The 110,714-nt window shown below is 58.9% G+C and carries 117 protein-coding genes and 2 pseudogenes (2 of these 119 cut by a window edge); 67 read left to right on the top strand and 52 right to left on the bottom strand.

Annotated elements, in window-relative coordinates; all coding sequences use genetic code 11:
- On the top strand, positions 1–1,505 hold the 3' portion of the coding sequence (gene radD, locus BM254_RS08605) for a DNA repair helicase RadD (RefSeq protein WP_092001711.1). The gene continues 265 nt to the left of window position 1, outside the view; only the last 1,505 of its 1,770 coding nucleotides appear in the window; the start codon falls outside the window, past its left edge; its stop codon occupies positions 1,503–1,505.
- Positions 1,506–1,517: 12 nt separating this feature from the next.
- On the opposite strand, the gene BM254_RS08600 is transcribed toward radD, so the two are convergent.
- Entirely contained in the window at positions 1,518–2,123 is a 606-nt protein-coding gene (locus tag BM254_RS08600) for a DUF938 domain-containing protein (RefSeq protein ID WP_092001708.1), read from the bottom strand.
- A 123-nt stretch (positions 2,124–2,246) separates the two neighbouring features.
- Here BM254_RS08600 and BM254_RS08595 point away from each other — a divergent pair, with 123 nt between their 5' ends.
- From BM254_RS08595 to BM254_RS08570, 6 genes are all read left to right on the top strand, one after another.
- A complete protein-coding gene (locus BM254_RS08595) occupies positions 2,247–2,729 on the top strand; it encodes an FKBP-type peptidyl-prolyl cis-trans isomerase (RefSeq protein ID WP_092001705.1) in 483 nt (160 codons plus the stop codon).
- 78 nt (positions 2,730–2,807) lie between these two features.
- Positions 2,808–3,200: a hypothetical protein gene (locus tag BM254_RS08590; RefSeq protein WP_092001702.1), complete on the top strand. Its 393-nt coding sequence runs from the start codon at positions 2,808–2,810 to the stop codon at positions 3,198–3,200.
- Positions 3,201–3,387: 187 nt separating this feature from the next.
- Positions 3,388–3,885 (top strand): PaaI family thioesterase, encoded by a 498-nt coding sequence (locus BM254_RS08585; protein WP_092001699.1) that lies wholly within the window; start codon positions 3,388–3,390, stop codon positions 3,883–3,885.
- A gap of 259 nt (positions 3,886–4,144) precedes the next feature.
- Positions 4,145–4,525: a DUF6152 family protein gene (locus BM254_RS08580; RefSeq protein ID WP_092001697.1), complete on the top strand. Its 381-nt coding sequence runs from the start codon at positions 4,145–4,147 to the stop codon at positions 4,523–4,525.
- A gap of 8 nt (positions 4,526–4,533) precedes the next feature.
- Positions 4,534–5,019: a hypothetical protein gene (locus BM254_RS08575; protein ID WP_092001694.1), complete on the top strand. Its 486-nt coding sequence runs from the start codon at positions 4,534–4,536 to the stop codon at positions 5,017–5,019.
- A gap of 210 nt (positions 5,020–5,229) precedes the next feature.
- Positions 5,230–6,219, top strand: a complete 990-nt coding sequence (locus BM254_RS08570) for an aldo/keto reductase (RefSeq protein WP_092001691.1) — start codon at positions 5,230–5,232, stop codon at positions 6,217–6,219.
- 27 nt (positions 6,220–6,246) lie between these two features.
- Here BM254_RS08570 and BM254_RS08565 read toward each other — a convergent pair whose 3' ends face one another.
- Positions 6,247–6,450 (bottom strand): hypothetical protein, encoded by a 204-nt coding sequence (locus tag BM254_RS08565; RefSeq protein WP_092001688.1) that lies wholly within the window; start codon positions 6,448–6,450, stop codon positions 6,247–6,249.
- A gap of 138 nt (positions 6,451–6,588) precedes the next feature.
- On the opposite strand from BM254_RS08565, the gene BM254_RS08560 reads away from it, so the two are divergent.
- Positions 6,589–7,482 carry an alpha/beta hydrolase gene (locus BM254_RS08560; RefSeq protein ID WP_092002226.1) on the top strand — a complete coding sequence of 298 codons (894 nt, stop codon included), beginning with the start codon at positions 6,589–6,591 and terminating at the stop codon, positions 7,480–7,482.
- Between the two features lie 13 nt (positions 7,483–7,495).
- Here BM254_RS08560 and BM254_RS08555 read toward each other — a convergent pair whose 3' ends face one another.
- Positions 7,496–8,116 carry a TetR/AcrR family transcriptional regulator gene (locus BM254_RS08555; RefSeq protein ID WP_092001684.1) on the bottom strand — a complete coding sequence of 207 codons (621 nt, stop codon included), beginning with the start codon at positions 8,114–8,116 and terminating at the stop codon, positions 7,496–7,498.
- A 222-nt stretch (positions 8,117–8,338) separates the two neighbouring features.
- On the opposite strand from BM254_RS08555, the gene BM254_RS08550 reads away from it, so the two are divergent.
- The 3 genes from BM254_RS08550 to BM254_RS17760 all read left to right on the top strand — a co-directional run bounded on the left by BM254_RS08550 (position 8,339) and on the right by BM254_RS17760 (position 10,217).
- Positions 8,339–9,445 (top strand): class I SAM-dependent methyltransferase, encoded by a 1,107-nt coding sequence (locus tag BM254_RS08550; RefSeq protein WP_092001681.1) that lies wholly within the window; start codon positions 8,339–8,341, stop codon positions 9,443–9,445.
- 93 nt (positions 9,446–9,538) lie between these two features.
- Positions 9,539–9,973, top strand: coding sequence for a DUF4399 domain-containing protein (locus BM254_RS08545; RefSeq protein ID WP_092001678.1), 435 nt, complete (start codon positions 9,539–9,541; stop codon positions 9,971–9,973).
- Positions 9,974–10,052: 79 nt separating this feature from the next.
- Entirely contained in the window at positions 10,053–10,217 is a 165-nt protein-coding gene (locus BM254_RS17760; protein WP_175497224.1) for a hypothetical protein, read from the top strand.
- A 118-nt stretch (positions 10,218–10,335) separates the two neighbouring features.
- Here the strand turns inward: BM254_RS17760 and BM254_RS08540 are convergent, their stop codons facing one another.
- Positions 10,336–10,542 carry a cold-shock protein gene (locus tag BM254_RS08540; RefSeq protein ID WP_092001675.1) on the bottom strand — a complete coding sequence of 69 codons (207 nt, stop codon included), beginning with the start codon at positions 10,540–10,542 and terminating at the stop codon, positions 10,336–10,338.
- 260 nt (positions 10,543–10,802) lie between these two features.
- Between BM254_RS08540 and BM254_RS08535 the strand changes: the two genes are divergently transcribed.
- Complete coding sequence (locus tag BM254_RS08535; RefSeq protein ID WP_092001672.1) at positions 10,803–11,192, top strand: nuclear transport factor 2 family protein; 390 nt, start codon at positions 10,803–10,805, stop codon at positions 11,190–11,192.
- Here the strand turns inward: BM254_RS08535 and BM254_RS08530 are convergent.
- On the bottom strand, positions 11,173–12,135 hold the full coding sequence (locus BM254_RS08530) for a DUF6635 family protein (protein WP_092001669.1): 963 nt from the start codon (positions 12,133–12,135) through the stop codon (positions 11,173–11,175). The genes BM254_RS08535 and BM254_RS08530 overlap by 20 nt on opposite strands.
- 65 nt (positions 12,136–12,200) lie before the next feature.
- On the bottom strand, positions 12,201–12,386 hold the full coding sequence (locus tag BM254_RS08525) for a hypothetical protein (protein ID WP_092001666.1): 186 nt from the start codon (positions 12,384–12,386) through the stop codon (positions 12,201–12,203).
- Between the two features lie 339 nt (positions 12,387–12,725).
- Here BM254_RS08525 and BM254_RS08520 point away from each other — a divergent pair, with 339 nt between their 5' ends.
- The 4 genes from BM254_RS08520 to BM254_RS08505 all read left to right on the top strand — a co-directional run bounded on the left by BM254_RS08520 (position 12,726) and on the right by BM254_RS08505 (position 17,081).
- On the top strand, positions 12,726–14,111 hold the full coding sequence (locus tag BM254_RS08520) for an FAD-binding oxidoreductase (RefSeq protein WP_092001663.1): 1,386 nt from the start codon (positions 12,726–12,728) through the stop codon (positions 14,109–14,111).
- 107 nt (positions 14,112–14,218) lie between these two features.
- Positions 14,219–15,232: a DctP family TRAP transporter solute-binding subunit gene (locus BM254_RS08515; RefSeq protein WP_092001659.1), complete on the top strand. Its 1,014-nt coding sequence runs from the start codon at positions 14,219–14,221 to the stop codon at positions 15,230–15,232.
- A gap of 60 nt (positions 15,233–15,292) precedes the next feature.
- On the top strand, positions 15,293–15,787 hold the full coding sequence (locus BM254_RS08510) for a TRAP transporter small permease (RefSeq protein ID WP_092001655.1): 495 nt from the start codon (positions 15,293–15,295) through the stop codon (positions 15,785–15,787).
- The gene (locus BM254_RS08505; protein WP_092001652.1) at positions 15,777–17,081 is read left to right on the top strand and encodes a TRAP transporter large permease; all 1,305 of its coding nucleotides are present in this window, start codon (positions 15,777–15,779) and stop codon (positions 17,079–17,081) included. The genes BM254_RS08510 and BM254_RS08505 overlap by 11 nt, the downstream gene beginning before the upstream one ends.
- Positions 17,082–17,187: 106 nt before the next feature.
- On the opposite strand, the gene BM254_RS08500 is transcribed toward BM254_RS08505, so the two are convergent.
- Complete coding sequence (locus tag BM254_RS08500; RefSeq protein WP_092001648.1) at positions 17,188–18,066, bottom strand: patatin-like phospholipase family protein; 879 nt, start codon at positions 18,064–18,066, stop codon at positions 17,188–17,190.
- Between the two features lie 246 nt (positions 18,067–18,312).
- On the opposite strand from BM254_RS08500, the gene BM254_RS08495 reads away from it, so the two are divergent.
- Positions 18,313–18,603, top strand: coding sequence for a type VI secretion system PAAR protein (locus BM254_RS08495; protein WP_092001645.1), 291 nt, complete (start codon positions 18,313–18,315; stop codon positions 18,601–18,603).
- Positions 18,604–18,617: 14 nt separating this feature from the next.
- On the opposite strand, the gene BM254_RS08490 is transcribed toward BM254_RS08495, so the two are convergent.
- Both BM254_RS08490 and BM254_RS08485 read right to left on the bottom strand, forming a co-directional pair.
- A complete protein-coding gene (locus BM254_RS08490) occupies positions 18,618–19,184 on the bottom strand; it encodes a DUF2845 domain-containing protein (protein WP_092001642.1) in 567 nt (188 codons plus the stop codon).
- 219 nt (positions 19,185–19,403) lie between these two features.
- Complete coding sequence (locus BM254_RS08485) at positions 19,404–20,072, bottom strand: glutathione S-transferase family protein (RefSeq protein ID WP_092001639.1); 669 nt, start codon at positions 20,070–20,072, stop codon at positions 19,404–19,406.
- A 200-nt stretch (positions 20,073–20,272) separates the two neighbouring features.
- Here BM254_RS08485 and BM254_RS08480 point away from each other — a divergent pair, with 200 nt between their 5' ends.
- From BM254_RS08480 to BM254_RS08445, 8 genes and pseudogenes are all read left to right on the top strand, one after another.
- Positions 20,273–20,596 (top strand): hypothetical protein, encoded by a 324-nt coding sequence (locus tag BM254_RS08480; protein WP_092001636.1) that lies wholly within the window; start codon positions 20,273–20,275, stop codon positions 20,594–20,596.
- Positions 20,597–20,709: 113 nt separating this feature from the next.
- Complete coding sequence (locus BM254_RS08475) at positions 20,710–21,165, top strand: GatB/YqeY domain-containing protein (RefSeq protein ID WP_092001633.1); 456 nt, start codon at positions 20,710–20,712, stop codon at positions 21,163–21,165.
- Positions 21,166–21,246: 81 nt separating this feature from the next.
- Positions 21,247–21,942: pseudogene (locus BM254_RS08470) on the top strand (VWA domain-containing protein).
- A 46-nt stretch (positions 21,943–21,988) separates the two neighbouring features.
- Positions 21,989–22,699: a J domain-containing protein gene (locus BM254_RS08465; RefSeq protein WP_092001630.1), complete on the top strand. Its 711-nt coding sequence runs from the start codon at positions 21,989–21,991 to the stop codon at positions 22,697–22,699.
- A gap of 204 nt (positions 22,700–22,903) precedes the next feature.
- Positions 22,904–23,362 carry a DUF4112 domain-containing protein gene (locus BM254_RS08460; protein WP_092001625.1) on the top strand — a complete coding sequence of 153 codons (459 nt, stop codon included), beginning with the start codon at positions 22,904–22,906 and terminating at the stop codon, positions 23,360–23,362.
- 64 nt (positions 23,363–23,426) lie between these two features.
- Entirely contained in the window at positions 23,427–23,816 is a 390-nt protein-coding gene (locus BM254_RS08455; RefSeq protein WP_092001622.1) for a DUF2750 domain-containing protein, read from the top strand.
- Positions 23,817–23,872: 56 nt separating this feature from the next.
- The gene (locus tag BM254_RS08450; RefSeq protein WP_092001618.1) at positions 23,873–24,520 is read left to right on the top strand and encodes a DsbA family oxidoreductase; all 648 of its coding nucleotides are present in this window, start codon (positions 23,873–23,875) and stop codon (positions 24,518–24,520) included.
- 95 nt (positions 24,521–24,615) lie between these two features.
- Positions 24,616–25,920, top strand: a complete 1,305-nt coding sequence (locus BM254_RS08445) for an MFS transporter (RefSeq protein ID WP_245777403.1) — start codon at positions 24,616–24,618, stop codon at positions 25,918–25,920.
- 162 nt (positions 25,921–26,082) lie between these two features.
- Here BM254_RS08445 and BM254_RS08440 read toward each other — a convergent pair whose 3' ends face one another.
- Both BM254_RS08440 and BM254_RS17875 read right to left on the bottom strand, forming a co-directional pair.
- Positions 26,083–26,427: a DUF7352 domain-containing protein gene (locus BM254_RS08440; RefSeq protein WP_092001613.1), complete on the bottom strand. Its 345-nt coding sequence runs from the start codon at positions 26,425–26,427 to the stop codon at positions 26,083–26,085.
- A gap of 139 nt (positions 26,428–26,566) precedes the next feature.
- Positions 26,567–26,725: a hypothetical protein gene (locus BM254_RS17875; protein ID WP_245777402.1), complete on the bottom strand. Its 159-nt coding sequence runs from the start codon at positions 26,723–26,725 to the stop codon at positions 26,567–26,569.
- Between the two features lie 238 nt (positions 26,726–26,963).
- Between BM254_RS17875 and BM254_RS08430 the strand changes: the two genes are divergently transcribed.
- Complete coding sequence (locus BM254_RS08430) at positions 26,964–27,338, top strand: hypothetical protein (protein ID WP_092001611.1); 375 nt, start codon at positions 26,964–26,966, stop codon at positions 27,336–27,338.
- A gap of 35 nt (positions 27,339–27,373) precedes the next feature.
- Positions 27,374–28,252: an AEC family transporter gene (locus BM254_RS08425; RefSeq protein ID WP_092001608.1), complete on the top strand. Its 879-nt coding sequence runs from the start codon at positions 27,374–27,376 to the stop codon at positions 28,250–28,252.
- Between the two features lie 26 nt (positions 28,253–28,278).
- Here BM254_RS08425 and arfB read toward each other — a convergent pair whose 3' ends face one another.
- The 4 genes from arfB to BM254_RS08405 all read right to left on the bottom strand — a co-directional run bounded on the left by arfB (position 28,279) and on the right by BM254_RS08405 (position 31,669).
- Positions 28,279–28,692, bottom strand: a complete 414-nt coding sequence (arfB, locus tag BM254_RS08420) for an alternative ribosome rescue aminoacyl-tRNA hydrolase ArfB (RefSeq protein ID WP_092001606.1) — start codon at positions 28,690–28,692, stop codon at positions 28,279–28,281.
- A gap of 64 nt (positions 28,693–28,756) precedes the next feature.
- A complete protein-coding gene (locus tag BM254_RS08415; protein ID WP_092001602.1) occupies positions 28,757–29,416 on the bottom strand; it encodes a DUF2238 domain-containing protein in 660 nt (219 codons plus the stop codon).
- 97 nt (positions 29,417–29,513) lie between these two features.
- A complete protein-coding gene (locus tag BM254_RS08410) occupies positions 29,514–30,947 on the bottom strand; it encodes a sensor histidine kinase (protein WP_092001600.1) in 1,434 nt (477 codons plus the stop codon).
- Entirely contained in the window at positions 30,944–31,669 is a 726-nt protein-coding gene (locus tag BM254_RS08405) for a response regulator (protein WP_092001597.1), read from the bottom strand. The genes BM254_RS08410 and BM254_RS08405 overlap by 4 nt, the downstream gene beginning before the upstream one ends.
- 218 nt (positions 31,670–31,887) lie before the next feature.
- On the opposite strand from BM254_RS08405, the gene BM254_RS08400 reads away from it, so the two are divergent.
- From BM254_RS08400 to ligD, 5 genes are all read left to right on the top strand, one after another.
- On the top strand, positions 31,888–32,232 hold the full coding sequence (locus tag BM254_RS08400; RefSeq protein ID WP_092001594.1) for a hypothetical protein: 345 nt from the start codon (positions 31,888–31,890) through the stop codon (positions 32,230–32,232).
- A gap of 64 nt (positions 32,233–32,296) precedes the next feature.
- Positions 32,297–32,824 (top strand): cytochrome b, encoded by a 528-nt coding sequence (locus BM254_RS08395; RefSeq protein ID WP_092001591.1) that lies wholly within the window; start codon positions 32,297–32,299, stop codon positions 32,822–32,824.
- 105 nt (positions 32,825–32,929) lie between these two features.
- Positions 32,930–33,241 (top strand): hypothetical protein, encoded by a 312-nt coding sequence (locus BM254_RS08390; RefSeq protein WP_245777401.1) that lies wholly within the window; start codon positions 32,930–32,932, stop codon positions 33,239–33,241.
- Positions 33,242–33,282: 41 nt separating this feature from the next.
- Positions 33,283–33,891, top strand: a complete 609-nt coding sequence (locus BM254_RS08385; protein ID WP_092001587.1) for a DNA polymerase ligase N-terminal domain-containing protein — start codon at positions 33,283–33,285, stop codon at positions 33,889–33,891.
- Positions 33,882–34,733 carry a non-homologous end-joining DNA ligase gene (gene ligD, locus BM254_RS08380; RefSeq protein WP_092001584.1) on the top strand — a complete coding sequence of 284 codons (852 nt, stop codon included), beginning with the start codon at positions 33,882–33,884 and terminating at the stop codon, positions 34,731–34,733. Before BM254_RS08385 ends, ligD begins: the two co-directional genes overlap by 10 nt.
- Positions 34,734–34,765: 32 nt before the next feature.
- Here the strand turns inward: ligD and BM254_RS08375 are convergent, their stop codons facing one another.
- A complete protein-coding gene (locus BM254_RS08375; protein ID WP_092001581.1) occupies positions 34,766–35,956 on the bottom strand; it encodes a multidrug effflux MFS transporter in 1,191 nt (396 codons plus the stop codon).
- A 159-nt stretch (positions 35,957–36,115) separates the two neighbouring features.
- Here BM254_RS08375 and BM254_RS08370 point away from each other — a divergent pair, with 159 nt between their 5' ends.
- The 3 genes from BM254_RS08370 (at position 36,116) to BM254_RS08360 (ending at position 40,301) form a co-directional block, all read left to right on the top strand.
- A complete protein-coding gene (locus tag BM254_RS08370; RefSeq protein ID WP_092001579.1) occupies positions 36,116–38,689 on the top strand; it encodes a DUF2339 domain-containing protein in 2,574 nt (857 codons plus the stop codon).
- Between the two features lie 347 nt (positions 38,690–39,036).
- Positions 39,037–39,471, top strand: coding sequence for a fibronectin type III domain-containing protein (locus tag BM254_RS17870; RefSeq protein WP_245777400.1), 435 nt, complete (start codon positions 39,037–39,039; stop codon positions 39,469–39,471).
- Between the two features lie 131 nt (positions 39,472–39,602).
- Positions 39,603–40,301: a crotonase/enoyl-CoA hydratase family protein gene (locus BM254_RS08360; RefSeq protein ID WP_092001576.1), complete on the top strand. Its 699-nt coding sequence runs from the start codon at positions 39,603–39,605 to the stop codon at positions 40,299–40,301.
- 76 nt (positions 40,302–40,377) lie between these two features.
- Here the strand turns inward: BM254_RS08360 and BM254_RS08355 are convergent, their stop codons facing one another.
- The 7 genes from BM254_RS08355 to BM254_RS08325 are packed head-to-tail and all read right to left on the bottom strand — an operon-like array spanning position 40,378 to position 46,562.
- Entirely contained in the window at positions 40,378–40,908 is a 531-nt protein-coding gene (locus BM254_RS08355) for a cytochrome C (RefSeq protein WP_175497223.1), read from the bottom strand.
- An 11-nt stretch (positions 40,909–40,919) separates the two neighbouring features.
- Positions 40,920–41,441, bottom strand: coding sequence for a methylamine dehydrogenase light chain (locus BM254_RS08350; protein ID WP_092001574.1), 522 nt, complete (start codon positions 41,439–41,441; stop codon positions 40,920–40,922).
- 17 nt (positions 41,442–41,458) lie between these two features.
- On the bottom strand, positions 41,459–42,070 hold the full coding sequence (mauD, locus tag BM254_RS08345) for a methylamine dehydrogenase accessory protein MauD (RefSeq protein WP_092001571.1): 612 nt from the start codon (positions 42,068–42,070) through the stop codon (positions 41,459–41,461).
- Between the two features lies 1 nt (position 42,071).
- Positions 42,072–42,611 (bottom strand): MauE/DoxX family redox-associated membrane protein, encoded by a 540-nt coding sequence (locus BM254_RS08340; RefSeq protein ID WP_092001568.1) that lies wholly within the window; start codon positions 42,609–42,611, stop codon positions 42,072–42,074.
- 11 nt (positions 42,612–42,622) lie between these two features.
- Positions 42,623–43,762, bottom strand: coding sequence for an amine dehydrogenase large subunit (locus tag BM254_RS08335; protein ID WP_092001565.1), 1,140 nt, complete (start codon positions 43,760–43,762; stop codon positions 42,623–42,625).
- Positions 43,763–43,796: 34 nt separating this feature from the next.
- The gene (locus tag BM254_RS08330; RefSeq protein WP_092001562.1) at positions 43,797–45,206 is read right to left on the bottom strand and encodes an aldehyde dehydrogenase family protein; all 1,410 of its coding nucleotides are present in this window, start codon (positions 45,204–45,206) and stop codon (positions 43,797–43,799) included.
- 15 nt (positions 45,207–45,221) lie between these two features.
- Entirely contained in the window at positions 45,222–46,562 is a 1,341-nt protein-coding gene (locus tag BM254_RS08325; protein WP_092001558.1) for an alginate export family protein, read from the bottom strand.
- A 243-nt stretch (positions 46,563–46,805) separates the two neighbouring features.
- Between BM254_RS08325 and feaR the strand changes: the two genes are divergently transcribed.
- Positions 46,806–47,717: a transcriptional regulator FeaR gene (gene feaR, locus BM254_RS08320; RefSeq protein ID WP_092001555.1), complete on the top strand. Its 912-nt coding sequence runs from the start codon at positions 46,806–46,808 to the stop codon at positions 47,715–47,717.
- Between the two features lie 27 nt (positions 47,718–47,744).
- Here the strand turns inward: feaR and BM254_RS08315 are convergent, their stop codons facing one another.
- Positions 47,745–49,937, bottom strand: a complete 2,193-nt coding sequence (locus BM254_RS08315; RefSeq protein WP_092001552.1) for a LemA family protein — start codon at positions 49,935–49,937, stop codon at positions 47,745–47,747.
- 312 nt (positions 49,938–50,249) lie between these two features.
- On the opposite strand from BM254_RS08315, the gene BM254_RS08310 reads away from it, so the two are divergent.
- The 5 genes from BM254_RS08310 to BM254_RS08290 all read left to right on the top strand — a co-directional run bounded on the left by BM254_RS08310 (position 50,250) and on the right by BM254_RS08290 (position 55,334).
- Positions 50,250–52,646 (top strand): M48 family metallopeptidase, encoded by a 2,397-nt coding sequence (locus BM254_RS08310; RefSeq protein WP_139227045.1) that lies wholly within the window; start codon positions 50,250–50,252, stop codon positions 52,644–52,646.
- Between the two features lie 141 nt (positions 52,647–52,787).
- Positions 52,788–53,423 carry a DUF1326 domain-containing protein gene (locus BM254_RS08305; protein WP_092001546.1) on the top strand — a complete coding sequence of 212 codons (636 nt, stop codon included), beginning with the start codon at positions 52,788–52,790 and terminating at the stop codon, positions 53,421–53,423.
- Positions 53,424–53,438: 15 nt separating this feature from the next.
- Positions 53,439–54,203, top strand: coding sequence for a DUF2182 domain-containing protein (locus BM254_RS08300; RefSeq protein WP_092001543.1), 765 nt, complete (start codon positions 53,439–53,441; stop codon positions 54,201–54,203).
- A 76-nt stretch (positions 54,204–54,279) separates the two neighbouring features.
- A complete protein-coding gene (gene efpL, locus BM254_RS08295; RefSeq protein WP_092001540.1) occupies positions 54,280–54,846 on the top strand; it encodes an elongation factor P-like protein EfpL in 567 nt (188 codons plus the stop codon).
- Between the two features lie 122 nt (positions 54,847–54,968).
- A complete protein-coding gene (locus tag BM254_RS08290) occupies positions 54,969–55,334 on the top strand; it encodes a thiol-disulfide oxidoreductase DCC family protein (protein ID WP_092001538.1) in 366 nt (121 codons plus the stop codon).
- A 24-nt stretch (positions 55,335–55,358) separates the two neighbouring features.
- On the opposite strand, the gene BM254_RS08285 is transcribed toward BM254_RS08290, so the two are convergent.
- The gene (locus tag BM254_RS08285) at positions 55,359–56,054 is read right to left on the bottom strand and encodes a pseudouridine synthase (protein WP_092001535.1); all 696 of its coding nucleotides are present in this window, start codon (positions 56,052–56,054) and stop codon (positions 55,359–55,361) included.
- A 161-nt stretch (positions 56,055–56,215) separates the two neighbouring features.
- Here BM254_RS08285 and mtgA point away from each other — a divergent pair, with 161 nt between their 5' ends.
- The gene (gene mtgA / locus BM254_RS08280) at positions 56,216–56,917 is read left to right on the top strand and encodes a monofunctional biosynthetic peptidoglycan transglycosylase (RefSeq protein WP_092001532.1); all 702 of its coding nucleotides are present in this window, start codon (positions 56,216–56,218) and stop codon (positions 56,915–56,917) included.
- Positions 56,918–56,924: 7 nt separating this feature from the next.
- Here the strand turns inward: mtgA and BM254_RS08275 are convergent, their stop codons facing one another.
- The gene (locus tag BM254_RS08275; protein WP_092002213.1) at positions 56,925–57,680 is read right to left on the bottom strand and encodes a spermidine synthase; all 756 of its coding nucleotides are present in this window, start codon (positions 57,678–57,680) and stop codon (positions 56,925–56,927) included.
- A gap of 99 nt (positions 57,681–57,779) precedes the next feature.
- On the opposite strand from BM254_RS08275, the gene BM254_RS08270 reads away from it, so the two are divergent.
- On the top strand, positions 57,780–58,532 hold the full coding sequence (locus BM254_RS08270) for a hypothetical protein (RefSeq protein WP_092001529.1): 753 nt from the start codon (positions 57,780–57,782) through the stop codon (positions 58,530–58,532).
- Positions 58,533–58,549: 17 nt separating this feature from the next.
- Here BM254_RS08270 and BM254_RS08265 read toward each other — a convergent pair whose 3' ends face one another.
- Positions 58,550–59,002, bottom strand: coding sequence for a winged helix-turn-helix transcriptional regulator (locus tag BM254_RS08265; RefSeq protein WP_092001526.1), 453 nt, complete (start codon positions 59,000–59,002; stop codon positions 58,550–58,552).
- Positions 59,003–59,161: 159 nt separating this feature from the next.
- Between BM254_RS08265 and BM254_RS08260 the strand changes: the two genes are divergently transcribed.
- A complete protein-coding gene (locus BM254_RS08260; RefSeq protein ID WP_092001523.1) occupies positions 59,162–62,665 on the top strand; it encodes an NAD-glutamate dehydrogenase in 3,504 nt (1,167 codons plus the stop codon).
- A 174-nt stretch (positions 62,666–62,839) separates the two neighbouring features.
- Positions 62,840–66,466, top strand: coding sequence for a bifunctional proline dehydrogenase/L-glutamate gamma-semialdehyde dehydrogenase PutA (putA, locus tag BM254_RS08255; RefSeq protein ID WP_092001520.1), 3,627 nt, complete (start codon positions 62,840–62,842; stop codon positions 66,464–66,466).
- 68 nt (positions 66,467–66,534) lie between these two features.
- Here putA and BM254_RS08250 read toward each other — a convergent pair whose 3' ends face one another.
- Together BM254_RS08250 and BM254_RS08245 are read right to left on the bottom strand one after the other, a co-directional pair.
- On the bottom strand, positions 66,535–67,236 hold the full coding sequence (locus BM254_RS08250; protein WP_092001517.1) for a lytic transglycosylase domain-containing protein: 702 nt from the start codon (positions 67,234–67,236) through the stop codon (positions 66,535–66,537).
- Positions 67,237–67,357: 121 nt separating this feature from the next.
- The gene (locus BM254_RS08245) at positions 67,358–68,713 is read right to left on the bottom strand and encodes a dicarboxylate/amino acid:cation symporter (protein ID WP_092001514.1); all 1,356 of its coding nucleotides are present in this window, start codon (positions 68,711–68,713) and stop codon (positions 67,358–67,360) included.
- A gap of 80 nt (positions 68,714–68,793) precedes the next feature.
- On the opposite strand from BM254_RS08245, the gene BM254_RS08240 reads away from it, so the two are divergent.
- The 6 genes from BM254_RS08240 to BM254_RS08215 all read left to right on the top strand — a co-directional run bounded on the left by BM254_RS08240 (position 68,794) and on the right by BM254_RS08215 (position 74,906).
- Positions 68,794–69,033: a TIGR02647 family protein gene (locus BM254_RS08240; protein ID WP_092001511.1), complete on the top strand. Its 240-nt coding sequence runs from the start codon at positions 68,794–68,796 to the stop codon at positions 69,031–69,033.
- 138 nt (positions 69,034–69,171) lie between these two features.
- Positions 69,172–69,930 carry a TVP38/TMEM64 family protein gene (locus BM254_RS08235; protein ID WP_245777399.1) on the top strand — a complete coding sequence of 253 codons (759 nt, stop codon included), beginning with the start codon at positions 69,172–69,174 and terminating at the stop codon, positions 69,928–69,930.
- Positions 69,927–72,113, top strand: coding sequence for a hypothetical protein (locus tag BM254_RS08230; RefSeq protein ID WP_092001508.1), 2,187 nt, complete (start codon positions 69,927–69,929; stop codon positions 72,111–72,113). The genes BM254_RS08235 and BM254_RS08230 overlap by 4 nt, the downstream gene beginning before the upstream one ends.
- A 110-nt stretch (positions 72,114–72,223) precedes the next feature.
- Entirely contained in the window at positions 72,224–73,114 is an 891-nt protein-coding gene (locus tag BM254_RS08225; protein ID WP_092001505.1) for a DMT family transporter, read from the top strand.
- A 13-nt stretch (positions 73,115–73,127) separates the two neighbouring features.
- Complete coding sequence (locus BM254_RS08220; protein WP_092001502.1) at positions 73,128–73,982, top strand: diacylglycerol/lipid kinase family protein; 855 nt, start codon at positions 73,128–73,130, stop codon at positions 73,980–73,982.
- A gap of 150 nt (positions 73,983–74,132) precedes the next feature.
- Positions 74,133–74,906 (top strand): substrate-binding periplasmic protein, encoded by a 774-nt coding sequence (locus tag BM254_RS08215; RefSeq protein WP_342714239.1) that lies wholly within the window; start codon positions 74,133–74,135, stop codon positions 74,904–74,906.
- Between the two features lie 37 nt (positions 74,907–74,943).
- On the opposite strand, the gene BM254_RS08210 is transcribed toward BM254_RS08215, so the two are convergent.
- Positions 74,944–75,957: a GlxA family transcriptional regulator gene (locus BM254_RS08210; protein ID WP_092001496.1), complete on the bottom strand. Its 1,014-nt coding sequence runs from the start codon at positions 75,955–75,957 to the stop codon at positions 74,944–74,946.
- Between the two features lie 120 nt (positions 75,958–76,077).
- Here BM254_RS08210 and BM254_RS08205 point away from each other — a divergent pair, with 120 nt between their 5' ends.
- Positions 76,078–76,980 (top strand): alpha/beta hydrolase, encoded by a 903-nt coding sequence (locus tag BM254_RS08205; protein WP_092001493.1) that lies wholly within the window; start codon positions 76,078–76,080, stop codon positions 76,978–76,980.
- A 3-nt stretch (positions 76,981–76,983) separates the two neighbouring features.
- Here the strand turns inward: BM254_RS08205 and BM254_RS08200 are convergent, their stop codons facing one another.
- The 3 genes and pseudogenes from BM254_RS08200 to BM254_RS17950 all read right to left on the bottom strand — a co-directional run.
- Entirely contained in the window at positions 76,984–77,496 is a 513-nt protein-coding gene (locus BM254_RS08200; RefSeq protein ID WP_092001490.1) for a DUF2244 domain-containing protein, read from the bottom strand.
- 90 nt (positions 77,497–77,586) lie between these two features.
- The gene (locus tag BM254_RS08195) at positions 77,587–78,378 is read right to left on the bottom strand and encodes a M48 family metallopeptidase (RefSeq protein ID WP_092001488.1); all 792 of its coding nucleotides are present in this window, start codon (positions 78,376–78,378) and stop codon (positions 77,587–77,589) included.
- A 32-nt stretch (positions 78,379–78,410) separates the two neighbouring features.
- Positions 78,411–78,536: pseudogene (locus BM254_RS17950) on the bottom strand (response regulator); the annotation flags it as partial.
- 113 nt (positions 78,537–78,649) lie between these two features.
- Between BM254_RS17950 and BM254_RS08190 the strand changes: the two are divergent.
- Complete coding sequence (locus BM254_RS08190) at positions 78,650–79,321, top strand: NAD(P)H-binding protein (RefSeq protein WP_092001485.1); 672 nt, start codon at positions 78,650–78,652, stop codon at positions 79,319–79,321.
- A 5-nt stretch (positions 79,322–79,326) separates the two neighbouring features.
- Here the strand turns inward: BM254_RS08190 and BM254_RS08185 are convergent, their stop codons facing one another.
- The 3 genes from BM254_RS08185 to BM254_RS08175 all read right to left on the bottom strand — a co-directional run bounded on the left by BM254_RS08185 (position 79,327) and on the right by BM254_RS08175 (position 82,579).
- Complete coding sequence (locus tag BM254_RS08185) at positions 79,327–79,947, bottom strand: LysE family translocator (protein WP_092001482.1); 621 nt, start codon at positions 79,945–79,947, stop codon at positions 79,327–79,329.
- A gap of 90 nt (positions 79,948–80,037) precedes the next feature.
- Positions 80,038–81,705 (bottom strand): GMC family oxidoreductase, encoded by a 1,668-nt coding sequence (locus BM254_RS08180; RefSeq protein WP_092001479.1) that lies wholly within the window; start codon positions 81,703–81,705, stop codon positions 80,038–80,040.
- An 88-nt stretch (positions 81,706–81,793) separates the two neighbouring features.
- Entirely contained in the window at positions 81,794–82,579 is a 786-nt protein-coding gene (locus BM254_RS08175) for a ZIP family metal transporter (protein WP_092001476.1), read from the bottom strand.
- Positions 82,580–82,698: 119 nt separating this feature from the next.
- Here BM254_RS08175 and BM254_RS08170 point away from each other — a divergent pair, with 119 nt between their 5' ends.
- Complete coding sequence (locus BM254_RS08170; RefSeq protein ID WP_092001473.1) at positions 82,699–83,598, top strand: alpha/beta fold hydrolase; 900 nt, start codon at positions 82,699–82,701, stop codon at positions 83,596–83,598.
- A gap of 30 nt (positions 83,599–83,628) precedes the next feature.
- Here the strand turns inward: BM254_RS08170 and BM254_RS08165 are convergent, their stop codons facing one another.
- From BM254_RS08165 to BM254_RS08145, 5 genes are read right to left on the bottom strand one after another with little or no spacing between them, the layout of a single operon-like run.
- The gene (locus BM254_RS08165) at positions 83,629–84,084 is read right to left on the bottom strand and encodes a lipoprotein (RefSeq protein WP_092002207.1); all 456 of its coding nucleotides are present in this window, start codon (positions 84,082–84,084) and stop codon (positions 83,629–83,631) included.
- A 46-nt stretch (positions 84,085–84,130) separates the two neighbouring features.
- A complete protein-coding gene (locus tag BM254_RS08160; RefSeq protein WP_092001470.1) occupies positions 84,131–85,111 on the bottom strand; it encodes a c-type cytochrome in 981 nt (326 codons plus the stop codon).
- Positions 85,112–85,125: 14 nt separating this feature from the next.
- Entirely contained in the window at positions 85,126–85,782 is a 657-nt protein-coding gene (locus BM254_RS08155; RefSeq protein WP_092001468.1) for a c-type cytochrome, read from the bottom strand.
- A 54-nt stretch (positions 85,783–85,836) separates the two neighbouring features.
- Entirely contained in the window at positions 85,837–87,561 is a 1,725-nt protein-coding gene (locus BM254_RS08150; RefSeq protein ID WP_092001465.1) for a L,D-transpeptidase family protein, read from the bottom strand.
- A gap of 9 nt (positions 87,562–87,570) precedes the next feature.
- A complete protein-coding gene (locus BM254_RS08145) occupies positions 87,571–88,632 on the bottom strand; it encodes a PA0069 family radical SAM protein (RefSeq protein WP_092001463.1) in 1,062 nt (353 codons plus the stop codon).
- Positions 88,633–88,751: 119 nt separating this feature from the next.
- Here BM254_RS08145 and BM254_RS08140 point away from each other — a divergent pair, with 119 nt between their 5' ends.
- Positions 88,752–89,528 carry a sulfite exporter TauE/SafE family protein gene (locus tag BM254_RS08140; RefSeq protein WP_092001461.1) on the top strand — a complete coding sequence of 259 codons (777 nt, stop codon included), beginning with the start codon at positions 88,752–88,754 and terminating at the stop codon, positions 89,526–89,528.
- A 10-nt stretch (positions 89,529–89,538) separates the two neighbouring features.
- Here BM254_RS08140 and BM254_RS08135 read toward each other — a convergent pair whose 3' ends face one another.
- Entirely contained in the window at positions 89,539–90,204 is a 666-nt protein-coding gene (locus BM254_RS08135) for an AbiTii domain-containing protein (RefSeq protein WP_092002203.1), read from the bottom strand.
- A 189-nt stretch (positions 90,205–90,393) separates the two neighbouring features.
- On the opposite strand from BM254_RS08135, the gene BM254_RS08130 reads away from it, so the two are divergent.
- Positions 90,394–91,050 (top strand): protein-L-isoaspartate(D-aspartate) O-methyltransferase, encoded by a 657-nt coding sequence (locus BM254_RS08130; RefSeq protein WP_092001459.1) that lies wholly within the window; start codon positions 90,394–90,396, stop codon positions 91,048–91,050.
- Between the two features lie 11 nt (positions 91,051–91,061).
- Here the strand turns inward: BM254_RS08130 and BM254_RS08125 are convergent, their stop codons facing one another.
- Both BM254_RS08125 and BM254_RS08120 read right to left on the bottom strand, forming a co-directional pair.
- On the bottom strand, positions 91,062–91,868 hold the full coding sequence (locus tag BM254_RS08125) for a DUF1338 domain-containing protein (RefSeq protein WP_092001456.1): 807 nt from the start codon (positions 91,866–91,868) through the stop codon (positions 91,062–91,064).
- Complete coding sequence (locus tag BM254_RS08120; RefSeq protein WP_092001454.1) at positions 91,858–92,982, bottom strand: arginine N-succinyltransferase; 1,125 nt, start codon at positions 92,980–92,982, stop codon at positions 91,858–91,860. Before BM254_RS08120 ends, BM254_RS08125 begins: the two co-directional genes overlap by 11 nt.
- A 116-nt stretch (positions 92,983–93,098) precedes the next feature.
- On the opposite strand from BM254_RS08120, the gene BM254_RS08115 reads away from it, so the two are divergent.
- Together BM254_RS08115 and BM254_RS08110 are read left to right on the top strand one after the other, a co-directional pair.
- Positions 93,099–93,527 (top strand): Lrp/AsnC family transcriptional regulator, encoded by a 429-nt coding sequence (locus BM254_RS08115; protein WP_092002200.1) that lies wholly within the window; start codon positions 93,099–93,101, stop codon positions 93,525–93,527.
- 365 nt (positions 93,528–93,892) lie between these two features.
- Positions 93,893–95,575 carry an AMP-binding protein gene (locus BM254_RS08110; protein ID WP_092001451.1) on the top strand — a complete coding sequence of 561 codons (1,683 nt, stop codon included), beginning with the start codon at positions 93,893–93,895 and terminating at the stop codon, positions 95,573–95,575.
- Between the two features lie 91 nt (positions 95,576–95,666).
- Here the strand turns inward: BM254_RS08110 and BM254_RS08105 are convergent, their stop codons facing one another.
- Complete coding sequence (locus BM254_RS08105) at positions 95,667–95,861, bottom strand: hypothetical protein (protein ID WP_092001448.1); 195 nt, start codon at positions 95,859–95,861, stop codon at positions 95,667–95,669.
- Positions 95,862–95,991: 130 nt separating this feature from the next.
- Here BM254_RS08105 and BM254_RS08100 point away from each other — a divergent pair, with 130 nt between their 5' ends.
- Positions 95,992–96,891 carry a LysR family transcriptional regulator gene (locus BM254_RS08100; RefSeq protein ID WP_092001445.1) on the top strand — a complete coding sequence of 300 codons (900 nt, stop codon included), beginning with the start codon at positions 95,992–95,994 and terminating at the stop codon, positions 96,889–96,891.
- On the opposite strand, the gene BM254_RS08095 is transcribed toward BM254_RS08100, so the two are convergent.
- Entirely contained in the window at positions 96,892–97,620 is a 729-nt protein-coding gene (locus BM254_RS08095; RefSeq protein ID WP_483869254.1) for a transglycosylase SLT domain-containing protein, read from the bottom strand. It abuts the gene before it with no gap.
- Positions 97,621–97,710: 90 nt separating this feature from the next.
- Between BM254_RS08095 and BM254_RS08090 the strand changes: the two genes are divergently transcribed.
- Positions 97,711–98,541 (top strand): DUF2059 domain-containing protein, encoded by an 831-nt coding sequence (locus BM254_RS08090; RefSeq protein WP_092001439.1) that lies wholly within the window; start codon positions 97,711–97,713, stop codon positions 98,539–98,541.
- Here BM254_RS08090 and BM254_RS08085 read toward each other — a convergent pair.
- Positions 98,513–99,592 (bottom strand): MBL fold metallo-hydrolase, encoded by a 1,080-nt coding sequence (locus tag BM254_RS08085; protein ID WP_092001436.1) that lies wholly within the window; start codon positions 99,590–99,592, stop codon positions 98,513–98,515. The two genes, BM254_RS08090 and BM254_RS08085, sit on opposite strands and share 29 nt — an antisense overlap.
- A gap of 97 nt (positions 99,593–99,689) precedes the next feature.
- Between BM254_RS08085 and BM254_RS08080 the strand changes: the two genes are divergently transcribed.
- Positions 99,690–100,871: a M24 family metallopeptidase gene (locus tag BM254_RS08080; protein ID WP_092001433.1), complete on the top strand. Its 1,182-nt coding sequence runs from the start codon at positions 99,690–99,692 to the stop codon at positions 100,869–100,871.
- 12 nt (positions 100,872–100,883) lie between these two features.
- Here the strand turns inward: BM254_RS08080 and BM254_RS08075 are convergent, their stop codons facing one another.
- Complete coding sequence (locus BM254_RS08075) at positions 100,884–101,756, bottom strand: VanZ family protein (RefSeq protein ID WP_245777398.1); 873 nt, start codon at positions 101,754–101,756, stop codon at positions 100,884–100,886.
- Between the two features lie 77 nt (positions 101,757–101,833).
- Entirely contained in the window at positions 101,834–102,112 is a 279-nt protein-coding gene (locus BM254_RS08070) for a peptidylprolyl isomerase (RefSeq protein WP_008939100.1), read from the bottom strand.
- A gap of 183 nt (positions 102,113–102,295) precedes the next feature.
- Here BM254_RS08070 and BM254_RS08065 point away from each other — a divergent pair, with 183 nt between their 5' ends.
- The 4 genes from BM254_RS08065 (at position 102,296) to BM254_RS08050 (ending at position 106,487) form a co-directional block, all read left to right on the top strand.
- Positions 102,296–103,882, top strand: coding sequence for an ABC-F family ATPase (locus BM254_RS08065; protein WP_092002197.1), 1,587 nt, complete (start codon positions 102,296–102,298; stop codon positions 103,880–103,882).
- Between the two features lie 180 nt (positions 103,883–104,062).
- Positions 104,063–104,632 (top strand): DUF1415 domain-containing protein, encoded by a 570-nt coding sequence (locus BM254_RS08060; protein ID WP_092001428.1) that lies wholly within the window; start codon positions 104,063–104,065, stop codon positions 104,630–104,632.
- A 204-nt stretch (positions 104,633–104,836) separates the two neighbouring features.
- Complete coding sequence (locus tag BM254_RS08055; protein ID WP_092001425.1) at positions 104,837–105,568, top strand: polyamine aminopropyltransferase; 732 nt, start codon at positions 104,837–104,839, stop codon at positions 105,566–105,568.
- A gap of 16 nt (positions 105,569–105,584) precedes the next feature.
- A complete protein-coding gene (locus BM254_RS08050; RefSeq protein ID WP_092001422.1) occupies positions 105,585–106,487 on the top strand; it encodes an NAD-dependent protein deacetylase in 903 nt (300 codons plus the stop codon).
- Positions 106,488–106,620: 133 nt separating this feature from the next.
- Here the strand turns inward: BM254_RS08050 and BM254_RS08045 are convergent, their stop codons facing one another.
- Positions 106,621–108,033, bottom strand: coding sequence for a sodium-dependent transporter (locus BM254_RS08045; protein ID WP_092001419.1), 1,413 nt, complete (start codon positions 108,031–108,033; stop codon positions 106,621–106,623).
- Positions 108,034–108,125: 92 nt separating this feature from the next.
- Positions 108,126–109,226, bottom strand: a complete 1,101-nt coding sequence (locus BM254_RS08040; protein ID WP_092001416.1) for a Glu/Leu/Phe/Val family dehydrogenase — start codon at positions 109,224–109,226, stop codon at positions 108,126–108,128.
- Positions 109,227–109,542: 316 nt separating this feature from the next.
- Between BM254_RS08040 and BM254_RS08035 the strand changes: the two genes are divergently transcribed.
- A complete protein-coding gene (locus BM254_RS08035) occupies positions 109,543–110,283 on the top strand; it encodes an AzlC family ABC transporter permease (RefSeq protein ID WP_092001413.1) in 741 nt (246 codons plus the stop codon).
- Positions 110,280–110,591, top strand: a complete 312-nt coding sequence (locus BM254_RS08030; protein ID WP_092001409.1) for an AzlD family protein — start codon at positions 110,280–110,282, stop codon at positions 110,589–110,591. Before BM254_RS08035 ends, BM254_RS08030 begins: the two co-directional genes overlap by 4 nt.
- Here the strand turns inward: BM254_RS08030 and BM254_RS08025 are convergent.
- Positions 110,520–110,714 carry the 3' end of a DUF3750 domain-containing protein gene (locus BM254_RS08025; protein ID WP_092001406.1) on the bottom strand. 642 nt of this gene lie beyond the right edge of the window, so only the last 195 of its 837 coding nucleotides appear in the window; the start codon falls outside the window, past its right edge — the gene reads right to left on this strand; the stop codon is at positions 110,520–110,522. The two genes, BM254_RS08030 and BM254_RS08025, sit on opposite strands and share 72 nt — an antisense overlap.

The following is a 110,714-nucleotide window of genomic DNA, read 5'->3' as shown; positions in this document are numbered from 1 at the left end:
AGAATCAGCACCAGGTCACCTTTGCCAGTGTGCAGTCCGTCGCGGCGAATCTGGATCAGTTCCGGGATGAATACTCGCTGGTCATCATCGATGAGTGCCATCGGGTTAGCGGTGAGGAAACCAGTCAGTATCAACGGATCATCGAGTTGCTACGGCAGCAGAATGACGCCCTCAAGGTGCTCGGGCTGACCGCTACGCCTTATCGTCTGGCCATGGGCTGGATCTATCGCTATCACTACCGGGGCTTTGTCCGAAGCGATCAGGAAAAGCCCTTTCAGCACTGCATTTACGAACTGCCATTGAGCTACATGATCAACCGGGGGTATCTCACCCGTCCCGAGCTGGTGAATGCGGCGGTGGCCCAGTACGATTTCTCCTCGCTGGCTCAGGACCGCTTTGGCGAATACGCGGAGAAGGACGTCAACCAGCTGCTGAGCAAACACAAGCGTGTGACCCGGGCGATCATCGAGCAGGTGGTGGAGCTGGCCGCCGACCGCAAAGGCGTGATGATCTTTGCGGCAACGGTGGAGCATGCCCGGGAGATCACCGGCTATCTGCCTGAACACGAAACCGCCCTGGTGACCGGCGTGACCGATTCGAAGGAACGGGACGTGCTGATCCAGCGCTTCAAGCAGCGGCAGTTGAAGTACCTGGTGAACGTGTCCGTGCTGACCACGGGCTTTGATGCGCCCCATGTGGACTTTATTGCCATTCTTCGGCCTACCCAATCGGTCAGCCTGTATCAGCAGATCGTGGGCCGCGGTCTTCGTCTGGATGAAGGCAAACAGGACTGTCTGGTGATTGATTACGCGGGCAACAGTGTGAACCTTCATCACCCGGAGGTGGGGGAGCCGAAACCGAACCCGGACAGCGAGCCGGTGCAGGTGTTCTGCCCGGGCTGCGGGTTTGCCAATATCTTTTGGGGCAAAACGGACAGTGACGGCCGTGTGATCGAGCACTATGGACGGCGTTGTCAGGGGCTGCTGGAGCCTGCGGACGAGGGTGAGCCTGCCGTGCAGAACGGCCGCCCGCAACAGTGCGATTACCGTTTTCGATTCAAGGAGTGCCCACACTGCGGTGGCGAGAATGATATCGCGGCCCGTAACTGCCAGCAGTGCCATAAGGCGATCATCGACCCGGATGATCAGCTAAGAGATGCGCTGAGGCTCAAGGATGCCATGGTGATTCGTTGCGCCGGGATCACGTTAGGTGTTGATGGCAGCAAACTGAGGCTCACCTATCACGGTGAGGACGGGGAGGAGCTCAGCGAATCGTTTGATTTCAGCAAGCCGGGCCAGCGCACCGTCTTCAACAAACTGTTCGGACGTCGTTTCGCGAACAGCCAGGCCCCGAAAAAGTTCAGCACGGCGGATGAGGTGCTTGAGATTCAAGCCTTGTTGCCGGCACCGGATTTTGTGATTGCCCGGAAGCAAAAGCACTATTGGCAGGTGCAGGAACGGATCTTTGATTATCAGGGCAACTATCGAAAGGCGTATGAAACGTAACGCCCGGAAGCGTTAAGAAGAGCTGCGTCGGAACACCAGTAGCCGGTTGTTGGCTGGCATGGGGTGGTTTTCGGCAAGCGTCATCCCGGCCGATTCTGCCAGGGCGCTAAGGTCCACCAGGTCCCGGATGCCCATATGAGCGGCCTGGGATCTCAGGCTCTGGTCAAAACGACGGTTGCTGTCACTCGAGTATTCGCCCTGGTTGTTGAAGGGACCGTACAGGCAAAAGGCGCCATCTTTCGGCAAGCGCTCACCAATACCACGGAACATTTGTTCGACTTCGCTCCAGGACATGATGTGGGCGGTATTGGCGGAGAATGCCCATTGGAAGGTGTCGACCGGCCAGTTAGGAGCGCTTACGTCCAACTCCACGACGGGCAGGATGTTGGGCAGTCCGGCCTGCTCAAGCCTGAGACGACACAGGTGAGCCGCCTCGGGGTGATCACTGGGTTGCCACTGCAGGTGGGGCATGGCCTGTGCGAAATGCACGGCGTGCTGGCCGGTGAGTGTTCCGATTTCCAGCACCTTGCCCGGCGTGATAAAGATTGCCTTCAGCTTCTCCAGGATCGGGGCCTTGTTGTTCTCGCAGGCCTGGGAATAGGGCAGGTCTTCGGTCATCGGGTAACATCTCCTCTGTCGGGTAGCGACGGTAGCTGCCGCTGCCCGATGCTTTGGTGATTAGCTGAGAATAAAGCTGCTGCTGGTTATAATGGCATATCTTGAACCGTCCCGGAGAACCCTATGCCAATCGAAAAGAATCAGGTGGTCTTGTTTCACTACAACGTCAGTGATGAGCAGGGCAATCTTGTTGAAAGCTCCCGTGGCGGCGAGCCGAACGCCTACCTGCATGGTCACGGCGGCATTATCCGGGGCCTGGAGGAGGCCCTGGAAGGTCGCGAAGCCGGCGAAACCTTCAGTGTTACCGTCACTCCGGAAAAAGCCTATGGTCCGCGCAAGGCCGATGCCATCCAGCGTGTGCCGATCAAGCATCTGATCGGTGCCAAACGCTGGAAGCCGGGCATGATTGCCCAGGTACAAACCGAGCACGGCCCGCGCCATGTGGTCGTCGCCAAGGTTGGCCACAAGTTTGCCGATGTCGACACCAACCATCCGATGGCCGGCAGAACCCTGACCTTCGATATCGAAATCCTTGAAGTCCGCGCCGCCGATCCGGAAGAGATTGCGCACGGCCACGTCCATGGGCCGGGTGGGCATCACCACTGAGGGGTGAAGTGCCCTCAACCGCGGATTTACCGGGCAGACGCGACGCGTCTGCCATCTCAAGGCATTCAGGCTGTATTCATGATGAAATCAATCGCTCTGGCGGCACTGTTAGTTGTGCTTCTGGGGTTTCTCGGTGTTCAGTATTACATTACTTCCGTCCCTGCTCTTGAGGCTCCCATCACCGTTGGTGAAGTTCGGGAAGTGGAGTCTGAACAATCGCTGGTGGTTACACTGGTGGACAGAGAAGGGCAGCGATTTACCGTCGGTCTTCGGGGCGATACCGCCAAACCAGAGGAAGCGGCGCTCTTCTATATCCGGAATCCGGATGTCATTCCCTATGTGTTCTGGCCGAGCCTTCGAAGTAATGATGAAAAGCGGGTTCTGGAATTGCTGGAGGACCTGATCGAATCGGACGCGTCAGACGTTGCCGCCGTTCGCAGCATCTACTCGGTTTTGAAGGAGCGCAACTGACGATCAGGACGAATATCGTCGCAACTCCCTTACAAATAACCGGGGCACCCATTAGCCCTCCAGGCCGCGCTGTTTAGTCGCAGCTGTTCCGACGCCGTCGCCGAGTTTTTTTGGGTATTATGCTGCACCTGCTGTGGCGGCTTTTCCTGTCGTCGTGACAAATTATTTTGTGAAGGAGTCTTGGATCATGAGCGATGTTTCCCCCGCTCTGCAGGACCTGGCCGCCCCGGATGGGGTTTGCTATGGCTGCGGAAGTGCCCACCCTGAGGGTCTGCAACTGAAGAGTCATTGGGACGAGGACGGCGTTTACGTGGTGGCCACTTACACTCCGGACCCCAAGTTCACCGGTTGGCCAGAGCTGGTCTACGGCGGTTTCCTGGCCATGCTGGCAGATTGCCATTCCAACTGGACGGCCATGGCTTATCACTATCGTGCCGAAGGCCGTGAGCCGGGCAGCCTGCCGCGCATCGATTGCGTTACGGGCAAACTCAATCTCACTTACATCAAGCCCACTCCCATGGGCGTGGAATTGACCCTTAAAGCCAGAGTAGAAGGCGATGTGGGCCGTAAGAGCCGGGTGATCTGCGAGATCTGGGCCGGCGACGTCCTCACGGTGACTGCCGATTCGATTTTCGTTCGGGTAGACACCGAACAACTGCAATCGCAGGCCCACGGTCGCGTATAGAGGGCTGGGGCCCGGTTTAACCGAAAACCGGAACAGATATGTTCTCCAGAGGGAACCATCAACACCCAACCATGCGGCTGTTCAGGCTATTCGGTGTTGTAGGAACGCAAGTGGCCATCAGGACGAGTATCGTCGCAGTGAGCATGCATCCGTGTGTTACCTGATCTAGTCTGATGAGACGGGGATCTCGTAAATTTGACTGAGCATGGATGAGTGCTTGGGAGATTGCCCTGACGAAACTGCGAAAAGAGGATTGGATATGCCTCAGCTTCGTTTTACCTACCTGCTTTGTTTTGCAGTTCTTGCTGCATTTCTCGCTGCCTCGGCGGCCCAGGCCCATCACGGTTGGGCCTGGGCAACCGACGAGGAATTTGAAATCACCGGTGTCATCCAGTCCGTGCGCCTGGGTAATCCCCATGGCGAGGTCACGATAGACGTGGATGGCGAGGAGTGGGTTGTGGAAGTTGGTCAGCCCTGGCGTAACGACCGGGTTGGGCTCAGCAAGGAGATGTTGAGCGAGGGCCGGGAAATTACCGTGCATGGTCATCGCTCCGCCAGAGAAGGCGAGCGACTGGTGAAGGCCGAGCGGGTTGTGATCGACGGGAAAGACTACAACCTGTATCCGGGTCGTGATTCCTGAACCCGGGAATGATTGAACAAGCACTGGTTGCCGTCGAGGATTTGGCCTTTGTCTCGGCCCTGCGCAACTCCACATTCATGTACCCGCTGGTAAATGCAGGGCATATTCTCGGGGTTTCGATGCTGGTCGGTGGCATTGTGCCGCTGGATTTACGTCTGCTGGGGCTCTGGCGCACGTACCCCGTGATGGTGTTTGTCGATGTGCTTCGAATTACATCGGCGATTGGTTTGGGGTTGGCGGTCGTATGCGGTGCGCTTTTATTCGCTACAGCGGCCTTGGGTTATGCCCGGTCGCCGTTGTTCCAGGCGAAGATTGCGCTTGTCTTGTTGGGTGTGTCGAACGCGTTGATTCTCGGGCGGGTGTTGAAGCGCCAGGATATACCGAGCCTTCCGATGAAGGCTCGCATGCCTTTGTCCTTGAGGGTGGGAGCCGGGTTGTCTCTGGTGGTCTGGATCAGTGTGCTGATCCTTGGCCGGCTGCTGGGGTACTTCTGAGCTCGTGTTGCCGGTCAGTAGTCATGAATCGAATAATAAGTCTGTCCCGGTTTTAACCGAAACTTGGGGTCAGATGAACGAGTTCATCAGACCCCTGTGCATGAGACTCTTGGGGTTGAATTCACGCGCTCTCCCTCGCATGTCTGTGATACCAACCATTTTTAGTGCCGCATTTGCTCCAAGTGGTTTTTCGAGGCAACAGGAGGAAGCATGGATACGCGAACATTCGGGAACACAGACATTCAGGTCACACCCGTCGGGCTCGGTACCTGGGCCATTGGTGGCTGGATGTGGGGCGGAACAGACGAAGCCCAGTCCATTGATACCATCCACAGGGCCATCGACAAGGGTATTGGTCTGATCGACACGGCGCCGGTTTACGGCTTCGGGCGCTCAGAGGAAATTGTGGGCAAGGCCCTCGCCAACGGCCGGCGGGATCAGGTTGCCCTGGCCACCAAAGTGGCTCTGAACTGGAACGATGATCAGGACAAAGTCTGGCGGGACGCGACTGCCGCGCGCATAGAGCGGGAGGTCGAGGATTCCCTGAAACGCCTTCAAACGGACAGGATCGACATTTACCAGGTCCACTGGCCAGATCCGAAGACGCCCATGGAAGAGACCGCCCGGGCGCTGGAGAACCTTTACCAGGCAGGGAAAATCCGCGCCATTGGTGTCAGCAACTTCACGCCCTCGCAGATGGACGAGTTGCAGAAGAGTGTGCCCCTGCACAGTCTGCAGCCCCCGTACAACCTGTTTGAACGGGAGATCGAAAACGAGATTCTTCCGTATTGCCGGGAAAATGGCATTGCTACCATCACCTACGGCGGGCTTTGCCGCGGTCTGCTGTCCGGCAAGATGCGGGAGAACACCCAGTTCACCGGTGACGACCTGCGCAAGAACGATCCCAAGTTCCAGGGCGACCGCTATCGCCAATACCTGAATGCCGTGGCTGAGCTGGATGCCTTTGCCCGCGAACGGTACCAGAAAAATGTGCTGGCACTGGCGCTTCGCTGGCTGGTGGATCAGCCCGGTGTCACAACCGCGCTTTGGGGTGCGAGAAGACCGGAACAGCTGGACCCGGTCGATGACATTGAGGGCTGGTCGCTGGATAAGGACGCGATGGTCGAAATCGATGACATTCTGGCCAGATGTATTAAGGACCCCGTCGGGCCGGAGTTTATGGCGCCGCCGACTCGGTGATTTGCGGTAAGGGACGAATCCCCCGGTTCAAAGGTCAACGAACCGGGGGACCAACATAATCGCAATGCCTACGGCCACCATGGTGAGGGCATCGGTCATAAGGTACGGGTAAAGAATCAGCGCGAGGCCACACCAGCGGACGGCCATATTGGACTGCCTTCGCCCGTAAATGAAATAACCGATGCCGATGGAGCTGAAGATCAAGCCCCAAACCAGGATCGCGGTGTCCATAGCGTGAATGTCTCCGGCGGAAAAGGTTTACCTTATCCTCTACAGACTAACTTGGGGACCCCAAAAATCTCTTACGGATCCCATCTTGAACCAATGAGCTATCCTGTGACTCTCAACCTTCAGTATGAGAGCCGAGCAATGATCGAAACGCCACTGGAATTCCCGAGCCAGGGTACAACCTGCCGCGGTGTACTTTATACGCCGGACGCCGAGGGCCGTGACTTGCCGTGTATCGTGATGGCGCATGGTTTCGGGCTGACTCATGCCAGTGGTCTTGCGCCGTTCAAGGAAGCTTTTTGCGATGCGGGCTATGCGGTCTTTGCCTTTGACTACCGCCATTTCGGGGACAGTGATGGCCAGCCACGCCAGACCCTGAGCCCCGGCAAGGAAGTGGCAGACTGGCTGGCGGCGCTGAAGTTTGCACGGCAGCTGGATGGTGTCGATGGAAGCCGCATTTGCCTGTGGGGGACGTCTTTTTCTGGTGGGCTGGTGATCGCGGCCGCGGCGAGGGATGGCGACGTGCAGTGCACCATCTCTCAATGCCCGATGGTGGATGGTTTGGCCTCGTTGCTGGGCGTCGTCGATTATGCCGGGATCATGCAGGCGATGCGCCTGACCTGGCACGGATCGGTAGACTGGATTCGCCGCGGGCTGGGGATGTCTCCCCGGTACATTGCATCAGCGGCTCGCCCCGGGGAGCTGGGCATGATGACGGCCGAGGATTGCCAGGATGGTTATGTGCCCCTGTTGGCCGATAATGCGTTGAACTACGTCGCCGCGGGCGTGAGTTTTACGATTCCGCTTTTCCGGCCCACCCGTTTGGCCAGCAAAGTCACCTGTCCGGCCCTGGTGCTGATTTGCGACCGCGATACGGTCGCTCCGGCAAATGCCGCGGCCAAAGCGGCGGAAAAAATGCCGAACTCCGAAGTGAAGCACTATCCGGTCGGGCATTTTGATGTGTATCGGGGTGACGCTCTGGCTCAGTCCATAAGGGATCAGCTTGAGTTCTTGGGGCGGCGGCTGCCGGTCTGAATGGCACACCTTGCTACCGCGACGCACCTGGCTCGAATAACAGCTTGATATAACTTCGAAGCAGCATCAGTTGGTGGGGCAGAAGGGCCCGCTCTCCGGTCGCCCGACCCAGGACCAGGCCTCCCTCGATGACCGTTGACACCATGTCGGCCAACGCATCCGGGTCGATGGCGTCCCGGGGTTCGTAACGTTCGTAGATCAGGTCCAACAGCGTGCGAAACCGCGCACGCCAACTCAGGACAATTCGCCTGTTCAGTTCCCGAACATCGCGATCAAACAGGCTTTCCTGATAACAGTAGGTTGCCACCAGGCAACCCGGATATTCATGGGGCAGGTCCTCCATTATCTCCGCCAGCAACTTCAGCCCGACCAGGAAGCCCTGCAAAGGGTCGTCAGTCAATTGCTGGCCACGGGCAAACACGTCATCCAGCAGGGCGTCCTCACGCGCCATATAGCGCAACAGCAATGCGTGGGCCAGCGCGTTCTTGTTGGAAAAATGGTACAGGAAGCCACTCTTGGTAATGCCGGCCTCGGCAATCACCTCTTCAATGGAGGTGGCGCCAAAGCCTTTCCTGAGGACGGATTTTTCGGTGATGTCCAACAACCGATCTCGGGTAGCCTGACCTTTTTCCATCTGCCACCTCCGGGAAACCATACCCTGAGTATGGTTTCCCTGCGAGAACCCCTACCGCCAGTGCCCAATGGCACGCTTAAGGCTCTGTATGCCATTGTTTTAAAACGATGTGGAGCTTTCTGGTAAAACCATACCATGTGCTCTCTGGTTGCTTTTCGCTTCCAGGTACATCCTGTTCTTAACGGGAAACAACCCGTTAACCCTAATAAGGAGGATAGCACCATGACAAGCAACGCAGAGGCTCTCACTTACGACATCGCCGAGACAGATCAAGCGGTGGTGGAGGCATTCGGCGACCGCATGGTTGAGACACTGAATTCGGGTGCGCTGGCCCTGATGCTTTCGGTCGGCCACCGAACCGGACTGTTTGACACCATGGCCGAGATGCCGGCCGCAACCAGTGTTCAGATTGCCGAAAAGGCTGGACTGGACGAGCGCTACGTCAGGGAATGGCTTGGAGCGATGACCGTTGGCAACATTGTCGAGAATGATCCCGCAGGAAAAACCTACTACCTGCCCAGGGAACACGCTGCCAGCCTGTGCCGGAAGTCACCGACAGACAACATCGCGGTGTTTGCCCAGTACATTCCGCTGCTTGGCTCGGTGGAGGATGACATCGTTCACTGCTTTCGCAATGGAGGGGGCGTCCCCTATGAGCGTTTCGAGCGGTTCCACGAGGTTATGGCCGAGGACAGCGGTCAGTCCGTTGTTCCCGCCCTGGAAACGGATATCCTCCCGCTGGTGCCAGGCCTTATCGAACGTCTGGAACGAGGTATTCGGGTTCTCGACGTCGGTTGTGGCAGGGGGCGGGCACTGAACAAGCTGGCCAGGCTCTTCCCGAACAGTCAGTTTACGGGGTACGACATATCCGGGGATGCCGTCCGGTATGCCAGCCAGGAGGCCAGGGCACTCGGGAATGACAACGCCAGCTTCGAGATATTTGACGTCAGTGACCTTGAACACAGCGATCGGCCCGGCACTTACCAGCTGATCACCACCTTCGATGCCGTTCACGATCAGAGGGACCCTCTTGCCGTGTTGCGGGGTATCCGCAAAGCGCTCGCTGACGACGGTGTTTATCTGGCCCAGGACATCAAGGGGTCGAGCCATCATCACAGCGACCGGGACCACCCGATCGGCCCGTTGCTTTACACCGTTTCCTGCATGCACTGCATGACGGTTTCCCTGGCACAGGGTGGCGAGGGCCTGGGAGCCATGTGGGGGAGGGAGAAAGCGCTGGAATATTTTCGTGAAGCGGGCTTTCGGAATATCGACGTGCATGAGCTCGCACATGATTTCCAGAACTACTGGTATGTATGCCGCCCCTGAGCTTTTTATCAGCCAGGTTGATGTAAAGCGCCAGCAAGATTCTGAAGTGTGTCCTACAATTGAAAGACAGTCCGCTGATTCAAGGAGTGAGTCATGAGCATGATCAACAGCACACAACGATTGGTCCTATCTTCAGTTCTTGCTGCCGCGCTGGTTGCCGGGGCCCACGCCGCGACGCCTGCGCCCGAAGGGGCGGCGGTGTACTTTGTAACGCCAACTGATGGGCAGACCGTAAGTTCGCCGGTGACAGTGAGGTTCGGCCTGGAAAATCTGGGCGTGGCACCCGCAGGCGTGGAACGCGAGGCCACCGGGCACCATCACCTGCTTGTGGATGTCGATGAGATGCCGCCGATGGATCAACCGGTTCCTGCCGATGAGCGGCATATCCATTTTGGCGGAGGACAAACCCAAACCACCCTGGAGCTTTCACCGGGCGAGCATACCCTGCAACTGCTGGTGGGTGACCACATGCACGTGCCCCACGAGCCGCCGGTCATGTCCGAGAAAATTACCATCACGGTGGAGTAATCAACAATTTTTCCCGGTTTCGGGTATTATGGACGATTAATGTTGGCGAATATGCCGGTATTTAACGTGGGGAAATATGATGAGCAAGAAACCTCAAAAATCTACATTAACCTCTGCCCAGATTGAGGAGCAGACTGCTGCTTTTATAAAGTCTGGCGGGTCTGTTGAGTATGTGGATAAAGGTAAAAGTGGGCAGTTTTCCACGACAGGTTCAAAGCAGATTAACCTGAAAAGTGGTCAATGATTTATCGGAAGCCGGGGCAGGTTGAGGGAAGTAAATCTGTCCCGTTTTTACTCGGCTTTCTGTATTCAATAAAAAAGGCAGCCTGAGCTGCCTTTTTTCATCACGTATTGGCTGTTATTTACAGGCCAATTACGTTCTCTGCCTGTGGGCCTTTCTGACCCTGGGTCACGCTGAACTCAACTTCCTGGCCTTCGGCCAGAGTTTTGAAGCCGCTACCCTGAATAGAGCTGTAGTGAACAAAGACGTCTGAGCCGCCTTCACGAGAAATAAAACCAAAACCTTTTGCTTCGTTGAAGAACTTAACGTTGCCGGTAATTGTAGACATAATTAGATATCCTGAATTTAATCATTAATGTGCCGCCAAAAGATCGTTATGATCTTTGATCAGCGATATGCGGGAAACAAAAAACGTGCAGGATCAAAAACAGGACAAGAGGTGTGACAACACAAAAGGTCTTAGTCGTGAAATGCTTTGCTAAATCTTTCCAACGAGATAGACAGTACGCTAATTAAGAGGCCCTGCATAGTAAAGTTTTAATTGTTTTCTGCTATACAAGGGAGAGGGATCTTGTGGGGAGCTTGTTCATGCAGCCAAAAGACATTGTGGCTCAGTTCATTGCGGATATCCGTGCCCAGCGGCTGGAGGAGGCAAAGGCCTTGCTGGCGGCCGAGGGGTTTGAATATGTGGGCCCGAACATGCGTTTCCTGAGCCGGGACGACATGCTGGCTTACCAGTTCGGTATGTTTGCCATCCAGAAAGATCTGGTCCTCCGGCAGCTCAGTGCCGACGGTGAGCATGTGTTTGCGATCCTGGACTACCGTACCTACTTCGAGCCAATCGGGGACGTGCGCCTTGCCGTCTGGTTTCGTGTGCGGGAAGACAAAATCCAGTGCGTTGAAACTTTCTATAATGCGGCAGTGATTGAAAATATGCTGGGTGGGAGTATGCCGTCAGCTAAAGCAGACCCGATCTGATCATGTCGAACGTATCCAGAATTCGCGCTATAAACTGGTCTTTCGGGCGAAAGCTGCTTTGGGTGTTGAGTGACACATCCCTCTGCAGGTGATCCAGCAATTTGCGCAGGCGCCGACGGTGCAGGCCGACCGCCGCCTGAACAGGATCGAAAATAACACCGGACAAAGCCGCAAACGCTGCCAATGCAGCCATGACAGCAAACATCACGCTGGCCGTCGTCGCCACTGAAGGTTCCGGTGGAAATACGCTGTAGTACCACTCGCCAATGGTTTCACCGAGGATAAAGTCCCTCGCGGCCAGGGTCTTGGCGAGCACGGAGGCGAGCACTACCCCGAGCCCGATGCCACCCGGTGTGAATTTCTGGAAGGTAAACGCGCCCAAGACCGTGCAGGTGAGACTGTTAGTGATATCGGCAGACGCCGTCCGGGTCACCCGGTACTGGCTGAGCGCCTCATCGACCAGTGGCTCAATCAGCTTGCTGAACCGCCGGTGATCGATCGGCTCAGAGGTATGGCGCGCATAGACCGCTTCCAGGGCCTCAACCAGATAGCTCTCCAGCAGTGATTTCTCCTGGCCATTGTTCAGCAGGTCCACCAGGATCAGGTGAGAGATGTGCTGCTGTACCCGGGTGGTAAAACCGGCAGGTACGCGATCCGCCAAGTCGTGCAGCCACCCCAGGCCTGTTCGTTTTCGAGTCAGGACTCTTACCAGGCTCGCCAGGGCGTATACCGGCGCCCAAAGCAGATTCAGCGGCGCCCTCAACATGTCCCATCCCAGTGCCTTCCTGTTGGTCGCGATGGCGCCAGGGTAATGGAAATGACGATCAATAAACGCCGGTATCCGCGCCCGGCAGTCATCAAAGTAACGCTCGATGCCTGCGCCGATGGCCTGCTCTATCTCGACTTCCGAGACCTTGTGATCGGGCGATGGGCCAGTGGACATAGTGGCAGGCCTATCTGCAGGCAAGTGAGTGTCTGGGGCATGAAAGCGCAATTGAGAAAACCGTTTCAGTGTCGCGGATTACTTTTATCAGAGTACGACTCTTTATCGGATGAGTTTTCATCGGATGTCAGGTAGTAATCCTTCTCTTCGAAGGTCTTCACCTCAGGATCTTCAATGCTGTTTTTGCGACGGCCCCGATAAAGCCAGAATGCCACAACAGCGCCGATAATGATCAGTACGATCCATTTCATCTCCGTTTTCTCCGTTCTTGGTTCTTAATTACTTCCCGCCCAAGGTCCGGCAACAATGTCAGACCTGCAGCCATCAGCAGGCGCGGCAACTGTCGACCTCAGGAAAGAGAATAGCAGTTTGGTGCCCGTGGATTATGAATGAGTGTGAAAAGCAAGACTGTCGCGGTTCCGAAGCCCGCATTGCTTTTCAAGGGAAGGGCGTCACTCGTTTCCGGGGCGACCTCACCAAAACCGGCTAACAGTTCCGCCATAGTCCTCAAACAGTCTAATAACCCGCTGGCGTTCCCGCTGGAAGGGCGCAGGATGGAGAGAGGAGTCCTACGGGGCAAGGAGATGGCTATGACTACGTTACAGCGAGGAACGATTGACACCTTCAGAGGGCAGTTCGGTGGCCCTGTGTTTGAGCCTGCAGATGCTGGGTACCACGAGGCTCGTCAGATCTGGAACGCCATGATTGACCGGAAGCCGGCTCTGATTGCCCAGTGCCATTCGGCGGAGGATGTAGTGGCTGCGGTCAACTTCGGGCGTGATCAGTCCATGTTGGTTTCGGTCAAGGGCGGCGGGCACAACATCGCGGGCAACGCGGTGTGCGATGACGGACTGATGATCGATCTGTCGCAGATGAAGGACGTTGAGGTCGATGTTGAGAAACAACGGGCCTTTGTAGGGCCCGGCTGCACTCTGGCAGATTTTGACGCGGCTGCCCAGATGCATGGGTTGGCGACGCCGCTGGGGATCAATTCCACAACGGGCGTCGCAGGCCTGACCCTCGGGGGCGGGTTTGGCTGGCTCAGCCGGAAGTTTGGCATGACCGTGGATAACCTGATTTCAGCGGACATGGTGACCGCCGATGGGCGCCAGGTTCGCGCCAGTGCCACTGAGAATCCGGACCTGTTCTGGGGCACACGGGGTGGTGGCGGTAATTTTGGCATTGTTACCCGGTTCGAGTTTCAGCTGCACCCAGTGGGGCCGGAGTTGTTGAGTGGGCTGATGGTATTCCCGTTCAAGCAGGCGCGGTCGGTGCTGACGCAGTTTGCGCGTTTCACGGAAATCATGCCCGATGAACTGAATGTGTGGTTAGTGATTCGCCATGCGCCGCCATTGCCCTTCCTGCCTGAGTCCGTTCATGGCGAGCCGATTGTCGCTCTGGCGATTTGCTATGCCGGGGACCCGGAAGTTGGCGAACAACTGATTGCGCCTCTGCGTTCATTCGGCGATGCGCATGGCGAGCATGTTGGTGTTCAACCCTACGCCAACTGGCAACAGGCGTTTGACCCACTGCTGGCGGACGGTGCGAGGAATTACTGGAAGTCCCACAATTTCGTAAAGCTGACCGACGATGTGATCCGGGTTGCGCTGGAGTATGGAGACAAGCTGCCATCGCCCCACTGTGAGATCTTTATTGCCTCGATTGGCGGCCAGACCGGCCGGGTGGCGCACGACGCCATGGCCTACTCCAGCCGTGACGCAAACTATGTGATGAATGTGCATGGACGCTGGGAAACGCCCGGGGAAGACGAGCATTGCCGCCAGTGGGCGCGCGCATTCTTTGAAGCCGCCAAGCCTTATGCCAGCGGTGGTGCTTACATCAATTTTCTTTCCCATGATGAGGCTGACCGGGTCGAGTTTGCCTACGGGGCGGCCTACAAGCGGCTGGTGGAGGTCAAGCAGAAGTATGATCCGGAGAATCTGTTCCGGGTGAATCAGAATATTCGGCCTCGTTAGCGGGCATTCGTTGCCTCTTGATAGCACCCTTTCTATACTCCTTCAGGCGGTCCGCTGCCTGATTGCCGCTTGGCGATCGGAACAACTCCAATAAGAAGGAAATCGCTATGTCGAAACGTCGCACACTTCTGGCTGCCGCTGTGGCGGCTACGTTCCTGTTCAGTGGCGCTTCCCACGCCGAGTACAAGGATGAATACACCGTCTCAACAGTCCTCCCGTCTGCCTTTCCCTGGGGCCAGGCTGCTGACAAGTGGGTGGAGTTGGTGAAAGAGCGCTCTGACGGGCGAATCAATATGAAGATTTACAGCAACTCCCAGCTGGTCTCCGGCGACCAGACCAAGGAGTTTTCTGCCATGCGTTCCGGGCTGATCGATATGGCGGTCGGTTCTACCATCAACTGGTCGCCCCAGGTACCGGAACTGAACCTGTTTTCCCTGCCGTTCCTGATGCCCGACTACGCTGCCATTGATGCCATTACCCAGGGTGAGGCGGGCGAGGCAGTCTTTGCCGCCATCAAGAAGCGCGGAGTGACCCCTCTGGCCTGGGGTGAGAACGGCTTCCGTGAGTTGTCCAATTCCAAGCTGACCATTGATGAGCCGGCTGACCTGGACGGGCTGAAAATCCGCGTTGTCGGTTCTCCGCTGTTCCAGGATACCTTTACTGCCCTTGGCGCCAACCCCACCCAGATGAGCTGGGCCGACGCCAAGCCGGCGCTGACCACCGGTGCTGTGGATGGTCAGGAAAACCCGCTGTCGGTCTTTGACGTGGCACGTATCGACCAGGTTGGTCAGAAATACCTGACCCGCTGGCACTACATGGCGGATCCATTGGTGTTTGCCGTCAGCAACCAGGTCTGGGACCAGTTCTCGGCCGAAGATCAGGCCCTGCTGAAGCAGGCGGCGATTGACGCCGGCCAGTGGGAAATCGAGAAATCCCGTGGCGAAGTGGACGCGACTCTGGCCGCTATCAAGGAGCGTGGCGTGGAAGTCACCGAGTTGACGCCGGAGCAGCGTGAGGCCTTCAAGGAGGCTACGAAGTCCGTCTATGAGAAATGGACGTCCCGTATTGGTGAAGATCTCATCAAGCAGGCACAGGACGCAGTTGCCAACCGCAACCAGTAAGTCAGACCTGCCCCCGCGCCCGCCAACATCGGCGGGCGCTTGTTCCATAACGGAGTTTCCATGCCGTCCCGTTCTCCCAAGTTTCGCCCTGAGGCCTGGCTGGCCACCATTGCCCTGATTGCGATCTGCGGGATTAGCCTGGGCAACGTGATTGTCCGCTACGCCACGGATGCGTCGTTCGCTTTTACCGAGGAGTTCTCGGTGTTCTTTCTGGTGGTGCTCACTTTTGCAGGGGCGGCGGTGGCCGCACGCCATAACCAGCACATCCGCATCGAACTGATCGAACATTTCCTTCCGTTGTGGGCATGCAAGGTGGTTTTTGTACTGCAGTGGCTGGCCGGTGTGACCGTTGTGGGCATCATGACCTGGTACGGCAGCACCTTCGCCTGGCAGGAATACCAGTGGGAATCTCTGTCACCGGGGCTGGGGCTGCCCAACTGGATCTATGTGATCTGGCTGCCGCTGTTGTCTGTGGCCATCATCATCCGCATGACCCAGAACCTGATCGACCGCCTGCGGGGCAAGACAGATCCGGAGGCGATTCATGAGTCCTGATCTTTTGATGGTTGCCAGCTTCCTGCTGGCCTTGATCATGGGAGTGCCGGTGGCCATTGCCCTGGGCGTGGGCGGTGTTGTCGGCATTGTGGCCGGACTGCCTCCCGCCATGCTGGGCACCTTCGGCACCAACACCTACAACAGTGTGGCCAAGTACCCGCTGATTGCGATTCCCCTGTTTATTCTGACGGGTCTGATTTTTGAGCGGGCGGGTGTGGCCGCAAGCCTGGTTCGTTTCGCCCAGGCGATTATCGGCCCCCGGCACGGGGGGCTTACGGTGGTCGCGGTGCTGGTGTGTCTCATCATGGGCGGCATGAGCGGCTCGGGTCCTGCCGATGCGGCGGCGGTGGCAATGGTGATGTTGCCGAGCATGAAGAAGGCGGGGTACCCGCAGCCGTTCTCCGCTTCGCTGATTGCAGCCTCGTCGTCCACCGCGATTCTGATCCCGCCCTCCATCGCGTTGATTCTCTATTCCATCGTGGTGCCCGGGGTGGATCTTCGGGCGCTGTTCGCCGCCGGCCTGTTCCCGGGTATCCTGGCGGGGGTATCCCTGCTGGCACCGGCACTGTATTTCTCCAGGAAGTATCGGTGGGAAGATCCGGAAACGGTTGAGCGCCCACCGTTCTGGCCCAGCTTCAAGGCAGCCCTTCCGGCGCTGTTTGCCCCGGTGATCATTCTGGGCGGGCTTCGTTCGGGGCTGTTCACTCCCACGGAAGCCGCTGTCGTTGCGGTGACATACGGGGTGCTGGTCGGTTGCCTGCTGTACCGGAATCTGGGCCTCCGGGACCTGTGGAATCTGATGACCGAGGCGGCCGTTACCTCCGGGGTGGTCATGTTCATCATCGCGCTGGCGGGCATCTTCGCCTGGGCAGGCACCACCCTGGGTACCTTCCAGCACTTGGCAGATGCGCTGCTGTCACTCTCTGAAAACGGCTGGGTGCTGCTGGGCCTGGTGATGATTCTGGTGCTGATCGCCGGCATGTTGCTGGATGCGATTTCCATTTACCTGATCCTGATCCCGATCGTGCTGCCGCTGATGAATCATTTCGGCTGGAACCCGATCTGGTTTGGCATTCTGCTGGCGATGAACATCGCCATCGGGCAGTTTACGCCACCGGTTGCCGTTAACCTGATGGTCACCACCCGTATCGCGAATATCCGCCTGGAACACACTATAGGCTGGTCGCTGGTCTTTATCGTGGCCATGGCCTCCAGCTTGCTGCTGGTGATGCTGATGCCGGGCATTGCGCTGTGGCTGCCGGAGAAGCTGGGTTATGTGGTGGGTGCCTGGTAGGTGCAAACAGTTCAATGCCACGGGTTGCTTACATCAGAGGATAACTCGTCATCCTTCACCATGTTTTGAAGAGATGCAGCACCCCTGAATCCGAACTCATGGGTTTTCAGGCCGGCCCGTGGCGTTTAAGGTCTTTGATAATCTCCGGCACCTTGAAGGGCAGCAACTTCCGGACCGCGTGCAAAAGGTAAATCATCAGATTCATCCTCTTGTACCAGAGGACCCGGCGAATCTTTTCCTTCATTGGGTGGTAGCCCTCCATGTAGAGCTCGTCCACGCATTTGGCGTTGTTGGTGAGGCTGTATTGGCTCAGATCGAGCGGCACCACGATATCTGCGTTTTTCAGCTGCTTGCGCGTATTGAAATCGATGCCGATGTTGATGGCATTGGTGATCACATCAAACGTGTCGTGCGGTTTCGGGTAGCGGCTGACATGGCTCAGATCAATGGCCACGGTAATACCCGCGCCCATACTCTCCAGTGGCGAAATCGGGACGTTCTCAACCAGCCCGCCGTCTACCAGAACCCGGCCATCCACTTCCACCGGCACAAACAGGCCAGGCACCGCCATGGACGCGCAGACGGCGTCTGCCAGGTTCCCTTTTCTGAAGACCAGCTGTTCACCGGTTTCGATGTCCGTTGCGCAAATGGCCAGGGGAATCCTGGCATCCTCGATCCGGCAATCCCCCAGATCCCGATGGATCATCGCCCGGATGTTATCGGTACTGAACAGGCCGCCGCGTTCGAACGTGAAGTTGATGATCTTCGACAGGTTCAACGTTGAACAGATCGACAGTATGGACTCTGCCGGGCGGCCGAAGGCGTAGTAACTGGCGATCAGCGCTCCGGCACTGGTGCCCGAAATGCAATGAATCGGGATCTGCTCTTCCTCGAACGCCTTCAGGACGCCAATGTGGGCAATACCCTTGGCCGCACCGCCTCCGAGAGCCAGGCCAATGCGAGTGTTGAAGGGGTTGAGTTTCATGCGCGAGTGCCTGTGAATATGGTGGAGAGAATGTCGATCATGATCTTGTTCGGACTTTGCTATGGTTCGGGAGTTTGTTCAATACTAAGCCGGTGATCAAGGAGCGGTCTCCACACCCTTTGCATTGATCGGATGTTGGTTACTCGCGCTCTTAAGGGTAAGATCTCAGGCTGCATCGCCAGGGCGCGGACCGCCCGGTTGACGGTGATGCGTATCAAGGATGACAGCTAACGCAAAGGATGCGATATGAACAGAGCGATTGTTCTGCTCGGAGACATGGGCTCCGACCACGAGGGTTTTCCTCCCACTCCGGTGATTGCCGGCTCCCCCGATGTTCTGATTAATGGCAAACCCGCTGCCCGTGTGGGGGATCCGTTGGCACCACACTCCAAACCGAAGCATCCCCCGCATCCGCGCACGATTGCCGGTGGCTCCAGTACGGTGATGATTAATGGCAAGCCGGCCGCGATAACCGGCGGTGCGATTTCTTGTGGCGGGGTGACTATTGGTAGCGGCAGCGTTGTTGTTGGTGATTAGTATGCGCCGACGACTCACCGGCCAGGGCGGGACTCAATGTCCACAACCTGACCGTTTCTCAGGGTGACAACCTGCCGAAACTGATTGTCCGAGAAATCGTATAACCACTCCTGAATCAGCACCGGTTGCAGGGTTTGCCACGTTTCCGAGTGTTTGCGGAGCGGGGGTGCCTGCCATTCCAGGCGTTTGGATATCGGCTCGCCGCATCGGGCGATCAGCTCGTATTCGGTTTTGATATGCCTGAGCGTGTTGGGAGTGCACCTGGGTGAATCGGAGGTATGGAATCCGTACCCGAGGGTGTCGACCCGAGCGAGCTTGCCATTGCGAAAGACCAACCGCTGCATGAAGCGCTGGGGGCCGTGGTTGTAGTACCAGTGCGCCTCGGTCTGCACCACGCCGAGGCCGGGTACGGTCGCGCTGGGGTATTCCGCGACATAGTCCGGCGGCCCACAGCTTTCCTCAACCTCGATAGGCCAGGCTCCGTCATTGACCAGAGCGCTGCCGCAGCGAAGCGCGCCTTGGCTGGTCTGGGCCAGGAAGGCGAAGGTGAGCAGGGCGAGTAGTCGTTGAGGCTTGGTCATAGTCGGACTTTGCGCCGGTTCGGTGTTTCGATGCAATACTACGCTTTTGATTTAACCGCGGACTCATAGCGCGCCGAATGTGACCGTCGCCGGTTAAAAATTTCGCGGTTTAGTTATTCCAGGTGTGTTGGGGCAAGCGTGAGCAGCTTCTGCACCATGCTATAACTCAGCACCCATATGCAGTAGCCCTCGTCTCGGCAACAGGGGCTGAGTATCTACTCAGGCAAAGTCGTATTCGCCCCCTTTTTCGAGAGCCCGTTGGTACGCCGGTCTGGCATGTACTCGTTCCACCCAGGCAGTGATGTTAGGCCGGTTCTGGCCAACGATACCCCGTGCCACGGAGGCTTCCAACGGAAAGCTCATCTGGATATCTGCCCCGCTGATATTCTCCCCGAGAAACCAGGTGTTTTTCGCCAGGTGGGCTTCGACAAAATCCAGGTGTGTCTTGATCATCGGACCGATGAAAACCTGATTGGTTTTGTCCGAGATACCTTTTGCCACTGGCTTGATGAAAAATGGCATGGGGCTGGTTTTTACCTTTTCAAACACCAGGCGCATGACCAGAGGAGGCATCAGGGAGCCTTCGGCGTAGTGCAGCCAGTAGGTGTAATCCAGCCGGGCCTGGCCACCGGCTTCCGGCAGCATGGTGTCTTTGCCATAGGTGTGGGCAAGGTATTCGATAATGGCGCCGGACTCGGCCACGACCAGATCTCCATCGGTAATCACCGGTGATTTGCCCAGCGGGTGTACCTTCTTGAGGCTTTCCGGCGCCAGCATGGTTTCGGGGTCGCGCTGGTAACGCTGGATCTCGTAGGGCACGCCCAACTCCTCCAGCATCCAGAGAACACGTTGTGAGCGGGAATTGTTCAGGTGATGAACCGTAATCATGTGCAAACTCCTTTCGCATCAAAAGAATGGATAGCCCTGAAGAGTAGTCTGCAAATGGCTTTTTGGTTCACCCCGTCGTTCGTTTTTGGCCTGAGCAGCTTCTGAAGGCCCGTCCGGCAGGGGGTGTTTTTCATTTGCGCTGTGGATTGGGCTACCATGTTTGGCGTTTAAAATGTCCCGATCCCAGAGAAGCTATCCCCATGCCGGAAGATCCCCTTAAAACCCTGTCCGACTTGGCCAGCGATGCCCACACCCGCATCCAGGCAACCCACCAGCACATCAATCCGGTTGTGGAGGTTCGCAGAGGTATGCGTGATGCCGGCATCCCTGCGGATGTCATGACGATTGACTGTTTGCAAACCCGCCGGCGCATTAACATTATCCTTCATGATGAGCAGCCTGGCGTTATCCTGTACCAGTTCGTGACCATCGAGGATGAAGTGGGCAACGATTTCCAGCAGATGGCTTTGGGCGATATGTCCGAGAGCAAACTGTTCGACTGGATGCAGGAGTATTTTGCCTGATTGGTGCACGACTCTGACTGACACAGGAGTAAACTCGGGGTAACCAACCCGTTACATCTACCTCTTGGCATTATGCGCGGAGGTAGCCTAATCCACAGAACAGGAGGCCGGTTATGGCAGAACAATCACTCAAGGAGCAACTGAGCAACGCGGTGAAAGACGCAATGCGGAGCAAGGATAAAATCCGGCTTACCACCCTGCGCATGGCCCAGTCCGCGGTCAAACAGATCGAGATTGATGAGCGTCGCGAGCTGAGTGACGAGGACGTTCTCAAAGTGCTGGACAAGATGCTCAAGCAGCGCCGGGATGCTGCCAGTCAGTATGATGACGCCGGTCGCGAGGAGCTGGGCGACAAGGAGCGGGCGGAAATGGTGATCCTTGAGGAATTCATGCCCGCCGCCCTGAGCGAGGATGACCTGGACGCCCTGATCCGAATGGCCATCAGTTCAACCGATGCCCAGGGCATGCAGGATATGGGGCGAGTGATGAACGAGCTGCGCCCGCAGGTACTTGGCCGGGTTGACATGGGCCATCTGAGCAAGAAGGTGCGGGCGGCGCTGGCGGGCTGATCGGTCGAGCCTGTGAAATGCGTGATCTTTGCCCTAAGCTTTTAGCGAGATAGTGGCCAGCCTGGGCGGTTCGAGAAGCTTATGTCCGACAAAGAGTTACGCACAAAATCCGATAAGCAGTCCATCGACCAGTTCATCAATGAGGTCCGCAAGCTGCCCAAACAAGGTGGCGGGTAGGGCAGGCTGATTTTTGCCCTGGATGCCACCGCGAGCCGGGAGGCGACCTGGGACCAGGCCTGCCATTTGCAGAGCGAACTGTTCCAGGCGACCCGGGACTTGGGTGGGTTGGCCATTCAGCTTTGCTACTACCGCGGCTTTGGCGAGTTCAAGGCCACGAAGTTTGTCACCGAGACCGGTCAGCTGCTGAACCTGATGAACGGCGTTTCCTGCCGGGGTGGCCTCACCCAGATCAGCCGGATGTTGGCCCACGCCGTGAAAGAAACCCGCGCAAGGCCTGTCAAGGCGGTGGTGTTTATCGGGGATTGTTGCGAGGAGTCGGTGGATGAGCTCTGCCACACCGCTGGGGAACTGGGCCTGTTGCGAACTCCGGTGTTCATGTTTCACGAGGGCGCAGATCCTCATGCCAGGGCGGTGTTCCAGCAGGTAAGCAAGCTTTCCGGAGGCGCCTACGCCCCATTTGATCGTAACAGCCCTCAGGTTCTGAAGGATCTTATGGCCGCAGTTGCGGTCTATGCTTCCGGGGGAGCCAAGGCCCTGCAGGACTTCTCCAGCCGCAGCTCCCCGGAGGTCAAGCGCCTGACCCGGCAGATCAGATAGCGCTTGCAATCATCCACCGATGGGCCAATGGGCCCGGGGTATCTGAGTGCCGTTAACACTTCTGGTTATTGTTCTGTCGGTTGTTGCCTGGCTCTGGCTGCGCAACCAGCCGGCCAGCCAACGTAAACCGGCCATTCTCAAGCTGGCGTTGATCGCGGGTATCGGGATCGTGGTTCTGCTGGCCGTTACCGGCCGACTGCACTTTGTGTTTGCCGCGTTGGCGTTTCTTTATCCGCTGTTGCGTCGCGTACTGCCGTCGCTGCTGTCCGGGGCCGCTAATGGGGGCGCAGAGGGCAAGTCGGGCAACCAGTCCCGCGTGTCCAGCGACATTCTGGAAATGAGCCTCGATCACGACTCCGGAACCATGAGCGGAAAGATCCTCAAAGGCCCCATGGCCGGCCGGGAACTGGCGGATCTGAGCGAGAGCGAATTCCTTGAACTGCTACGCTACTGCCGGGCGCAAGATGAGGATTCTGCCCGGTTGCTGGAAACCTACCTGGACCGCCGGTTCGGCGACTCCTGGCGGGCGGACGATGACGCTAGCAATGACGATGGGGAGTCGCGCGAGCATGGTAATGCCGGCGGCCCTCTGACCGAGCGCGAAGCCCTGGACATCCTGGGACTGGAGCCCGGTGCCAGTCGGGAAGAGGTCATCCGGGCTCACCGCCGGATGATGCAGAAAGTGCACCCGGACCATGGTGGCAGTAACTATCTGGCGGCCCGGATCAATGAGGCGAAGGAGTGTTTGTTGGGTTAATAAGCATGTTTCCGAATGCTCTCATGTCCCCGGGGAAGCGCGGAATGGATGATAATCCTTTCCAACCGACTGCGTTCTTGTGAATATTGGTCAAATTACCTCCGCTTTGCGCCAGCGCCCGTGGTTGAAGGGTTTGCACCGGGTATCCTGTCGTTGCCAACAAAGTTATCCACAGATGCTGTGGGTAACATTCCAGGAGATTCCATGACTCAACAGCTCACCGAAGCCAGACAGCGCGCGACACTTCGCCGCCTGGAGAAATTCAGTCGATTTACCGACAGCAGCATTGGGCTTCCCTTCACCCGATTCCGGATCGGAGTGGAAGCCATCATCGGGCTGCTGCCAGGTGTGGGCGACATGGTGGGCCTGGTGTTGTCAGCCTATGTGCTTGTCGAGGCACAGCGGGTGGGCGCGAGCCGGGCGGTGAAGCTGCGAATGCTGCGCAACATGGGCATCGATTTTCTCGGTGGCCTGCTGCCGGTAGTGGGGGATGCGTTCGACGCCATCTACAAGGCCAATACCCGCAATACCCTGTTGCTGAAACGCTATCTGGAGGAGCAGCTGGCGGTTGAGCCGCCCCCGCCTCCGTTCCCCTGGAAAATGCTGATCGGGTTGTCCATCCTTTTCGCGGTGATTACCGGCGGCCTCACGCTGATCTTGTGAAAGCTCACTTGGCGGGTTTACGGTAGACTTCATCATCAACATCCAACTTCCCGGTGGAACCTTCATGAGTGATAACCCGTTAACCCAAGCCCTCGAGATGGACGGTGAGGAACGCTACGACTACTTTCTGGACGCGGTAGTCGAGGAGCGCGAGATCTGGATTCTGGTCAACGCCGACAACCACTTTCTGAAGATCGTCTCGGAAGAAGACGGTGTGGCGTATTTGCCAGTTTGGCCAAGCGCAGAATTTGCCACCGATTACGCCAAAGGATCAGGCGATCTTTCTCCCAAAGCGATTTCCCTGCCGGACTTCTTCAAGAAATGGGTGCCGGGATTAACCAGGGATGGGCTCGAAATCGGGGTGTTTCCCGGTGGGCAGGGGGAACTCTGGATAACTGCGCCGGAGGAACTGAAAGGCGACCTGCAGGAAGTATTGGCGGGTCCGAGCTTTTAGGCACAACCGGTACGGTTTTATCGGGTGATTATTCAGGTCTGGTAACAGGAGCCGCCATGAACAACATTCAGATCGACATTGTTTCAGATATAGCCTGTCCCTGGTGTGCCATCGGTTACGCTCGCCTTGAGCGGGCCATGGAACAGTTGGCGCCCGAGTATGATTTCACCGTTCAATGGCATGCGTTTGAGTTGAACCCGGATCACGGTGGCGAGGGTGAGCCAATCCTGCCGGCCCTGGCTCGCAAGTACGGGCGCAGCGAGGAGGAAATGCGGTCCACCCAGAATCAGATGATGACCATCGCGAAGGATCTGGGTCTCAACTTCGAGAAGATGCAGGAGAGATTTACCTGCAATACCTTCGATGCCCACAGGCTGGTGAAATGGGCGGGTGAGCAGGGCCAGCAGACGGCCATGAAACAGGCACTGTTCGACGCCTATTTCGGGCGCGCCGAAAACGTCTCGGACCGGGACGTTCTACTGGGTTGCGTTGAAAAGGCCGGACTGGATTCAGCGAAGGCTGCAAACGTGCTTGATTCCGATCAGTTCGCGGAAGTGGTACGCAAGGACGAAGCGACCTATCAGCAGGCGGGCGTTTCGGCGGTGCCTGCGTTCATTATCAACAACAAGTACCTCATCTCCGGTGCCCAGGAGCCGGATGCCCTGGTGCAGGCGTTCCAGGAGATTGCGGCAGAATCCGAGTGAAGCCGTTGTAATACCCAGGGACTGTGCATTTGGCTTGAGACCGGCCACAATCACGCCACGGAACTCCCTTGTATGGATCACTAGCCGAGCCGAACATGCCACCACACATGCCCCATGCCCAGCCTGCAGGCGCTCAGGAAGACAAACGCGCACTCTGGTCCTGGGCGCTGTATGACTGGGCCAACAGTGCCTTCTTCACGATCATTCTCACGTTTGTCTTTGCCCAGTACTTCAGCGTGTCTGTGGTGCAGGACAAGGTCGCGGGCACCAATGCCTGGGGCAACATCGTGGGCATCTCCGGTGTGTTTATTGCGATCCTCGCGCCCATGCTGGGGGCCATTGCGGACCAGTCAGGGCGCCGTAAACCCTGGTTGATCAGTTTTACCCTGCTGTGCGTGGTGTCATGCGCCATGCTCTGGACCGTTACACCGGATCAGGACCAGTTCTGGAACGCTGCGTTATGGGTGGGGCTGGGCACGCTGGGTGCCGAGTTCGCGTTCATTTTCTACAACGCCATGTTGCCGGATATGGCCAGCCAGGAGCGCACCGGCCGTTGGTCTGGCTGGGCCTGGGGCTTGGGGTACGTGGGTGGCGTCACAAGTCTGGTGGTCGCGTTGTATGGATTCATCGAGACCGACGCCAATCTTTTCAACCTGGACCGGGATCAGGCCGAGCACGTGCGCGCGACCTTCGTGCTCGTGGCTGTCTGGTATCTGGTGTTCGCGCTGCCGGCGTTTTTCTTTACCCCGGATCGGCCGCCTACTGGCCTGAGCCTGGCGGCAGCCAGCCGTGCAGGGTTTGTGCAACTCAAGGAGTCCATCGCCCATGTCCGCCAGTACAAGGACATTGTGCGATTCCTGATCGCCCGTATGCTCTACACCGATGGCCTGGCGACCATCTTTACCTTCGGGGGCGTTTACGCCGCCGGCACGTTCAACATGGCGCCCACGGAAGTCCTGCAATTTGCCATTGCCCTGAACGTGACGGCAGGCCTGGGCGCGCTGGGGTTTGCCTGGATCGATGATGCCCTTGGCGGGCGTAACACCATTTTGCTGGCGTTGGTGGGGCTGGGTAGCAGTGCTTTGGCCATCCTGCTGGTAGACAGCGCGACGGCCTTTTGGGTTTGGGGCATGATCCTGGGTATTTTTGTCGGGCCGCTGCAATCGGCCAGCCGGTCACATCTGGCCCGGGTGGCTCCGCCACACCTGCAGACCCAGATGTTCGGCCTGTTCGCCTTTTCCGGTAAGGCTACGGCTTTCGCCGGCCCCTTGCTGGTGGGTGCTGTGACCGCACTGACCGATAGTCAGCGTTGGGGCATGAGCACTATCCTTGTATTCCTGCTGGTAGGCTTCGTGCTGATGCTGAAAGTTCCGGCGACCGAGGCCCGGAAACCCGGCTGAGGGGAATGTCATGGCAAGGCCAACCGGAAATCCCGGTAATCGATGGATCAGGTTCTTGCCGGATTTTTCCTGGTGCTGGGCACTGCGCTGTTTCGGCCGCACGCGCTGAAGTCCTAGCCCAGCTCCCTGATACATACCCTATCTGAATCGTTGGAAAAGTATTCAGGATCTGGTGACCTGGGATGCCTGGCCATAAGCCGACTGTATGGCCCAGTTACGTCCTGCCATTTTCACTGGTAGCTGGAAGACATGATGAGCGGTCGAGCCGAACGGATCGACCGCAGAGTCCACGTACTCGTAATGATCAGGCACCGACTTGCCCGGCCGGGCAACAATGAAGCGTCTGGTTGTGGCTTTTCCAGAAACTACCGGAGACTGCTCTACCCAGAGATACACGCCTTTGGCGCCCACCAGATACTCGCAGAACACCACCTGGAAATCCGGCATAAGTTTGAGCGCTGTTGGTTCCTGTCCAAAGCAAAGCAGGTACTTGTCGATAGTCTTCATGAGCCTCGCCTCCTTTTGGTCTGGTTACCATCATTACGGTTTGGCGAGGCGAAGAACATCAGGCTTTTTGGGCTTTATTCTCTGGTTTTTTCGATCAAAGAACCGGGAGTTTCAAAGCCGGTAACTGGCAGGTATAGGGTCAGGGCACTTCCTCAAACAACCGCCCCAGCCCGGCCAGCGCTTCCGCGCCTTTCGACAGGCGCCCGATACTGTCCATTTCACTGAGAGCCTCTACGGTATGGGCGTCTTCGAGAAACTCTGTGTGAACCAGATGGACCTCCGCTGGTGGGTCGACCATGTTGCCCATCAAGGGGTAGTCGGCCTCGGCTGCATGGCCGGGTTAAAAAAAAGAGTCTTGCGGGAGGTAGTGTCGGGTCCATTGCTGGCATCGCAGGCGTGTTGGCGCAGATGTGAATTTTAATGTCAGTTTGCGCGACTGCCTGTCTTGGGGGCAATCCTGTCTTTTCAGGCCTTTGTCCTGCCGGTGCGGAGTCTTTATCATCGCGGATCACCCTTGAAAACTTGGAAGTCCGCCGATGAAGTTCCCAACGGTCACCGTCACACTGGTTTCCCTAGCGCTGATTTTTGTTCTCTGGGACCAGACCCGGGAGAAGCCCGAGCCTGCGGATGCCAGTCGCTTTGCCAATCTGGCAACAGATCCGGTTCAGCTTGGTGTGGCCGTGGACTGGCTGGTCACCCAGGTTCCCGCTTTCTGTGAGCAGGCCACCGGCCAGTCTGTGGGCACGGATGCCCATTCGACTTGCGTGAAAGAGAGCGAGGCCCGGAGCTCGGTTTGCCGGCGCGAGATGCACGACCGGTTTCCGAGCATCGTGGCCTCTGATGCGGTGTTCCGGGATCTGTCCATCACGATGATGAACTGCCTGGTGCCGCAATCCGGGTTGATTGACTAACGCGAACCTTGATTGCTGATCCAGACCTTTTGTCCATGATTCAAACCCTTTCTGACGCCCTGATTCCCCTGTTGTCCCTGATCGCGATTGGAGCGGTTCTGGGTCGTAAAACCGATTTCTTTGATGGCCGGGCGCTGTCCGGGCTGGTTACCACCGTGGGCATCCCGGCTTTGTTGCTTCACTCGGTGCTGAGCATGGACCTGGGCATATTCGAGATGGGTGAGCTCGTTGGCGTGACTGTGCTCTGGCTGGTGGCGATGAGCGCAGTCACGGCAGTGGTCTTGGTGCTGATGGGCTTGCCGGTGAGGTCCTATCTGCCGGCGCTGGTGCATCCCAACACCGGCAATATGGGGGTGCCGGTCTGCTTTGCGTTGTTCGGCGCCCAGTCTCTCGGCTTTGCGATGGTCATTTCCTCTGTGATCCAGGTCAGCCACTTCACGCTGGGGATCGGTTGCCTCTCCGGCCGGCTATCCCTCCGGGCGATGCTGAAGAACGGACCGGTGCTGGCCTTGATCGCCGGTGCGATCCTGCTGGCACTGAAAGTCCAACCGCCAGGGCCGGTGATGACGACACTCGATATGCTTGGCTCCATTACCGTGCCGGTAATGCTGATGCAGCTTGGCAGCTCTATCGCCAACCTCAGGTTTTCCGGGGCACGGGAGATGCTCAGGCCACTGGTGTTCAGTTTCTACCGGCCTTTGGCAGGACTGGCTGTGGCCGCCGGATTGTTGCTCTTGTGGCCTCTTGAAGGGCTGCAAGCGCAGGTTTTCCTGGTCCAGTGCGCCATGTCTGTTGCAGTGATGAGTTATGTGCTGGCGGTGCGGTACCAGGGCCCGGCACAGGAAATTGCGCTCACCATCCCGATATCACTGGTGGTATCTCTGGGTGTGGCGGTGTGGTTTAGTCTCTGGTGACGTGTGGCCTGCTCTGGAAGGGCGCGTCACACCTTCACTTTGCCGCGTAGCGACTTGATCTTTCCCTTCTGGGTTTTGCGGTCCACCCTGCGCCGTTGAGAACCCTTGGTCGGGCGGGTTGGCCGGCGGGCCTTCTGTTGTTTGACCGCGCTCTGTATCAGTTCCTTGAGGCGTTCGAGTGCGTCTTCCTTGTTCTGCTCCAGGGTGCGAAAGGATTGTGCCTTGATTACCACGATGCCGTCTTTGCTGATGCGCTGGTCGGACAACGCCATGAGTCGCTCCTTGTAAAAGGGCGGCAGGGTGGAGTGGAGGATATCGAAGCGCAGGTGAACCGCCGTGGCCACCTTGTTCACATTCTGGCCACCGGCACCCTGAGCGCGGATCTGGGTGATCTGGATTTCCCAGTCGGCGAGTTCGACGGCGTTGGAAATTTTCAGCATTGTGCGGTGATTAAGCCTGTTAATGGTTTGAGTGTTTTAGCTTTCTGCGCAACGGCGAGCCCAGCTAGCGCCGGAACAGCCTCGGGTTACGCTCGATAAAACGGTCAATCCAGCGTTCAAGAAAGGATTTCGCATCCGGCCTTTTCAGGTAACGCCAGCCCAGAAAAGAGATCACGAGCGCGCCTATCCCATCCACGATCAGGTCCCACATGGTATCGGTAAGCCCGGAGGGATCACCCAGCATTGGTTTCTGCATGTTCATACCGAAGAGCGAGTCCATGGCAAACTCGAAGATCTCCCACAGGGCACCGACACCCAAGGCAAACAGGAAGGCGAAAAATGCCACAAAGCCGGGCTTCATGTGGACATGAATCTTTTCGGTTTCGTTCATGATGTGCACCAGCAAAAAGCCAATGATGCCCAACAGAAACCCGGACATGGTGTGAAGCGCCATATCCCACCACCAGAACCGGGTGTAGTAATCCCGGATCTCGCCCAAAAACAGCGAGGCAAATACAAAGGCGATGGCCGCCAACTGCAACTCCGGCGGAATGTGAATCCGGAAGCGCCGCTCGAACAGCACGGGGAAAAAGGTGATCAGGATAATCATCCCGGTCAGAAACGCGGTGAACCAGCGTTGGCCCCAGACCGCGAAAATCGCTTCAGCCAGCAGAACCAGTTGCAGGGCAACAGTGATTCTCTGATGGGTAATTCGGATTCGCATCTGCAGAAGGCTCCCGTGCTCGGTGGAGTTACCCTAACACAACAGCTTGCGGAAATGGCGCGTGAGCCGTTGCCCGGAGGGTGTTCCGCCGCGCCGGTCAGTCAGTCTTCCGGGGTGCCGAGATGGGTAACATCACAGACACTCGCAATCCCTGGCCCTCCGGACCGGTGCCGAGCTGGATCTCTCCACCCATGCCCCGAATCAGGGTCCGGGCGATGGCCAGTCCCAGGCCGGCTCCACCGGTGTCACGGCTGCGGGACTGCTCCAGGCGGTAGAAGGGCTGGAATACGCGGTCCCGCTCCGTTTCCGGGATACCCGGACCCTGATCTGTGATAGTGATGATGGCCTCTTTTTCAGAGGCTTCCAGTTTCACGTCGGCCCTTTGCCCGTACTTGACGGCGTTCTCGATCAGGTTGCGCAGGGCGCGCTTGACCGCCTCCGGCTGGCCCTGGAGAACGCAACGCGGGCTGTCTTCACAGTTTACCGCCAGGCCCATTTCCCGGAGATCATCGCAGAGGCTGTCCAGCAGGGTGGCGAGGTCATATCGGCGGTGTTTCTCGGTGGTGCTGCCGCGAATGAAGTCGAGGGTAGCTTCCGCTAGTTGCTGCATTTCTTGCAGGGAATCGAGCAGCCGGTCCCGGTCCTCACCTTCAGGTAGCATTTCCACCCGCAGCCGCATGGAGGTAATAGGGGTTCGCAGATCGTGGGCCAGGGCAGCCAACAGGCGTTCCCGGTCTTCCTGGGCTCGGCCGACCTGGAGCTGCATCTGGTTGAAGGCGCGCGTCACTTCGCGAATATCCTCGGGGCCGCGCTCCGGAATCCGGATTTTTTCACCACGTCCGAAGGTATGGGCGGCCCGGCTCAGCTCGTTCACCGGTTGCAGAATGCGGCGAATCGCCAGCAGAACCGTGAGGATCAGAAGCACGGCAGTGATGCCCACACTGGTAAGGGTCGCCTTCAGCCAGAGCCAGGAAGGTGCTGGTGGCTGGGCTCGCGCGTTGAACCACTCGCCCGATGACAATGCCAGGGAAACGCCCAGGATGGATGGGCAGTCGTGATGGTCCTCCCGGTGCTCACGTCGATCCTCATCTTCGTGATGCTCGTCCTCATCCTCGTGCTTCTCTCGGTCTTCGTGGTCATCACCATTCGGTTCCCGGCCCGGCAAGCACTCTGCTTGATCCGCTGCCATCGCTGCTCGTACCTGTTCACCGGTCAGGCCCAGTTCCGTGGCCAGTTGCCGGGTCATGACTGAAGCTTCGTCGGCGGGCAGGTGAGGTGCGGGATCAATGGAAAGGTGCAGGGATGGGCTGGAAAGCGCCCGTAATACGCGCTCCTGGCGCTCCGGGTCTGTGGTGTCGAGCAGGGTGTAGGCATCGGCTATCCGCTCCAGAACGTGCTCAAGGCTGGCACTGCGCAGGGCACCCTGGCGCTCTCCCGCCAGAATTGCGATGGTGATGATCTGTGCCGCCACCAGCACCAGAATCAGCAACAGGGCGAGTTGTCCGCCGGCACGGCGGGGCCAAAACCTCATTCTTCGGTCCCTTCCACGCTGGCGATCCACTGGTAGCCACCGCCCCAGATGGTCTTGATCAGCCTGGGGTTGCGGGCATCCGGATCGATTTTCCGGCGTAGCCGGCTGACATGGTTATCGATACTTCGATCGAAGGCGTCGGCTTCTCTTCCAAGGGTCAGGTCCATCAGCTGATCCCGTGACAGCACACGACCGGCATGCTCAAGGAACGCCAGCAGCAATTTGTACTCGGCGGTGCTGAGGGACACTTCCACTCCTTCCGGATCGACCAGCTGATGGCGGTCGACATCCAGGGTCCAGCCCTCGAATGACAGGCGTTGCCCGGCCATGGGGCTGCGTTGGGGTGGTAGCGCTGTGGTACGGCGCAGAACGGCCTTGATGCGGGCCAGAAGCTCCCGTGGATTGAAGGGCTTGGTCAGGTAATCATCGGCGCCCATTTCCAGGCCGACGATGCGGTCCGTCTCCTCGCTCATGGCGGTCAGAAGAATGACGGGCAACTCGGTGTGTTCCCTAAGGTAGCGGCAAAGGGTGAGGCCATCGTCACCCGGCATCATGATGTCCAGCACGACCAGATCCACAGAGTGGGCTCTCAGCTGCCGCTTCATGGCATCCCCACCATCGGCAAGCAGCACGCGAAGGCCGTGCTCCTGCAGATAGCGGCCGACCAGGTCGCGAATGTCCCGATGGTCGTCGACTACCAGAATGGTTGGAGAAGCGCTCACTCGTTACTCCGTCTGCTTGACTGTTGCACCGATTATAGGGGACTTGCCGGGGCACTTGGGCACGATGTTGTCAAAAATCATCGCGATTCCGGCACTTGCGACAATTTGCGACAAAGTCGGCGTATGACCGAGACAATTCTGCGACGTTTCCTTGGTGCAATGATTCCCGACCAGCAATGACATTTCGTCATGGGTTTCATCAAGCAAGGAGTTCTACCATGAAAAAAACCACCACGATTGCCGCTTTATCGGTCGCCGCATTGCTCAGTGCCACACCGCTTCTGGTATCCGCGGACGATGATTACTGGGACGACGACCGCTATGAGCATCGCCGCGACGGCAAGCCCATGAACGCGGATCTCAAACAGTACAGCACTGAGGAGATGCGCATCATGGCCTATGGCCAGGCGCTGCGCCGGTTTGGTCCGGGAGTGGACGTCTCCGTGGAGGAGACCAAAGACGGTACCTATCTGGTGCAGTTGCGGGATGCCGAACAGAACCTGATCCGGGAGCAGGAGTTTAACCGCTATGGCGCTCCGGCTCGTGATTCACGCCGGGATTGAGAGTCGATAGTCAGCGCGAGGGCCCCGGGGAGGGCTCTCGCCACCCTGCTGAAGGAGATTGATGATGACAGTGATGGATGCTGAAAACCGTTATGGAGCCGTTTCCCGTGCCGTGCACTGGATTATGGCGGTGTTGCTGTTGCTTATGCTTGCCAGCGAGGTCTGGTTCGAGGCTTTGGAAGACAGTATCTCGGAAGCCTCATTGATGGCGTGGCACCAGAGCCTGGGGCTGGCATTGTTCGGGCTCGTGCTGTTTCGAGGCCTGTGGCGATGGCTGAACCGTTCGCGCCTCACTCCGCCTGCCCACTGGGCGACCATGGCCAGGTTAGGGCATGTCGCGCTGTATGCACTGATGATTCTGATGCCGTTGTCGGGACTGGCGACGTCGCTGGGAGAAGGGGACCCCGTCACCTTCTTTGGCTGGACGCTGTCTGGCTCGGGCCCGGAGGTGGCGTGGCTGGAAGAAAGCGGGGAGGACATCCATGAGGTTCTCGCCAACGTGCTCTGGCTGATGATTGGCGTTCACGTGGCGGCGGCCCTGGCGCACCAGTACCTGCTGGGTGACCGGATCATGAAACGAATGGCACTGTGATCTGCCTCAGCTCTTTAGGAGTGGCAACTTATTCTGGCGGTGGTTTCTGTTAGTATCCCGGGCAATGTTTCAATCCCTTGGATTACTGTCAGGAGACCACCGCTCGTGAAATATTCTTTCCTCGTTGCCATCCTTGCTACCGCCCTTTTGTCTGGCTGCCAGACCTCCACTTACATGTCTTCGGCCGCAACCGATGGTGACGGTGTCACCTGCAACGAAATCTACCAGGCCTTCGACGCTTACAGTCGGGACCGGCAATCCGCCAGTGCCTGGGCGCAACTGAGCAGCCTGATCAGCCCGACGGCCAGCAATTACGCCGAGATGGGTGTGAATACTGCGTCGAAGTACTACGATCAGATAAGGGCCAGCGCGAACCTGGCGCTCTCAATGCGCGGTTGTCAGCCAATCAGTCAGTGAGAACCGTGAGCGCGTAAGGATCGCCTGGCAAGGAGGGCTGCATGAGCCAGAAGCTTGCCAGTTACAAGAGGAAAAGGGATTTCCGAAAAACCGGCGAGCCATCCGGTAACGGTGGCTCGGCCCGGACTACGCCGATATTTGTTATCCAGAAGCACGACGCCAGTACCCTGCATTATGACTTTCGCCTGAACATTGGCGGTGTTCTCAAATCCTGGGCGGTGCCCAAGGGGCTGTCCACCGCCGCTGGCGAGAAGCGTCTGGCCATTCGGACGGAGGATCATCCTTTGGAGTATGCGGACTTTGAGGGTGTCATCCCCGAGGGTCAACACGGTGCCGGTACGGTGATGGTCTGGGATCGGGGCGATTTCTCTTCTCTTGAGGAGGACGGTGACGACTCGGGCGCCCTGGAAAAGCACCTTGAGGCAGGCAAGCTCAAGATAAACCTTGCTGGAGAAAAGCTTCAGGGTGGCTACTCACTGGTAAGAATGGAGACAGGGGAATCCGGAGAGCACTGGCTGATCATCAAGATGGATGATGACCAGGCAGACGCCAGGCGCAATCCCGTCTCTACTGAGCCGGATTCGGTAATCAGTGGTCGATCGCTCAAGGAAATTGCCAGGGATGGAAGAGGAGACGGGCCATGCAGATAAGTCACCCTGACAAGCTACTCTTCCCGGATGAAGGCATTAGTAAACGTGATCTGGTGGATTACTACCGGAAAATAGCGCCAATCATGTTGCCCCACCTCAAGGGCCGACCGCTGACCCTCAGGTCCTTTCCTGAGGGTATCGATGAAGAAGGTTTTTTCCAGAAACACGCTCCAGAGCATTTCCCTTCCCACGTGGAGCGCCTTGAAGTTCCGATGCGCAGCAAGGATCAGAAAACCATGCTAATGGTTACCGCGGATGAGGCGAATGACCTGACCTACTTCGCCAACCAGAACGTGGTGGAACTTCATGTTGCCTTGTCCCTGGGGGAGGCGCTCGATCGACCTGACCAGATGATTTTTGACCTGGACCCTTCCGATAATGATTTCGAGAAGGTGCGCGAGCTGGCGCTTGGGCTCAAGTCGCTTCTGGATCAACGGGATTTGCCGTCCTTCGTGAAGACCACCGGGTCCCGTGGTGTGCATGTCCACGTGCCCCTGCGTCCGGAAGCAACCTTTGAACGGGTAAAACCGGTAGTGCAGCAGCTGGCTGAGGAACTCTTGGCCCGCTGCCCGGGCATTGCAACCATGGAGCACCGCAAGGAAAAGCGGGGGAACAGGGTGTTTATCGATTACCTGCGCAATGATTTCGGTATGACGGCAATCGCCCCATACTCCTTGCGGGCTATCGCGGGAGCGCCGGTCGCTACGCCGATCTCATGGACAGAACTCAAGGATAAGAAGACCGGGCCGCAAAGCTGGGGGCTCGCCAATATATTTCGTCGGCTCGGGGCAAAAAAGGACCCGTGGCAGGACTTCAAACGGCATCGGGTGGGCCTTCCCTGAGCCCCCGTATGGTGTTGCGCCAAAGAGCTTGATCAGGCTGTGGCCATCTCTCGATCAACGGCACCGGGCGCTCCGGCTGCCAGAAGAACGGCGCCGGCAGAGCATGCCAGCATACTGGCTACGATTGGCAGCAGGGCGTCGCCACCGAACATCGATGACAGGGCACTGATGCCGCCGGCAATGGTGAACTGTGAGGCACCCATCAGGGCGGCTGCGGTGCCACCGAGATGCGGGAAGTATTCAAGGGCATTGGCCATGTTGTTGGGGATGATGCCGCCCTGGCAGCCGATGGCAGCGATGATGCAGGCCGCGACCAGCCAGAATGGGCCCTCCAGCAGGACGACCGCCACCAGTGCCACCAGCGCAGCAAACTGCATTGCTACCTGTACCCGCAACAGAACCACCGATGAGAAGCGTCTCAGCAGTGGCCGGTTGATCAGGTTGAGAATGGCCATCAGGGCGATATTGGATGCGAACAGGATGGCAAACATGCCATTGGAGAGGCCGAACCACTCCTGGTAGATAAACGAGGAGTGGGTAATGAATAGCAGCATGGTGCTGAAGCACAGCACCTGGATCCCCACGAAGCGCATGGTGGTCCGGTGGCGGAGTACCAGCAGGTAGTTGGTAACCAGTGTTCGTACCGGTGTGGTCGCCGGTGGCCTCGGTTGCAGTTTGGGGAACAGCGCCACATTCAGCGCGAACACCAGAAACACGGCGTACCCGGCCAGCACCAGGAATATGCTGTGCCAGTCACCCAGGGCCAGCATCAGGGCGCCCATGGAGGGTGCCGCTGCAGGCGCGATAAACATGATCAGACCAATGAGGCCGAACAGCCGCGCCGCTTCCTGCCCGCCAACCTGGTCCCGGACAATGGCGGGAACAGAAACCGCACAGAAAGCTCCGCCAACGCCCTGAATCACCCGCCAGAGCACCATGTTCGAGAGTGAATCGGCCAGCGAGACCATCACGGCTGCGCCCGCAAAAATGGCCAGCCCACCCACCAGAATCGGGCGCCGGCCATAGCGATCAGACAGCGGGCCGCCGACCAGTTGAGCCAGCCCCAGGGTTGCCACATAGGCGCTGAGGGTCAGGCCCACCTCGCTGTGGGCAATGCCGAGACTGTCGGCGATGCTGGGGAATGCCGGCAAATAGGCGTCCAGCGCCAGAGGCCCGAGGGCCACGGTCATTCCGAGTAGTAACGCTAGCTGAAAATGGGACAAAACCTACCTCCTTGGGAAGGTAGAAAGCTAATAATAATTGTCATCTGATGCAATGAGCAGTTTCCGAAAGCGTGATCGGGGGATCTGCAAGTTATTGGTTGTGTGCGCATAATAATACCCGAATGGCCGCAGCAGTTGCGCGCAACCAGGGAGACAGGTGTGGAAGTATTATTCATCGTTTTTACCGTGGGATTGGCGTTGTTCATTCCTGTTGGCTCGGTACTCGGGTTCCTGGCGTTCCGTCAGCGTGGCGCCCAGTCGAGGCGAATCGAGGGGCTCGAGCGGGAAATCGCAGCTTTACGGGGAGAAATCGCCAGCCTCAGATATCGGACGGGGAGGGAAGAGGCTGCTCCTGATACATCGGAATCGCCCCAGCCGGAACCCCGGCCTGAACCGCTGGAGATAAATCCCCATCCGTCGGTGGAGATGGAATCCCCGCCACAGGCCAGGGTTCAAGAGGATGCTCAGTGGCTCTCGGGAGAGCCGGAAGAACCGGTCAGGGCTGGCCGTATCCTCACGGCCCTCAGGGAAAACTGGATGGTCTGGCTGGGAGGCCTGAGTGTTGGTCTGGCAGGCATATTCATGGTCAGCCATTCCATCAGTGCGGGTCTCATCGGCCCGACTCAGCAGTTCCTGCTGGCTCTCATCAGTGGCCTGGTGTTGCACGGCGCCGCCGAATTCCTCCGCCGCCGCCAGAAAGGTGCGGATGAGGTTTTTGCGGCGCTGGCAGGGGGCGGGAGTATCACTCTGTATGCGGCGCTGCTTGCTGGAGTGCACCACTACGGCCTGATCAGCTCGATGACCGGTCTGATCGGGTTGGGGATCGTGTCACTGGGTACCATGGTCATGGCGCTGGTTCACGGACCATTGCTGGCAATCATGGGGTTGAGTGGCGCCTACCTGGTACCCATGCTTATTGGCGGCGAGGACGGCAGCGTCACCTTCGTGCTGTCGTACAGTTTCCTCGTCACCCTGAGTTCTCTGATGCTGATGCGCTATGTTTTCCGGGAGTGGCTCTGGTACGCCACCCTGGCGGGTGCTTTGCTGTGGTGGCTGCTGACCAGCTCTGCCGTGCCGGTCGAGGTGTCGACAGCCTGTTACCTGGCCGGGTTGTTCCTGGCTTTTGCGATTCTGCCGGGCAAGGTGCAGCAGGATGCCTGGCGATTGCGCCAGGCCTTTCTGCCCTTGCTCGCACTGTGGGCTGTTTCTGTTGCCGGCCAGCCGGTAGATGCTCCGTTTTTCTGGGCCTGGCTCTTGATTTTGCCAGTGGCGGCTCTGATCCCCCAAAGCCATGGCGCGCTCTGGTTCCTCCCCTGGGGCGCCGTGCTGGCCAGTGCCGTTGGCTGGCTGGTTTATATGAGCCGCACCAGTGCCGATGTTGTTTTCCTGGTGCAGTTTCCGGCCGGGCAGCGCGCGGCGTTCGTTACCTACCTGATTTCAGCGGCGATCCTCACGGTTGCGCCGGCGCTTTGGCAATGGGTGCGCCATTCCGGCCAGCGGCGCTGGAGTTCCTTGATGCTGCTCTCGCCACTGGTCTGGCTGACCCTCGGCTGGCTGCTTCTGTATGGTTATGAGAGGACAACCCTATGGGCCACGGGCACGCTGATTCTGGCCGGTGTGTACGGTGTTCTGGCCTGGCAGATGGAAAGGTCTGAACGTTATCGGGAGGGTGTGGTCTGGGCCATACTGGCAGCCCATATCGGTTATTCCCTGGCTGCCGTGATGATGTTCCGCGAGGCATCGCTGACCCTGGCGCTGTCGGTCCAGTTCATCACTCTGACGTGGCTGGCGCGACGTTTTCAGATGCCTGAGCTGTATATTCTGCTCAAACTGGCCCTGGCATTGGTGGTCGCAAGGCTGACTTTCAATCCGTGGCTACGGGGCTACGATGCCAGCGTTCACTGGTCGCTCTGGACATACGGCGGCGCGACGGTGGCCGCGGCAATCGCCACCCGGATTGCGGACAAACACCATGGCATCCGGCCCTGGCTTGAGGCAGCCACCCTGCACCTGTTGGTGCTGTTCCTCGGTACCGAACTGCGCTACTGGCTGTATGACGGCGATATCTTCACCCGGGAATACAGTTTGACAGAGGCGACCATCAATATGTTGCTCTGGGGTGCCCTGAGCCTGACCTACCTCTACCGGGCCAGGGTCAGTGAGTCGCTGGCCTGGCTCTACCGATTGTTCTCGCGAATTCTGCTCGGCTTGTCCTGCCTGAGTTACCTGACTCTCGTTACGGTGCATAACCCGTGGCTGGGAGGAAGCGTCATCAGTGCAACGCCTGTGTTCAACATGCTGCTTCCCGCCTATGGCGGGCCCGTGTTGCTGGCGCTTGTCGTCAGCCGGCTGACACATTTCGGTCCCCAGTCGGTTGCCCGGTGGTTTGCAGCGGGGAGCTTCCTGCTGTTCACTGCCCTTGAAATCCGGCAGCTCTGGCGTGGCAGCGACATGGCACTGGTCTCTGGTGTCTCCGAAGGCGAGCTGTACACCTACTCGGTAGTCGGCATGCTGTATGCCATCGCGGCAATTCTCTATTCCGGTGTCAATCACAGTGCCAGGCTGTACAAGGCGGGGATGACATTGCTTGGTCTTGTGATAGCCAAGATCTTCCTCATCGATATGGCCGGCCTGCAGGGATTCTGGCGGGTTGCGGCCTTCATGGGGCTGGGGCTGGCATTACTGGGCCTGGCCTGGCTTTATCGCAGGACGCCTCGTACACCAGAGCTCTAGATTGGCAGGGCCGAGGCTCCAATACACTAACGGCTGGCTGAAAACTGGCCCGATCAATTATCCGTCATAATTCTCCGGTACTGGCGCCATGCCTGCTGGCGCCATGTTTCCTTGCTCTACTAACACAGTTATCCACAGATATTGTGGGTAATTCCGCAGTTTTTCTTCCTCAGATATTGAACCCAATCGGGGTCCCCCGCCCTTTGGCTATTCGCGCCAGTCGGAAAATTGACGATTTTGTAACTAGAAAACTGACAAACTTTACAACGATAATTCGTCCCGTTTTATACAATTTTACAAATTCGACGATTTATTGGTGTCTATTGACTATGAAAAGCGTCATTAATATGTCAAAGGCATGGATTGCTGCAGTATTTATGGGGGTCGTGCTTACAGGGTGTGGTGGCGATTCCAATGTGTCTTCAGGGTCGGCTGAAGGCAGTAGTGACACGACCAGCTCCTACGATTCCGGCACCAAGTCCAGCGGTGAGAGCGTCAGCTCTTCGAATGATGCAGCAACCGGTACTGCCAAACTCAGCTGGGTTGCCCCGGCCACTCGCGTGAACGGTGAAGGCCTTGCCATGGGGGAACTGGACAGTTACATCATCAGCTATGGCCAAGACGCATCCGAACTGAGTAAAACCATCGAGATCGACGACGCCAGCACGATGGAATACACCATCGACAACCTGGGCACTGGCGAGTGGTTTTTCTCCATTCAGGTGGTGGACACCGATGGCCTGATCAGTGCCCCTTCCGACGTCGTCAGCAAAACAATCTGAATAACCGTCTCGTTTTGGCGCCCGTCTTTCACTTCAGGGATTGAATCTCCCGGGCGCCTCACCGACAATCTTGGCTTCTGTTAAGTTAACAAACACTCACTTTATTCTGGGTGGTCAGAGGAGAGAGGCCGGTGACCGAGCTTGTTAGTTACGAACTGAACGATGGAATTGCAACGATTGTCCTGAACAATGGTAAGGCGAATGCCCTGAGCCATGAGGTGTTCGAGGCGCTGAACAAGGCGCTCGATCAGGCCGAGCAGGACAAGGCGGTGGTTATCCTGACCGGGCAGCCCGGTGTGTTTTCCGCCGGCTATGACCTGAAAGAAATGCAGAAGGGGCCGCAGGAGGCCGCCGCGCTGGTGAAGGTCGGTTCCACCCTGACTCGCCGTCTGGCGGCATTTCCCCTGCCGGTGATTGGCGCTTGCAGCGGTCATGCCATTGCCAAGGGCGCGTTTATCCTTCTGTCCGTGGATCATCGCATCGGCATTGAGGGGCCGTTCAAGCTGGGCCTGAACGAAGTGGCCATCGGGATGACTATGCATCATGCCGGCATCGAGATTGCCCGCCACCGCCTCAACCCCCCGCACTTCTATCGTTCGGTGGTGAATGCGGAAATTTACAGCCCTGAAGGTGCGGTTGAGGCCGGTTATCTGGACGAGGTGGTCGCCCAGGACAAACTCCTGGAGCGGGCAAATGCACTGGCCAGCCAGTTCAAGCAACTGAATATGCGTGCGCACCGTGAAACCAAGGTGAAGGCCAAGGCCGAGTATCTGGCGTTACTCGACCGTTGCATTCAGCAGGACGCCGAAAACCTGGGCTTGAGAGGTTAATTGAGGTTTTGTTTGCAGGCTGTCACAGTCTGAATTAGTTGGGCCCCTGATGGAAGCGGGGCCCGATTTGGAAACATCAAGGGGAGGGCATGGCTGCCTTTGGGATGTGGATGCCCATGGTTTCCATTCGATTAATCAGGTTTCTCCTAAGTCCCGGCAAGTCCTTGATTTTAATGTTCCTGTACGCTTCGACTTCCTCTCCAGTGTAGGGCCTGAAGTTCTCAGGAGAGCTTCCACCAGCAATTCCTTCTTCACGGAGCATCCAGTTCAGTAAATCCGCCAGTTGCTGGTTGCTCAGCGCTGACTGCGAAGAGCCTGGAACCTGAACCAGAAAAGCCCGGCCCCCTTCCACCTTCAGAAAGTTGCCGACAAAGCCTGTCATCTGGGGGATTCCGTTGCGCGGAGATCCTTCCCCGTTGGTCAGATGACAACCCAGGCATTGCAGTCGGTAGTTAACCGAAGAAGAGTAACCGGCCTGGCTCAAAGGTGTCTGCTCGGCCTCGTTACCGGGAGCTGGCCTCTGAGTAGTGTCAGGAATCACCCTTGCCTCTCCAAACGGAGAGGCAAGGAGCAGGGTTAACGACATGGCCAGGATGGATGGTTTCATCACACTGCCTCTCAGGTTGCGATACCCCGAATGACTGCGACGGTGCAGTTATACACATTGCTTTCTGCACCCAGGCACCAGTTGATGTCATTGTTGTTGAACGGACGGTACATCGGTTCTTCACTGTCATTTCTCGTACAGGCGCATTGGCCGCAGCTGTGTTTACCACAGCAGTCATTGTAGGAAATGATGTAATCAATACCATCGGCCGGATTGCGGCAGGTGCCCACCCAGGTGACCTGAGAGGTTTCAGTACCCGGAGGGCAGCTGGTTACCGATCCGCCGCAGCAGCTGCAGAGGAAGCCATCGACAGAGCAATAACGCCAGTAATCGCAGCTTGTCGGGTCTCCGGGGTCGCCGGCCTTGGGAGACTCGGCTGCCAGAGCCTTACTGGTTCTGTCGATGGGCAGTAACACCGGGGCCGCCGTACCGATTGCCAGGAGTGAGCCAAATTTTGCGATGAAGTGGCGTCTGCCGGTGGTGTTGGCAACATGGCGTGATGAACGTTCAAAAAAGCGATCTAGAAATTTCATTTTATTATTCTCCCTGATCAGGACGGCGTATGAATGCGCGGAGATTCGGATTGGGTCTTCAGATACTGCTGAAGTGTTGATGACCCCATCAGTTCGGTTTCAAAGAGGCTGTCGAGGTGTTCCCGGGAGTTGACCAGACCCTTGGCTTTCAAGGTGCCACTGGCATCGATCAGTGCGGCATAAGGCAGCTTGCCGATCTGGAAAGTCATGCCAACCTCCGGGCTGACGATGTAGCGGCTGTTTTCCAGTCCTGCATCTGCAATCAGCTTCTCCTGAGCGGCAGGGTCTCCGTCGCTGACATAAATAACATCAAGATTATCGCTTGAACGGTCAATCGCTTTGATGGCGGGAATCAGCGACTTACAGATAGGGCAGGTGGGTGAAAGGAAGAACAGCAGCGTCGAGCGCTCGCCGGCATAACCGATATTCACCGGCTTTCCAGAGCGATCTGCGGCTGTCACCTGAGGAGCCGGTTGGCCCACCTCCACACCCTTGTCCATCATCAGTGCGCCTGCTGGTGCAATGCGTGAATGCAGGACTCCGATCTGACGGATAAGTCCCAGAATAACCACCGCAGTGGCGATTAGAAGAAGCCAGAGTAATACGTTTGAAACAATCAGTGCTTGCATCTTATTTGTCTCCTGACAATTTGAGCAAAAGGGGTCTGTTGGCCAGCCAAAGATCTGCTGCGGCATAGAGCAGAACCGCGACGGTGCCGGCGGCAATCATGACGAAGTTGTCGTGCAGGGATACGGTCCTCTCGACCATCGGGAAGAGCGCGCCAAGCGCAAGAACCGCGAGAAAGAAATTGCGAAGCAACAGCATGGGGTGGAGCGGTTGGCGCATGGCCGGGCCGGAACATCCACAGTCCATATCATGGCGGCCGCGCATCAGGTTAATGCCGATGGCCAAGGCATACGCGGCGATCAATGCCAGGGCGACCGAGGCTGCGTATGGTCTGCTGGTCGTCCAGAGCAGGCCAACCGCGGTCAGCAGCTCTGTCACTGGCAGCGCGAGCGCGATTACAGGCGTCAGGAAGGAGGGAGCCAGTCGATACTCTTCCACCTGGCGCCGGAACCATTGCGGTTTTCTGAGCTTGTGACTGGCAGCGCTGGCGAATATCACGCTCAGGGCCAGTGCTGCTGCCGTGCTGATAATGGGATCGATCATCGGGTTACCCCTCAGTGGTTAATAACCAGTGTCGGTGTTTTGGTGACCCCCGCCATGGTTCCTGTGTGTTGGCCCGAGCCCAGATCAAAAATCTCCAGTCCACCTTCAATGCTGGTGCCAAGCAGGAGAGGATCGTCGTCGGAGGTTGCGCTGAGGCTCCAGATCAGGTTGGGGGACTCCAGGGTTCTCATTTTTTCGCCAGTTTTAAGGTCAAACTCCCAGATAATGGTACTGGGGTCTTCCCACTTGTGGGGTTTGTGATCCGAGTGCATCAGGACATACATGCGGTTCAGGGCCGGCGCTGTAGCAATAAGCTGCCAGCCGCCGGGGGCCCAGCCCTTGGCTCTCTGTTCTTCTGTGGTCAGGGACCAGCGCGGCAGTATTTCGGGTTTCTTCCCGGAGAGATCTGCCGAGAGCACGTCACCGTCTGTGGTGACAAAGTAATAGGTTGAGCCCACGTTTGTTGCCCGCTCAACCAGTCGTTCCAAGTCGGGGTCGAAAAACTTCGTGGATGTCCGATTAACTTCCTTGCCGGCATCGTTCAGAGTAATAACCTGAAGCGAGCCGTCACCGCACAGTGACGCAAACCTTCGATCTCCCACGGGATAGTTGAGAATACATCCCTGGATGGCGAGTTCATTCACAACTTCCTGTTTTTCCGTGTCGACAACGGTCACCGAGGTGGATGGTGTGAAATTGTAGATGTAGACGAACTTGTCATCCGCGCTTGTGTTGAGGGCGAAGCGCTCCGTGAGAGTAAAGGCACGCTTGGTCGGGATTTTGACTTCCCATTTCGGGGACAGAGTGGTGCTGTCCCAGGCTGTCAGGACATCGGTCCGGTCGCCCCGGGTGTAGCGACTGAAAAAGATATCCGCCGTGTACACGGTTTTACGATCCTTCGACAAAGCCGCAGGAGCCGCGTGCCCGGTTGGGATCATTCCGAGGTATGTTTTCGAGTCGGGGTCGACTACCACCACCCGGGTTGAAACCATGTTGTTGAACTCGAAATCAACCATATAGCTGCGATGGTCACCTGGGGCCGATAGCACGGTGTTGCCTACCGATTCCTCAGGTAACACTGCGAAAGCTGAGGCGCTGATCAGCCCGGAGGCCAGCATCAGGCCACAGGCCAGTTTCTTGGATGAATGCATAGTTTGGGTCCTCGTTTGTTGTTTTGTGTCGATTCTATTTTTTCAGGCTGATCACCCGGGCCTGGGTAACGGCCTTGAGCCCTTCGAGTCCGAACTCACAGCCATAACCAGAGGCCTTGTTGCCGCCAAAAGGAACCATGGGGTGGATGGCGCCGTGCTGGTTGATCCAGATAGTCCCGGCTTCCAGGCGACTGGCCGTTTCCGCTGCGGTGGCCGGGTCATCAGCCCAGACTGAAGCTCCCAATGCCGCCGGGAGCCGGTTGGCAGAAGCGACGGCCGCATTGAGATCGCGATAGCGCACGATCGGCAGAGCGGGGCCAAACTGTTCTTCGTCAACGAGTCGCTGGCCGTCGTTGATGTCGCCGACCAGAGTCACTGGTAAAAAGTATCCTTTGTCCGGTGTATCGCCGAACTCTCTCACGTCGCACTGGTTTGCCCGGGCATCGGCAACCAGTTCGCGGACTTTCTCGTACTGCATTTTGTTTTGCAGGGGGCCAATCAGAACGTTTTCGTCGGTTCCGTCGCCGATGGTCATCTGGCTGGCAATGTTGCCGAGTGAGGACATGACCGCTTCGTAGTCATCCTCGTGAACATAGAGCCGCTTGATGCAGGCACAGGTCTGGCCCATGTTGAGGAAAGCACCCCAGAACAGGCCCTCGGCGATGGCACCGGCGTTTGTCCCGGGCAAGACAATGGCAGCATCATTACCGCCCAGTTCCAGAGTGATCGGCGCCAGGTTGTGAGTCGAGGCTTCAATAATCCGCCGGCCCGTGGCCTCGCTGCCGGTAAACATGATTTTGTCGATGTCAGGGTGGCTGGTCAGTTTGCTGCCAATGCGCCCGTCTCCGGTTATGGTGTTGAGAACGCCGGGTGGCAGCACCTGATTGATCAGCCTGACCATCTCAAGTGTTGCTATGGGGGTGTACTCCGAGGGCTTGAGAACCACGGTATTGCCCATTCGAATCGCAGGTATGATCTGCCAGATGGCAATCATCAGCGGCCAGTTCCAGGGCGCTATCGCGGCCACGACACCCAGAGGAACGCGGTGCAGCGTGTCCTTTCGTTCGTCGTCTTCGTAGACGACCTCCGGAGTCAACTCCAGGCTGGCGGGTCCCTGTGTCCATCCGACGCAGGCCTGCATCTCGAATCTTGAGCCTGGCCCGGACAGGGGTTTGCCCTGTTCCCGGGTGATCAGGTTCGCAAGGTATTCCGAGTTTTCTTCCAGGACCTTTGCTATACGGGCGGTTATCTCTGCGCGTTCCTTGTCGCTGCGCCGTGCCCAGGCAAGCTGAGCGTCTCTGGCTGCGCTGACTGCCTGTTCCACTTCATTTTCGGTGCTGATCGGAGCCAGCCCCAGCAAGTCGCCGTTGGCGGGGTTGAAAATCTTGTGACTTTCAACCGGTTCTGCGAGTTCACCATTCACAACGTTTTGATATTTTTGCATGCGTCTGCTCTCCAATCAGAAACCGATGACGGCAATAATCTGGGCATAGGTGTTCAGGTCATCGTCCTGATACTGGCTTCCGCCATTAGCTGCACTGTTTTCAGGTTTGTAGAAACCAATCACCGGGCTGATGAACAGGTTTTCGCGCACTGCCCACTCTGCATAAAGGTCAATTTCCTGACTGTCCAGCGTGCCGGTGCCCTGATTGGTATCGCTGAAATCAAAGAACAACGCACCTACGGCCAGTTTAGATGTCGGATAAGCTTTCACGCCCAAGTGGAGTACATCGGTGTCAGTGTTGAAGGGGCCGGCATAGTTGGCTGCGACTTCGCCCTGGAACCAGGTGCCGTAACCGCGGTTAAATCCAAAGAAAAGCGGGTCGAAGCCCTCGTCAAACTGAGAGAAGCGGGCGCTGACTTCCGGAGCCCATGTCACTTCCGAAAAGCTCCATCCGGCTTCCAGGTACCATGCCTCGGCATCCGGCCGGCTGGCATCGCCCTGATCCTGGGTCACAATTTCGCCAGAAAGAAAAAGCTCTTCTGTGCCGGCGTTACCCTGGTAGCGAAGGCTTGTGGTTTTCTGGCCATCCCTGTTGCTGAGACCTAGCGCCTGGGCATAGTTATCGTCCACATCCAGCCCCTTGATATGCATAAGGCCGAAGGTGCCATAGGGGGCAACATACTCAAGATTGATCCCGGCCAGTTCTGTGTCTGCCTGGGCGTTGTTATCCGAGTGAAGCCAGAACAGATCCGAACGAATTCCCGAGTCGCCACCGATGCGGGCAATGGCGGTTCTGTCGAAGGCCTTTCGCGCGGCCAGCCAGTACGCGCCACCGCGGTCAAAGTCCAGGCCGCCGCCGTTGAGGTTGTCGCCAAGGTTAAGAGCATCGCCATTAATCAGAAAGCCGTCACCAATAACGAAATTCTGTCGCCCGAAGGACACGTCCAGTCCGTTGGTGCCGAGAGCAGGAAGAAGGTTGCCGGAACGGAAGCCGATGTAGGCGTCTTCAAGGTCGGTCCGACGTTCGTTACCTGAAGTGAAACCGCCGGCATCGCCGTCGCCCCAGGTGCCCGAGGAGAGGACATTCACAGCGCCATAGGTGGTTGCCTTTTGGTTCAGAGTATAATGACCCGATACCCCGAACTTGATATAACCTTCCTGCCAGAAGGCGCCGCCCCGGTCTGTGTCATATAGGTAGTTCTTGTCGCTGCTGAAGATGCCTGCCGCTATTTCGAGGTCGCCGTTCACCTCGTAGTCCGGGCCACTGGACAGGGAAGCCGCCAGTGCGGACGGGATGATCAACTGGGACGTTAAAACCCACAAAGCGGGGTTGTTCAGTCGCTGGTTCTTAAACATTCTGACACCTTGTTCTTGTTGGTCTGAAAGCCGGTATTACCTTCATACCGGTTTGCCATGAAGATCTTGCCGAATTGGTAAAAGCTCCAAAGGCTATGTTCGTAAACTTCGGCACTGAGTACTTTCTCTCCCGTGCCAGAACGTTCACTGATTGCGCCAGCGATGAACTGCGTTTCCTTGACATTTGTTCAGTGTTTGCTCATTTTGAGCCACATTGTGATACAAATATAAGAGGTCACAACAATGCTTCCGTGTTCCAATTCCGGCGCTCAATTTGAAAGCTGGATCAATAATATCAACGCCATATGCGGCCCTTTCGCTGCAGATCCTATGGGCGGTGAATTCTCTGGTATCATTGAAAAGGTTGGTGGCTCCGGCCTGAATATGTCGAAAGTGGAGATTCAGGGGGCAGATCTCTATCGGACGCCAAAAGAGATACGGAAAAGTGGAGTTCCCGATTTTTTCTGTGTCTTTCAAACGGGAGGGGAGTCTTTCGTCGAACAGGCGGGTAACCGATCCTCCATGGAGACGGGGGACATCGTGCTGATGGATTCAGCTCTACCCTTCCGTTTTTCCTATCCTCGGGAAGCTCAGCAGATTTCGCTCATTCTTCCGCGCGATATAATCGAGCGGGTACTGAGCCTGAGTAAAATCGAGCTTGGTGTGAAAATCCCCGCCGATTCCCACATCGCCAGCTTTGCAAGTCGGCTGGTCAAGGAAGCGTCTCTTCATCAGAATCTGGAATTTGATGAAGGCGCAGCGATACTCGATTCTCTTGCGACCCTGATTAAACCATCAGTGCTTAAGAGCATCAGTGGTTCTGACCCAAGGGACCGGGTGTTCCGGGATGCCTCTGAATTTATCAAAGCAAACATCGGACAGCCGGGACTGAATGCAGACATGGTCGCGAATTCTATTGGAGTGTCCGTTCGCAGTCTTTACCGGGTTTTTTCGGCCCGTTCAACTACTCTTTCGGAATTCGTGAAAGCACAGCGTCTGGAAATGTGTGCGGAATACATCCGAGCCCATCGGGGAAAGCTGAATTTGACGGAGGCGGCCTATCGATTCGGTTTCTGCAGTTCAAGTTACTTTTCTACGGCCTTCAAACAGCGGTTTGGACATACTCCCTCACAATTTAAGAAACACTGCAGTTGATGCTTCCTTAAGCAAGCGTCTACGCCATTAGGTCAGTCGCGGTGCAGCCCGGAACCGGAACAGCTTCGCCAGGATCAGGTCCGGGAACGACTGGATCCGTGTGTTGTAGATCATCGCGCTTTCGGTGTAGCTGTTTCGCAGCAGCGACAGATAGTTCTCGGTCTCGGCCATGATGGCCATGAATTTCCCGATCACCTCGTTGTTCTTGAGTTCCGGGTAGTTCTCGATCCGGGCCTGCATGGCCCGGGTTACTTTCTGCTCGAAGCCGATCAGTTTCTCGACATTTTTCCCCGTTTCCATGGTTGCCGGATTGGCTGCCCTTAGCTGTGCGATGGCTTTGAGCAGCTGCTTCTCATGGGCCATGGAGGCCTTCACCACCTTTTCCAGATTTGGCCAGAGATCATGCCGCTGTTGCAGGATGGTGTCGATATTGGCCCGCGCCCGGTTTACCCGGTTCTTCAGGAAGACGATGTCGTTGTAGTGCAGGATGCCGATGTATATGCACAGCAACAGGGGCACCGCGAGTGCCGCCATCATCAGGTTGTCCGGGCTGAAAGTGCCGTCGGCCGCGAACACCGTGGTGGCGGAAAACAGGGACAGGCCAAGACTCAGGGCGATACCGACAAAGCCCCGGGCGCCCCGATCCAGCACGATATCCTGTTCTTCCTTCGCGCTGATCAGGAACGGAGAGCTGTCGTCCTGCCGGATGCTCAGCCGGTCTGACTGTTCCTTGTCCAGCCCGGCGAAGCCGAGGCAATAGACGTTCACGAAGGTATCCAGCAGTCTGACAGTGTAGCGCCGGTCACCCCGGGTTTCCTGATGGAATTTAGGGTATTCGATGGTTGCCCCTTCCGGATGGACCAGCACCTTGCCGTGAGGGTCTTCCAGCCAGAAAGGCACCCGGTCGGAGCGTTCCTCGACTGTCCGCCACTTGTCATCTTTTCCGCCACCCTCGCGTTCTTCCACCTTGTAGGCATAGGCCACGCACTTTTCGTTCTTCAGCGGGTCGCGAATGGGCGGATGCGCGTCATCCACGTCGACCATGCCCTTGAGTTCGGACAGCCCGAAGCTCAAACCCCGGGTACTGCTGGTGGGGACCGCTTCGATCAGGCGCTTGAGCTTGACCGTGCGGATGGCAAGGAAGATCAGCAGCACCGAGAGCACCGCACTTCCGGCGGCAAAGATCCAGCTCTTGATGGAATGCTGGTACCGGCCTTGTGGCTGGTTTTCCACAATCTCTTGGACGCGGGCAGTGGTCTGGTCATCCAGGTCCGGGAGCGGCAGGCGCTTTTCCACAAGGCTGCGGAACATCCACCGGTCGAGCCAGCCGCTGGTGCTCTGGCGGATAAGCTGTTGCAGGGCCGCCACGTCAGCGAGCAGCAGGGGGTTGTTCTTGTGACCGTTGAGCTGCTCGTACCTTGCCTCATAAAGTGTGGCGATGGCGGACCATTCCTGCTTGAGCTTGGCGACGCCGAGGGCCGAGAGCGTTCCGGTCACAGCCAGGGTCATCGCCAGCACATACACCCAGAACCGGTGCACCTTCAGGGCCGTCAGCCCCAGCGCCAGTCCAAGGGCGAGCAGGCCGGTGGCGACGGATATCCGGATGGCTGCGCCGAACAGGCGATCACCGCTGTCTGCCTCCAGAGGGCGATCGGAAATCAGCGCTGGCAGGCTGAATGCCTCAAGGTCGGAGAACATGATGGCCTGGGCTTCGGAATCGTAATGACCGATTATCCGGGCGGTTTCACCGGGCTCCAGGGCCCACTCCGAGTAGATTCTGTCCCCGGATCGGGTGCGATAGGAACGGCCAATAGTCCACTCGACCGATGACAGGTTGTGGCCGGGATCCACCAATACGTCCCCGCTTTCGTCCTGGACACGAAAGCTGCCCCCGCGGGCACCGGAGTCCAGGGTGCGAACGCGTCGATCCCCATCGGAATCCCGGTATTCTTCTTCCAGTTTGTAGCGGTAATACACAGCCTCGGTGTTGGAATAGGGCGTAGTAACTGTGCCCGTTGCCACTCCCACCTCACCGGCAATGATATAAGGCCCTTGGGCCAGGGCACCGATGGGCGTTTCCGGCAACCGCTGCATCTGGCGGGCCTCGGCGAGTTTCCCGAGGCCGGTCTGCATCAGGTGGTAAGTGCCGGCAAGGGCGGCGATTGCGAGCAGGGCCATGACAATCCGGCCGGGAACACTGGCGATATTGAAGCGCCGCATGGCGTTGACAGTCCTTTTCTTCGGTGGTGCGAGAGAGGCGGCAGTATACCCTGATCAAATTACCTTCACATTCCGTCAGGTCACACACTGAAGGGCTTACAGGCACCTGTCCTGACGTTGCCAACAAAGTTATCCACAGAAACTGTGGGAAAAGTTTTTCGTGATGCTGGTCAAAAAAACGGCTTTAGACCTTCCGCGATAGGTGCCCTGGTTCACGGCGCACAGAACCAATCTGCGGCAAACTCACGTCAGGGTGATGAATTGTTTATCCGCTCGCCCGTTTATCCGGCCACGAATGTGAGGAGAAGTGTCGTGCAAGGATCGTCATCCAGTGATTTCCGCGTGGAGTCTGCAGGTCGCATCCTGGAGGGGTTTTCAACCGAGAAGGTGTCAGAGGCGCTGGCTACCCGGTTTCGCCTGAAGCCTTCGCAAATCGGCCTGATGTTATCCAGGCGGGTCGTGATCAAGCGGGGATTGACCGAGGACCGGGCGAAGAAGCTGGAGGCTGCACTCAGGGCATCGGGGCTGGATGTGTCTGTACCGGAGCTGAAGTCGACGCCGGAATCCGGTGACGAGCAGGCTGAAATCGAGCCCGCATTGCCTGATGCGATTCCCCGCATGCCGGTGAGCCTTGCCTATCGTGTCGGACTGATTGCTGTGATGGCCCTGAGCCTGATGGCACCGCTTTTCTACCTCGGGCTGATAGTGGCTGTCACGGGTGGTCTGATCTGGTCCCTCACTTTGATCCCCGCGCAGCTGGCCGAGACCGGCTCGATTGCCGGGGCGCTTCTCACCGGATCTTTCTCCCTTATGTGCGGCGTGTTTCTGCTGTTCCTGGCGCGCCCCCTGTTTATCCGGTATCCGTCGCCTCCAACGATGCAGCTGGATCGGCAGAAGCACCGGCGATTCTTCAACCTGGTTGATGGTCTGTGCCAGCGTATGGACCTGCCACCCGTGCAGGACATTCGTGTTGATAATCGAGTTGCTGCCTCTCTGGGGCCGAGTGAGGGTCTGCGCAGCCTGCGCCGGGGGGAGCTGACCCTGACCGTCGGCCTGCCCCTGTTTGCCGCTCTGGATTCGCGGCAGATGATAGGGGTGGTCGGCCATGAGCTGGGCCACTTTGCCCACCCGACAGCCATGTCTGCCAATTACCTGGTCAACAGTGTCAATCGCTGGCTTGTCAGTCGGGCAAAGGTCGGGGATTCGTGGGATGTCCGCCTGGAGCGTTGGCATGGCAGCGCTCCCGTGCTTGTTGGTCAAGCGGTTCTGCGTCCGGCCCAGGCTTTGATGACACTGACCCGCACTCTGTTCAGGGGCATGCTCCTTTTCAACCTCCGGGTCAGTCATCAGTTATCACGGAAAATGGAGTACGAAGCCGACCGTTATGAGTGCTGGCTGATGGGCAGCAAGGCGTTTGAAATAACCGCCGAAAAGCTTCACATGCTGGCGTTTGCCGAGCAGTGCGTGCAAGCGGCCAACACCCGGGCCCGGGAAAATGGAAAGCTGATACGGGATTTGCCGCGTGCGATCGCCGAAAGTGTCGATCACCTGACAGTGGAGCAGCGCCAGGCGGTTCAGGATGCCATGGGCGAGCAGCAGACTTCCCTGTGGGATGCTCACCCCGCGGATGTTGATCGAATCCGCCACGCCCTGGAGCTGGAATTCCCCGGGGCGGTGCGAACCGACGAGCCGGCGGCCCGACTGCTGCCGGACTTTGATCATCTTTGTGAGAGCATCACGTGGCAAACCTATGCGGACTCTGGAATTGCGGACGTGGAGCAGTATCTCGTTGATAACGAGAAGATTCTGCAGGTCAGGAAGGTCAGTGACCAGGACGGCGAAGCGCTGGATCTGTACTTCAATGGCCACCTGACCCGGCGTTTCCTCAACCTGGAGGGTGGCCGGGAGGGGCAGCAGACGTTACAGCAGGTCATCGATACCCTGCGAAGCCGGCTGCCGGAATTGTCCGCACTTCAGGACTCCTATGTCCGGGCTGCCCGGCTTCATAGCGATCGGACCCATGGCAGGGTCCTGCTCGCTGAAAAGGTTTCCATCCAGCCCAGGGATTTCGGCCTGACCACCCGGGAGCTCCGGGACGCAGACCGCGCGGTAGAGGAGGCCTCGAACGAATGGCGGGATCTGGGCAAGCGGCTGCGGGATATCGACCGTCTGTTTGCCCGGCGGATGCATCTGGCCATCGACGAGATGCCGGCGGACGACGCAAAACTTGCCTCAACGGTGCTGGAGAGTCTGTCCTCCTTTCCGATGCTGGTTCTGCCGATGCGCCACATGAGCAGCTACGCCGCCACGCTGGAAGGTGTGTTGGGAGAAAATGACAGGGGCCGGCTGAAGCGAGCCGAGCCGGTGATTGAGCATGCCGCCAATCGCTGCCGGGAATCCATCATCCAGTTCTATAACGCGGCGGCCCGGGTTGCTCTGTCCCTGCCCGGTGAACAGGGCACCCTGAGGGAACAGGCCATAGCATCTGGCCTGCCGGGCAGCAGGAACGGCAGGGATCTGACGGCCAGGGAGCTTGATCCCCCTGAAATCCTCCGGGTTGCGCGACAGTGCGAGGAGTTGGCTAACGACACCTACTATCGGTCCATGGCCATGATGGCGAGGCTCTGCACCGAGCAGGAGACACGGATGCGTGTTCGCCCCCTGAAACTGCTTCGATTCGGCGGTGGGGCCATGGATGCTGTTGCCTGACCCCGCAAAGATGGTCTTTAAATCCAATTTGCATATTCCTTTATTTTTGGGTCTGGAACAGTCTAGCTGAAAGGGTGTTTCCAGTGTCCTGATGAACTAGTCTGGACGGGTGAGGCTGCGTTACAGAAAGGAGTAACGGAGATGAACAATACAGACTGGAGAATCAAGGGACTGGAGTTTGTGAACTGCAACTGTGATCCGGGATGTCCTTGTCAGTTCATGGCCCGTCCCACCCACGGGGACTGCCATGCTTTTGCGGCAGTCAAAATTCAGGACGGATATTTTGGAGAGACCCGCCTGGATGGCCTGTCCTTCGCCATGACACTGAAGTGGCCCGGTGCCATTCATGAAGGCAACGGCCAGGCCCAGGCCTTTGTGGACGAGAGGGCAACGACTGAACAGCGGGATGCCCTGATGGCGATCCTCTCCGGGGACACGTCTGAGCCCGGAGCCACCTTCTTCAACGTGTTTGCCAGCACGCTGACCAAGATGTATGACCCGGTTTTCTGCCCGATCGAGATTTCCTGCGATGTCGAGAATCGCAAGGCGCAGGTACGGGTGGCGGACCTGATTGAAGGCAACGCCGAGCCGGTGATCAATCCCATTTCCGGTGAACCGCACCGGGCCCGCATAGACCTGCCTGAAGGTTTCGAGTACGCGGTTGCGGAAGTAGCCAGTGGGCGCACCAATGCCCGGGCTGACGTACCCATGGGGTTTGATGGCACACACTGCCACCTGTCGCATCTGGATATTGGCCCCAGCGGCGTCTACCGATAGTTTCGGGTGAGACACATGGTCGGGATAAACGCCCGGGGCATGCCCCGGGCGTCACTGGTTACGCTGGCGGCACTGCTGGCGATTGCGGGTGTTTGCTGGTGGTACCTGTTTGATATGGCGGCTGACATGTCTGCCATGTCAGCGGGCGGTTCCATGATGCTCAGAGAGTGGACACCTGCCTACTTTGTCATGATGTTCGTGATGTGGAGCGTCATGATGGTGGCCATGATGGTTCCCAGTGCGGCTCCCATGGTCCTGCTTTACCGCCAGGTGGCCAGGACCAACAAACTGGCTCGGGAAGCCTTGGGTACCGGACTGTTCTGTGCCGGTTATTTCTTTCTCTGGACACTGTTCAGCCTGGTTGCCACGACCCTGCAATGGCGGCTTGAAGAGTGGGCATTGCTCAGCCCCATGATGCGCAGCCAGAGTGTCGTTCTAAGCGGAATCATCCTGATTGGCGCAGGCCTTTACCAGTTTTCCTCTCTCAAGCAGGCATGCCTGAAGCATTGCCGGGGCCCGCTGTTTTTCATTACCCGTCATTGGCGCCCGGGCCTGAGCGGGGCATTCAAGATGGGCATTATCCACGGGGCTTACTGTGTGGGGTGCTGTGGCGCGTTGATGGCCCTCCTGTTTGTTGGCGGTGTCATGGATCTGTTGGTAATTGCAGCCCTTGCGGTCATCGTTCTGCTCGAGAAAACGGTGCCCGGTGGCGAGTGGTTGGCGAAGGGGGTGGGGGTGACGGCGATAGTCATGGGCATTGTGGTTATCGCCTCTGCCTGATTGTCGCTATCGCTTATCGTCCGAAGTCGTGGTATATCAGGCTCCCTAGTTTTCATTTTTTTCGGGACCACAAGCAATGCCAAAAGCCAGTGAAATCAAAAAGAATCAGGCCGTTGAGTACGAGGGACGGGTTTACTTCGTCAAGGATATCGAGCGCTCCGTGCCCCAGGGGCGGGCCGGAGGTAGCCTTTACCGCATGCGTATGTACGATGTGGTGACCGGCCAGAAGCTGGACGAAACCTTCAAGGACTCCGACATGCTGAACCAGGCCGACCTGGTTCGCCGGCCGGCCACCTTCTCGTACGCCGACGGTGACGAGTACGTCTTCATGGATACTGAGGATTTCACCCAGTACATGCTCAACAAGGAAGCAATCGCCGACGAGCTTCTGTTCATCAGCGAGGACACTGAAGGGCTGATGGTTATTCTCGTCAGCGATTCCCCGGTGGCCCTCGACCTGCCGCCGACGGTCGAACTTGAGATCGAAGAAACCGACCCCTCTGTCAAAGGTGGTTCCGCCACCGCCCGGACCAAGCCGGCCAGGCTGACCACGGGCCTCGTGGTTCAGGTGCCCGAGCACATCTCCACCGGTGACCGCATCAAGATCAACGTGGAAGAGCGGAAGTTCCTGAGCCGGGCCTGATCTGCACCATCAGGGCGAGGGTACGTTGCCGGGCCTGGTTTCAGTCGCTGGCAATCCGGCACCCGCGCCCTGATTTCGTGTTAGGGTAATAGTGTCATTCCCAACCTTTGGGGGAGGACGCTATGAAGCATTCCTCTGGCAAACTCGTGGTGTACTACGACGGTTCATGCCCTGCCTGTATCAAGGATCGCCGGTGGTATGAAAAGCTGGCCGGGAAGACCGGCGAGTCCGTTGAGTGGCTGGATATTACCGGCCGTGATGAGGTGTTGCGCCAGGAAGGTATCGATCCGGACAGCGCTCTACGTGAGCTGCATGTGAAAGACAGTGAAGGCACCATTCACCGGGAGATGGACGCCTACATCCTGTTGATGTCCCGCGTCCCGGTACTGAAGCCGCTGGCCTGGTTGATTGGCCTGCCGGTGATTCGTCCTCTATTGGCACGGCTTTATCACTCCTGGGTGGATCGGAGACTCTCCGGGCAGGGTTGAGCCTCGTTTCTGTGCTTTCGATGGTCAAAACACCGAGCTGATCTCATCGCTGGTCAAAGGCCGATAGTTGCCGACGGCAAGTTCCCGATCCAGCACCAGCCTGCCCATGCTTTCCCGGTGCAATGAGGTAATCCGGTTGCCTACCGCATGGAACATGCGCTTGACCTGGTGGTAGCGTCCCTCGTAGATGGTAAGCCTCGCCTCTGTCGGCCCCATCTGTTCCAGTCGGGCCGGAGACGTTCTGAGCTGTTCGTAGCCAAACCAGATGCCTTCGGCGAAGCGGTCGGCGGTCTCAGGAGAAATCGTGTAGGCGGTGGTGACCCGGTAGACCTTGGGGATCTTTACCCTGGGCTCGGTCAATCGCCGAGACCACAGGCCGTCACTGCTCAGGATCAACAGTCCGGTGCTGGCACGGTCCAGGCGGCCGCCGATGTGCAGGTGATCGCGCAGGGTGGGCTCGATCAGTTCCATCACGGTGGGATGCACCGGATCTTCGGTAGCACTCAGATAACCAGCCGGTTTGTTCAACATCAGGTAATAGGCCGGGGCCGCGCGCTGTATGAGCTCCTGATCAATGCAGACCTCCCGGAATCGACTTATTTCGAGGCCACCGTCCCGGCAGATTTCGCCATCAACGCGAACACGGCCGGCAGCAAGCAGAAGATTGGCCTGGCGGCGGCTGATGCCGTTCTGATTGCTGAGGATGCGTGAGAGTTTCATAGCTTAATCATACTAACGATCAGGTAATCTGTAGCCGGTGTTTTGGTGCAAGGTTGCCCGGTATAGTAATGCCTCGTCAGATTTCCGGAAGAGTATGGCATCCATGCCAGAGAGACCTGCCAAGCCCATTTTAACCGATGCCTTCGAAAAGCAATTCTACAATGGCGCGCCGGAGGCCTGAATCCTTGGTTCGAAAAGCCTTCCGCTGGTTGGCCTGGAGCTTTTTGGGGGCGCTCGCCGCCTCGGTGCTCCTGCTGCTTCTGTTCCGGTTCGTGAACCCGCCGACCTCAGCCTTCATAATCGGGTACTGGCTCGATCATCCCGATCAGGATATCCGCCAGGAGTGGGTCCCCTACGAACAGATCTCACCCTGGATGCCCCTGGCCGTTGTTGCCAGTGAGGACCAGCGTTTCCCGGAGCAATGGGGCGTGGATTTCAGCGCTATTCACAGCGCCTTGGAGGAATACATCCAGGGTGAGGGGCTGCGTGGTGCCAGCACCATTACCCAGCAGACCGCGAAGAATCTTTTCCTGTGGAATGGCCGGAGTTTTGTCCGGAAAGCCCTGGAGGCGGGGCTTGCGGTTACCCTGGAGGTGTTGTGGCCGAAAGAGCGTATCCTTGAGGTCTACCTAAACATTGCGGAGTTCGGGCCGGGTATCTATGGAGTCGAGGCGGCGAGCCGGGTCTTTTTCGGGATTCCGGCAAACCAGTTGTCCCGAACCGAGGCCGCCATGCTCGCTGCGGTGTTGCCCAACCCCAAGGTTTTCCGCGCAGACCAGCCATCGGCGTATGTCTGGGAGCGGGTTAACTGGATCAGTCGCCAGATGGGGCAGTTGGGGCTGGGTTATCTGAAGAACCTGTGATTCCGGCTCAGTCCTCCACCATCGAAAGCTTCTTCATCAGCTTGCGCCAGCCGATGGGCAAACGTTCCTCCAATTCCTTCAGGTGCGGTACATCCAGGGGCCAGGGGTAGAAAGGTTCCTTGCAGCCGTAAATGACGGTGTTGTTGGTCTTGCTGTGGAAGTACAGCAGGCAGGGGAACTGGCGCACCAGTTCCCGGAACAGACTGCCGCTTTCATCCGGGACCTTGTGGTAGTTCAGGATCAGCCAGCCATTGTCGGTGAGCGCGGTGCAGCAATCCTTGATGAATCGGCGCTGGGCCTGGGCGGGGCTCATGCGATCGGCGTTGTACAAGTCGGTGAAGATCATATTGGTACTGGCCGGAGGGAGTTCCGCGACCGCCTTGCGGGCATCGGCGATGGTGACCTCCATCCGATCGGAATCCGGCAGTGCAAACCACTCCCGCGCTATTTCGAGGACTTTCGGGCGCAGCTCAATGACGTGAACCCGGCACTCCGGAAACAGTCGATACAGGCCGTGGGCCAGGGCACCTCCCCCAAGGCCGAGCACGGTCACATGGGCCGGCTCGGTGAACGCCGCGGGTATGAGCATGGCGCGGCTGTATTCATGCACTGGCAGGTACGGCGTGGCCCGGGCGATCTTGCTCTGCTCGAAGATGGAGTCAAAGCTCAGTACCCGGTGCTTGCGGTCGTCAATGACCAGGATGTTGCCCAGGGCATCCCGGGTCACGTGGACAATTTCACCCCGGATTTCAGGTATCGGCATCATGAAAATGTGTGGTTATCGGCTATGGTGTGAGTAAGGGGCTTATTGCCCGGCCCATGGAGATTATCCGATTGCGAGAGTTCGTGCAGGTCCGTTGTTATGACAATCCTGTCTGAAGGTGCCCGGCACTACGTGCTGATCCTGCTTCCACGCCTGCTCAAAGACGTGGAGCGTATCGGTCTGCCCGAGATTATCCGGACATCCGGGTTCAGCGAACAGGAAGTCACCACGCTGTATTTCCGCTTTGTTTCCATTGCCCGGGTGTTGCCTGCCGATCCGGAGCGGATCACGACGGAGATCTGGGAACACCTGGTGTATTGCGTGCAGGTCATGACCGGCATGGTGAACGCCGCGTCCCTCGATGACCTGATCGCGGCCCGGGAACGGGCTGTTCGCAAGTATCTGCCCCATGCCCGCAAGAGCCTCGAAGAAGAATTCGAGGAGCTGCGCCATGAGGGCACGGTGGATTTCCGGTTGGCCGGCCTGTTGCGCCAGGAGGAGTCTCCGGAGCATTCCCGGGATCTATGCATGGAGGCGATCCGGCGGGAGCGGGAGGAGCGCTTCGAGTCGGTCCGCACTCTGGACACCCGTGCCCTCGACGCCCATCAGGCGTTCATTGTTGAGTCCGCGAAAGCGTTTGTGATTCGCGAGATGGCGGCAGCGCCGGACGACTTCGACATCCTGGACCTGGTCATCCGACTTCTGGACTTGCTCAGGATGGTGCTGATCCTGGAAGCCCGGTCAAAACCCGGTGAGAGTCCCGTGTCTGCCGATGTCTCCGTGGAACGGATCGTGCTGGGGCTGGGCAATGTGTTGTACAAGCATGAGCTCGGGCTTGAGGCTGTCAGCTGATCGTTCTCTTCCTTTGTTCAGATGCCTGTGTCCTTCACATTTTCCATGACCACAAAGGTACTGGTCTGCAGCACGTGGGGCAGGCTGGAGATCTGCTCCCCGAGTACCTGCCGGTACTCGGCCATGTTACGTGTCCGGATCTTCAGCAGGTAATCAAAGTTCGCTGCCATCATGTGGCACTGCTCCACCAGGGAAACTTCCTTGACGGCCTCGTTAAAGGCGGCGAGTGCACTGCTGCTGGTGTCGGAAAGGGTGACGTGGGCAAAGGCAACGTGACTCAGTCCCAGCTTGGTATGGTTTACCAGGGCGGTGTAGCCGGTGATGTAGCCCTGATCTTCCAGTCGCCGCATGCGAACCTGGCAGGGTGTCTTGGAGAGACCCACCCGCGTGGCGAGTTCGGTGATGGTGATCCGGGAATTCTTCTGTAATTCCCTGATAATCGAATGATCAATTCTATCCAGTTCGACCATAATTTGGTCTCCTGCCAAGCTTAATGTCTATGTAAAGATTCCAATATAAGCGAATTTCCTGCGTTTTGAAACTATATGGTCAAAGTGACTTTCGGGTCTTGAGTATACTGGATTGGCATGAATCCGTATCGCCCTGTGGATACCGCCCGGAGAAGATTGATGACCGATTCCCGCTCAGTACAACAACAAAGCCTGCTGGAACAGCTTGCCAATGCCCTTGATGAGCAGAATGTCGAAGCCGATGACTCACTCGATCTTCGCCAGGTAGTGGCGAAAATGATGGAGGAATCCCGATCATGGGACGATGACCTCCACAGCCAGCTTGTCACGATTTTTGGCGACACCCTCGGCGGGCGTTATGCCCAGCTTTTCAGTGGCAGTTTCCCTTCGGCGTATCGGGCCCGCTTTCCGGTGGCCGAAGCCCTGGAAGACATTCGCCAGATCCAGTCCATCGCCATCAGTTCCGATGTGCCCATGGGCTTCTATAATTCCGGCGATAACGCCGCAGGCCAGCTGAGCTTCAAGTTATACAGCCAGGGCAGTCCGGTGATCCTGTCGGATGTGATTCCTATCCTGGAGAATCTCGGGATGCGGGTTCTGGGTGAGCATCCCTACGCAATCCGGCGTCGGGATGGTGAGGCCTTTGGTGTCAGTGACTTTACGGTGGCGTTTCATTCCCGGTGCCGGAATGCCGATTTCAGGACGGCGAAGCCCCTCGTTCAGGAAGCTTTCCGGGAAATCTGGAACGGTTTTGCCGAGAACGACGAGTTCAACCAGTTGGTCATGGCGGCAGGCCTGGGATGGCGGGAGGTCGCGTTGCTGAGGGCATACGCGCGTTACATCAAGCAGCTGCGTTTTGGCTTCAGCCAGCCCTTTATCGCCGACACGCTGGCCCGCCATCTCGATATCACCGCCAGTCTGGTCTCCCTGTTCAGGGCCAGATTTGAACCGGAAGATGTGGAGGCCGAAGAGCGAGCCCAGCGTATCGAGGCAATCGAGAAGGAGATCCTTGCTGCGCTGGAACAGGTGGAAAGCCTGGATGATGACCGTATCCTTCGTCGCTTCCATGCCCTGATCCAGGCCACGGTCAGAACCAACTACTACCAGCCGGAGGAAACCGGCCAGCCAAAGGGCTACGTGTCCTTCAAGATTGACCCATCCTCGCTGCCCGACATTCCCAAACCCCGGCCCCGTTTCGAGATCTTTGTCTATTCGCCCCGGGTGGAAGGCGTCCACCTGCGAGCCGGCCGGGTTGCCCGCGGTGGCTTGCGCTGGTCCGATCGTATCGAGGATTACCGGACCGAGATTCTGGGGCTGGTGAAGGCACAACAGGTCAAGAACTCGGTGATCGTGCCGGTGGGTGCCAAGGGCGGCTTTGTCGTCAAGCAGCCGCCTGATGAGGGTGATCGGGAGGCGCTTCGGGCTGAGGGTATTGCCTGTTATCAGACCTTCATTCGCGGCTTGCTTGATCTTACCGATAATCTTGAGGACGGCGCTGTTGTACCGCCTGCCAGCGTGGTCCGCCATGACGACGACGACCCCTACCTGGTGGTGGCCGCAGACAAGGGGACGGCGACGTTTTCCGATATCGCCAACCACCTGGCCGGGGAGTACGGGTTCTGGCTTGGCGATGCCTTTGCCTCCGGCGGCAGTGAAGGCTATGACCACAAGAAGATGGGCATTACCGCCCGGGGTGCCTGGGAATCGGTGAAGCGCCATTTCCTTGAGAAGGGACTGGACACCCAGGCCGAGGATTTCACCGTGGTGGGCATCGGCGACATGGCCGGTGACGTATTCGGCAACGGCATGTTGCTGTCGGAACATATCCGGTTGGTGGGTGCGTTCAATCACCAGCACATTTTTGTCGACCCATCCCCGGATGCAGAGGCGTCATTTGCCGAGCGCAATCGTCTGTTCGCATTGCCGGGCTCCAGCTGGGCCGATTATGACCGAAGCCTCATCAGCAAAGGCGGGGGTGTGTTTGCCCGCTCCGCCAAGTCGATTCCGTTATCACCCGAAATGCGCTCGCTTCTGGGCATCAATGCCCAGCGTCTGGCACCCAACGAACTGATCCGGGCGCTGCTCCGTGCGCCGGTGGACATGATCTGGAACGGCGGCATTGGCACCTATATCAAGGCGTCCTCGGAGTCCCACGACGACGTCGGGGACCGGGCCAACGACGGACTCAGGGTCGACAGTCCCGAGTTGCGCTGCCGTGTGCTGGGTGAGGGGGGCAATCTCGGTGTCACCCAGCGGGGTCGGGTAACCTTTGCCCTGGCTGGAGGTTCTGCAAATTCTGACTTTATCGATAACGCCGGCGGAGTGGACTGCTCCGACCATGAAGTGAACATCAAGATCCTCCTGAACGAGCGTGTTGCCCGGGATGAAATGACGCTGGGCGAGCGTAACCAGCTGCTCCGGGCGATGACGCCGGAAGTGGCGGAATTGGTACTACGCAACAATTATCGCCAGGCCATGGCGCTCAGTCTGGCCTGCACCGGCAAGGTCGGATCACGAGACGGTTATGAGCGTCTGCTGCGTCGGCTTGAATCGGATGGGCGGCTGGACCGTGCACTGGAATTCCTGCCGGACGATGATGAGCTGCGTGAACGCTCCGGAGGGCTGACCCGACCCGAGCTTTCGGTATTGCTGTCCTACACCAAGATAGAGCTCAAACAGGTACTCATGGCCGCTCCGATTGTCCGGGATCCACGGTTTTCCCGGGCGCTTTTCTCCGCCTTTCCGGTATCCATGCGCGAAGCATTCCCGGAGGCCATCGAGGCGCACCCGCTGCGAGCCGAAATCGTGGCAACCCAGATTGCCAACGACATCGTCAATCGCATGGGTATCACCTGGGTGGAGCGGATCCGCAATACCACCGGAGCCGATGCAGGCCGCATCGCCGCCGCCTACCTGATCTCAGTCGAGATCCACGACGTAGACCGGCAATGGGAAGCCATTGAAAAACTGGATGGCCGGGTTGATGCGTCGGTGCAGGCTGACCTTTTCAGCGATGTCATTCACCTGGTCACCCGAAGCACCGCCTGGTTGCTGCACAACCGGCGCAACCACCTGGACCCGGCTGACTGTCAGGCCCGGTACCGGGGGGCTTTGTCGGATGTATTGGCCTCCATCGAGCGGTTGTCTTCGGTCATACCTGAAAGTCGGTGGTATGGCCACTATGCTGAATACAGGGAAAAAGAGGTGCCGGAAGCGTTAGCCGCTTACTGCGCTTCGGCTGAGAGCCGTTACTGGTTGATGGACATGATCGAGATCTCAAGCCAGCTCGGGCAGGATCTGGAGTTCGTGGCCTGGGTTTACTTCCGGTTGGGGGAGAGTCTGAACCTGACCTGGCTGGACCGGCAAATGCGGGGCTATCGGGCCCATGGGCACTGGCAGGTGCTGGCAACGGTCCATTATCGGGATGAACTGGACCAGCAGTTGCGGGGCCTGACAACCTCCGTGCTGGCTCAGGGCGATTCGGCCGAGGGCGACGTTCCTACTCCGGAGGCAAAGCTGGAATCCTGGCGAAGTGCAAGGCAGCCGCTGTTGGGCCGTTGGGAGCGGGTGCTCGGGGATATGCAGGCCGCCAACGACGTGGATTGTGCGGTGTTTTCAGTGGCACACAGCGTGCTCAGGGAGCTTTCCAGGGAGGCGCTATGATCCATGACAAAGGGCAGCATGGCTATAACGTGACACTTTCATAGTTCTTTGGTGGATTTTGATTTATTAAAAAAGTCGTAATGTGTTGCCCTATGTATTTTTATGGGCAAATCGTCTTTTTCATTCTCGGTAAAATGCGAGCGATACAAGACAAACAGCGAAGAGGGTACAACTATGACACAGCAGTCAGTGAATCCTGACCTCAACGAGCATCGCCAGGCGATCCGGCAGAACTATCTGGCGGACGAGCACGCGGTGATTCACAAACTGATTGCTGACGCCCAGTTGTCCCAGTCCGAGCGCGAGGCGATCTCCGCCCGTGCCGCAGAACTGGTGCGTAGCGTCCGCAAGAATGCCCGCCCGACCATCATGGAGAAGTTCCTGGCGGAATACGGACTCACCACCAAGGAAGGCGTTGCCCTGATGTGTCTGGCCGAGGCCCTGCTTCGGGTACCGGATAACCTCACCATCCACGATCTGATCGAAGACAAGATCACCTCCGGCAACTGGGGCGCCCACGTAGGCAAGGCCCAGTCCGGGATGATCAACTCCGCGACCGTGGCATTGCTGATGACCAGCAACCTGCTGAAGGACTCCGAGCGCCAGAGCGTGGGCGAGACCCTGCGCAAGCTGGTCAAGCGTATGGGCGAGCCGGTGGTTCGCACCGTGGCCGGGCAGGCCATGAAGGAGATGGGGCGCCAGTTCGTTCTGGGTCGCGACATCGAAGAAGCCCAGGACCGTGGCAAGTACTACGTTGAGCGTGGTTACACCTACTCTTATGACATGCTCGGTGAAGCCGCCCGTACCGATGCCGACGCGCAGCGCTACTACCAGGCCTATTCCGACGCCATCGACAGCATCAGCAAAAACTGCGAAGGCGATGTCCGCACCAACCCGGGCATTTCCGTGAAGCTATCCGCGCTGCTGGCCCGCTACGAGTATGGTCAGAAGGAGCGGGTGATGAATGAGCTCATGCCCCGCGCCCTGAAACTGGCCAAAAAGGCGGCGGCCGCGAATATGGGCTTCAACATCGATGCCGAGGAGCAGGATCGTCTCGACCTGTCTCTGGATGTCATCGAAGCCATCCTCTCCGATCCTGAGCTGGAAAACTGGGACGGTTTTGGTGTGGTGGTTCAGGCGTTTGGCAAGCGCTCCGCCCAGACCCTGAATTGGCTGTATGCGCTTTCCGAGAAGCTGGATCGCCGCATCATGGTGCGGCTGGTAAAAGGCGCCTACTGGGATGCCGAAATCAAGCGTGCCCAGGTGATGGGTCTGACCGATTTTCCGGTGTTCACCCGCAAGGCCTGCAGTGATGTTTCCTACCTGTCCTGTGCCAAGCAGCTGCTGGGCATGACTGACCGCATCTATCCGCAGTTCGCCACTCATAATGCACACTCTGTGTCGGCGGTTCTGGAGTTGGCGAAGGATCTTGACCGTTCTCAGTTCGAATTCCAGCGCCTGCACGGTATGGGTGAGTCCCTGCACGATCAGGTACTGCAGGACAGCGGCGTACCCTGCCGGATCTACGCACCGGTCGGTGCCCACAAGGACCTGCTGGCCTACCTGGTACGGCGCCTGCTGGAAAACGGCGCCAACAGTTCTTTCGTGAACCAGATCGTTGACACCAGCATCACCCCGGAAGAAATTGCCAAGGATCCTATCGACGCGGTCCTGGCACTGGGCGAGAACATCTCCAGCAAGGCCATCGTGCCGCCGGCGAAGATTTTCGGTGACCAGCGTCGCAACTCCAAGGGCTGGGATATTACGGATCCGGTGACTATCGCCGAGATCGAGGAAGGCCGCGGCAAGTTCCGGGAGCACCAGTGGAAGGGTGGCCCCGTGCTGGCGGTGGAATCCTCCAGCGATGAGGTGCACGAGGTCCGTAACCCGGCCAACCCGGATGACCTGGTGGGGCATATCACCTTTACTTCCGAAGCTGATATCAGCGCCGCCCTGGACGCGGCCCAGGAGGGCTTCAAGGGCTGGTCAGCCAGGTCTGCCGAGGAACGTGCGGCCTGTGTTCGCAAGGTGGGTGATCTTTACGAGGAGCATGCCCACGAGCTGTTCGCCCTGACCACCCGTGAAGCCGGCAAGTCCCTGCTGGATGCGGTGGCGGAAATCCGTGAAGCCGTCGACTTCGCCATGTATTACGCCAATGAAGGCATTCGTTACGAGAAGGATGGCGAGGCCCGTGGCGTCATGTGCTGTATTTCGCCGTGGAACTTCCCGCTGGCGATCTTTACCGGCCAGATCCTGGCCAACCTGGCGGCCGGAAATGCGGTCGTGGCCAAGCCCGCCGAGCACACATCTCTGCTGGCCGTGCGTGCGGTTGAGCTGATGCACGAGGCCGGTATTCCCCGGGATGCAATTCAGCTTTTGCCTGGCACCGGTGCCACCGTGGGTTCCGCGTTGACCTCCGATGCCCGCGTGACCGGTGTGTGCTTCACCGGCTCCACGGCCACCGCCCAGCGTATCAACACCGCCATGACCGAGCATATGGCGCCGGACGCGCCGCTGGTGGCGGAGACCGGTGGCCTGAACGCCATGATCGTGGACTCCACCGCGCTTCCGGAGCAGGTGGTGCGGGATGTGCTGGCTTCCTCATTCCAGAGTGCCGGGCAGCGTTGCTCCGCACTGCGGATGCTTTACGTCCAGAAGGATATTGCCGATAACCTGCTGGAGATGCTCTATGGCGCCATGGAAGAACTGGGTATCGGTGATCCGTGGCAGCTGTCCACTGACGTCGGCCCGGTGATCGATGATCCCTCGCAGAAGAAGATTGTCGACCACTGCAACAAGTTCGAGCAGGCAGGCAAGCTGCTGAAGAAAGTGGAAGTGCCGAGCAAGGGACGTTTCGTTTCCCCGGCGGTGCTCAAGGTCAGCGGCATCGAGGAGCTCGAGGAAGAAATCTTCGGCCCGGTACTGCACGTGGCTACTTTTGCAGCGAAGGACATCGACAAGGTGGTGGACGCCGTCAATGCCAAGGGCTACGGCCTGACCTTCGGTATCCACAGCCGGGTCGACCGCCGGATAGAGCACATCGCCAGCCGGATCCACGTGGGTAACACCTATGTGAACCGGAACCAGATCGGCGCCATTGTCGGTTCCCAGCCGTTTGGTGGTGAAGGCCTCTCCGGCACCGGACCGAAGGCGGGTGGCCCGCTGTACGTTCGTCGTTTCATCAAAGGGGAGACTGTCGAGAAGCAGTCCAGCTCCAGCGACAAGGTTATCGGTGCGGACAAGGCACAGAAGCTGATCAACCAGGTTGCATCGGTCAAGGCACCCAAGCCGGAGGAACGTCAGGAAACCCTGAAGCCGTTCTTCGGTGAGGTTCCGGCGCCCATGGACAAGGGCTACCTGGAAATGCCCGGGCCCACCGGCGAGCAGAACCACCTGTCCTTCCATGCCCGGGGCGTGATCCTGTGCCTGGGGCCGGATGCGGACTCAGCCATGGAACAGGCCGCAACCGCGCTTTCCCAGGGCAACCAGGTTGTGGTCATTGCGCCGGATGCCGAGAAGAAGGTGGCGGATGCCGCCAAGTCCGGCCTGCCCATTGTGGCGGTCAACGGCGTGCTTGATCCGGACGCCCTGACTGAGCTGTCCGGCTTCGAGGCGGTGGTCAGCGTGGCCGAGAAGCCGCTGCTGAAGCAGTACCGCCAGGCTCTGGCCAAGCGCGACGGCGCCCTTCTGCCGATCATCACCGAGCACAAGCTGGATCAGCGCTACGTGATCGAGCGGCACCTGTGTGTGGACACCACTGCAGCCGGTGGTAACGCCAGCCTGATTGCCTCGGCTGAGTAACGCCATCCTGAATGAAAAACGCCGCCCGGGCCTAAACCCGCGCGGCGTTTTTTGTTTTGCGGAAGCGGTCAGTTGGCAGCGTACCGCTCGTGAAGAATGCCCACCCGCTCCACATAGGCCTTGGTTTCAGCATACGGAGGAACGCCTTTGTAACGGGTAACGGCGCCAGGACCTGCGTTGTAGGCAGCGGTTGCCAGGCGAATGTCCCCGTTGAAACGCTCCAGCATCCGGGCCAGATAATTTACCCCTCCACGTATGTTTTCGGCCGCCACCATGGCATTGACCACGCCTAGTTCCTGAGCGGTACCCGGCATCAGTTGCATCAGGCCCTGGGCGCCCTTGGGAGATAGCGCCTTGGGGTTGAACGCGGATTCGGCGTGAATGACTGCCCGGACCAGGGCCGGGTCGACGTCGAACTCACTGGCCGCAGTCCGGATTTCCTGCTGGTAAGGCTGGAGGAACAGCGGCGTCTTGCGCCAGTCGACTTTCGAATTCGGATCACAGGCGTAACAGTGAAAGCGGATAACATCGAACGTGGCATTGTTTGGCTGGATACTGCTGTAGGAAACAACACCGTTTTCATCGGTAAAGCGATAGACGGTCTCGTTGCCGGTGGAGGCAATCGGGGCGTCCGGGCTCTTGGTGTTGGTGTACTCGACAGAGCCATCCGGATGCACGATGCGTTTGATGCCATCGGCCAGCGCCGGCATGGCAACCGAGACCATCAACAGGGTAAGCGCGAGAGAGGGAATTCGTGATCGTTTTGCCATGGTCCAGAGTAAACCGGTAACTGCCAGTGATAATCGAGTAGCCTATTATTTCAGTCCCTGGCCCTGTGGCAAAGGGCCAGGGTCTCATTAACTGTAACCCGACTGATGCGATTTGTTGCGGTTATGAATCGGCTGGCGCCGGTTCCGGTGGTAACCGGGTGCCGGACCAGTTTTCCATCAGCCGGCAGGTGACCAGGTCACCGGTGACGTTGATGGCGGTGCGGCACATGTCCAGAATGCGGTCCACCCCCATGATCAGCGCGATACCGCTTGGCGGTATGCCTACGGTCTGGAGCACCATGGCAAGGATGACGATGCCAACGCCGGGTGTGGCCGGTGAACCGATGGACGCGCCGACCGCCATGGCAACCACCAGCGCCATGCTGCCCCAGCCAAGGTCAATGCCATAGACCTGGGCCAGGAACACGGTTGCCACCGCCTGGTAGAGTGCGGTGCCGTTCATGTTAATGGTCGCGCCCAGGGGAATCACGAACTCGGAGATGGAGGGCCGAACCCCCAGTTTGTCTTCAGCAGTCCGGATGGATAGTGGCATCACTGCGGCTGAGCTGGAGGTGGAGAACGCCAGCAGCAGTACATCACGGCTGTCCTTCAGGAACTGCAATGGCCGCTGGCCCACCAGAAGCTTGAGGATCAGCAGATAAAATCCCAGCAATATCAGCAGTCCCAGCAGGACGGTCAGCACGTAGGAGCCCATGCCCAGCATGGCCCGGAAGCCGATGGTGGTGGTGAGCTGGGCCATCAGACCGAAGACGGCAAAGGGCGCGAGGCGCATGGCCCATTTAACCACGGTCATGCAGACCTGTTGCAGGGAATCAAGCAGGTCCAGCATTGGTCGGGACTTTTCCGGTGCCATGCTGACGAGTGCAATTCCGACGATGATCGAGAAGATCACTACCTGCAGCATCTGACCCTCCACCATGGCATCCAGGGGATTGCCGGGGAGCAGCCCCAACAGGGTCTGGGGAAGATCCTCGACACTGGGCATTGTGGCATTCACCACCTCGTCAGAGGGTTCCGCCGCTGGCGTGGCCAGCCCGGTCAGCATGCGCCCAGGGTTAATCAGGCCACCAACCCAGAGCCCGATGGAAGCGGCGATGGCAGTGGTGATGACGAAGAAAATGGACACCCGCATGCCGAGCTTGCGCAGTTGTGAAAGATCTTCGCTGGAGGCGAGGCCGCGGACCACAGAGGCGATCACGAGCGGAATGACAATCATCTGTATGGTGGCGAGGAAGAGGTGACCGGGAAATGCCAGCCAGTTACCGATCAACCGGCCCCGTTCCGGCTCGATCAGCCCGACCGAGGGGCCGAGAAGGGTTCCGACCACCAGCCCGGCCCCCATCCCGATCAACACTTTGAGCCATAGGCGTCCCTTCACGAGTCCGGAAAGGTACACGTTCAGGTGTCGAAGTGGCCGCAGGTAATAATTCGGGAAGTCTTCGCTGTTATTTGTCATGCTGGCTTCGTCCCTGTGCTTGCCAAGTGCTGACCTGAGCCTAGACTGAAAACAGATCAATCATAAAAAGAGGAAGTGCCATGCCATTCTCGCCGAACCACCTTGCAGAGCTCAATCTGTTACTGCAGTTTCCCTCCACCTCCATGCAGGAGGGTATCAAGGTGCATGCCCATTCCGCTGCACCGGAAACGGTCCGGGCCGCCGAGAGCCTGTTCGCCAAGGGACTGATCAGCCAGAAGGACGGCGGCTACCTGACACCGATGGGCACCGAGGCGGTAGAGCTGACCCACAAGCTGCAGTCCATACTGACCAGCAAGTAAGTCAGCCTGAAACGATGGTACGTACCATCCGAGGGGCTTAAGCTTTGAGAGCAGTCGCGCAGCCGGGTTAGGGTAAAGGCTGGTCCGGGTGGCAATTTGCGCCCGAAAATTCAGTTCTGGCAAGGAGTTGAGTGTTTGGTGTCCGCCTCCGAACCGAAACCACGAGCCAACTGGACCCGATCGCCGCTTTTGTGGATGGCTGGCAGTATTGCCGGTGTCGGTCTTATCGTCGGAATGCTGTATGCCCTGGGTGTACACCAGCAGATCGTCGACCTGTTGCGGTGGTTTGATGAGCAGGGTGCCTGGGCGGCTTTGTTCTTTATCGTGCTCATGGTTGCGGCCATGGTGCTGTTGCTGCCAGGTGTGTTGCTGACCACCGGCGCCGGCTTCGTTTTCGGAGTGATCGAAGGCACCCTTTACGTGGTGATTGGCACCACCATCGGGGCCGGGTTGGCCTTTCTGATTGCCCGGCATTTCTTTGGCGAGACCGCCCACATTTATATCCGCAACCGGGCAAAGCTGTCGGTGGTGACCGATGAGATGGCACCCCATGGCTGGAAGATCGTATTGCTGACGCGGCTGATCCCGTTTTTTCCGGGCAAGGTATCCAACTACCTGTTCGGCCTGACCAGCTTTTCATTTCCCGGTTTTGTCGCGGGCACCTTTCTCGGGGTGATTCCTTTCTCATTGCACAACGTTTACCTGGGCTCGCTGGCGGCCGACCTGTCCACCCTGGGAGTCCGGGAAAGCGCCCGTACACCGCTGGAGTGGACCATCTACGGGGCTGGTTTTCTCGGCACTATACTGGCTGTGGTGTTGCTGAATCGTCTGGCCAGGCGAGCATTGGCCCGTTACCGGATGGAAACCGAACCCATGGCACAGGAGGATACCGAATGAGCTGGATGAACTGGTTGCCCTGGCGCTACATCATCAAGCGGGTGGCCCGTAAACATGGTTTCCTTGATCCGATCACGCTGTTGGGCAAGTTGCACGGCTTTGCCCAGCCATCCGAGGTGGGCGAGCCTATCGAGCTGTTACGCGCCGGTGTGGTGTTTCATGCCAGGGGGCTGATCAACAGCCGGGTCATCCAGCACAACCTGGACTGGGTCTGGCCGTACTGGGTGGAACGTCAGTTTGATCCGACCGATACGGCCTTTGTGCCCAGAGCCTTCTCCATCACCCATATCAACCTCACCAACCGGAACTGGACGGCCATCGGACAGCCGGACGTGGATGAGTTGCCGATCGTCGATCCCCGGGGATTGGTGACCCCGTTGTACGATGGCTGGTCTCTTGACGGGTGGTTGCTGGCGGAGGACGGGCGCTGCCTGCTGCCCTCCCGGTCAAAACAGGCGCACCAGTGGCAGGAGCTGGGTGATACTCCGGTGGTGGTTACCGAAACGGTTCAGGATGGTCTGCAGCTGACCAGCCGCAGCCGGGTGGCCATCGAGAACGGTCGGCCGGTATGCAAACTCACTCTGCGGGCCGAATCGGACGTGGCGGCCTCTCTGGTGTTATCCCTGCGGCCGGCCAATCCGGAGGGCATCAGCTTTATCCAGCAGGTTCAGCTGGAGGAGGACGGCACCGGCTGGCTGGTGGACGGCACGCAGACGGTGAAGTTCGATCGGGCGCCTGCGTCCCACCATGTCTCTGATTACAAGCAAGGTGATGTGCACATCCACCTCATGGATCGGCAGCAGGAGACTGAGGGCAAGTGTGATGTGGGGATGGTCACCGCCGCCGCCCTGTTCCCGGTAACGGCCGGGGAGCCTTCGGAACTGACGGTCAGCATTCCCCTTGAGGTGTCGGGCCTGGCGCCGGCCGGTCCGGATGCCTGGCATCGGGTCCGGGAGGACACCGCGCGCCTGGAGTGCCCGGATGAGAAGTATCAGTTCCTGTATGACGCCGCGGTGACCTCGCTGATCCTGCATTCTCCAAAGGATGTCTATCCGGGGCCCTATACCTACAAGCGGTTCTGGTTCCGGGACGCGGCCTTCATCATTCATGCCCTGTTGAATGTCGGGTTGACCGAGAGGGCCGAGCGGGCATTGAACCAGTTTCCGGATCGGCAGATGCGGGATGGCTATTTCCGCTCCCAGGAAGGTGAATGGGATGCCAACGGCGAAGTGCTATGGATCCTTGACCGGTTCTGCCAGCTGACCGGTAGGGATCTGCCGGAACGCTGGGAAGCGCCGGTGATGAAAGGGGCGCGCTGGATCCAGAAGAAACGACTCAGTGGCAACCTGAATGCGCCACATGCCGGACTGTTGCCCGCCGGATTCAGTGCCGAACACCTGGGGCCGAATGATTATTACTACTGGGATGACTTCTGGGGTATTGCCGGCCTGAACGCTGCGGCGAATCTGCTGCGGGATCAGGACCGGGAGGCCAGCGAGAGCTTTGCCGCCGGAGCCCGGGAATTCAATCAGGCGGTGGAGCGCAGCCTGGCCAGTTGCGAGCAGCGCCTGCACCGGCCGGGTATGCCGGCATCACCCTATCGCCGGCTGGACGCTGGTGCCATTGGGTCCCTGGCGGCAGGCTATCCGACCCAACTGATGAAGCCGGATGACGAGCGCCTGCTGGACTGTGCCGATTTCCTGATCGACAGGTGCTTTGTCCATGGCGCGTTCTACCAGGACATGATTCATTCCGGGCTGAACGCCTACCTGACCCTTCATGTGGCTCAGGTCCTGCTGCGGGCTAGTGATCGGCGCCATGTGGAGTTGATGGATGCCGTGGCTGATATGGCGTCTCCGACCGGTCAGTGGCCGGAGGCCATCCACCCGGCCACCGGAGGCGGCTGCATGGGGGATGGCCATCATGTCTGGGCGGCGGCCGAGTGGGTACTGATGATCCGCAACTGCTTTATCCGGGAGGAGGGTAATCGTCTGATTCTAGCCTCCGGCATCCCGGAGCGTTGGCTGGCCCAGGAGAAACCAATCCGCTTCGGCCCCGCGCCAACCCGCTTTGGTACCGTGACCGTGACCATTGAGCCACGGCCCGGTGGCGAGCCCAAAGTGAGCTGGGATGCCGACTGGCATGGTGAGGCTCCGGAGGTTGAGATTCGACTTCCCGGGTGACCAGGCCGGCCATCTGTACCGGTTTCTCTGTCCAGTGCCTGTATCTGTTTTGTTTGTCTGCTAACTTCTAGAGTACTGCTAAAGCAGATACTGGAGACCGGAACCTGACCATGCCCCCCATTTTTTACACCTTCTTCGTTCCCGCGCTGTTTGTCTGGTTATGGAGTACAGGGTTTATCGGTGGCAAGTTCGGACTGCCTTACGCCGAACCGTTCACCATGCTGCTGATCCGGATGCTGCTGACCCTGATCCCGCTCGGAATCCTGGCCCTGGTACTGAAAGCCCGCTGGCCCGGCCTTCGTGGGGCAGGGCACCTGGCGGTTACCGGGATTCTCGTGCACGGCTTTTACCTGGGTGGCGTTTTCTACGCCATCGACCAGGGCATGTCGGCCGGGGTGGTTTCCCTGCTTGTCGGACTGCAGCCGCTGGTAACGGCACTGGCGGCGGTGATCTTCCTGAAGGAATCGGTCAGCGTGCGCCAGTGGATTGGTCTTGCCCTCGGTCTGGTTGGTGTGGCACTGGTGCTGACAGAAAAGCTTGGGGCGTCCTCAGCAGAGGTGGGTATTCCACCCCATACACTGATCTGGGCCCTGCTGGCGCTGCTGGGCATTTCCCTGGGAACGGTCTATCAGAAACGTTATGGAACCAGTGTGGATCTGGTCTCCGGAACCATGATCCAGTACGCAGCAGCAGGCACTCTGTTTGCGATCGGGGCGTTCACCCTGGAAACCCGCGAGGTGCAGTGGACATTGGAATTCAAGCTGGCCCTGGGCTGGCTGGTGTTCGGCTTGTCGGTCAGCGCGATCCTGATCCTGATGTGGCTGATCCGCCGGGGCGCTGCATCCCAGGTGGCCAGCCTGTTTTACCTGGTGCCGCCGGTAACCGCGCTGGAAGCCTATCTTCTGTTTGGTGAACGTCTCGGGCCGCTGGCGATTGCCGGAGGGCTTGTGGCGATTACCGGGGTGGCCCTGGTGACCGTGAAGGCTCCGGGGAAAGCCTGAGGAGTCTTGCCTCATGACCTATTGGCTGCTGGCAAATTCAGGAGCAGGTGACGGTGAGAGGGGCCGGAGCTTCTGGTTAGAGCATCTTGCCATGGCTGGGCTGGATTCTCCTGAGTGCAGGGACATCGCGGATGACCATTGGCCATCGGAAGTTGAGCCGGGGGACGTGGTGATGATGGCCGGCGGTGATGGTTCAGCGAACTTTGGCGCCAGGGTCTGTCTTGAGAAAGACGCCGTGCTCGCGGTTCTACCCTCGGGAACCGCCAACGATTTTGCCCGGAATATCGGGCTTCCGGAGGATCCTGGCGAGCTGTGCCGGCTTATTGCCCGCGGGGCCCGCCGGCACGTGGACATTGCCCGTTTTGGTGACCGGATTTTTCTGAATGTCGCCCATGTCGGGCTGGGAACACTCCCGGCCCGGGAATCCGGAGGGCCAAAGAAAAAAATATTGGGGCGTTTCACCTACGTGGTTGAGCTGCTTCAACGACTGAATGCCAGGCGAGGCTTCCGGGCCGAGATTCGCTGCGGCAAAGGCTATGTGCGTGGGCGGTGGTTGTCGATCGCCCTGGCCAATGGCACCAGTTTCGGCGGCGGCCACGAGATTCCCGAGGCCGCCCCGGATGACGGCTATCTTGAGGTGATTGCAGTAAAGCCGCGGCCAGTGGCCCAGTTGTTGCTGACGTTCGTGATGGTTCGGCTCAACCGTGAGGCGCCGACCCGAACCAGTACCCTGGTGCATCTAAGGGGAAAACATTGCTCTGTCCGCACGCCCAAACCCAAGACAATAACCGCGGATGGCGACATCGCCGGCAAGACGCCGCTGGATGTATCCTGCCAATACCAATCCCTTCAGGTGATTGCTCCGTAGATACGTTTTGTCACTGACTTTCAGGGCCGAAAGCGCGATGATAAGGGCCCAAGTGGCATAAACTACCAGACCGACTGGCTAAAACCTCCAGTCGCACCCCTATCGCACTATCCAACGAGAATCGCCGAGAAGGATAAAAGAATGCGCGTCATGACTGCATCCACCATGGGCTCCCTGTTCCGGGCTGCAAGGTCTGCACTGTTGACCCTGGTGTTGGCCGGCACTGCATCATCAGCATTGGCGGCCGAGCGCCTGTATATCTTTACCGAGAACTATCCTCCCTACAACGCCTCCAAATCCGGTGAGGGCTTTGCCCACAGCGAGGACGAGATTACCGGCATCTGTACTGACATGGTAAAAGCCATGATGGCGCGGGTGGATTATGACTACGTCATGAAGATGCGGGTCTGGAGCTACGCCTACGACTGGGTTCAGGGCCGCGAGAACCATGGTCTGTTCTGCACGGCCCGCACCGATGAGCGGGAAGACCAGTTCCAGTGGGTTGGTCCATTGGCGTCCATCAAGTGGACCCTGTTTGCGGCACCGGATTCTGATATCACCCTGTCCACTCTGGAAGACGCCAAAGACCTGCGCATCGCCGGCTACAAGGGTGACGTGATGTCGGATTATCTGGTGAGCAAGGGCTTCAATGTGGTCATGGGCCAGTCCGGGGATGTGAATGCCCGGCGCCTGGTGCTTGGCCAGGCCGATCTGTGGGTAACCGATGGTCTGGTTGGCCCGCTGGTGGCGAAGGAAGAGCACGACATCGAGGGTCTGAAGTCGGTACTGGTTTTCCGGGAAACGCCCATGTACCTGGCGGTGAGCAAGGAGACCTCGCCGGAGGTAGTCCAAGACCTCCAGAACGCACTTGATGCTGCTCGCAGTGCGGGCGAGATTGATTCGATCGTTGCCAGTTACCAATGAGTTAAAACGCCGGGCCCGGTCCTGGAGGACCGGGTCCCTATGGATGGGCGGCCAGCCGCGGTGTCACATAGCTGAATCGCCGACGATACTGCTCCATCGTGCATCCCACGGTACGCTTGAATAATCTCCGGAAGGAGCTTGCGTCCTCATACCCCACGTCCCAGATAATCCGGGCAGTCTGCCTCTGTGTCGACTCCAGCTGATGTTTTGCGGCTTCCACCCGTAGCTGCTGGACATAGTGCAGTGGCGTTTCACCGGTGGCTTCCTTGAACCGACGTTTGAACGTCCGGGCACCCAACCCTGCCTTGTCCGCCAATTCGTCTATGGTCAGGGGCTCTGCATAATGCACTTCCAGCCAGTGCTGGAGCTGCTCAATCACCTCGTCCTGGTGTGCCTTGCTGCTGTAAAAGCTCATGTAGGGGGTCTGCTCTGCACGACGGGCATCAATGATCAGCAGCTTGCTGCAAGCCAGGGCCAGTGAGGGCGAGCCCAGCTTTTCCACAAGGTAGAGGCAAAGATCGATGAAGGAGGTGGCACCACCGGCGCAGATGATCTGGCCGTTGTCGATCAGCAGCTGATCCGCTTCCAGCCGGATCTCCGGATACCGGCGGCGGAATGCGGGTGCGGCGCGCCAGTGCGTTGTCGCTACCTGTTCCTTTAAAAGGCCTGCTTCAGCCAGAACAAAGCTGCCGGTGCATACGCTGGCAACGGTCGCACCGCGCCGAAATGCCTCCTGGAGCCACCCATGCAGGGGAGCTGATCGGGCCAGCGACTGATCGATGCGACGATCGCCGAGGACCGCCTCCATTGCTGATCCGACGATCACCAGGTCAGGCTGATAACTGTCACAGGTGGTTGTCGGGGCAATACTGACTCCGCTGTAGGTGGTCACCGGGGAACCGTCGACCGTCACTATCTGGCAATCGAATCGCGGGCCTGATGCGTTGCCCGGAGACTGATCACAGAAATTCGCGGCCGCGAAAAAATCCATAATCCCGAGAATGCCACTTCCGTGACAGTAGGGAAGAGCAACGACGGCAACTTTGATCATGAGGTGGCCCTTTTCGCACTTAACGTGTCAAATATGACACTCCGATCCTGCAGTGGCAAGCCTTACTCTGGACTTGTGATGAAGGAGGGCACCCAGTCCTCCGGGTAAGGAGGACTTGCCATGACCATTCACTCTCGTATCAGTACCCGAAATGCGACCCGCGTTACCAGACGTGTGATGTCACCTGCCAACAGCAAAATTGCCCTGCTGGGCAAGGGTATGAACTGGTTGCACCGGGTTTCACCAGCGCTCGCCGGGAACGCAGTCGAACACCTTTTCTTTACCCCCAACCGTCTGCCGGCACCGAATCGTTATGAGTCTTTATATGAGGAGGCCGAGGGCTATACCCAGCTTCGGGTCGGACATCAGACCATTCCGGTGTACAGCTGGGGATTCGGGCCGATGGTCCTGATGATCCACGGCTGGTCCGGAGCGGGAATCCAGTTCGGCGGGTTCGTGGGACCTCTGGTCAAAGCTGGCTATCGCGTTGTCACCTTCGATGCACCCGGCCACGGGCGGGCGCAGGGGCTACGTACCGACCTGTTTGAAATGTCGGAGGCGGTCCATCGTGTTGCCCAGAGCTTCGGCCCTCTCAAGGCCGTCGTCGCCCACTCCATTGGAAGTCTCGCCCTGGCGCGGGCCATGGCGGATGGCGTTCAGGCCGAGCACATTTTTCTACTGGCGCCGCCGAGGGGCCTTGATTCGGTGGTTGAAGGATTCGGTCGGACGCTGGGCCTCTCGCCGGAACTGATCGCATTACAACGTGGGCGTATGGAACAACGGTTTGGTGAATCTGTCTGGGAGCAATTCTCGTTCGATGCGCTGGCACCGGAGCTGCCCGGCCGTGCGCTCATTTTTGTGGATCGGGACGATCAGCAGATACCGGTCGGTCAGAGCGAAATCGTCTTTGGCAAGTGGCCGAATGCGCAGATATTCCGCACCCGGGGACTCGGCCATTATCGGCTACTCTGGCATCCACAGGTGATCGAGCGGGTATATGACCGGTTGTCCGGGGTTGAATGATGTTCAGAACCACAGCCCGATTTCCGGATCGGGCTGTTTTCGTTCCGGAACAAAGCCGAGGGACTCAAGGGTTTCGACCAGCCTTTCCGTATCCTCCACGTTCAGAAAACCACCCAGGGATACCCGATCGTTTCGGTGGCTCAGGAAGAGCTTGGCCGGTGCAAAGGGGTGGACGGGCTCATTAAGCTGCAGACGCGTATAGGGTCGCGGAAGGCTCCACTGGGCGTTTTTCTGTTTCCGGCCTTTTTCCAGCAGGATCTCGTCTCCCTCCATGGTCAGGACTTCCTTGCGCTGGCAATCGCGGGATGTGAGATAGATGCCGGCAGCCACGGCAATGAGTTCCAGTCCAGCAAACGGCAGGATGATCCAGGCGCCTGCGAACGCCCAGCCGATTCCGATGATCGCCGAGAGCATAACCAGTCCGATCCAGATCCGGACGTTGCCCTTCCAGCTCAACGAGCGATTGGGGGTCAGTAACAACCGGGTGCCGCCGGGATGATCCAGTTTTTCCACCATGCCTGATGCCTCGCCATTTCACTTTGGAAATTACGCTGGCTGTTCACTAATTGATCATAGTCAAGAATGGTCAGGTAGGAGAAATCGTTTTCACAGGTTGCAGTCTGCTGGCACTGCCGCCCGGAAAAGCTGATTTGCCGATTCCATGTGGGCGCTCAGATCGCCAATGCGGGTGTCATGGTTGGGATGGGTTGAGAGAAATTCCAGCGGTTGTTCGCCGGAGGCCCGGGCCATGTTGCGCCAGAGTTCCACGCTTTGTTCCGGATTGAAACCTGCCCGGGCCATGATGGCCAGCCCCATCAGATCTGCCTCCGATTCGTGGGCTCGACTGAAGGGCAGGGTGATACCCAGCTGGGCGCCAATGCCCAGGGCATTCTGGAGCTGGTCCTCCGCAATTTCGCTTTCGGTGAACAGTCCCACGAGAAACAGGGAAGCCTTCAGGCCCAGTTCCTGGGTCAATCGTTCATTACCGTGGTCGGCGAGCACGTGGGCCACTTCGTGGCCGATGACCGTGGCCAGTTGCGCCGGGGTCTCTGCTACCCGGACCAGGCCGGTATGAACACCGATCTTGCCGCCGGGCAGGGCGAAGGCATTCGGTGTGTCATTACGGAATACCACCACTTCCCAGCTTTCCGGCATGGGTGCTGCCGGGTACTGGATGGCGGCTGCCCGCACCAGTTTGCCGGCGATGCACTGCACCAGGCGGTTGACCCTCGGGTCTTCCTGCACCGGATTCTGCTCTTTCATCTGGGCAAAGCTCTGTTGGCCGATGTCGGCCATGACCGCATCAGGCACGAGGGCAAGCTGGTTGCGGCCGGTCGGGGATTCCTGACAGCCGGTGAGCAGGAAAAGGGCGAGAAGGCCGAGGATCAGTGGTCTCAAGGTGTGTGTCCTGATAACGGCAAAAAGGGCAGCTAGGTTTTCAGACAGTATCGCCGCTCTGGTCGTCCTACATTACCATAGCTCACCTCGGCGCTCAGCTCTCCGGTGCCGACCAGGTATTCCAGGTAGCGCCGGGCGGTCGTGCGTGATGCGCACATCAATGCCCTTGGGCAGACGTTCCTGCCGGGCTTTGCCCGGTGCTTTTTTATATGCGTCCGACTGATAGACTCAAAGCGTGCATTCCAAAAACAAGATCAGGGAGAAATGCGGTATGAACGTGATGGTGCTGGGGGCGACCGGGTTGACCGGCCATCTGGTGGTACAGCAGTTGCTGGCCCGGGAAGCGATCAGCAAAGTGGTGGTGCCGGTGCGCAAACCGATGTCACTGGAACATCCGAAGCTGGACCAGCATGTGGTGGACTTTGATGATCTCACCGCCCATGCCGATATCTTTGCCGTGGATGCCCTGATCTGCTGCCTCGGAACCACCATCAAGAAAGCCGGTTCCCAGGACAATTTACGGAAAGTGGATTACGGTTATGCCTTGGCCGCAGCGAAACTGGCGCGAGAGTGCGGGGTGAACTCGCTGATCCTGATGTCCGCCATCGGCGCTTCCTCCTCATCCACCATTTTCTATAACCGCGTAAAAGGGGAGCTGGAAGATGCGGTCCGCGCGCTGGACTTTCCCTACCTCTCCATCTACCACCCCAGCCTGCTGCTGGGTGACCGCCAGGAACACCGGGGTGGCGAAGAACTGGGCCAGATGGCCATGCCACTGGTGAACCGGGTGCTGATCGGTCCCCTCGACAAGTACCGGGCGATCAAGGCCGAGACCGTGGCGGAGGCAATGGTGAACGAAGTGTGCGGGATATCGTCGGCGGAACCGGCTGAGCGTGTGGTTCAGATCCGGGAATACCCGGACATTGTCGCACTCGCCGGTTGACCGGCTTATTTCCCGTTGAGGATTCCCACCACCAGGCGACCGGCCAGTCCGATCAGGACTGCACCGAAAACCCGCTCGAACCAGACCGCCCGCTGCCGGAGTGCATCCAGCCAGCGAGGGTTGGAGAACAGCCAGGCCACGATCAGGTACCAGCTGGTGTCAATGATCAGTGCTGTGGCGGCATAGCCGAATTTCGCAAGCAGACTGGTGTCGGTGCCGACCACCTGGCTGAACAGGGCCAGGAAGAAGACAGCGATTTTTGGATTGAAGAAGGCAATCAGGAAGCCGTCCCGGGCCGCGCTTTTGGTGGTCGGTGCATCGGGCAACTCCTCGTTTTCCTGCCGTTTTGCCATCAGGCCTTTGACGCCGAGCCAGGCCAGGTAACCTGCGCCGCCCCATTGCAGAATCGAGAAGGCGGTGGGGGAGGCGGTAATGATGGCCGCCAGCCCGAGAATACTCAGGAAGGCGTAGATTCCCACCCCGACACCGTGGGACAGGGCGGTAATGACACCGTTACGCCGGCCACCGGTCAGGGTCTGTTTGAGCACCAGTGCCAGCGACGGGCCGGGGGACATGGCGCCAAGAATGCAGATGGTGACAACGGTGAGCCAGGTGGCAAGGGTCATTGCGGATCAGTCCTTTGCAAGTAAAACGGACTGCCAATTCTAGCAGCCCGTTCCCATCAAAAAACCTGGAAACTGCAATCAATTCAGCTGCTAATCGCCGTTCAGAATCCAGCGCGCAGCCTTCTCGGCAATCATCAGGGTTGGCGAGTTGGTGTTGCCGCTGGTGATGGTGGGCATCACCCCGGCATCGACCACCCGCAGGCCTGCCACGCCTCGCACCTGCAGGTGAGGGTCCACCACCGCCAGCTCGTCATCAGCCCGGCCCATGCGGGTGGTGCCCACCGGATGGAAAATGGTGGTGCCGATATCCCCGGCCAGTTTGGCCAGTTCGTCGTCACTCTGGTACTGCAGCCCGGGCTTGAACTCCTCGGGCTGGTATTGCGCGAAGGCCGGTTGTTCGGCAATACGACGGGTCACCCGCAGGGAGTCCGCGGCGACCCGGCGGTCCTCGGGTGTGCTGAGATAGTTCGGGGCGATGGCCGGGGCCTGTTTCGGGTCGTTGCTGCGAATGCGCACGGTACCCCGACTGGTCGGATTCAGGTTGCAGACACTGGCGGTGATGGCCGGGAAGTTGTGCAGCGGCTGGCCGAAGGCATCCAGGCTCAGGGGCTGGACGTGATACTCGATATTGGCGTGCTCGTACTCGTCAGAGCTTCGGGTGAACAGGCAAAGTTGGGACGGCGCCATGCTCATGGGGCCGGAGCGAGTGAGCAGGTACTCAAGGCCAATGCGGGCCTTGCCGATCAGGGAGTTGGCCATGGTGTTCAGGGTCGTGGCGCCCTTGACCTTGTACACGGACCTTATCTGCAGGTGGTCCTGCAGGTTCTCGCCCACGCCGGGCAGGTCGGCGACCACATCAATACCGTGTTGTTTCAGAAGATCCGCAGGGCCGATGCCCGACAGCTGCAGCAGTTGCGGTGAGCCGATTGCCCCGGCGGAGAGGATGACTTCCCGCTCTGCCCTGGCAACCACTTCACCGGTCCCGGGCCGCTCGACACGAACTCCCGTGCAGCGGGGCCCGGAGCCACCGGATTCCGTTTCCAGACCCAACACGTGGGTGGAATGCCAGAGGGTGAGGTTGGGGCGCTTCTCGGCTTCCCGGAGGAAGGCCTTGGCGGTATTCCAGCGCCAGCCAGAGCGCTGGTTGACCTCGAAGTAGTCCACCCCCTCATTGTCACCCCGGTTGAAGTCCCGGGTGCGGGGAATGCCCGCCTCGACGCAGGCGGTGGCAAAGTCTTCCAGTACCTGCCATTTCAAGCGCTGGTGCTCGACCCGCCATTCACCACCGTGGCCGTGGAACCTGTGGTGTTCCGGATCAGCATCGCCGCCCTCGTCCAGGCGATAGTGGTCCTCGTGGCGCATAAAGTCGGGCAGGCAGTTGTCCCAGCGCCAGGCGTCCTCGCCGGTGATCTCGGCCCACTGGTTGTAATCCCTGGCCTGGCCACGGATGTAGAGCATGCCGTTGATGCTGGAACACCCGCCCAGGGTCTTGCCCCGGGGATAAATCAGCGAGCGGCCGTTCAGGCCGGGATCCGGTTCGGTACGGAAACGCCAGTCGGTGCGGGGGTTATCGATGCAGTAGAGGTAGCCGACCGGGATGTGGATCCAGTGGTAATTGTCCCGGCCGCCAGCTTCGATCAGCAACACCCGATTATTCGGGTCGGCACTCAGGCGGTTGGCAAGCAGACAGCCGGCGGTGCCGGCGCCCACGATGATGTAGTCGAATGGCCCGGAAGACGAGCGGGTTCTGTCGTTCATGATGTCTGACCGGTTTGTTTTTATTGTGTTGAGATAGCTCTTTGTAACGCAAATTCCCGCCCGATACACCCTGAATTGGACGAATGGATTAGCCGAGGGTGGCATCCAGGAACATCATGACAACGAACCCTGCCAGCAGGCAGAAGGTGGACATGATTTTCCACTGCCGGTGATGGGTTTCCGGAATGATTTCGTTGCTGATGATGAACAGCATGGCGCCCGCGGCAAAACCCAGTGTCCAGGGCATGAGTGGCTCGGCCAGCCACACCAGGGTGGCCCCAAACACACCGCCGATTGGCTCGGCCAGCCCGGTCAGGAGGGCAATGGTGAAGGCCTTCAGGCGGGAATAGTCTATAGCCAACAGGGAAAAGGCGACAGCCAGACCCTCCGGTATGTTCTGAAGTCCGATGCCCATCGCCAGGACATACCCGTTCCGGACATCGCCGCCGGCAAACCCGACGCCAACCGCCATGCCCTCCGGAAAGTTGTGCAGGGTAATGGCGATGGTGAACAGCCAGATTCCCCGGATGTAGGAGGCGTCCGAGCCCTCGCGCCCGAGCTCGAAGTGCTGGTGCGGGAGTTTCTGGTGCACATAGAGCAGGGCGGCTGCTCCGGAGAGAACGCCGAAGATCACGATCAGCGCGGCCAGCCAGGTATGGCCGGTGATGGTCTCGCCGTATTCGAGCCCCGGGAGCAGAAGTGAGAAGAAGGAGGCTGCCAGCATAACCCCCGCAGCCGCAGCGAGCATGCCATCCTGGAGCTTGTGGGTGATCGTGCGCACCAGGAAGATCGCCAGAGCGCCAACACCCGTGGCCAGGCCTGCTAACAGGCTGGAAATGCTTCCCAACCAGATAATACTGGGATCAGCGGACATGCGCGCTCCTGTTGGTTTGTGGTTTCAGCATAGCACCGGGGACGCTTGGCGAATGGTCGTATGGTGCAATACTGTGGATTCGGGCGATAAATCCGGAACAATGACAAAAGGGGAGTGTCATGAAACTGCCAGAGCCGTTCCAGTACCAACAGATCGACGTTGGCGATGTAACCATGAACGTCGCCCATGGTGGCTCAGGCCGCCCCCTCCTCCTGTTGCACGGTTACCCCCAGACCCATCTGATGTGGCACAAGGTGGCGCCGGCGCTCGCCCGGGACTTTCATGTTATCTGCCCTGACCTCAGGGGGTACGGCGACAGCAGCAAACCGGATTCCGGCCCGGACCACTACGCCTACAGCAAACGGCAGATGGCGGCGGACATGGTGGCACTGATGCAGTCACTGGGCTATCGGGAGTTCTCGGTGGCAGGCCACGACCGGGGAGCCCGGGTCACCCACCGCCTCTGTCTGGACCACCCGGCGGCCGTGGAGCGCGCCTGCGTGATGGATATAGCCCCGACCCTGCACATGTTCGAGCACACCGATCAGGCGTTCGCTACCGGCTATTACCACTGGTTCTTCCTGATCCAGCCTGACGGGCTGCCCGAGCATATGATTGGCCAGGATCCCGGCTATTACCTGCGTGAGAAGCTCAGGCGCTGGTCGGCACCGGGGGCGCAGTTCGAGCCGGAAGCGGTGGCCGACTATGTCCGCTGTTTCTCCGCACCCGAGGCCATCCATGCCAGTTGCGAGGATTACCGGGCCGCGGCCACGATTGATCTGGACCACGACCGGGCGGACCGGGACCGGGACCGGGACCGGGGGCACGGGGTGGAATGTCCCCTGTTGGTGCTGTGGGGCAGCAAGGGCTTTGTGAACCGCACCTACGATGTGCAGACAGTCTGGCAGGACTACGCCCGGGAGGTGGAGGGCGAGGCGCTGGCCTGCGGTCATTTTCTGCCCGAGGAAGCGCCGGAAGCCGTGATCACGCGGCTACGGCGCTTCTTCAAAGCCCATTGATTGGTCGGCGAGCTGCCGAAGGGCCGGAGTTCAGTTCGTCTTGACCGTGGGGTAGACGGAGGGTGCCAGCGTTGGCTCGCAGCCAATGGCACCCCGCGCCTGTTTATGGGCATGCAGATACCAGCGTCTGCCGCCGGAGGTGAAGGTCTTCGGTGTTACTTCGAAGGTGGCGGTAGTGACAGTTGCAGGAATTGGCGTGCCGTCAGCATGCCGGTAGACACAGCTGGTTCCCAGGCTGAGAGGCGTGGCCACGGGCAAGGCAATGAATCCGTCTTCCGTGACAGTTGGTGTCTCGCCATCGACGGAGACTATTTTCAGACAGGGGCCAAAGTGGACCTTGTCGAGGTCATCAATGTATTCGCTCAGACAGTGCTGAGCGCTCAGGAGGATTCGGTCGGACGGAATACTGCCCTCTGTGCCGGAGGGCAGTGACTGGCATCCGCTCAACAGGAGCAGTGCCGAGAGAAAAGACAGTATGCGTGGCATGATTATCTCCTTGCCTGTGCCTTTCCTCCCGGCCATCCCGGTAACCTTACTCGAAGGTCCGGGATTGCAGCACGTCGGGCTTCAGGAAAGGCTTGTCGCCGGTATTATCGTGATCGCCCAGTAGCTTGCCGTTAACTACTGTTCCATAGTTCGTGTGCTTGTGGAAGTTCAGGAACTTTTCCCGGGTCTCTTTCACGTCACCTGTGTAACGCGGATCCTGCGGGCGTTCCTGGGAGTTGATGTAGTTGGCAACCTGCCAGGCTTCATCATCGGTCAGGGATCCGGGCTGCCCCAGCGGCATGTTGTTCTTGATGAACGAGGCCGCGGTGAAAATTCGGGTCATGCCGGCGCCCCAGTTGTAGGAGTGGTCACCCCACAGCGGCGGGAACACAACCTGTCCGTCCTTTTTCTGCCCCTGACCGTTGTCACCGTGGCACACGGCGCAATTTTCTGCATACACCTGCTTGCCGCGCTCATAGTCCAGTTCAGGCTTCTCGTTACCCAGATGACTGAACCCGCGACCGCCGATGTTCTTCTCGTACACGGGCGCGCCCTTGGCAAGCCATTGATGGTAGGCCTGCATGGCCAGCATGTCATCACTGCCGTAGGCCGGCGGCTTGCCATTCATGGAGAAGGAAAAACACCCGGCAATCCGTTCTCCCAGCGAGTTCACATGCTGGTTCTTGCCCCGGAAATCCGGCAGCGTGGTGGCGGCTGGCCACACCGGGCCGGACCAGTTCTTGCGGCCCTCTCCCATGTGGCAGGATTTGCAGTTCATGTCGTTGAACACGTATTCGCCGCGGAACTGCTGGGTATTCATGAACATGTCCCGGCCCTTGAGAATGACCTTCTTCAGTTCCGGGTGAATACTGTCATCGTTCATCAGGTCCTCCACGGTCGGGGCACTGTGAACGTATTGACCTTCCTTGAATTCCGGCAGGTTGACCGGCACTTCAGGCTGCGCCAGGGCCGCAGGGCTGGCAACCAGCAGGCCGGCGAGCAGGGAAATCGTATGCTTCATTTTCATGGCTCTGCCTCCTGTTAGTTTGCGGTTGCACTCTGGCTGCCCAGGTAGGCGGCCACCGCATCGATCTGTTCCTCGGTCAGGCGTTCCGCAACCGCTGTCATCAGCTGGTTGGGATCGTTATTGCGCTGGTTGCTTTTCCAGGCATTGAGCTGTGACCGGATATAATTCGGGTGCTGTCCGGCGATGGCCGGGAAGATTTCGCCGACACCACGGTTACCAGGGCCGTGACAGGAGGAGCAGGGCGGAATGTAGTTATCCCAGTCGCCCTGGTTGGCAAGCTTCTCACCGAGGGCGAGAACTTCGTCACTGACGTTGGCCGGCGTGGTGGTTTCAGGAATCGGCATGGCGGCATAGTACGCGGCCAGATCCCGGATTTGCTGCTCATCAAAGTTGTCGATGTTCGGTTGCATTACCGGGCTGACGCGATCACCGCTGTTGTAGTCCAGCATCTGCTGGGCCATGTACGCGGCATCGAGTCCGGCCAGGCGGGGAAAACCGCCGGCATTGTTGCCGGAACCGTCGGCGCCGTGGCAGGCCAGGCATGGCGCGCCGCTGCCGTCACCCTGCGCGGCCAGCTGAGCGCCTCGCTCGGGATCGCCTTCGGCGGCGTAGGCGCCGGTGGCCAGGGCGGTCATGGCGCCCGTCAGAATCAGGTGGGAGAGGGTTTTCATTGTCTGCCTCCGTTCAAAATAAAGCGCATTAGCATATGTCCCTATGTTCTAAAGTCAATCCGACTTGGGTTGGTCACTCCCTCCGGATGCCGAGAAACCTCTTGCCACAACCGGTGTGGGCAGTTGGTTACCTCCGGTCGCTGACTGCCTGAGTTGCGCCAGCAGCCGGAAATCGCGATTGTAGATGTCATCACGGAACTGGATTCGCTGGTCTTCGTCTACCCAGGCTGTCCAGTATTGAATATAGATCGGAATCGGGTCAGGGAGGACCGCGGTGACCGGAATTTTTTCCTCCAGCAGCCGGTCGATCCTCTCGCGGCTCCACTCGGGGGCGCCGGCAAGAAGCTGTTCAGCCAGATCCATGGGTTTCTCCACCCGGATGCAGCCGGAGCTGAAAGTCCGTTCCTGGCGGCCGAACAGGTATTGGCCCGGTGTATCGTGCAGGTACACCGCGTAGGGGTTGGGAAACATGAACTTGACCTGTCCCAGGGCGTTCAGAGGGCCTGGGTCCTGGACAAGCTGATAGGGAAAGTTGTCCCTGGAGAGTGAGGGCCAGTCGATGACCGCCGGATTGATTTCCTGCCGATCCGAGCCCCAGCCCTGGTAGACGCGGATACCCTGGCGCTCCAGATACCCGGGATCACGCATGATCTGCGGTAGCAGGTCCTCGATCATCAGCTTGCGCGGCACGGTCCAGGTCGGATTGAACACCAGGTAACGGATTCGGTCGGAAAAAACCGGGGTCTGGCGATAGGGCCGCCCGACAATAACCCTCGATTGCAATGCCTCGCGGCCATCCATCACCAGCTGCAGTCCGAAGCCGGCAATATTGACGATGACATAATCCTCACCCAGGAATTGCGGCAGCCAGCGCCAGCGCTCCAGGCTGGCGTCGATCTGCCGGATGCGCTCCACCGGCATGAGATTCACTGCGGCGAGCGTTTTCTTGCCGATGATGCCGTCTGGCTCCAGACCATGCCGGGCCTGGAAGCTGGGAATCACCAGGTCCAGATCCTGGCTATAGAGGGTCGGGTCAGCGACTGCGGTTTCCGGGTCACCGGGGGCGGTGATATCTCCCAGGGCGGCCAGCCTGCGCCGGATCTCTGGCAGCCGGGAATCCTGGTCCCCGGGATGAATCGAAGGGCCGTCGGCAATCGGCAACCAGGGGTGTCCAAGCAGAGGGGTGAGCCGGTTGCGGGCCTCCATCAGCTTGGCATAGGCCCGATGCGTGGGGCGGAGACTGTCCAGGGTGGCGGCAATGGTGTTGTCCCGAAGTGCCTCGGCGAGGGTGACGGCGAGATCCAGAGATTGGCGGCTGGCGCTCCACTCGGCGTGAATGGTCTGCGGGTTCACCTTGCCCTCGAGCAGGTGCGATGCGGCGAGCAGAAAGGCATCGGAAAACAGCAGGTCGATGTCTGCCTGCATTTCCCCGGACAGGTCATCGCGCGCCCGCAGAGCCAGTTCCGACAACAGTGGACCGTGGTAGTCCTCGGGGTTGAGACCGTCGTTGGCAATCTGGCGAATGGCCTCCACCAGTTCCCGGCGATTACCGGGGAAGGACCAGGCCTCCTGAAAGCCGTGGTTCTCATAGAACCTGCGCAATACTTCCCGTGCCAGCAGTGGCTCGCCGAGTACCTGCACCGGCTGCCCGGCCTCGAGCGATTCAATGCGTTGGACAAGGGGTTCGCTGGGGCCTTGGGCCGTGGCGGAATGCGCCGGCAGCATCAAGACGGTCATGGTTGCCAGAATGGCCAACGCGGTGTGCCTGCATTTACTCATAACTACCCGTTACCACAGTGCCATCTGGTCTCCGGCCGGGCGACGGAACAGGTCGGTCCTCAGGGAGCCCTGTTTCCGGGTGTTGAGCCCGAGCTTGCGCACTTTGTTCCGGAAGCGTTGGCGAATCAGGTCGGAGTACGGACCCTGACCGGTCATTCGGCTGCCGAAGGTGCTGTCGTAACTCTTGCCACCCCTGAGATCGCGGATCCGGTTCATGACATGCCCGGCCCTGTCCGGGAAATGTCGCTGGAGCCAGTCCTGGAACAGTTCGTCCAGCTCATAGGGTAAACGTAGCATAATCCAGCCGGCCTGTTCCGCACCGGCGTGGGCGGCGGCTTCCAGAATCGCCTCGATTTCGTGGTCGTTGATAAAAGGGATGACCGGGCCGATGATGATCCCGACCGGAATGCCGGCTTCACGGAGCCGTTCAATCATCTTCAGGCGCGTCGCGGGAGCGGCCGTCCGGGGCTCCATCCGGCGTTTCAGGTCATTGCTCAGGGTGGTCAGGCTGATGGTGACCGAACACAGTTGGTCCCGGGCCAGGTCCGCCAGCAGGTCCAGGTCCCGCAGGATCAATGCACCCTTGGTAATCAGGGAGACCGGGTGGCGGTATTCGCACATCACCTTCAGCAGGTCGCGGGTGATTTCCCGCTCCCGTTCGATGGGTTGGTAGGCATCGGTGTTCATGCCCAGGGCGATGGGGGACACCCGGTAGCCTGGCTTGTCCAGGGTCTCCCGGAGCCGTGCCGCGGCATTGTGTTTCGCGACCAGCCGGGTTTCGAAATCCAGCCCGGGGGACATGTCCCAGTAGGCGTGCGAGGGCCGGGCAAAACAATAGATGCACGCGTGTTCACAGCCCCGATAGGGGTTGATGGACTGCTCAAACGGGATATCCGGGGAGCTGTTGCGGCTGATAATGGACCTGACCGTCTCATCCATGACTTCCGTGGCGATGGAATCCGGGCAGATTTCATCCTCCGGATCCTGATACCAGCCGTCGTCATGATCGCGGTCGGTAGCGATGGGCTGGAAGCGGTTGTGCGGATTCAGGCTGGTGCCCCGGGTTTTCATAGTCTCACCAATACTGTTTATGTATACAGTACTGTTGATGCTACTACCCCTGTATCCTTCCCGGCAAGCAGAATCCGGCTCCCTGAACGCCGACCTGATGTCTGAACACCGAGGAATCCATGTCTGATCTTACGCTGGTCCAGTACGCCCTGATTGGCCTGATATTCGTGTGGAGCGGATTTGTCCGTTCGGGCCTGGGGTTTGGCGGAGCGGTCCTGTCCCTGCCGTTTCTCCTGCTGGTCTACGACGAGCCACTGGTGTTTCTGCCGATCATTGCGGTGCACCTGCTGGTGTTTTCATCCCTGACCATCTGGATGAATAACCGGAAGAACCGCAGCCGGGAGAACCCGGTGGAAGGAGGCACGGTGGACTGGCCCTACCTGTGGCGGATTCTTGGCATCATGATCGTGCCCAAGCTGATCGGGGTGTTCGGCCTGATCACCATGCCGGGTAACGTTCTGAGTGCGATCATCTTTGTGATTGTGGCGCTGTATTCGGTGTCCTACATCATCAACAAGCCGTTCCGCAGTGGCAGCAAGACCGTGGATGCGATTTTCCTGATGGTGGGGGGCTATATCAGCGGTACGTCCCTGATCGGGGCACCGCTGATCATCGCGGTTGCCGCGCAGCATGTGGTGAAGGAGAAGCTCAGGGATACCCTGTTCGCACTCTGGTTCATCCTGGTGCTGATCAAGATGGCCGCGTTCGTCTGGGCTGGTGTGGACCTGCAACTTATCCACCACCTGTGGTTACTGCCCTGTGCCGCAGTCGGCCATGTGATCGGGCTGTACGTGCATGACCGCATGCTCAGAGCCGAGACCCCGGTTTTTTACCGGGTGCTCGGGGTAGTCCTGCTGGTGGTCAGCAGTGTGGGTATGGTCAGTGTGCTGGGCTGAGGAAATCCCCTCAGCCCGCGCGACCGAAAACCTTCTCCAGGAAACCCACGGACCGGACATCCGGAATCGGCAGGTTATCCACCTCGTCCATGGCCTTGCGCCAGAAAGTTTCGGGATTGTCCAGATGGGCGACCTTGGCCCGCTCTTCCTTGCTGTAGTGGTTATGCTCCCCTTCAATGCCCTCGGCCATCAGCGCCTGGGCATACAGGTAGATGGCAGCGCGAACGGTGCGCAGTACCCGACAGTAGACATCCCGGCTGAGATTGATGGCCAGTTCTGCTGACAGGTTGATCTGCTTCTGCAGGGCTACCATTGCCTCTTTCTCCAGCGGAACCCGGTTGCCGTCACCTTTCTTGCAGTTGAGGCAGACCTTCTCCAGCGCCTTGATGCCATCGGTCAGGTCCATGTGGCCAAATTCGGCCTTCTGATCTTCCTCCAGTGGTGCGGGAATCCAGCCATACTGGGGCGAGCGGGCAACTATATGTCCGGGCAGGTCCCGGCGATAGGGCGGAGTGGACGCGAGGTCCTGGTAACCATCGAATTCCGTGCGCAGCCAGGCTGCCACCTCGCGATGCCGGAGCATCATGGCAAGGGTGATGGCTGATTGCACGATATCCTCGACCAGTTCACTGGAATCCTGGGTCCGTTCCTCCAGGTGATTGACGGATGCAGACATGTTTTCCTCCCCGGCAATGGTCATTCGGGGTGGTCTGTTCCATTGCCGTGTTTTTGTTGTTGTTGATGTGACTTACGGTTGCTGTAACCGCAAGTTCTGAACTAAAACGTATACACGGGATCCGGCTTTCGCCGTTGTAAAAAGGTTATTGCTTGTAACCGACGGTAAGCGGGTCGGGGAGGTCTGGAAATGACAGCTGAAGACAGGTTCACATCACGCCGGGAATCCATGGTGGATTACCAGATCATCAGCCGGGGCATTGATGATCCCCTGGTGGTGGAAGCCATGCGCCGGGTTCACCGGGAAGCCTTTGTGCCCGACAGCCTGCAGGACGCCGCCTACGAGGATGGTCCCCTGCCGATCGGCGCTGGCCAGACCATCTCCCAGCCCTATATTGTCGCCCTGATGACCGATGCCCTGGAGCTTCGGGGTGGTGAGCGGGTGCTGGATATCGGTACCGGCTCGGGCTATGCGGCGGCTGTGCTGGCCTGCATTGCCGCCGAAGTGTTCGGTATTGAGCGCATTCCGGAGCTCGCGGAACGGGCCCGGAAGAATCTGGCAGCCGAAGGGTTCGACAATGTCCAGGTGCGCTGCGGAGACGGCACACTGGGCTGGCCGGAGGAGGCCCCGTTTGACGGCATCACCGTCGCCGCCGGAGCTCCCGCCGTACCGGACGCCCTCAAGCATCAGCTGGCGATTGGCGGGTACCTGGTGATTCCGGTGGGCTCAGAGCACGTCTCCCAGACACTGATGCGGGTAACCCGGGTGTCGGAGGACGAATTCCGGACCGAGAATCTCGGCGGCGTCCGATTCGTTCCCCTGCTCGGGGAGCAGGGGTGGTCCTGAAGGCGCCCGGGTCAGCTGCCGGCGTGGGTGCTCTCGAAGATCTTGTCCGCCGAGGCCGCGACAAAGCCGCTGTACAGTTCGCCATCGGGTTTAGGATAACGCAGGGCAAACTCGTAGAAACAGCTGGGAATGGTCGCCTCCCGGTCCGAGAACCGCACCGCAACCCGATCCGCCATGGTCGATGACTGCTCCAGCAAATCCTCCGGTGAGCCCTTCACCTCGCCGCCACTGCTGTTGACGGTAAAGCCGTTGTCCTTGAGCAGCTGGTTCATTTCGGCGACGCTGTGAATGCTGTCCAGGTCATTGATGCTGACCGTGAAATGATTGGCCCGGTAGCCCCAGGCCGCCATCCAGGCTGCGTATTCACTCTCTTCCAGCAATTCCTGGTAGGTGTTGTGGCTCACCTGCCAGTGCCGGCCGGAATACAGGAAGTTGTCGGCGGTGGTCCTGTCAGGATCGACCTGATCGACCAGCTCACCCACGATCTGCTGGAGTTTCGGCGAGCACTGGTCCACCAGCAGCTCCGAGATGAACACCTTGGGCGCGTGTTTGTCCGGGTGTTCGAAATGCCGGGCATAGAGCTTCTTGGCCTCGAAGTGGTACTCCCCGCAAGCCTCGTAACCGAGATTCAGGAAATGCCCTGCCAGAGTATCCAGCCCAACCGGGTCAAGGTTGAAGGTGCGCAGCGCGATATGGTCATTGACCACCGGCCTTGCTTCCCGCTCGGCCAGAAGCCGGTGAATCCGCTCTGCCGAGGGGGTGACGGCCCGGTAATTCTCCCAGAGTTCACGGAACAGGGTCTGGTAATCAGTGTGCATAGTGTCTTTCTCCTTGTTCGTCCGCAGGGATGGCCGCCGGGTGTGCCGGTTGTTTCCCGGAATCCGCCCGAGCGTGATTGAGGGGCAGTAGCCATACGGCTGCCTGTTCACTGATGCCCAGCTGGTCACCAAGTTGGCGCGACAGGGTAACCGCGGAGCCGTCTGGATCGATCCATGCCTGATCGGTCACCGTGGCCCGGAAATCCTTTGTACCGGTGGTGGCAACAATCACCGGTTCTGTGGTCTGGCTCAGCTTTCCCGGCCTGGCAGCGCCAGCGAACCGGGCGGCGCATTGGGTTGAACGCCGTGCGCTGGCAATATCCCCCAGGCCACATTCCACCGTCGGCCCGGCATCAAACAGGTCGACAAAACCGCGATGGCGAAAACCCTCGGCCTCCAGCATTCGCAGGGCCGGGCGGGTATGGGGGTGAACCTTACCGATCACCGCCCGGGCCTCGTCGCTCATCAGGTGCGTGTACAGCGGCGCCGCCGGCATCAGCTCCTCGATGAAATCAGTGTAGCCGGAGCCCACCAGGCTGGTGGCTGACGTGAATTCCATATCAACGAAGTGCTGCCTGAGCCAGTTCCAGAAGGGAGACTGGCCGGCGTGATCGGAGACGCCCCGCATTTCAGCGATGACGGTATCGGCAAAGCGTTCCGGGTGCTGGGCCATGAACAGGAACCGGACCCGTGACAACAGCTTGCCGGCATTGGCCCTGCGGTATTCAGGGCGGAGATAGAGCGAGCAGATTTCCGTGTGACCGTTGTAATGGCTGCAGCGGGTCAGGGTCTCCACCTGACGGCGCAGTCCCAGGTCCCGGGAATGATGGACCACCGCGTTGTGATGGAAGTGATACAGGGGCCGTGTCTGCCCGGTGCGGGCCTCTATGCCGGTGGTGCCCATGATGGCACCGGTTTCTTCGTCTTCCAGGACAAACAGGTAGTGCTCATCCCCCGGTGCCTCGATATCCCGGCGGAAACTGGCACTGGCATGGTCGATTTTCCGGGCCAGTGCGTCCCGGTCCGGCATCAGGGAGGTGAAACCGGGGCCGGACTCATCGGCGATTCGGTAGAGGGTATCGAGGTCTGTTGCTGCAACCGGTCTGATGATCATGGCGAATCTTCCCTGTTGTTTTGGTGCCAGTATGGGGAAGAGTGTTGTCGGTTTGCAGTTTCAATCTGATCGAAGTGATATACAATGTTGCCAAATCGCCATACGAAGATATCAGAATGATTAATTCCCAGGATCAGAAGCTGCTCATGTTGCTCCGGCAGGACGCCAGAACCAGCATTACCGACCTGGCCAGATCACTTGATGTGTCCCGCTCAACGGTCCAGAACCGGCTGGCCCGGCTTGAGAAGGCAGGCGTCATCCGGGGCTATTCGGTGGAACTGGGCGGGGAGTACCTGGCCAACCAGGTTGAGGCTCATGTATCAATCAAGGTGATCCAGAAGCTTACGGCACGAACCAACATGGCCCTGGAAGACATCAGCCAGGTTGTGCAGCTGTTCTCGGTCAGCGGCGAGTACGACCTGATTGCCATCGTCCAGGCCCAGTCCCTGGAAGAGCTGAGCAAGGTCCTTGATGATATCGGTAATCTCGAGGGCGTGGAGCGCACCAATTCAGCGGTGGTGCTGGAGACCCGATTCAGGCGCTAGCGCTGATTACTGCTGTCAGCCGCCGAGCAGACCGGCGTAGGCACAGTAGAAAAAGGCCGCGGAGCCGACGAGGATGACGCCCCAGGCGGGGAAGATCAGAGCCGAGCGAGTCGATGTTTTCATAGTCATCTCCTGACATTGATGCGACTGCTTGTTGGATACGCTGTAACCCTCACTGTAGACCAGTCTTGATTAATGTCACGGTTTATTTTTTGAACAACTTCTCGGCGCGGACGAATTGGCCAACCGGGACGTTCTTTATTGCTATTGAGGCCAAGGTCAGGTCCGCTACTATGCAGGTAAAGTCATAACAACAATAAAGCACCGCACAACACCGGCTGAACAATAACAATCAGGAGTTACGAATGGCGGTAGATCCTCGTAAGCAGACCTCACTGCACTGTCTCTATTACTGGGCGGAGCAAACACCCGATAACGTCTATCTCACCCAGCCCTATCCCGATGGCCGTGTGGAGGATATCACCTGGAAACAGGCGGCGGACCAGGTTTCCCGGATGGCCGGTTACCTGATGAGTCTGGACCTGCCGGACCGGAGCAACATTGGGCTCCTGGGCAAGAACAGCGCCTACTGGATCCTGGCGGACCTGGCAATCTGGGCGGCTGGTCATGTCAGTGTTCCGCTTTACCCGACTCTCAACGGGGAGACCGCGGCCTATATCCTGGAGCACAGTGAGGCCAGGTTGCTGTTCCTGGGCAAGATGGATGGTACTGCCGACGGCTGGAACGACATCAAGGGCAGCCTGCCTGCCGATCTGCCGATAATTTCCCTGCCACTGTCGCCCCGGGATGACACCCCGAAGTGGCTCGACATCATTGCCGAACAGGAGCCCGCCAAGCCCCGGATGCCAGACCCGGATGACCTGGCAACGATTGTCTACACCTCCGGTTCCACCGGGCGTCCGAAGGGCGTCATGCACAGTTTCCGGAACATGATTTCCGTGGCGGACGGCCTGCAGCAATTGTTCCCGGTCAGCTCCGAGGAGCGCATGCTGTCGTACCTGCCCCTGGCCCATGTGGCGGAGCGGGCGGCGGTGGAGACCCAGTCCCTGTATTTCGGCTTCCATCTCTATTTCGCCAACTCCCTGGATACTTTCCAGGAAGACCTTCAGCGGGCCAGGCCGACGCTGTTCTTCTCGGTGCCCCGCCTGTGGATGAAGTTCTACCTGGGCGTGAATGCCAAATTGCCGCCGAAAAAGCAGAAGCTGCTGTTCAACATCCCGATCCTGAATTCGGTGGTGAAGAAAAAGGTGCTCCGGCAACTGGGCCTGGACCACTGCCGGGCCGCGCTCACCGGTGCCGCGCCCCTGTCGGCAGAGATTGTTTCCTGGTACCGCAACCTGGGCCTGGAGCTGCTGGAGGTGTACGGCATGTCGGAGAACTTCGGGTATTCCCATGCCAACCGCCCGGGCCAGGCCAGAGCCGGGTATGTGGGAATGGCCAACCCCGGGGTTGAACACCGGATCGGTGAAGGCGGCGAAGTGCAGGTCCGGAGCCCGGGCCAGATGCTCGGCTATTACAAGAACGAGGAGAAGACCCGGGAGGACCTTACCGACGATGGTTTCCTGAAAACCGGCGACATGGGTGAAATCGACAACCAAGGGTTTTTGCGGATCACCGGCCGGGTCAAGGATCTGTTCAAGACCTCGAAGGGCAAATACGTGGTGCCGGTGCCGATCGAGAACCGCTTCAATCACCCTCACGCCGAGGTGGTTTGCGTCGCCGGGGCCAATCAGCCGCAGCCGTGCCTGATGGTGCTGCTATCCGAGGAAGCAAGGGATGAGCTGGAACGGGGCGCCGATCGCTCAGAGCTTGAGCAGGAGCTGGCGGCCGAGCTGGATGCGGTGAACGCGGCCTGCGAGGCCCATGAAAAGGTCGCCTTCGTGGTGGTGGTGAAGGAACCCTGGACCATGGAGAACGGCATGCTCACGCCCACCATGAAGATCAAACGGAATGTGATCGAGGACTTCTATAACAACAGGATGGAAGACTGGTTTGCCCGCAACAGCAAGGTGGTCTGGGAGTTCTGATCACTTTCCTTTGAGCCAACAAAAAACGCCGGCGATTGCTCGCCGGCGTTTTTCTTTGGGCTGTTCTCTGACCTGAATCACCTGTAGTGAATCAGTGTCCACCCTGAACCTGAGGCATATCCTGAGCCACAACCGCCGCCTTGCGGTTGAAAATGCGCACCTTGCGACTGATAAACTGCACCGCCTGCTTTGCTGCAGTACGGGTATACTGGCGCCTGACCTCAGCACTGTTGTGGAGGATACTGGACGGCAGCGGGTTTACGGTTGCGATATGGTTCTGAGTCATAGCGCCTTCCTCCTTTTCATTGGGTGGATTGATTAGCGATCTACCTTTAATTTACGGACTATTCTAAGGATTCTTTTTTGCAGCTTGAATACGTTAAACTCCGTATCCGCGTTGCAAATATGCAGTGATTATGGACTGGGATTATCTTCGATATATTAGGGCTCTTGCAATAGGCGGAACGCTTGCAAAGGCCGGTGAATTGCTGGGTGTACACCAAACCACTGTTCTGAGACGACTTGATCAGATGGAAGAGTCTTTGGGTGTGCAGTTTTTTGAACGCAATCAGAACGGATTGCAGCTGACGCCAGTAGGAGAAATGGCATTCCGGGAGGCCGAAAGGCTGGCCACGGACATGGAAAACCTGGAGCGCAAGCTGGTCGGCGGAGATTCCGCACCAGTGGGTAAGGTCCGGATCGCGGCCGAGGACATGATGCTGAACGAGCTGCTTAGTCCGATCCTGGCGGAGCTGGTCCGGGAGTTTCCGGATATCGAGCTGGAAGTGCTCACCGACAACGACGTGGCCAACCTCTCACACCGGGAGGCAGATCTCACCCTCCGGCCTGAGAACAAGCCCCAGGCCACGCTGGAGGGGGAACGCATTGCAGCTGTTGAATCCGCGGTCTACGGTTCCGCCCGCTATTGCCGACGCAACCGGGATATGGACATCGATAACCGGCCGGAGGACTGCCTCTGGATCATCCCGGACGAGACCTTCAGTCAGTTGGCGACCGGGCGCTGGTACCGCAAGCACCTGAAGAATATTACCTCGGTGATCCGCTGCAACAGCCTGCAGTCCATGGCCGCCCTGGCGAAGGCCGGCGCCGGACTGGCGGTGTTGCCCTGTTATGTCGGTGAGAGCGCCAAAGAGCTGAGGCGGTTATCGGATCCGCTGGAAGGTGAAAGCGTGGATCTGTGGTTGCACGTCAACCAGGATACCCAGCAGATGGCCCGGGTGCGTATCGTCATGGAATTCCTGGTGGATCGGCTGCGGGCGCTGGAATCGGCAATCGAGATCAGCACCACCTTCTGATCACTGCTCCGCCCGGCAGAAGGGCCAGAACTGGTACCAGCGCCAGCACTGGAACTCCTGTTCGCACTGCTGTAGCTGGTTATGGTAACGGAACGCCCGGCTGCGGACCCGGGCTGCGAGTGCCTGGATCTCCGGCTTCTGGTCATAGGTTCTGCGGGTATAGCCGCCGCGACCTTCATGGTAGGCCAGGTAGAGTTCCCGGGGAGCCGTGAAGGGAATACCCAGGTGTTCATGGCTCAGGCGGTTGTACCAGCCCACGAAATCCAGTGCGTATGCCATGTCCGAGCGTACGGTCAGCCAGCCGCCATCGTTGGCTGCCAGATATTCCCGCCAGGCCGGATCCAGCGCCTGGGCGTAGCCGAAGGCTGTGGTAGGCCGGGTCCATGGGATCAGTCCCCAGAGCAGGGTCCGCGGCGGCCGGGCGTGACTACGGAACGAGGATTCGTAATACACGAAGGCCATCTGGGTGGCGATGGGCGTCCCCCATTTTTCCTGGGAGGCACGGGCGTAGTCGTACCAGACGGTGTGTTCCCGGAAAATCTCGCACAGGTTGTCCGGGTTGGCGGGCGGATCCGGGGCGAGCAGGCTGAACCGGAGGGTAGCCCACACGCCCACCAGCAAGCCCAGCACGGGTAATCCGTACCACTTTGCCCGCGCACGCCACACATTAAGGCGCTTGCCGCGACGCTGTCTGCGCCGGGGGCGTGGTTTGCGCGATTTCCCTACCAAACTGTCATCTCCCGGGGCTCTGAATGGCTTGCTGAGGGGCCTGCGGCCGTGTCATAAACGGCGGTATTCCCAACCCAGGATAATAGTGAAATGAGACTTGGCACCCTAGTTAAACCTCTTTTAGTCGCAACACTGCTGGCTGGCGGGATGGCCCATGCCGCCCCGAGCGCCCAACAGGTGCTGGCGGCGTCTCCCATAGACGATATCGTTGCCCAATACCCGGCGATGATGAGCCAGGGGATTCGCGAGGGCATGAAGCGCAGTGGCCAGGTACCGCCGATGGTGGCCGAAACTCTGGGGCATATTGTCAGCAGCAGTTTCCGGGCCGAGGACATTGAACGCCAGATCATCGCCGACCTGGATGAGAACCTCTCGGATGCGCAGCTGGAATCCGTGCGTGACTGGTATGAGACACCCGTGGCGCGGAAGATAGCCGAAGCGGAAATCGCCGCATCGGCCCCCGACAGCTGGCAGGAGGTTCGGGCACAGGCCTCGGCCCTGAATGAAAAGTACCAGGGTACCGAAAGGGCCCGAATGTTTGACCGGTTTGATCGCGCGTCCCGTGCCACCGAAAGTGCCGTGGACGCGTCCATTGCCGTGCAGTTGGGTATGGCGACAGCGATGGCCGCGCTGAGCACCGACTCCGTGCACTACGAGCAACTGCGCCAGCGTATCGAGGGGCAGCGGAGCATGCTGCGCGGCATGATGGAACAGCAGGTCTACGATAGCTATCTGTATACCTACCGTCACGTCAGTGACCAGGAGCTGGGCCTGTACCTGGACTTCCTGGAAAGTGACGCCGGTTCGGCATTTTCCCGTGTGGTTACCAACAGTATCCAGCAGGCCATTACCGAACCGGTGGAAAGCGTAGGCAAGCAGATGTCCCGCTTCCTCAGTCCGGAATCACCAGGCGGTCAGTAAACTCCTGCAGTTCCCGGTAAACGGCCTCCCGTTTGCGTTCATAGCGGTGGGAAAAATGGAACGCGATCAGTTGCCGGACCTGCGCCCCGTTGGCAATCCGGGCGCAGGCCCGGGTAGTTAGGTGGTGGGTCCGGTGGGCCTGGGCCTCGTCCGTGTTCATGAACGAGGCCTCGCAGAACAGGGTGTGGGCGCCGTGGGCGAGGGCGGTCATTTTCTCGATGTTTTCCGGGGTATCCGCGAAGTCTGTGCCATAGACCACCTTTTCCCCTGGTGCCTGGATCAGGAGCTTGCGAGCCAGGTCCTCTGCTCGCCAGGTGCATGAGGCATCCGGTGAAATCAGCTCGTCAGGCCGTTTGCGCAACACCGCCATTTTCAGATCGTGCAGCCATGGTCCCGGTTGCAACCCCATCGCCTTAAGACGGTCGTTGCGCACCTGAAGCTTGCCGAAGGGCTCCCAGGCGTAAGCCAGAACCGGGGTGCCATGGTCCAGCAATGCCGCGCGCACCTGGAATTCCGGCTCCCGGTAAAGCACACCGTCGGGCGTGGGCTGATCCTCCAGGGGTGTCGGTGCCGGATCGCCGGCGGTGATCTTCCAGCGCTTTAAATGATCCCCATGCCACTCGTGAACCACGAACCGCGGGCCCCGGTCCTCGACCCGGTCCCACAGGATGCCGCTGATCATGCCGGTGATGTGCCGCATCAGCCCGGGCGGTCCGAACAACCGGCAGGGTGGAAAGTGGCCGATGCGGCTGCGCAGGAACCACATGAATCCGCCGATGTGGTCAGCGTGGCAATGGCTGATAAAGACATCACTGACCTGGTGGGCGGAGCGCAGGGGCATACGGCCGGTATCGCCCAGATCAAACAGCAGGCTCCGGGATTCATGGAGCAGCCGTAACTGCAACAGCGGGTCACCGCCCACGCCGTTGACCAGGGAGGCCACCACCGGCCCAACTCGAACCGCCACCTGGGGGTCTTTGGCCACGCTGGTCAGGGCGCCCAGCTCAACGCTGACCTGTACCGCTCCGCTGGGCTGTCGTTTGCAGTCCATACCTGCTCCCGGTAATTGAATTTTCCGGTGTGTGAAGTTTGTACAAAGCGCGATTTCGGTCCACTCTCCCTAGTATATGCGAGTGGGGAGAGTCGCTATGGATTTCAATGCCTATCAGAAAGCCTTGTCCTCGCAACTCAGAGGGTTGGAGTGCCCGTTTACCGAAAAGGAGTTTGACCAGCGACTGGCCCGTGTCCGGGATCGGATGGCCCGGGAAGACTTCGGGGCGCTGCTGCTGACCGATCCTTCCGACATCTTCTACCTGACCGGTTATAGCACCTTCGAGGTGTCTGTCCATGTCGCCCTGGTGGTCACCCAGGAAGAGCTCCTGTTGCAGGTGCCCTCCATCGAAATGGGGCCGGCCATGGTCACCACCCGTGTTGCCCGGGTCAGCGGCTACCGCTGGGAGGGTATCGGCGAAGTGCTGGAACCGCTCGTGCAGATCCTCAACGACGGTGTTGAAACTGTCGGCATCGATGCCTGGCACGGCTCCCTGCGCCAGGGAGTGCTGGAAGGACTCAAGGCACGGATGCCCGGTGTCCGGTTCCTCAACAACGGTGGCCTGCTGAAAAAGATCCGGATCGTGAAGTCGCAGGCCGAGATCGGCTTGCTGCGGGAAAGTGCCAGGATAACCGCCGAAGGGCTCGAAGCTGCAGTGGCGGCGGTCCGCCCCGGTGTCACGGATAATGACATTGCCGCAGTCGGTGCCCGGGCCCTGCTGGAAGCCGGCAGTGAATTCATGAGCATGCAGCCGATCGTCACCACCGGGCGGCGCAGCAGCGTGATTCACTGCAACCACAAGCGCACAGTGATACAGGAAGGGGATCCGGTATTCCTGGAATTCGGATCCGCCTGGCAGCGCTACACGGCACCCATGATGCGGACCATTGTGGCCGGAGCGCGGCCCTCCTCTGAAATGGAGCGGGTCCACGACGGTTGTCGACGCATTGTGGACACGCTGCTGAACTCGATTCGCCCTGGCGTTACCTTTGATCAGGCCGCCCATGACGCCGAACGGGCGCTGCAGCCGCTGGCCGACAAGGTGTTCTTCTCCGGAGTATTCGGCTATACGGTCGGTGCCCAGTTCCCGCCTTCCTGGGTCGAAGGCTCGGGCTTCATCGCCCGGGGCGGCAACATGGAATTCCGAGCGGGCATGGTCTTCCATCTACCCATTTGCCTGCGCATTCCCAACCAGTGGGGCATAGGCTGTAGCGAGACCATCCTGGTCACGGACGACGGTGCGGAGCCGATCACCCGCAATCCCTGGACCCTCGGCTAGCCTCCTGATTAGCTATTTCAATCTCAGATCCGACAAATAAACCGTTCGGGGCGCCGGTAGGCGCACGGCAAAAAGCCCCAGTCTTCTCACTTTGGCCATATCCATGAGCCTGCTCGCTGGCGCGTTCCTGACGTCATCGAGGTTGATGGCGAAGGTATTGGGGCCAGGATCAAGGACCAGCCGTCTGTTGAAACGATCGCTGTAGGCATTGTCGCCGCGGTCATGGGCAACGTCGTTGATTCTGATGGTAAGTGCTAGCTGTTCCCTCCCGGGATTGAACAGTGTGATGATTAACTGTTCGTAGCTTTGCCAGTCGGCGGGCAGATTATTCAGCGACATCCCGGAGTAGGTTCCCGTACCAAGTTCAATCTTCAGACTCTGGGGATGGTTTGAGCTGTGTTGATCGGATGGAACCGGGTTGCCGGTCCAGAAGGGGGCGGGGTCGTTTTTCCGGAAGTCATAGAGCAGCGGAAGCTGGTGGTGGACATGCCATTGTCGAGCGGCGACTGCGCCGATGGTGCCAAGTTCGAACAGCAGTAACAGTGCGGTGACTGTCGGGAGAAACCAGGAACGCACATCCGCGCGGGTGCGGCGGGAAACGACCGGCCGCCAGGCGAGTACAAGCCAGACCCCCAGCAGATTTCTCAGAATGTCGTGCCCGTCAGCCTGCCGATCCGTTCCGGACTGCAACCACTCGATCAGGATGCCCAGCAACAGGACTGCCGCGGTGGTGGCCAACCAGAGTCGCCAGCCTGCGAGCCATTGCCAGGGTTTAAACGCGAGGGTCAGAAGGGCAAAGAGGCCGATATGGCCGAGATTCCAGGCGGACCGGTAAAAAGGACCTGATGCCCAGTCCGGGCCGCCGATAAACAGCAGCGGTGCCACCCCCGCAGCACCCACAAAGGCCAGTATTTGCAATCGCTGGCCTTTGCGGAGCCATTCCGGGGTGGCGCCAGAACCCATCAGCTACGGCTGGTGACTTCCAGCAGGTGGTAGCCGAACTGGGTCTTGATCGGACCGATCACGGTGTTCAGTTCGCTGTTGAATACCGCCTTGTCAAACTCCGGCACCATCTGGCCCGGGCCGAAAGAACCCAGGTCGCCGCCGTTGCGCCCAGAGGGGCAGGAGGAGTGCTGCTTTGCCACTTCGGCAAAATCCTGGCCGCCTTCGATGGCCTTCTTCAGTTCTTCACATTTTGCTTCGCTGTCCACCAGAATGTGGCGTGCAGTTGCTTGTGCCATGATCAGTTTCCTGTGTCAGGATTAATGGGTACGTCAGAACGGGAATGCTGCCCGCACAGCCCGCCGGAGGCAAGCGCTTTTTATCCGTGTTTCTGCGGCCTCACAGTCCTGGCGGCAAACCTGTACAATGCCGGGTTTCTCTTTGCCGGCGCCCTGCCGGCCCCACATCGACAGGTTTCTTTCTTGATCTCCACCGCCAATATCTCCATGCAGTTCGGGGCAAAGCCCCTGTTTGAAAACGTTTCCGCCAAATTCGGCAACGGCAACCGCTACGGCCTGATCGGCGCCAACGGCTGCGGCAAGTCCACACTGATGAAGATCCTGGGTGGTGACCTCGAGCCCTCGGCCGGCCAGGTCATGCTGGAGCCCAACATCCGGCTCGGTAAACTGCGCCAGGACCAGTTTGCCTATGAAGATTGCACGGTGATGGACACCGTGATCATGGGCCATGAAGAGCTGTGGAACGTCAAGAAGGAACGTGACCGCATCTACTCCCTGGCGGAAATGAGCGAGGAAGACGGCATGGCCGTGGCGGATCTGGAAATCCAGTTCGCCGAAATGGACGGCTACACCGCCGAGTCCCGCGCCGGCGAACTGCTGCTGGGCCTGGATATCCCCCTGGAACAGCACAACGGCCCCATGAGCGCTCTGGCACCGGGCTGGAAACTGCGGGTCCTGCTGGCCCAGGCGCTGTTTTCCGACCCGGACGTGCTGCTGCTGGACGAGCCCACCAACCACCTGGACATCAACACCATCCGCTGGCTGGAAAACATCCTGGTGGCCCGCAACAGCACCATGATCATCATTTCCCACGACCGCCACTTCCTGAACAGCGTGTGCACCCACATGGCGGACCTGGACTACGGCGAACTGCGCCTGTTTCCGGGCAACTACGATGAGTACATGACCGCCGCCACCCAGGCCCGCGAGCGCATGATGGCGGACAACGCCAAGAAGAAGGCGCAGATTGCCGAACTCCAGCAGTTCGTCAGCCGCTTCTCCGCCAACGCCTCCAAGGCCAAACAGGCCACCTCCCGCGCCCGTCAGATCGACAAGATCCAGCTTGAAGAGGTGAAGCCCTCAAGCCGTGTCAGCCCGTTTATCCGTTTCGAGCAGGGCAAGAAATTGCATCGCCAGGCGGTGACCCTGAACAAGCTGACCAAGGGTTTCGATGAGAAGCCCTTGTTCGAAAACCTGGACCTGCAGATCGAGGCAGGCGAGAGGGTAGCGATCATCGGCCCTAACGGCATCGGCAAGACCACGCTGCTGCAGTGCCTGGCCGGCGCGTACAAACCTGACAGCGGTGAGGTAAAGTGGACCGACAGCGCAGAAGTAGGCTACTTCGCCCAGGACCACACCGCAGACTTCGCCGAAGACGACACCCTGACCGACTGGATGGCCCAGTGGACCAAGGGTGGCGAGCAGCTGGTTCGCGGTACCCTTGGACGAATGTTGTTCTCCGGTGACGACATTGGCAAATCGGTGCGGGTGATTTCCGGTGGTGAACAGGGCCGGATGCTGTTCGGCAAGCTGATTCTGCAGAAGCCCAATGTCATGCTGATGGATGAGCCGACGAACCACCTCGACATGGAGTCCATCGAGGCGCTGAACCTGGCGCTCGAGAACTATCCGGGTACACTGATTTTCGTTAGCCACGATCGGGAGTTTGTTTCTTCGTTGGCTACTCGGATTGTTGAAATGAAGCCCGAGGGGGTGACTGACTTCAGTGGTAGTTATGACGATTACCTCAGGAGTCAGGGGTACCTTTAAGCCTCAGACCTTTGGGGGCTGGGCAGCCGGGGAGGGCTGTCCAAAACACGCTCCTTCGGCACGTCCCTGTGACGCTTGAGCTCCGCCATCCATGGCTCCGCACAGTTTTGGACAGCCCTCCCCGGCTGCCCGATCCAAGCTGTGAGTGGCCTTCAACGGAAACAAGGAAACGATAAAAGCATGGGCGAAACCGAGATTGTTAACGCAACCCGCAAATGGGTCGAAGACGTGGTCGTTGGCTACAACCTGTGCCCGTTCGCCAAACGGGAGTTGGTCCGGAACCGGGTGCGGTTTGTGGTGTCGGAAGCCGAGACCGAAGACGATCTGCTGCATGCCCTGCATTCGGAACTCCAACGCCTGGACGATGAGCCGGAGATCGAAACCACGTTGTTGATTCACCCGGCTGTATTGCAGGACTTCGGTCCCTACAATGAATTTCTCGATGCGGCCGACGGTCTGCTGGCTTACCTGGAAATGGAAGGCGTTTACCAGATCGCCAGTTTCCACCCGGACTACCAGTTTGCGGGCACCGAACCGGATTCGGCAGAGAATTACACCAACCGTTCCCCGTTTCCGATGCTGCATTTGTTACGGGAAGCCAGTCTGGAAGCGGCGATTGACAGTTATCCGGATGTGGAAGGAATTCCCGACCGTAACATTGAATTGATGGAAAAGTTGGGCGTGGAGAAGATGCGGAATATTCTAAGGTCGTGTTTAGAAGGATCTTCGCCAGAGCGGACCGGGGAGTAAACGGCAGGAACAGCTGGGAGGGCCCTTTCAAAACTGTGCGGAGCCATGGATGGCGGAGCTCAAGCGTCACAGGGACGTGCCGCAAGGAGCGTGTTTTGAAAGGGCCCTCCCAGCTGTTCCTTGCACATAATCTCAGGCTGGGGGCGACAAACTCCGACAGCTACAAGTTTCCGAGAATCAGACCAACCAGAAGAGTCAAAATCCATGGGACTGCTTTTCGAACAAATAGACAGCCAATCCTCGGTGATTGGTGAGATCACCCTCAGGAGGCGCCGCATCCCGGCCATTGGCGACCGAGACATCTACGAAGTGAAACTGGGCGAGGAATTCCTCATGTCCAGCATGTTCGTGGACGCCGAAATTGCCCTCTCCGACCTGGGACTGAACGCAGCAAAAGGCGACAACCTCAGCGTTGTGGTTGGCGGCCTGGGCCTTGGCTACACCGCCGTGGCTGCACTCAAGCACGAGCGCGTGAGCGAGCTGCTGGTGGTTGAATATTTGGAACCCGTCATCCGCTGGCACCAGCAGGAACTCGTGCCCCTGGGCAAGGAAATCAATGCCGACCCCTGCGCCCGGTATATCCACGGCAGCTTCTTCGACCTCGCCGTAGCCGATCCCGAAACCGGCGGCTTTGACCCCGACGCGCCGGGCAAGCAATTCGACGCCATCCTCCTGGATATCGACCATTCGCCCCGGGCACTGCTCCACGATTCCAGCGCCAGCTTCTACACCGTCGAAAACATCGGCCTGATGGCCCGGCAGCTCAAGTCTGGCGGCATTTTCGCCATGTGGTCAAACGAAGGTGAGGACGACGAGTTCATGGCCGTGCTGCGGGACGGGTTCATCGATGTTGCCTGTCACGTCGTAAAGTTTTACAACCCGTTCCAGAACCGGGAATCGTTCAACACCGTTTACGTTGCCCGAAAGCCGGGCTGATCGAGCCGGAGTTTCCATGCCAGTGACCACCCATCGCACACGCCCCTTCAGTGCCAGCCAGCGCCTGCCGGACACTGACCGGCCGCTGGCAAACCATGATCCGGAAGAGGCTGGCGAGCTGCTGGCGGGTTTCATTCGTCGCCATCCAAGGCTCATGATCTTGACTGGTGCCGGGGTAAGTACCGACTCCGGCATCCCGGACTACCGGGACGGTGACGGTGCCTGGAAGCGCAAGCAGCCGGTGCAGCACCAGGACTTCATGGAAAGCTTCCACACCCGCCAGCGCTATTGGGGCCGGAGCCTCATCGGGTGGCCGGTGATGCGTAATGCCACGCCCAACCTCTCGCACTTCCACATTGCCGACCTGGAGCTGCTCAATCACAGCAACCTGGTGGTGACCCAGAACGTGGATCGCCTGCACCAGAAAGCGGGATCCCGCGCCGTGCTTGATCTCCATGGGCGGGCCGATGAAGTCCTGTGTATGAGCTGCGGCTATCGGTGCCCCCGGGATGAGGTGCATGAGCGTTGTGCCGATCTCAATCCCGGATTCCGGGAGTATACCGCCACCACCGCGCCGGATGGCGATGCTGATCTGGAGGTGGATTTCTCGGATTTCCGCCCGGCGGACTGCCCGAAATGCAGCGGGATTCTCAAACCGGATGTGGTGTTCTTCGGGGACTTTGTACCGAAACAGCGGGTTACCTCGGCGCTGGATATGCTCAAGGCCAGCGATGGCTTGCTGGTGATCGGCTCCTCGCTGATGGTGTATTCCGGCTTTCGGTTCTGTCGGTACGGGAAGGAATGGGGCAAGCCCATGGCGACGCTCAACCTGGGCCGGACCCGGGCCGAGGAACTGGTGGACCTGAAGCTGAATGCCCGCATCGGGGAGACGCTGGCTGCCGCACTCAGGCAGCTCTGATGAAAACGGGGTCAGCAACCCCGGGGTCAGATGAAAGCCTTCATCTGACCCCTTTTTCATCCGCGGAAATCTGCAGTTAACTCCGGGGTCAGAAGAAAGCCTTCTTCTGACCCCTTCTTCACCCACCGCAGCATCAGATCAAGTTGTAGATAAACACCACAGCCACAGCCACCGGCGTAACGAACCGCACGGTCACGAACCACAGGTTGAACACCGGCGCCGACATCGACAGCTCGTTCTCCATGGCCTGCTTCGACATCACCCAGCCGGCGAACAGGGCCACCAGCAGGCCACCCAGGGGCAGCAGGATGTTGGCGGTGAAGAAGTCCAGCAGGTCAAAGATGGTCTTGCCCTCGAGCATCGGAATGAAGCTCAGCGGCGCCACGTCGGACCAGAGGTTCAGGGACAGGATCGAGGCAATACCCAGGGCCCAGCACACCACGCCTGCACCGAGGGTACTCACGGTGCGATTCATGCCTTTCTGCTCTTCCAGCCATTCCACGATCGGCTCCAGCAGGGAAATACCGGAGGTCCAGGCGGCGAAGATCAGCAGCACGAAAAACAGGGTGCCGAAAAAGCTGCCCATGGGCATCTGGCCGAAGGCCAGCGGCAGGGTCTGGAAGATCAGGCCCGGGCCGGCACCCGGTTCGAGGCCGTTGGCGAACACGATCGGGAAGATGGCCAGGCCGGCCAGTAGCGCCACGCCGGTATCAATGATGGAGACGGTGATGGAGGTCTTGGCAATGGAGATCTTCTTCGGCAGGTAGGAACCGTAGGCCATCATCACGGCCATACCCAGGCTCAGAGTGAAGAACGCGTGGCCCAGGGCCACCAGCACGCCGGAGGTGGTCAGTTTGGAGAAGTCCGGCTGGAACAGGAAGGTGACCGCCTTGCCGAAGGAACCGGAGGTCATGGCATAACCCACCACGATCAGCAGCAGGATGAACAGGGCAGGCATCAGGATGCTGACGGCACGCTCAAGACCGGCGCGAACGCCCCGGGCAACCACCACCATGACCAGCGCCATGAATACGGTATGCCACAACAACAGGGTACCCGGATCGCTCAGCAGGCCGGAGAAGATCGCGCCGATGGCATCCGCCGACTGGCCGGCGAGCTGGCCGCTGGCAGCTGTGCCGACATAGGAGACCGCCCAGCCGCCAATCACCGAGTAGAACGACAGGATCAGGAAGCCCGCCAGGACACCCACGGCGCCCACCAGTTTCCAGGCCGGATGGAGCTTGTCGCGCTGGGCAATCAGGTGCAGGCTGTTGACCGGGCTTTTGCCACCACGCCGGCCGATCATGACCTCGGCCATCATGATGGGAATACCCACCACGGCAATACACGCCAGGTACATGATCACGAACGCACCGCCGCCGTTCTCGCCGGTGATGTAGGGGAATTTCCAGATATTACCGAGACCCACGGCCGACCCGGTTGCCGCCAGGATGAAGGCGAGCCTCGATGACCAGAGCCCGCGCTTGGCGTTGGAACCCTCAAGAGCCTCCGAATAGGTGGCTGATCCTGATGAAGTGACAGACATGACTATCTCCTGTGGTACTTGTTTTTGTGTCAGGCGAAAAAGGGGAGCCGCAGAAGCCTGCGGCCCCCAGGGGGGTTGGCACCGGTGTCAGGTCAACCGGTGCGAGCCAACCGCGAGGGCGCCAGCCCGGCACCTGCGGTGTGTTTGCGGAACCGCTCTTCGGCCAGTTCGTTGGCAATCTCCCCGGTGGGAAGGCCGGAACGGTCGGAACGGTTGAAGATTTCGGTCAGGGTGTCCCCGATGGTGTCCACGTGGGCGCGGACTGTCTCGGGGATGGCGCCGGTGCGCTCGTAGAATACGTCGATGATGCCGCCGGCGTTGATGGCGAAATCCGGCGCATAGAGGATGCCGCGCTCTTTGAGCATGGCGTCGTGTTCGGGGCGGTCCAGCAGGTTGTTGGCGGCCCCGGCAACGACGCCGGCCCGGATTTCGGGAATGCTGCGATCATTCAGAACGGCACCCATGGCACAGGGGGCAACCACGTCCACGGGCAGGAACAGAATGTCTTCGGCGGTGGCCGGCTTCGCGCCCAGCTGCTCCACCGCACGGCGCATGTTGTCCTCGTGGATGTCGTAGACCCAGAGCTCGGCGCCGGCTTCCTTCAGGTGCCTGGCCAGGCGGAAACCGACGTTGCCGATGCCCTGGATTGCGACCTTCAGGCCAGTCAGATCGTTTCGTCCCAGCTTGTGATGCACTGCTGCCTTGAGGCCGATGAAGGTGCCGTAGGCCGTGGCAGGGGAGGGATCACCGTTGCTGGGGTTGCCGTCAAACCCGGTGCGGGTGGCAATGCCGGCCACATGGCGGGTGTGCCGGCTCATGATTTTCAGGTCGGGCACGCTGGTGCCGGAATCCTCAGCGGCGATGTACTGGCCACCCAGGCTCTCCAGATGCCGGCCCATGGCTTCCATCAGGGCCTCGGTCTTGTGCTTGCGGGGGTCGCCGATAATCACTGACTTGCCGCCGCCCAGGTCCAGGTTGGCCAGGGCCGACTTGTAGGTCATACCACGGGACAGTCGCAGAACGTCGCGAAGGGCTTCTTCGTCCGTGGCATAGGGGAACATGCGGCAACCACCGAGGGCAGGGCCCCGGGAGGTGTTATGGATAGCGATGATGGATTTGAGTCCGGTTTCCGGGTCACAGAAAAAGGACAGGTGTTCGTGGTTATCGAACTCCGGATGGGTAAACACGTTCATGGCGAAATCCTCTCCCACCTGGCCGGATCGCGGCGGTAGGTCTGTCTTGTTCTTGTCATTCCGGCTTATGGCCGGAAGTTTGATTTCATGTGCCCATGCCCGCTGGATTGTGTCGGGCGTGCCCTTGTGAGGCTGGACAGAAAACAAGCTAGCCTTGATTTACGTTAACGTCAACGTTTAATTTGGTGGCAGGTTCGAGCCGGTCTGGCAGGTTAGGTGAGTTTCTCATTCAACTGTTTGAGCACCGGAAAATTTTAAGGAGGGGTTGTGGTTTCTAACTATACGAATAATCAGGTTTCCGGCTTAGCTTTCTTCGATGCCTAACCATTCATATCCTTATCAGCTCCAGTCCAGCAAGGTGCGCGCTGAGTTCGTTCGCCTTTTCCCCATCTCGTTGTTCGTGGTGGCGTTCGGTACTGCCTTCGGCCTGGCGGCCGTCCAGTCGGGCCTGGCCCCGCTCGAAGCAATCCTGATGAGCACGACGGTGTTCGCCGGCGCCTCCCAGTTTGCTGCGCTCGAATTGTGGGGCGCGGAAGTGCCGGTTCTGCCCCTGATTGCCGTTGTCTTCGCCATCAACTCCCGTCACCTCCTGATGGGGGCATCGCTCTACCCGATGCTCAAAGACCTGCCGCCCGGCAAACGCTATGGCCTGCTGCTATTGCTGACCGACGCTAACTGGGCGGTCTCGGCCCAGGAATACCAGAACGGCCGGCGCAACCTGGAGGTCATCCTTGGTGGGGGGCTGGTGCTCTGGCTGGCGTGGATTTTCGGTACCTGGTTGGGTGTCTATTTCGGTGGGCTGTTGCAGAACCCCAAGAACCTGGGGCTGGATATGGTGCTCGGCTGCTTTCTGCTGTCCATGGCGTTGGGGGGCAAGAAGTCGCCCCGGGTACTGGTGTCCTGGGGCGTGGCTGCAGTGGCGTCACTGGCGGCCTGGAAATGGCTGCCTCCGAACACTCACGTGGTGACCGGAGCCCTGGCTGGTGGCCTGATTGGATACTTCTGGCTTGAAAAGAAACCCACCGCGCAGGCGTCACAGGAGGCGGATCAGTCATGACGATTACCACAACGGAAATGGGCGTGGTGTTGCTGATTGCCATCATGACGGTCGTCACCCTGGTGACCCGCTTTGGTGGCGTTTTTGCCATGTCCTTCGTGCGTATCAGCCCTCGCATCGAGAGCTTCATCAACACCATGGCAAGCTCGGTGCTCATTGCGATCATCGTGCCCATGGCGTTCAGCGGCGATGCCGGGGCGATCGCTGCGCTCTCGGTGACCGCCGTCACCATGCTGTTACTCCAGAAGCCCCTGCCCGCCATCGCTGCCGGCATCGCTTCCGCTGCGCTGGTCCGCTACCTGTTCTGAGTCTTCAGCCGCCATGGGATTCGGGTTCCTCAGGGCCAGCTCGCCGATCCCCGGCAGCTTGATGCCGAGGGCCAGGGGGTTAATGCCCAGGGACAGGCCGAGTACGTTCAGTTCCAGTCCCTC

The organism is Marinobacter pelagius (assembly GCF_900114925.1).
Classification (GTDB): Bacteria; Pseudomonadota; Gammaproteobacteria; order Pseudomonadales; family Oleiphilaceae; genus Marinobacter; species Marinobacter pelagius.
The sequence above is the reverse complement of the archived record's forward strand: the minus strand, read 5'-3'. Positions and strand labels throughout refer to the sequence as shown.

Coding starts and splice junctions, on each gene's coding strand:
- BM254_RS08175 (WP_092001476.1), bottom strand. CDS start 82,579: ATGTCCGCTGATCCCAGTATTATCTGGTTGGGAAGCATTTCCAGCCTG.
- BM254_RS08125 (WP_092001456.1), bottom strand. CDS start 91,868: ATGCACACTGATTACCAGACCCTGTTCCGTGAACTCTGGGAGAATTAC.
- BM254_RS08315 (WP_092001552.1), bottom strand. CDS start 49,937: ATGCGGCGCTTCAATATCGCCAGTGTTCCCGGCCGGATTGTCATGGCC.
- BM254_RS08060 (WP_092001428.1), top strand. CDS start 104,063: ATGGGCGAAACCGAGATTGTTAACGCAACCCGCAAATGGGTCGAAGAC.
- BM254_RS08135 (WP_092002203.1), bottom strand. CDS start 90,204: ATGTCTGCATCCGTCAATCACCTGGAGGAACGGACCCAGGATTCCAGT.
- BM254_RS08575 (WP_092001694.1), top strand. CDS start 4,534: ATGATTGAACAAGCACTGGTTGCCGTCGAGGATTTGGCCTTTGTCTCG.
- BM254_RS08540 (WP_092001675.1), bottom strand. CDS start 10,542: ATGTCTACAATTACCGGCAACGTTAAGTTCTTCAACGAAGCAAAAGGT.
- feaR (WP_092001555.1), top strand. CDS start 46,806: ATGCTTCCGTGTTCCAATTCCGGCGCTCAATTTGAAAGCTGGATCAAT.
- BM254_RS08520 (WP_092001663.1), top strand. CDS start 12,726: ATGACTACGTTACAGCGAGGAACGATTGACACCTTCAGAGGGCAGTTC.
- BM254_RS08240 (WP_092001511.1), top strand. CDS start 68,794: ATGCCATTCTCGCCGAACCACCTTGCAGAGCTCAATCTGTTACTGCAG.
- BM254_RS08100 (WP_092001445.1), top strand. CDS start 95,992: ATGGACTGGGATTATCTTCGATATATTAGGGCTCTTGCAATAGGCGGA.
- BM254_RS08205 (WP_092001493.1), top strand. CDS start 76,078: ATGACCATTCACTCTCGTATCAGTACCCGAAATGCGACCCGCGTTACC.
- BM254_RS08585 (WP_092001699.1), top strand. CDS start 3,388: ATGAGCGATGTTTCCCCCGCTCTGCAGGACCTGGCCGCCCCGGATGGG.
- BM254_RS08215 (WP_342714239.1), top strand. CDS start 74,133: ATGACTGCATCCACCATGGGCTCCCTGTTCCGGGCTGCAAGGTCTGCA.
- BM254_RS08425 (WP_092001608.1), top strand. CDS start 27,374: ATGATTCAAACCCTTTCTGACGCCCTGATTCCCCTGTTGTCCCTGATC.
- BM254_RS08550 (WP_092001681.1), top strand. CDS start 8,339: ATGACAAGCAACGCAGAGGCTCTCACTTACGACATCGCCGAGACAGAT.
- BM254_RS08555 (WP_092001684.1), bottom strand. CDS start 8,116: ATGGAAAAAGGTCAGGCTACCCGAGATCGGTTGTTGGACATCACCGAA.
- BM254_RS08415 (WP_092001602.1), bottom strand. CDS start 29,416: ATGCGAATCCGAATTACCCATCAGAGAATCACTGTTGCCCTGCAACTG.
- BM254_RS08445 (WP_245777403.1), top strand. CDS start 24,616: ATGCCACCACACATGCCCCATGCCCAGCCTGCAGGCGCTCAGGAAGAC.
- BM254_RS08515 (WP_092001659.1), top strand. CDS start 14,219: ATGTCGAAACGTCGCACACTTCTGGCTGCCGCTGTGGCGGCTACGTTC.
- BM254_RS08570 (WP_092001691.1), top strand. CDS start 5,230: ATGGATACGCGAACATTCGGGAACACAGACATTCAGGTCACACCCGTC.
- arfB (WP_092001606.1), bottom strand. CDS start 28,692: ATGCTGAAAATTTCCAACGCCGTCGAACTCGCCGACTGGGAAATCCAG.
- BM254_RS08120 (WP_092001454.1), bottom strand. CDS start 92,982: ATGATCATCAGACCGGTTGCAGCAACAGACCTCGATACCCTCTACCGA.
- BM254_RS08480 (WP_092001636.1), top strand. CDS start 20,273: ATGCCGGAAGATCCCCTTAAAACCCTGTCCGACTTGGCCAGCGATGCC.
- BM254_RS08250 (WP_092001517.1), bottom strand. CDS start 67,236: ATGGCAAAACGATCACGAATTCCCTCTCTCGCGCTTACCCTGTTGATG.
- BM254_RS08145 (WP_092001463.1), bottom strand. CDS start 88,632: ATGAAAACCCGGGGCACCAGCCTGAATCCGCACAACCGCTTCCAGCCC.
- BM254_RS08090 (WP_092001439.1), top strand. CDS start 97,711: ATGAGACTTGGCACCCTAGTTAAACCTCTTTTAGTCGCAACACTGCTG.
- BM254_RS08200 (WP_092001490.1), bottom strand. CDS start 77,496: ATGGTGGAAAAACTGGATCATCCCGGCGGCACCCGGTTGTTACTGACC.
- BM254_RS08160 (WP_092001470.1), bottom strand. CDS start 85,111: ATGAAAATGAAGCATACGATTTCCCTGCTCGCCGGCCTGCTGGTTGCC.
- BM254_RS08440 (WP_092001613.1), bottom strand. CDS start 26,427: ATGAAGACTATCGACAAGTACCTGCTTTGCTTTGGACAGGAACCAACA.
- BM254_RS08305 (WP_092001546.1), top strand. CDS start 52,788: ATGAACAATACAGACTGGAGAATCAAGGGACTGGAGTTTGTGAACTGC.
- BM254_RS08525 (WP_092001666.1), bottom strand. CDS start 12,386: ATGAAATGGATCGTACTGATCATTATCGGCGCTGTTGTGGCATTCTGG.
- BM254_RS08500 (WP_092001648.1), bottom strand. CDS start 18,066: ATGAAACTCAACCCCTTCAACACTCGCATTGGCCTGGCTCTCGGAGGC.
- BM254_RS08035 (WP_092001413.1), top strand. CDS start 109,543: ATGCCTAACCATTCATATCCTTATCAGCTCCAGTCCAGCAAGGTGCGC.
- BM254_RS08430 (WP_092001611.1), top strand. CDS start 26,964: ATGAAGTTCCCAACGGTCACCGTCACACTGGTTTCCCTAGCGCTGATT.
- BM254_RS08165 (WP_092002207.1), bottom strand. CDS start 84,084: ATGCCACGCATACTGTCTTTTCTCTCGGCACTGCTCCTGTTGAGCGGA.
- BM254_RS08245 (WP_092001514.1), bottom strand. CDS start 68,713: ATGACAAATAACAGCGAAGACTTCCCGAATTATTACCTGCGGCCACTT.
- BM254_RS08190 (WP_092001485.1), top strand. CDS start 78,650: ATGAACGTGATGGTGCTGGGGGCGACCGGGTTGACCGGCCATCTGGTG.
- BM254_RS17760 (WP_175497224.1), top strand. CDS start 10,053: ATGAGCAAGAAACCTCAAAAATCTACATTAACCTCTGCCCAGATTGAG.
- BM254_RS08285 (WP_092001535.1), bottom strand. CDS start 56,054: ATGAAACTCTCACGCATCCTCAGCAATCAGAACGGCATCAGCCGCCGC.
- BM254_RS08115 (WP_092002200.1), top strand. CDS start 93,099: ATGATTAATTCCCAGGATCAGAAGCTGCTCATGTTGCTCCGGCAGGAC.
- BM254_RS08265 (WP_092001526.1), bottom strand. CDS start 59,002: ATGGTCGAACTGGATAGAATTGATCATTCGATTATCAGGGAATTACAG.
- putA (WP_092001520.1), top strand. CDS start 62,840: ATGACACAGCAGTCAGTGAATCCTGACCTCAACGAGCATCGCCAGGCG.
- BM254_RS08410 (WP_092001600.1), bottom strand. CDS start 30,947: ATGAGGTTTTGGCCCCGCCGTGCCGGCGGACAACTCGCCCTGTTGCTG.
- BM254_RS08110 (WP_092001451.1), top strand. CDS start 93,893: ATGGCGGTAGATCCTCGTAAGCAGACCTCACTGCACTGTCTCTATTAC.
- BM254_RS08395 (WP_092001591.1), top strand. CDS start 32,297: ATGACAGTGATGGATGCTGAAAACCGTTATGGAGCCGTTTCCCGTGCC.
- BM254_RS08350 (WP_092001574.1), bottom strand. CDS start 41,441: ATGAAATTTCTAGATCGCTTTTTTGAACGTTCATCACGCCATGTTGCC.
- BM254_RS08140 (WP_092001461.1), top strand. CDS start 88,752: ATGTCTGATCTTACGCTGGTCCAGTACGCCCTGATTGGCCTGATATTC.
- BM254_RS08580 (WP_092001697.1), top strand. CDS start 4,145: ATGCCTCAGCTTCGTTTTACCTACCTGCTTTGTTTTGCAGTTCTTGCT.
- BM254_RS08275 (WP_092002213.1), bottom strand. CDS start 57,680: ATGCCGATACCTGAAATCCGGGGTGAAATTGTCCACGTGACCCGGGAT.
- BM254_RS08490 (WP_092001642.1), bottom strand. CDS start 19,184: ATGACCAAGCCTCAACGACTACTCGCCCTGCTCACCTTCGCCTTCCTG.
- BM254_RS08225 (WP_092001505.1), top strand. CDS start 72,224: ATGCCCCCCATTTTTTACACCTTCTTCGTTCCCGCGCTGTTTGTCTGG.
- BM254_RS08220 (WP_092001502.1), top strand. CDS start 73,128: ATGACCTATTGGCTGCTGGCAAATTCAGGAGCAGGTGACGGTGAGAGG.
- BM254_RS08510 (WP_092001655.1), top strand. CDS start 15,293: ATGCCGTCCCGTTCTCCCAAGTTTCGCCCTGAGGCCTGGCTGGCCACC.
- BM254_RS08485 (WP_092001639.1), bottom strand. CDS start 20,072: ATGATTACGGTTCATCACCTGAACAATTCCCGCTCACAACGTGTTCTC.
- BM254_RS08210 (WP_092001496.1), bottom strand. CDS start 75,957: ATGATCAAAGTTGCCGTCGTTGCTCTTCCCTACTGTCACGGAAGTGGC.
- BM254_RS08150 (WP_092001465.1), bottom strand. CDS start 87,561: ATGAGTAAATGCAGGCACACCGCGTTGGCCATTCTGGCAACCATGACC.
- BM254_RS17870 (WP_245777400.1), top strand. CDS start 39,037: ATGTCAAAGGCATGGATTGCTGCAGTATTTATGGGGGTCGTGCTTACA.
- BM254_RS08385 (WP_092001587.1), top strand. CDS start 33,283: ATGAGCCAGAAGCTTGCCAGTTACAAGAGGAAAAGGGATTTCCGAAAA.
- BM254_RS08185 (WP_092001482.1), bottom strand. CDS start 79,947: ATGACCCTTGCCACCTGGCTCACCGTTGTCACCATCTGCATTCTTGGC.
- BM254_RS08495 (WP_092001645.1), top strand. CDS start 18,313: ATGAACAGAGCGATTGTTCTGCTCGGAGACATGGGCTCCGACCACGAG.
- BM254_RS08180 (WP_092001479.1), bottom strand. CDS start 81,705: ATGAACGACAGAACCCGCTCGTCTTCCGGGCCATTCGACTACATCATC.
- mauD (WP_092001571.1), bottom strand. CDS start 42,070: ATGCAAGCACTGATTGTTTCAAACGTATTACTCTGGCTTCTTCTAATC.
- BM254_RS08460 (WP_092001625.1), top strand. CDS start 22,904: ATGACTCAACAGCTCACCGAAGCCAGACAGCGCGCGACACTTCGCCGC.
- BM254_RS08270 (WP_092001529.1), top strand. CDS start 57,780: ATGACAATCCTGTCTGAAGGTGCCCGGCACTACGTGCTGATCCTGCTT.
- BM254_RS08130 (WP_092001459.1), top strand. CDS start 90,394: ATGACAGCTGAAGACAGGTTCACATCACGCCGGGAATCCATGGTGGAT.
- BM254_RS08330 (WP_092001562.1), bottom strand. CDS start 45,206: ATGCAAAAATATCAAAACGTTGTGAATGGTGAACTCGCAGAACCGGTT.
- BM254_RS08170 (WP_092001473.1), top strand. CDS start 82,699: ATGAAACTGCCAGAGCCGTTCCAGTACCAACAGATCGACGTTGGCGAT.
- mtgA (WP_092001532.1), top strand. CDS start 56,216: ATGGCGCGCCGGAGGCCTGAATCCTTGGTTCGAAAAGCCTTCCGCTGG.
- BM254_RS08070 (WP_008939100.1), bottom strand. CDS start 102,112: ATGGCACAAGCAACTGCACGCCACATTCTGGTGGACAGCGAAGCAAAA.
- BM254_RS08545 (WP_092001678.1), top strand. CDS start 9,539: ATGAGCATGATCAACAGCACACAACGATTGGTCCTATCTTCAGTTCTT.
- ligD (WP_092001584.1), top strand. CDS start 33,882: ATGCAGATAAGTCACCCTGACAAGCTACTCTTCCCGGATGAAGGCATT.
- BM254_RS08290 (WP_092001538.1), top strand. CDS start 54,969: ATGAAGCATTCCTCTGGCAAACTCGTGGTGTACTACGACGGTTCATGC.
- BM254_RS08050 (WP_092001422.1), top strand. CDS start 105,585: ATGCCAGTGACCACCCATCGCACACGCCCCTTCAGTGCCAGCCAGCGC.
- BM254_RS08040 (WP_092001416.1), bottom strand. CDS start 109,226: ATGAACGTGTTTACCCATCCGGAGTTCGATAACCACGAACACCTGTCC.
- BM254_RS08505 (WP_092001652.1), top strand. CDS start 15,777: ATGAGTCCTGATCTTTTGATGGTTGCCAGCTTCCTGCTGGCCTTGATC.
- BM254_RS08325 (WP_092001558.1), bottom strand. CDS start 46,562: ATGTTTAAGAACCAGCGACTGAACAACCCCGCTTTGTGGGTTTTAACG.
- BM254_RS08080 (WP_092001433.1), top strand. CDS start 99,690: ATGGATTTCAATGCCTATCAGAAAGCCTTGTCCTCGCAACTCAGAGGG.
- BM254_RS08450 (WP_092001618.1), top strand. CDS start 23,873: ATGAACAACATTCAGATCGACATTGTTTCAGATATAGCCTGTCCCTGG.
- BM254_RS08055 (WP_092001425.1), top strand. CDS start 104,837: ATGGGACTGCTTTTCGAACAAATAGACAGCCAATCCTCGGTGATTGGT.
- BM254_RS08155 (WP_092001468.1), bottom strand. CDS start 85,782: ATGAAAACCCTCTCCCACCTGATTCTGACGGGCGCCATGACCGCCCTG.
- BM254_RS08475 (WP_092001633.1), top strand. CDS start 20,710: ATGGCAGAACAATCACTCAAGGAGCAACTGAGCAACGCGGTGAAAGAC.
- BM254_RS08230 (WP_092001508.1), top strand. CDS start 69,927: ATGAGCTGGATGAACTGGTTGCCCTGGCGCTACATCATCAAGCGGGTG.
- BM254_RS08400 (WP_092001594.1), top strand. CDS start 31,888: ATGAAAAAAACCACCACGATTGCCGCTTTATCGGTCGCCGCATTGCTC.
- BM254_RS08340 (WP_092001568.1), bottom strand. CDS start 42,611: ATGATCGATCCCATTATCAGCACGGCAGCAGCACTGGCCCTGAGCGTG.
- BM254_RS08030 (WP_092001409.1), top strand. CDS start 110,280: ATGACGATTACCACAACGGAAATGGGCGTGGTGTTGCTGATTGCCATC.
- BM254_RS08355 (WP_175497223.1), bottom strand. CDS start 40,908: ATGAAACCATCCATCCTGGCCATGTCGTTAACCCTGCTCCTTGCCTCT.
- BM254_RS08560 (WP_092002226.1), top strand. CDS start 6,589: ATGATCGAAACGCCACTGGAATTCCCGAGCCAGGGTACAACCTGCCGC.
- BM254_RS08335 (WP_092001565.1), bottom strand. CDS start 43,762: ATGCATTCATCCAAGAAACTGGCCTGTGGCCTGATGCTGGCCTCCGGG.
- BM254_RS08260 (WP_092001523.1), top strand. CDS start 59,162: ATGACCGATTCCCGCTCAGTACAACAACAAAGCCTGCTGGAACAGCTT.
- BM254_RS08535 (WP_092001672.1), top strand. CDS start 10,803: ATGCAGCCAAAAGACATTGTGGCTCAGTTCATTGCGGATATCCGTGCC.
- BM254_RS08455 (WP_092001622.1), top strand. CDS start 23,427: ATGAGTGATAACCCGTTAACCCAAGCCCTCGAGATGGACGGTGAGGAA.
- BM254_RS08600 (WP_092001708.1), bottom strand. CDS start 2,123: ATGACCGAAGACCTGCCCTATTCCCAGGCCTGCGAGAACAACAAGGCC.
- BM254_RS08595 (WP_092001705.1), top strand. CDS start 2,247: ATGCCAATCGAAAAGAATCAGGTGGTCTTGTTTCACTACAACGTCAGT.
- BM254_RS08105 (WP_092001448.1), bottom strand. CDS start 95,861: ATGACTCAGAACCATATCGCAACCGTAAACCCGCTGCCGTCCAGTATC.
- efpL (WP_092001540.1), top strand. CDS start 54,280: ATGCCAAAAGCCAGTGAAATCAAAAAGAATCAGGCCGTTGAGTACGAG.
- BM254_RS08530 (WP_092001669.1), bottom strand. CDS start 12,135: ATGTCCACTGGCCCATCGCCCGATCACAAGGTCTCGGAAGTCGAGATA.
- BM254_RS08045 (WP_092001419.1), bottom strand. CDS start 108,033: ATGTCTGTCACTTCATCAGGATCAGCCACCTATTCGGAGGCTCTTGAG.
- BM254_RS08085 (WP_092001436.1), bottom strand. CDS start 99,592: ATGGACTGCAAACGACAGCCCAGCGGAGCGGTACAGGTCAGCGTTGAG.
- BM254_RS08590 (WP_092001702.1), top strand. CDS start 2,808: ATGATGAAATCAATCGCTCTGGCGGCACTGTTAGTTGTGCTTCTGGGG.
- BM254_RS17875 (WP_245777402.1), bottom strand. CDS start 26,725: ATGGTCGACCCACCAGCGGAGGTCCATCTGGTTCACACAGAGTTTCTC.
- BM254_RS08565 (WP_092001688.1), bottom strand. CDS start 6,450: ATGGACACCGCGATCCTGGTTTGGGGCTTGATCTTCAGCTCCATCGGC.
- BM254_RS08300 (WP_092001543.1), top strand. CDS start 53,439: ATGGTCGGGATAAACGCCCGGGGCATGCCCCGGGCGTCACTGGTTACG.